A 115343-nucleotide genomic window follows, 5' to 3' on the forward strand; every position below is an offset into this window, starting at 1 on the left:
GACCAGGCCTTGACCCTGTCCCATTGTTCAAGCCCGTCTTCGTCCCGCCAGCCGTTTTCCCTGCAATAGCTGCTGCTGACAAGCCTTACCTCTGCCACATCTTCCCCCTCCGTGTCCTTCAGGTCGCTGTTGCGCATGTCCCAATTATTGTAAGGCCGCATAATATCCTCCACTTCCATGGCATCCGCCGGATCTTCTTCCAATCTTCCATACAATGTGCTGCTCCAGTTGGCCACTCCCCAGAATCGGCTTAGGCACCATCCAAGATAGCCACCCTTTTCCCGGATCATATAGCTGATGGTGATAGCCGGCGCATTTCCCTTCTTCTGCGCGGCGTCCTTTTGGTACAGCGCTTCCGCATCCATGATCATCCAATTGACCATCTTCATATTGATGCCTACATTCTCCAGCATGAAGAGGTCCAGGTAGGGCGCCATCTTCTCCAGGTTGAGGGCGATGGAATTCAAAACGATCGGGCCTGCATTGGAACAACAGGTCATCAGGGGCAGCTCGCCGATGGTGCTTTTGATCATTTTCAGATGATCAGCCACCGCATCCGCCTTCATCCGCAACCAATCCCTGAAAGCGGGATTGTCATAATTTCCCCAGGCAGACCTGTCCTCCAGCGTGGTATCTCCCCAAAAGGACCGTTCGCCAAACGGAGGGATCTCGTGCCCGTAGTCCTTTCTCAACCGCTCGCGGCAATACCTGCATCCACAGGTAGTAAAGCCGGCATAATCGCACATATCATCCACCTCTATCCCGTCAATAGGCACTTCCTTCATGAGCCTTTGCAGGTATTTCTTATGCATATCCAGAAAACCGGGGTTGTTGTGGCAGAACACGTCCAGCTCATAATAGTCCGCATACCCTCTGCCGCCGTCACGAAGATCTACCTCGCAGAGATCGTTGAAATAATATCCTTCATATTGGGCCAGCGCGGCGGATGAAGCATCATGGAACAACAGCACATGGTGCCGGTTGGTCCTCATCAGCTCCTTCAGCCTGTGATCCCCCCTGGGCCTTTCCACATGATTGCAGGAATAGTGCTCCATGAACTTTATATCATATTGATGCAGCTCTTCGCAAACATTGGCAAAATAGCCGTGCAATTGCCCGAAATAATTCGAAAAGTCAAACCGGACGTGGAATCCGAAATTGATGGCCGTATCGATCCCCGCTTTCGAAAACCCCTCTGCCCTTCGCCGGATCTTGTCGACAATTTTTTTCTGCGGCCATTGAATATCTTCAAAGGTCGTCCACCAGCTGGCCGCACGCCGGGGTATAAAACCAGGTGGCCGGGTACTTTTCTCCATGATCATAAGATTTTTGTGTCGCCACCTTTTTCCATCGAAATGTCTATTGGCTGATTGCTTTTCCACGCGCCGGCGGTAAAATCAGGTACATCGATCGAGTTGCTGCGGTTGGCCACTGACCATACGCTCAAGGGGGCGACAGCGCTCCAAAGCGCCGCGTCATAGACATTCTGATCCAGGGGCAGTCCATTTCGCAGACAGTCGATGGTCCGCCAGTCCATGATAAAATCCATTCCGCCATGGTCGCCGATGCCTTTCGCGGCCCCGCCGATCTTTTTGATCAGGGGCGGCATATACTTTTCTTCCAGCTCCTTGTATTCCGCCGCGCTCAGCCATTCATGTCCCCGGGCATAACGCGCCGGTTCCGGGTATTTAAGACCCACGCCCTTCGTGCCGCTGACCAGCTGGATGCGGGAATAAGGCCGTGGAGAGGAAACGTCGAACTGCACCATGATGGTCTTTCCATGCGCCGTGCGGATCATGCTGGTGTTCATCGTCCCATTGAAATGCCTCCCCACATACGGCTTATAGAAAGCATCGGTAGCGGCCAGCTTCTCCGCCAGCGGGCCCGTAATGAAATCGTTGGATGACATGGATACCACGTATTCCATTTTGTCACCCCGGTTGATATTCAGCAATTGGCACAATGGGCCCAATCCATGTGTCGGGTAAAGATTTCCCTTCCTTTTATATGCTTCTTCCAGCTCCCACATCTGGTAGAAATGTTCTTTCGAGAACATCAGCTCCTGTAAATTATGGATATATGCCCCCTCACAATGCACGATCTCGCCGAAGAATCCCTGCCTGGCCATATTAAGGGTCAGCATCTCCGACATATCGTAGCAACAGTTCTCCGTCATCATACAATGTTTCTTCGTCCGCTCAGACGCCTCCACCAGCTGCCAGGCCTCTGCAATGCTCTTAGCCGCGGGCACTTCCACGCAGACATGCTTACCATGGTTCATAGAGAAGACAGCGATAGGCGTATGCAGCGCCCAGGGCGTAAGAATATAAATGAGGTCCAGATCATCCCGCTCACAAAGTTTCTTCCATACTTCCGGTCCTCCGGAATAGAGCGCCGGATGATGGCCCGATGCTTCCACCAGCTTTTGTGCCAGCGCCACTCTTTCAGGCCGGAGATCGCACAAAGCTTTTATTTGCACCCCTTCGATCCTTGTCATCCGCTCTACCGCGCCGTATCCCCTGTTACCAATACCGACAAACCCTATCCTCACCGTCTCCAGCTTTGGTGCGGCATATCCGCTCATATTAAACCGCTGTTTGGGCGGCGCCTGCTCCGCCTGCTGCCTGATCTGGTCCAGTTCTTCCACGCTGCCCGCATAGGCAGGCAGGAAATGGGCGACAACTCCCAATCCCGTAAGACCCGACATCCTTAAGAAATCCCGACGGTTATTTTTCATATTCATAATAGACATTCTTCTAAAAATCTGGGTGTATATCCATTTTCCTGCGCCCATCGCACAGCCGTCAATATCCTCTCCCGGAAATCCGGCTGATAGTTGAAATAAAAAGGATAATAATACTGCTCATGCACCAGCAAGTCCACATAGGGCGGCAATCCGCCACGCTGTCTGTAACCGTCCAGGTGCGGCCGGATATCAGCCAGGTCCGTTTTATCGATGACAATGCTGGTCCGGAAGAACACCAGGTCCTGCTTGATATCCTTCCAGACAAAACGCTTCTTCAAATGTCTTCTTACTTCGACGCCATGATAAAAGCTCACCGCCGGCAGGTCGTCATCCACATTGAAATAGCCCAGCAGCGCCTTGTATCCAAGGTCCTTCACCGCCCTGGCGCCCTCCACCGTCAGCTCACCCCAATGGATGGTCGTCACCGGCCCCATCACTTCCTCCCCGGCAAAACGCCGGATCTCCTTTATCACCAGCTCGCCATCTTCTTTCACTTTTTCATATCCTGCCGTCCTGTACGGCATGTCCGGGAATTCGCCCAATGCGTGAAAGCTCAGCCTTAACCAGCCGGCCTGGGCTTTCCACTCTTCTTTGAATTCATCGCTCAGCTGCGAAAGGTTGAAGCCATCCGTCTCGTAAAAAAGATTCAGATGGACTTTGGTGCCATAGGTGTCATGCACCTGCTTCAGAAAGGCCAGGTAGGAATTGTCGAAGATAGACCGGTATTTTCCCGCATTGTTATAAATATCCCTTAAGAACCAGATGTTGTCATCGATGGACAGCCGGTATCCGCCGGCAAAATTCCGCAGCCGGTGGACCGTCAGAAAAATCCTTTCCCCCGTCGTTTCATTGCTCACCTCGATCTGATTCTCATATGCTGTCAGGACCGCCGGCGCTGCAAACACTCCCTTCCCATAGATGGCCTTGACGCCTCCCACCCGGATCTCACTTCCCGGGTCGCTGGCCACGGTCACCTTAATGACAAGCCCGTCTCCCGACACCACGCCGTCCCTTTCATGTAGCATATCTCCATTTATCGGGCTAATTATTTCCATTCCTGTAAAGATTTAACAGGTTCCACTTTTGTGTCACCCGGCACTAAAAATACATTGAAAGCTCCTTTTCCGCCCGCAGGCAAATGGGTAATAAAACCAACGATCACCGTCCCTGCGTTCGGCGAGTCATAATCATGCGGCGGTGGATCCGAAACCCATGTCCGCATTTCCACCGGCGCGGTTCCTTCCACTATTAAAGCCAGCTTCTTTCCCTGCCGGGTAAGCTCTGCACGGTGAGGACCGGTGATTTGCACCGATGCCGGCGTAAGCATGGACCACCGGACGGTGGCCGCCGTGTCTCCCGCGGCTATTTCGTCACGTACGACCACATAGCGGCCTTTACAAATAGCCGCGCCCCGGTCAGCACGCGCCAATTGCCCTTCATACAAGGAGGATAGGGCCACCTTCGCCTCCATAAAAGTCGCATCGGCCGTGTACCCCTGCAGTTTCGCATGTCCTTTCACCCGCTGTTCCTGCCCGTTGACGGTGAGCGTATTATGCACCTGGTTGATGTAACGGAACACCTGCCAGCGCTGACCGCCCTGGCGGTCCTCCCATAGATCAATATTTTTCGACTCCAGCGAATTGTAATCCTGGTAGCCGGCATCCATGGCCCATCGCACACCATTGGCTTCCATTACGAATGAACCGGCATCCATATGGCCATGCGTGATCGAGGGCGAGCCTCCTTTTACGCCCAGGAAAATAGCGTTGGTGTCTGTCCAGGAGGTGCGCATCAGGGCGACAGGATTTCTGCCCGCACCGACCCAGGTCCGGGACCGTGGGGGTGTGATGCCTTTGATATCTATGCCGCTGCCCCACAACAACACCAGCGGAAGGAACCGATACGAGAGCTGCGACTGCAACGCAGCGCCTTTGATGAACCTGCGCTCCTGCCACAACAGCGACAGATCGCCGGACCTACGCGCAAACCAGTACATGGCCGGTTGCAAAGTGGCCCTGGCGCCCGCATCGGAATAATTGAACACCTGGCCCGAAGGTCCGATCATATGCTCCATATAAGCGGCGGACTTCATAAAGCCCGATTGGCCGCTGAGCCCGAAGTCATGCCCAAACATTTTCCGCAACCCATCCATGAACAGCACATTGTAGGTGCTGCCATATCCCCAGTAGCTGTAGCCTTCGGCATAAGCGCCATCCGGCTCATAGTCCTTCATGCTGATGACAATACTTTTAAGGCTCCGGTTGATCACCTGCTTAGCAAAGGCCGGGTCAGTGTCGTAAATGGCCATGGCGCCATAGCTGATACCGGTGTTGCACACCTGGTTCCAGTTGTTCGTGACGGAAAGCCATTTGCGGTAGGCATGGTAGCTCGTGTCATAAGAAGTGAGGATGCCCTTGTTAATGATTGCGCCGCTTATTATCGCCCGGGAAGATGCCGGCAACTCATTATACAGCCAATCATATCCGATGGCGGCGGCCATCGTCAGCTCCACCACATCAAGATAATGGGAAGGGTTCCAGTCCTTAAAGCTACAGATGGCAAGCAGTTCTTTTTCCGCCTTTTCAAAATATTTTTTTTCACGGGTGACCCGCCAGGCATAGCTGAGGTAGAACACCCTGTATAAACACCAACGATTCGCGTCCAGCCGGATGCCTTCCATCACTCTTTCCGAAGAAGGAAGGGGCAGCAAGGAGTCGCATTGACGAAGGATGGCCTGATGGATCTCCTTCCAGGTATTATCGGAACCAATGGCCGCGCGGATCCTTTGCTCATCTCCCATCGTCATCAACAGCCGGGGATGCGGAGGGACAACGGGCAGAGTGTCTATGACGGTTCCCTGTCCCTGCAGTCGCAGGATGAACACGATCGAAAATACAAAGACACCGATCCTTTTCATAGCTAAAAATCCGGCTTGAATAATTCTTCAAAAGATTGATTGGCCACGTATGCCCGCTGATGCGTGATCCGGTGATCCAGCACCTTCAGCAGCAATTTCTCCCAAAGTCCGTATTCTACGTCAAACCTTCCAGCCATGGTGTTCAGCCGGTAGGGCATATTCTCCGACAGCCAGCTCTCCTTATAGTCGTCCTTGAGTCCGCCGCCCTCATCCATTACATCCTGGATAAATCCATGGCAGATGTAAGCAATATCGTAATACACGAAATCATTCTTTTTCTTATCCAGCATGGCTTCATTCCATCGATCGCAGATGATCTTCGCCCAAATAAAACGGGTGGCCGTATAGTGGAGCAAGCGGGCCGAGACCAGCAGGGAATGGATAAAGGCGCTGTCCCTCCCACTCTTTTCCAATGCCCTGATCAACCAGGTCTGCACTTCTTCGCTCTCCTTGCGGGCTTGCTTAAATGCTTCGATATGCGTACGGGTATTTTCCAGGTAATACGGCGAAAAAGGGTTCGACCAACTTTCTACAATGGTCCCTCCGGGGAGGTTGGATGTATTCTTCCCGAGGCATTTGGACAGCTGGTCGATCGTACGACCCAAACCCAGCAAAGCCTCCCTTAGCTCATCGCTCGCTGCCGGGTACATTACATCGCTGTAACGCGCAGTAAAAGTTCTTTTATCCGGCGCCGTTCCCTGCCACGCGCCTATGCACCCATAGGCCATGAACATCCAGGACGGGCGTACATACGGCTCTACGGCATCCGTCCATACCGAGGTGATAAACCCCAATGTCTGATGCTGCATACCTGCCTTCAGCGTGAGATCGATATTGTCATAAGTATAGTCCGTCGATGGATAGATATGGCCCCAGCCGGATACGGCAGGCTGAATAAAAAATGTTCTTTTCTCTTTTAACACCGGGTCCAGGTATTGATGGATCGCCGCGGTATCAGGAGCATACTCCCATATGACAGGGATCACTTCTTTAGGGAACTTCGACATAATGTCCGGGTAGTAAGTGTTCATATCCGTCCACGCCAGCACTGTTTTCCCGTACTTTTTCCATTCGTTTGCAACGAAGTCCAGGTGCTGCAGCCACAATTGCTCGGAATGAATGCTGCTGTCCACGTCCTGAGATATACGATTCGTCTCCCAGGTCTCGTCGAAACCCACATGCACAAAGGGGCTGCTGAACAGCTGCGTGTACTGTTTGATCCAGTCCTGTAATATCACCTTCACCTGCGGGTTCCTGGGATCCAGTTCCTCGCCATATTTTCCGATGGCCAGTGAAGCATATTTTTCCTGTTTCAGCAAATCGTGTAAATGACCGTAAAAAGCCACAAAAGGGATCACATCCATACATCTTTCCCGGGCATAGGCGATGATCTCCTTTATCTGTTCCTGCGTATAAGCCGCGCCATAGTTCATCCCCTCATATCCCTTCATGGCAATGCTCACCTCGTTGTAGAAATAATATTGGTTCACTTTCCACTTCGACAGGAAGCTGATCTGCCGTTTGATCTCCTCCACCGTCGGCAATCCGCCATGGGCAAAGTCCATCATCACGCCCCGGTGAGGCAGTGCAGGCTGGTCCTCTATTTCTACAAAGGGCAACGACGCCTGCCCGCCTGACAACTGGCGGATGGTCTGCACGGCATAGTAAAGCCCGGCGGCAGTGTGGGCATTTACCCGTATGCCCTGGGCATCGACAACTAATTTATAATATTCTTTATTTGCTTCTTTTCCGTCTATTGTCCAACGAAGCGAGGTACCAACGCGGGCGGCGGCACCCTTGTTTTTTTCCCTAAGGATGTCTTTTAGTTCATTCAGGGCAAACCTCATCTCCGGAGTGGTATTGGCTGGAACGTTAACAGAGAGTCCCGCCAGTGCCAGCTGACCTTCCCCATAGGCGATATGCTGCGGCGCCGGCAGCAGGACAGGCTGCGGCGTCACTGTTCCGCCACCCAAAAGTTTGTACACTTCACAGCCAGCCAGTAAAAAAGCGCCCACGCCGTATACATTCGTGCTTTCATAGTCCACCTGGTCGGGCCTGTCCGAGATCGCCTGCACATACCCCAGCTTACCATCCGGATGCACCGAGCTGGTCAGCGCCATCCAGGCTTTCAGGACGACAGGTTCATATTTCTCGCGCTGCAGCACACCGTGGTTGATGCCCCAGGCCAGGGCATAACAATAGAAGCCTGTGCCGCTGGTCTCTTTGCTGGTGAAAGCGCCAGGGTCCAGCAGAGAAGCATGCCAGGTCCCGTCAGGCTGCTGGAGCCCCGCGATCCTGGCCGCCATGGCTTGAAATTGCTGCTCGAACTTTTTCCGTCCCCGATAGCCGGAAGACATATTCTCCAGCATCCTGGCCAGTCCTCCCATTACCCAGCCATTGCCTCTCGACCAGAATACTTTGGCTCCATTGGCTTCCTTCCTGCCAAAAAAAGTGCTGTCCCTGAAAAAGAGGCTTTCGCCCGGATCGAACAAGTAAGCCGAGGTCTTCCACCACAGGCTATCGGCCTTCTTCAGGTAACGCATATCGCCCGTGGCCGTCGAAAGATAGGCAAGGGCAGGCGGCCCCATGTACAGTGCGTCACACCATGCCCATTCATGAAAATAAACTTTATTCTTAAAGGCCAATGATTCATCAAAACGCCTTGCAACAATGGTATCCGCCTGTTCCTTGAAATTTTTGATCATCTTCGGCTCCCGGTATTTCATATACAACAGGGAGTACATCTGCCCGACACAGTAGTCATCTGCAAACAAACGATGCTCGCCCGTCTGCCAGCCATTACCTTCGCCTATTTCATACAACCACCGGTGATATTTTTCTTCATTGCTCAACTTCGCCCATGCCGCCATACCTGTATACAGTGAGGCATCTTCCCATTCATTCTTCACGTACGGGTTACGACCGGCCTTAAATTCCATGATCTGCCAGTCCGCCACCCGCTTCATGTAGTCTATGATACCGGCTTTATTATCCTGAGACCATATATTTCCGGCGATGAGAAGAGAAAACAAAGCAGTATACACTTTCCTCGACATGTACAGTTTTCTTTAAATATACTAATTAACATCCCACCAGAGTCTCGTCGCACAATTATCGGGGCCGCCCAGCTTCTGTATGGCCCTGTTCACCGCATCGCCGTTGGTTTGTTTCTCGGGATCCAGGTAAGGCATACGTTTGATCGTGGTTCCCGCCGGAACGTCCGGGTTGTCGCTGTGCAGCACGGGGTAAAGTTCCGGCAAATTGGTCCTGCGGACCTCTGCCCATCCTTCCATGCCATCAGGCCATAGTGCCAGGTACTTCTGCTGTGCTATCTGCTTGCGCTGCATCGTTGCATCGGCATCCCACAGCACGGGATAGTCATTTACAGCAGGAGAACCCATCAGGTCTCCCGGAGGCGCCGGCGTAGCCGTATTGTTGACATAAGCATCGATGACAGTCTGATCCGTAATGCCCCATTGCGCCATGGATGTCCGGATACCCGTCTCATACAACGACTGGGCGGTGCCCCCCATATTCCAGCCATTGAGCGCACCTTCCGCGCGCAGGAAATAAGCTTCCGCGGCATGCATGATATCCTGGTGCACGTCATATACGGTCTTCCAGACGCCATTGCTGTAGCTGCACCAGCGGGTGCCCATATTGGAAGTATAAGGCCGGGTATTACCCACCAGCACCTTCTCGCTGACATAAAGCCCATTCCGCAGGCCATTGTATTTCCCATCGGCTGTCGACGGCTGCCAGAAGATAGGCATGCGGGGATCATTGTACCCCTTTTGCATGGAGAGCATGGTCGCGCTGGCACGGATATCCTCCCAACCGGCGATAACAGCCAGTCCATTGTATTCGTTATACGTCTTTGTTGACTTAGGCATATATGCATCGGTGGCAATATCCGTCATCACACCGCCGGCAACCGCAGCTTCCGCCTGCGTCTTCGCGGTGGCTGCATCTACACCCGAGATCCGCAATGCCAGCCGAAGCCTTAAAGTATTCGCAAATTTGATCCAGGCAGACACCGGGTCGGCCTGCTTGCCATATACGAGATCATAGGACCCGAAAGGTTTCTCTCCCACATGATTCTTCAGCACCGTGACAGCAGCATCCAGTTTTTTGAAAAAATCATAGTAGATGGAATCCTGGCGGTCGTACTCTACGACGCGCTTGCCATTGGCCGCCTGGGAGTAAGGGACAGGTCCGAAATAATCAGTGATGCGATGGAAGACCCATACCCACCAGATATTGGCCAGCGCATTTTCGGCAGAGGCGGCATCCGTTCCGGCCATGATCGTCCTCAGTTGAGGAGCTGCAGCAACATAGGCAGGGTTCCAGCAGGCAGGCATCCAGGCGGGAACGACGACATACCGGTCTGTAGGGAAAGATTGTGCCGCCTGGCCAAAGAATTGAGAATATACGCTGGCGATCGTCCCCTCCCCGATCTCGAAATTGTCAGGGCTAAGCGTCGGAGACATTTGCGCATAGGCAAACATGTTTGGATACTGCGCGGGGGTAACAAGCGCTATTGTAGACGGATCTGCATTCATTTCCGCAAACTTCTTCGTACATCCGCCCAGGCTGACAGCCAGGAAGAGAAAGAACAACCCGTTCCGCATATTTCGAATATTAATTATTTTAAACATTGTCGGCGTTTTTTTAGAATGAAAGTTTCAGGTTCAGGCCCATGCTTCTCGTCGTGGGAAGATTGAAATATTCCGCGCCCTGGTAGTTGCTGTTACCAAAGCTGGCTTCAGGATCGATACCCAGCTTCCGCTTGCCGATGCCAGGAATATCCAGCGTGGATTTTCCTCTGTAAAGGAAGAGCAGGTTCCTGGCGACAAAGCTCAGCTTGGCGGCTTTCAGGAATGACGGCAGCCGTTTGAAGTCATATCCCAGCGTCAGCTCCCGTATGCGTACATTGGTCGCATCATACGTAAAGAACTCGGCCTTTGCATAATTGCCCTGCGTCACGCTCTGCCACAATTGCTGTGCGCTGATGGCCTTGGTATTGGCTCCCCCGTTCACACCGCTTACCCCCGGCAGGACCAGCGTTGCGCCATCACGGTATTTTGCCGTATAGTCAGCCATACCGGCGTAAGCCAGCTGCGATTCAGTACCGGAAACGATCACTCCGCCGAACTTACCGTCCACCAGTATGCCCAGGCTCCATCCCTTATAATTGAAAGTATTACTGAAGCCGATGGTATAGTTGGGGTTGAAGTTGCCTACGCTGGAAATGGCCGATGTATAGGCTGGCAGGCCCGTGGCGCTATCCATCACCAGCTGCCCCTTGCTGGAACGCTGCCATTTGTAGCCATACAGGTCTCCGTATGAGCCGCCCACTGCTACCCGGGGAGTGGCCGTGCGGACATTGTCATTCGATCCCAGGTAAATAAAGGGTACACCGTCCGCCAGGGAGATCACCTTGTTGGTGTTCAAGGCATAGTTCAGCGATACATTCCAGCTGAAATCGCGTGTTTTTACGGGCTGCGCGTTCAATACCACTTCAAAGCCCGAGTTCTGGATATTACCTGCGTTTATATATTGCGAAGAGTATCCGGATGAGGCGGGTGTCGTCACCATCAGCAGCTGGTTCTTCGAATTCGTCTTGTAATAAGTAAGGTCCACCCCCAGCCTGTCCTGCCAGAAACGCCATTCTGTTCCTACCTCCAGCGCCGTAGTGATCTCAGGCTTCAATGTAGGCAACATTTGGGAATTCTGACTGGCAATATAACCCCCGAAGCCGCCCGGTATGAAATTGAATGTTTGCGCCAGCAGAAAAGGATCGGCGTCATTACCTACCCTCGTCAGCGACCCTCTGACCTTAGCCAGGCTGATCCAGGATGGCATGGTCAGCATGTCCGACAGGATAGCCGACAATCCAATGGAAGGATAAAAATAATGGTACGGTTCGGGGATCGTGCTGGACCAGTCTTCCCTGGCCGTTATGTCCAGGTTGATAAAATCCTTAAAGGAGAATTGCGCCGTACCGTAGACAGACTGCAGCTGACGCTTGACGGTGAAATCCGTCTCCTTCAATGTGCTGGCATATTTCAGGTCGTATTTGTTATTGTAAAGAAGTCCATCGGCCGCCATGATACGACGTCTGCTTCCTCTATCCAGCAGCGCGGTGCCGATGTTGTAAGTCACTTTCAGGTCCCGGGTGATATTGTTGTTGCCGTTCAGCAGGACGTCGAAGTTCCTTTCCGATACAAAATTATATTCCTCTGAATAATACCCTCCCGGCTGCCGGGCATAGTTCACCGTATTATTGGCATATCTCGAGGTATTGAAATCATTGTAGCTGTCCGAGCTGACACGGCCCTGGATATTCAGCCAGTCCGTAAGCTTATATTTCAGGGACAGCAGACCGATGATCCGGCTCCTGTTCTCGTCACGATGCGTATTGTTCACTGTCCAGTAAGGGTTCATGATCACCGGGTTGGTGGCAGTCCAGAAAGTGGGTGTTTCCACCCCCGCTACATCCACGGTCCTATAATCCTTCAGGTCTTTCTGGTTGACGGTGGTAGGGATGCTGTACACGTTGGCAGCCACCAGACCATCTCCCCCTACGCCGGGTTTGTTGTAAATATCCTGGACGATATAAGTCACCTTCGCATCCGCCGACAGCCTGTCGGAAAGATTGATGCTAAAGCGTCCATTGAAAGTATTTCGCATCAGCCGGTTGCCGGGCACGATGCCGGTGGCGTTATTATTGGCATAGGAAAGATAGCTTTGCACCTTATCCGACCCAGCCGTCACCCCGATGGCATTGTTGGTAGACACAGCCGTCCGGTAGAAATCTTTGATGTTATTGGGAAATGCCTGCAGGTTCACCGTCTTACCCCTCCAGTCCGTTACAGACTGACCTGTTACCTTCTCTCCCCAGCTATTGCCTGTGGCGGTGCTATATGCTCCGTCAGTACCCTGGCTATACTGGCTTTGCAGCTTAGGTATGCTGAAAGCCCTGTCAGCGGTAACGCCGGAATTAAGGCTCACGCTCAATTTTCCCGCCCTGCCTTTTTTCGTGGTGATCATGATCACGCCGTTGGCCGCCCGGCTGCCATATAAGGCCGCACCGGCAGCGCCTTTTAATACGGACATCGATTCGATATCGTCCGGATTGATATTGGACAAACCGTCGCTGCCGCTCTGACCCTGGTTCGTTGACCCGGCATCATCCTTCACTTCTCCCGAAACAGACTGGTTGTCTATGGCTACTCCGTCCACCACGATCAAGGCATTATTATTACTCTGAATGCTTCTGTTGCCCCGCAAGAGCACACGTGTGGCACCACCGGGACCGTTGGCCGAAGGTGTGATGGTAAGGCCCGCTACCTTGCCGGACAACGTATTGGCAAAGCTGGCATCCCTCACCTCATTGATCTGATCGCCACTGACCCGCTGGGCGGAATACGTAAGGGATTTCGCCGTACGCTGAATGCCCAGGGCCGTCACCACTACTTCTCCCATACCTTTCCGATCCTGCACGAGCGAAATGACAATATTGGCGCTTCCGGCATCCACCGGCTGCTCCACAGCGACATATCCAACAGATGAAATAATAAGAATGGCCTTTTCCGAAGGAATGTTCAGGGTGAACCAGCCGTCATCATTGGTAGTAACCCCACCTCTTTTACCTTTAATGGTCACAGTCACGCCTGCAAGCGGCTTACCAGTCTGTTGATCCATTACCCGCCCGCGGATGGTCTCTGTGGGAGCCGCCATCAGTCGTCCGATGAAGCCCAGGAGCAGGCACATGCAAAGCATTTTTACACGCATAAGTTGTTATGTTTTGGTTGTTTAAAAGCTGTTATTCTCATATAGGCAAAGCTTTTCCGGGCGGTGATCACACCCGCGATCATTAGCAAACAGACTAAATTATGAGGATAAAATTCTTAGGATAAATTAATGGTCTACGCCAGCCATTTCAATTCAACTAACCGAAATTAAAAATTTAACAGAGAAAAAATATTCAATAATCCATTCAATGTGTATACTTTTTTAACATCCTTCGGTACGCTTAATATTTGAACACTTTTCCATCTGCCATTACTTCCTGCGTATGCTCATCAAACGTTGCCCTGGCGCCAGTCTTCACGGCTGCATTGGTCATAATATTCGCAATGGAATGATAATAGCCGGCCTCTACGGGAGCATTAGGTTGTTTACGGCTCCTGATACATTCCATCCAGTTGCGGACATGGGCCGATGTGTATTCGTCACCACCCGCATTGGCGCGTGTATCGATGGGAGCCATCCTGTCGACCAGGTCCCGTTCGGGCAGCAAGTTAGGGGGCATGCCCATTTCTTTGCCCATGGCCTCGGTCAACCCACCCTTGGGTGAGATCTTGTTGGTGTTGAGGTTCAGCTCGCCGCCGTTGGAATAATAGATCTCGGTTGTTATTTCATCGCCATTATTCACACGGGACATGAATATGACCTGGAACCCTTTTGACAGGTCGTCAGCAGGGCCATAATCAAAGACGGCCGTAGTCGTGTCCCAATTGGTTCTGCCATCCCTCCACGTATAGATGCCGCCGTTGGCCACTACGCTCCGGGGGTGGTGCAGCCCGGTGTACCAATGCACCGTATCGATCTGGTGGGACATCCATTGCCCCGGCTGACCCGATGAGTAAGGCCAGAAAAGACGATATTCCAGGTACTTCCGCGGATCAAAAGACTCGTAGGGCCTGTTCAGCAAAAAACGTTTCCAGTCAAGGTCCTCTTCCCTGCATTTCGCGACCAGGGCAGGCCTGCGCCAACGTCCCGGCTGGTTAACATTCCAGGTGAGCTCCACCGTGGTGATGGGCCCAAATTTGCCTGATGCAATAAAATCCGCTGCTGCCTGGTAATTTTTTCCGCTGCGCCGCTGTGATCCAATCTGTACGATACAACCCGACCGCCGTACGGCCCCCAGGGCCATACGGGCATCTTCCATTGTCTCGGCAAATGGTTTTTCACAATACACATCGCATTTCGCCTGTACTGCCTCCACCGTATGCAATGCATGCTGGAAGTCGGCCGTACTGATAAATACACCGTCAATACTTTTCCTGTCGAACAGCTCGTCGTTATTCCTGCAAGCCTGTACGGCGTGCCCCAATTTGTTCGTAAGGTATTCACGACCTTCCTCTCTGCGTAATTTCCAGATATCGCTGAGCGCGACGATGTCGAAGTTCAATTCCTTATAATGTTGCAGAAAGCTGGGCAGGTGCGCATTCCTGAACCGATCTGAAAATCCCACCACGCCGAGGTTCACCCTGTCGTTGGCTCCGATGATACGGCGATAACTGGCCGCGCTAAGGCCCATCGTTCCCAAATAAGCGCCTGCCGCCGTCAGCGTCGAGCGCTTTATAAAATCCCTGCGTGTTTCGGACATAGCAACAACCTTTGTATCAAAACTATAAAGTTGAAAGCCGCAAAAAATTCGAAATTCTATTTAAAACGTATACTATTTTAACATCCGGCAAAAAAACAACCCGGCCGGTTCCGTTGTTTGGAAGCCTGGCCGGGTAAAAGATAAATTTTCAACTATCTGCTAAATGGAAAGATATTCGGGCAATGCGGGTCTTGTTGCCAGTGCCGTTTCGATTATTTTCAGCGCCTCTTCCCTTTCCTTGCCTGCCAGCTTCAGACGGGGGGCCCGCACAAATTCACTGCCGAAACCTACCTGCGTTTCCGCCAGCTTGATATATTGCACCAGCTTGGGACAAATGTCGAATTCCAGCAACGGCATGAACCAACGGTAGATCTGCGCGGCCTCTTCCACCTGGCCCGCCTTCACAAGCCGGTAGATCGCCACCGTTTCAGCCGGGAAGGCGCATACCAGCCCCGCGACCCAACCCTGGGCTCCCAGCAGCATCTCCTCCATGGCGATCGTGTCCACCCCACACAACACCTTATAACGGTCGCCAAACGCATTGATCATCCGGGTAACATTCGTCACATCCCTGGTAGATTCCTTTACGGCCTGGATATTATCACATTCCTGCAGGTCTTCGAACATGGCCAGCGTGACCTCGATCCTGTATTCCACAGGATTGTTATACAGCATGATAGGCAGATCGGTAGACCGGGCCACCGCCTTAAAATAATCCACTGTTTCCCTGGCATCCGCTTTGTAACGCATGGGAGGTAAAAGCATCAGTCCATCCGCCTTCCATTTCTTTGCCAGCCTTGCCTGGTTGATCGCCTCGCGTGTAGAGCCTTCGGCAATGTTCAGGATCACAGGCACCCTGCCGTCCACCGTCTCAACAGCGGACCTTACCAATATCTCTTTTTCATCCAATGTAAGGGTACTGGCTTCACCCAACGAGCCCGCAAGCACGATCCCGTCCACACCGGCGTCCAACTGGAATTGAAGATTTTTGTTAAACATCGAAAGATCCAACTCATCTCCGGATGTAAAATTTGTCGTCAGCGCAGGATAAACGCCTTTCCAATCTACAGTCATAATAAAAATTTTTCAAAATTATCTCAACTGTAAAAAAATTGCCACCCGTTTTTTAACAAGTAATGGGCTGATATTGACAACTGTCTATTCAGCAGTGTGCACCTCCGCTTCTTCTTCAGCTTTTCTTTTCGAAGAGACTTTTTCCTGCAGGAATTGGAAAATAACAAACAATACCGGTATGATGAACACCCCCAGGATCACACCGGTAAGCATACCGCCTACCGCGCTCCAGCCGATGGAATGGTTGCCCTGTGCCGATGCCCCTTTTGTAAATATCAGGGGGGTCATGCCCACTACAAAAGCAAATGAGGTCATCAGTATGGGGCGGAGCCTTAACCTGGCTCCTTCCAGCGCAGCCTCTACCAGCCCTTTGCCTGCCCGTCTCCGCTGTACCGCAAACTCCACGATCAGGATGGCATTCTTAGCCAACAATCCTATCAGCATGATCAATCCTATCTGCACATATACGTTATTCTGCAACCCGGCAAATCCTACAAAGGCAAACACGCCCAGGATACCAGTGGGCACAGTGAGTATCACCGCCAAGGGAAGAATATAACTTTCGTACTGTGCAGCGAGGAGGAAAAATACAAACAGCACGCTTAATAAGAATACGAACGCCGTTTGATTGCCCGCCCTGATCTCTTCTCTCGTTACGCCGGTGAATTCATAGGCATACCCTTTAGGTAAAGCCTGTTTGGCCGTGGCCTGAACGGCTTTGATCACGTCACCCGTGCTGAAGCCCGGCTTGGGCGTTATATTGATGGTGACGGCATTGAACAGGTTGTTGCGGGTGACCGTTTCGGGACCATACACACGGACAAACTTAGCCACGGAGGTAGCGGGGACCATCCCGCCTGAACTATTCTTTACATAAATACCGTTGAGGGAATTCACGTCCATCCGGTAAGCAACATCGGCCTGCGCCATGACCCGGTAGTACTTTCCAAACCGGTTGAAGTCCGAAACAAAACTACTGCCATAATATATTTGCAGCGTATTCATCAGCTCGCTGATAGACACGCCCAACTGCTTTGCCTTGTCATCGTCCACCTCGATGGTATACTGAGGGTTGCCGGTGTTGAAAGTGGTAAAAGCCGAGCCCACCTCTTTTCGCTGAGACAAGGCCCCGACAAAACCCCAGGCCGTCATACCCAGTTTGTCCAGGGGGCCGCTGGCCCTGTCCTGCAGCATCAGTTCCACACCGCTGACATTGCCGAATCCCTGCACGGTGGGAAAATTTACGAATATGGACAACGCGTCTTTTACCTGACCTGTTTCCCCCATCAATCTGCCGGTGATTTGCGCAGGGTCTTTTGCGGGTCCCCGTTCGTCCCGGGGTTTCAGCCGGCAGAAAACAACGGCATTGGGCGAGGCAAAAGAGTTGGTGACAAAGTTCATTCCGTTTACATTCCATACATCGCTGGATGCCCCATCCCGCAGGGCGATCTTGCTGATGTCATCGGTAGCCCGCGCAGTCCTGGTTAAGCTGCTGCCGGCAGGCGTTTGAGCCACCGCTATAATGAAACCCTGGTCTTCGTCGGGAATAAATCCAGAAGGAGTTTTATTCACCAGTATCACACAGCCTGCGGCGATGATCAACAGGCCGATGATAGGTACCCATTTATGGCGGATGAGGAATTGCAGGCTTTTTACATATTTCCCCGTCATGGCTGTAAAGCCCGTATTGAACGCCATGAAGAAACGGGCGGCCAATCCTTTTTTTCTCCCCCCCTGCTCTGCATGCGGATTTTTCAAAAATAAGGCGCACAAGGCAGGGCTTAACGTCAACGCATTGACGGCGGAGATCAGGATGGCAGTAGCCAGCGTGAACGCAAACTGCTTGTAGAATACCCCTGCAGGCCCCTGCACAAAGCTGACGGGTACAAACACCGCCGCCATCACCAGTGTAATGGAAATGATCGCGCCCGAGATCTCATTCATACTTTCAATGGTCGCTTTCCTTGGCGGCAAATGCTCCCGCTCCATTTTAGAGTGCACGGCCTCTACCACCACAATGGCATCGTCCACCACGATGCCGATGGCCAGCACCAGGGCAAACAAAGTCAGCAGGTTGATACTAAAGCCAAACAAATTCAGGAAGAAAAAGGTGCCGATGATGGCGACGGGCACGGCGATAACGGGTATCAGTGTAGAGCGGAAATCCTGCAAGAAGATGAAAACCACGATCGCCACCAGTACGAAAGCGATGATCAGGGTTTCCTCCACCTGGCCGATGGACGCATCGAGGAATTCCTTGGCATTATACATGATCTTGAACTTCATGCCGCTGGGTAAAGCCGCGTCGAATTCCTTTATCTGGCGCTCCAGCTCCGTGAGGATCTGGTTGGCGTTGGACCCGGGCGTCTGTAAAACGCCAAAGCCCGAAGTAGGATGACCGTTCAGTTTATTGGACGAGATGTAGGTATAGGCCCCGAATTCCACACGGGCCACATCTTTCAGGCGCAGCAGGGACCCGTCATTATTGGCCTTCACCACCATGTTCTCATAGTCCTCATTCCTGTTCCGTTTGCCCTTATATTTGATGACATACTCAAACGATTCGCCACTGTTCTGTCCCAGGCGCCCCGGCGCTGCCTCCAGGTTCTGATCCTTGATGGCGTTTAAAACATCCTGCGGGGAAAGATTATTGGCTATCAGCCTGTCAGGCTTCAGCCAGATGCGCATGGAATAATCCTTCGAGCTGAACACCTGCGCCTGCGCCACGCCGGGAATACGTTGCAGCTGCGGGATGACATTGATCCGGAGATAGTTCTCCAGGAAAAGCTCGTCGTACTTCGTGCTGTCCTCGCTGTACAGTCCCACGAACATGAGAAAGCTGTTCTGTATCTTTTGGGTAGACACACCCGCTTGTATCACTTCCGGCGGCAGCTGGCTGTTGGCCTTCGTTACACGGTTTTGCACGTTCACCGCATTGATATCCGGGTTGGTGCCTTGTTTGAAAAAGATGGTCAGGTTCATGCTGCCGTCGTTGCTGGAATTGGAAGTCATGTAGCTCATGTTTTCCACGCCGTTGACCGCTTCCTCAATCGGAACTGCTACGGTGCGGGCTACCACTTCGGCATTGGCGCCGGGATAAACGGCGGTTACCTGTACGCTGGGAGGCGCAATCTCAGGGAACAAGGTGATAGGCAGGGAAAACAACGACAGTCCGCCTAATAAGAGTAGTATAATGGAGACAACCGTGGATAATACAGGCCGTTCTATAAATCTTCTTAGCATATATCATATTTTGAATGATGTTTGATCAAAGAGGCTTTGCCTTTAACAAACTATCGGTTGAGATCATTTGAGGCGCAATCACCATCCCATCCCTCAATCCGCCGATCATCGTGGTAGCCATAGAGGAAAGCACTATTTTTTCCCCCAGCTTCACACCATCCGACACGAAATAATAGTTCGGGGTCCTGCCGGAAATATTCAGTGGTTTGGTTACGATCTTATTGCTGTCGGCTACCGTATAAACGAACACTTTACCCTGCAGCTCAAAAGTCGCATCCTGCGGGACCACCAATACGGATTTGTACGAAGTAGGTATCCTTACCTTACCCGTACTGCCGCTTCGTAATAACCCTTCCGCATTAGGAAAGCTCGCACGGAACTTAATAGCGCCGACCGTCTTGTCAAACTGCCCTTCTACGATCTCTACTTTTCCCGGATGCGGATAGACGCTATTGTCAGCCAGCACCAGTTGAACGGGCGGCATCTGCTTTACCTTATCGGCAACGGTGTTACCGGCATATTTCTCCTTGAACTGAAGGAAGTCGGGCTCGCTCATTGAAAAATAGACACGCATGTCCTTTGTCTCCGATACGACAGTAAGAGCGCCATCCATGCCTTTGGTGACAAGACTTCCCGTTTTGAAAGGAATGGTCCCCACGTACCCATCGCTGGGCGCCGTAATGGTGGTGTAGTCGAGGTTGATGCGTGCAGTTCCCACCGCCGACTGCGCCTGATCCGCGGCAGCTTTGGCATTATTGTACGCTGCCTGCGCTGACTTCAGCTGCACGTCGGACACTACATTGTGTTCTACCAGGGGCTTGAGCTTGTCTACATTTATCTGCGCATTTTCCATCGAGGCCTGGGCAGCCGCCAGGGCCGCCCTGGCATTGTTCAATTGTTCTTCAAACGGCTTTCTGTCGATGAGAAAGAGAGGCTGCCCTTTATGTACATAAGCGCCTTCGTCCACCTCGATTGCAGTCAGGTATCCATCCACCTGCGGCCTTATTTCAACATCACGTTTGCCCTGCACCGATGCTGTAAAATCCTGATAGGTAGTGGCAGGTAGCGCCACGGCGGTAATTACTGGCAGCGAGGGCGGAGGCATGGCCCCGGTGCCTGCGGCTTCGCTTTTCTCCTTACAACTATTCAAAAGAAAAATGACGACAAGAGAGCGGCCTGCGGCCCTCAACGACCATAAAAAAGGAGGGAGTAATTGAGTGCGTGTCATTTGATAGGCATTTAATGTTCATAATAAATTTAACATTGTTAAACGCTTTGGGCAAAAAAATCTAACATTGTTAGACTTTAGGGTAAAAAGGGCTTTTTATAATATTTGTTACTAATTTGTCTTGAAAGTCATGAAAATAGCTACTTATAATGTCAATGGCGTCAACGGACGTCTCCCCGTGCTCCTTCGCTGGCTGGACGCGTCGGCGCCGGATATAGTCTGCCTGCAGGAGTTGAAAGCGCCCCAGGAAAAATTTCCTGAAAAAGCCATACAGGATGCCGGATATGAAGCTATCTGGCATGGACAAAAGAGCTGGAATGGCGTCGCCATCCTGTCCCGCACCGGAAAACCCAAGGAAGTCCGGCGGGCTTTGCCCGGGGATCCCGAGGATCTGCACAGCCGCTTCATCGAAGCGGTGGTGGATGGCTTACAGATCGGCTGTCTCTATCTGCCTAATGGGAACCCCGCACCCGGGCCCAAATTTGATTACAAATTGCGCTGGTTCGACAGGCTGATCGCCCATGGCGCCGAGCTTTATGCTTCTAAAAAGCCCGTAATCCTGGTGGGGGATTTTAATGTCATGCCCACCGACCTGGACGTGTATAAGCCGGAAAGCTGGAAGGATGATGCCCTCTTCCGGCCGGAAGTGCGTGAAGCCTTTAAAAAGCTCATTTCCCAGGGATGGATGGATGCGCTGCGTCACCTCCATCCCGACGAAAAGATCTATACTTTCTGGGATTATTTCCGAAATGCCTATGGCCGTAATGCCGGCCTGCGCATCGATCACTTTTTATTGAATGCGCCGTTGAAAAAGCGGCTGGTCGCCGCGGGGGTTGATAAAGAAGTGCGGGGATGGGAGAAGACGAGCGATCATGCGCCGGTGTGGATCGAGCTGGCGGATTGAGCTTTACTCCGCTTGAAATCCGACGGATTCACTCCGCGGTATTTCTTAAACATCCTGTTCAGATGGCTCTTATCTGTAAATCCAAACTCGTCGGCAATCTCCGTGACACGCATATGACTGTGTAAGAGCCTGTTCTCCACCAGTTGTAGCTTGTAGCGCATAATATAATCCTGCAAAGTCTCATGGGCATGCTTTTTAAAATAGCGCCCCAGGTAGGTTCTCGAAATGCCAAAGTACTTACTGATGGCCTCCGCCCTCAACTTATCAGGATAATAAATATGGGTCTGTATATATTGAAGAATATCCACCGCCTTTTCCTCGCTGGCCTCATCGATCACATCGGGGAAGACCTGCGAAATATTCCGTGCGATGATCACCAGCAGCGTATTTACCAGCTGCGCTATCAGTTCTTTATGGTACAGATCGTGTTGCAAATGCTCATGGATGATCATTTCCATTAAATGAGTGACGGCTCTCCGGTCGGCCTCCTTCTTTAAGATACACCCCGGCTCATGGCGCGCATTCGGGAGGATCATTTCCAGTCTTGCCGCCAGCTCCTGGTCCTTTTTGGACGACTGCACAAACACATGATTGAATCTTATGAAAAAGAACCGGGAAGTTTGTTCGATCTTAAAAACATGGGTATCATTTGGCGCTACCAGGAACAGATCTCCGGGCTTGTATGCAAACTCTACCTCGTTGATACACTGCCGCCCCGTACCTTCCACAATATAGATCAGCTCGAAAAAACTATGCGTATGCCTGCCCCGGGGACATTCATCCATCAATTCCCGCAGCACCAGCTCAAAAGGCTCACGTAAATGATCTTTGACCATAGTACAAAAGTACAACGAAAACATGTAAAAATACACCTTTTGACTACTAAAGCTCCCGACCTTTGCATTATCAAAAACATCAAGCATGAAAGCGCTCATCCTGGAAAGCTATAACACCTCTTATTTATTAAAGGAAGTCGAAACGCCGGTGGCCGCAAAAGGCCAGGTGCTGGTGAACATCAAGGCCAGCGGTGTCAACCCTCTGGACCTGAAGATCAGGGCCGGACAAGCTGCACACGCCCGCACGCAACTCCCTGCCATCTTAGGCCTCGACATGGCGGGTGTTGTAGCCGCCGTGGGTGAAGGAGTGACCCGGTTCAAGCCCGGCGACGAAGTTTATGGCATCACGGGGGGTGTTGCCGGCATACCAGGCACCCTGGCCGAATACGCGGCAGTTGATGCAGACCTGCTGGCGATGAAGCCTGCCAACCTCACCATGCGCGAAGCCGCCGCCGTACCACTGGTCTTTATCACTGCCTGGGAAGGATTGGTGGACAGGGCCAGGGTGCAGGAAGGACAGACCGTGCTGGTCCATGGCGGTGCAGGTGGCGTGGGACATGTAGCAGTACAGCTCGCCAAAGCCCATGGAGCCAAAGTCTACACAACCGTTAGCCCCGCAAAGCGCGCACTCGTTGAAAGCTACGGCGCTATCGCCATCGACTATACGGCCCTTTCCGCGCAAGACTACATACAGGGATATACGAACGGTGAAGGCTTCGATGTTGTATTCGATACCCTGGGAGGCGTCACTCTCGACAGTTCCTTCCTGTCTGCAAAAAGATACACGGGTCACGTAGTGAGCGCGCTTGGTTGGGGTTCGCACAGCCTGGCGCCGTTGTCTTTCCGCGGGGCCACTTACTCCGGTATTTTCACGCTCTATCCGCTGATCTCCGGCCGGGGCAGAGCGCATCATGGTGATATCCTGCGACAGGCGACGGCACTGATAGAAGCCGGAAAGCTACGGCCATTAACAGACGGGCAACCCTATACGATGGAAAGTATTGCTGATGCTTATACTGCGATCGAGCAAGGCACTGCCCGTGGGAAAGTCGTCATCGATATTGCCTTTTCGGGACTTAAAAAGTAACTATTTGGGAGTTTTTGATAGAGGAAGACGGATATTTTATTTCTTTATGTCATGGTAAACCGTGATCCTCGTTATCACCTTGTCCAAAGTATGTATGAGAAGGGACATGTAAGGTCCTTTAATGATATTTTCCGGTATGTTCCCAAGACCGTCGTAGCAAAGAACCTGGGAACCAAGGTCGATCGTTTTACCAAGCTGATGAAAAGAGTGGAAAAGTTTACGTTGGAAGACATCGTCATGATCGGCACATTCTGTGATATGAGCCTGGACGTCATGACTGAGTTATGGAAGGAAGAATATCGCAGGCAAAAGGAGGCAATTCCCGATCGCCCGATTTGACAGGGCCCTGCTTCCTCTCAACGTCCGCCTGACGCCCGCAAATGCCGATCCCGCTCCACAGATTGGATCCCCTTGATCTTTAGCTGTGCCAGGGGCATACGCCGGCTGGACCCGGTGATCACACCCGGGATCCGCAGGATCTGTTTGACCTTGATGCCCATTTTTTCCAGGGACTGTGCAATCTCCTGAATATTAGAGCGTTGATTATCTTCTACTTTAGCTATAAAATCCATCTTCTCAAAGATACAAATTTTCCTCAGCGTACATAGACCAATCCCCCGCCCACTTCCGACGCCGGCAAGGAAAGCCGCCGAGCCTGCTGGATCAATTTTACCCATATGTCTCCTGCTCCCGCCTGCGGATGTTGCTCCCAAAGCAAGGCAGCGACTCCTGCTACAAAGGCAGTGGCCATAGAAGTACCGGATTCGCGGCGATATCCTCCGCCGGGCCTGGCGCTCAGGATATGATCTCCCGGCGCCGCAATATCCACCTGGCCGCCGGCCAGGTCCGTACCGGCACAGGAGTAATCCGCCACTTGCATATCCTGTGTTAAAGCTCCCACTGCCAGGACAGATGGGCAATTTGCCGGGTGGTTGACCGATGCCACCAATCCTTCGGAATGATCGCTTTCATTGCCCGTAGCAGCTATCAGCAGACAATTGTTTGCCATAGCGATCTGTGCCACCTGCTCAAAAACAACGGAATGGCCCTGCCCCTCTTCCGCCGGTGCGCCGAAAGACATGGAGATCACCTGGCATCCTTTCTCCAATGCCCATTCGATACCGGCCAATGCCTGGCCATCTGTTCCTTCGCCTGCATCATCCAGGATCTTCCCGATGTATAACCGCGATCCGTAGGCCACTCCATAACGGGCTCCGTCCCTGCCTTTCCTGCCGCCCCCCGCGATCCCGGCGCAATGGGTCCCATGCCCCTCCTTGTCCTTTGCCTGTCGTGTACCTACAAACGACCTGCGATGCAAGGTCCTGCCGGTGAAATCCGGATGCGTAAAATCAAAGCCCGTATCCAGGACAGCTATCTTCACACCTTTCCCGGTGTAACCATTGTGCTGCACATTGATCGCATGTATCCCCCAGGTGGCGACGGTAGTATCTTTCAATGTGGCCCCCTTTCCTTTACCTTTCGGAGCAGGGTGCAAAGCCCGCAGATATCGTTCCGGCTCGCCGGACAAAAAAGGGCTGTTACGCAATGCCTGCAGTTGCTGCAGCGGGGCGATGCCAGCTTCGTTGACGACAGCGATCCTTAATTTCTCAAAAATGATCCCATCGGCTTGCCGTAGCGCCTGCTCCAACGAGCCATCTCCGCTGTCCGACGTCGTAATAAGCTGCAATCCTTTTGTCTTTGCCAGCCGTATCACCGACGCCGCGCTGACCTTCGGGTCCAGACGCACCAACATGCGTCCCGTAAAGCGCTGTTCTTTCACCGGCCGTGAGCTCCTGTCCGCCGGCGCTTTGCCTGTCGATACCTTGTCTCCCGGCGCCTTCACAACCGGCGCCTTGACTGCCGTCGGGGGGACGGCCTGTTTTTTTGCTGATCTTTCACTTGCTTTTATAGGGTTCTTTTTTGCAGCCATAAGGATACTTTTTTTTCAGAAGCTCCACGCAATATATTCTTTGTTGCAGGCTTAACCAATAAATATTAATTTCACTTCATCATAAAATTTGAACTATGGGACTTTTTGATAAGATACGGAATGAATTTATAGATATCATAGAATGGGTGGATACTTCCAGCGATACCATCGTATGGAAATTCCCCCGTTATCATAATGAGATCAAAATGAATAGCAAGCTCACCGTGCGTGAATCGCAGTGGGCCGTATTCATGAACGAAGGCGCCATCGCGGACGTCTTTACACCGGGCATGTACACGCTTACCACCCAGAACATGCCCATTCTCACCACGCTCAAAGGATGGAAATACGGTTTCAACAGCCCTTTCAAGGCAGACGTATTTTTCGTCAGCACCAGACAATTCATCAACCAGAAATGGGGCACCCGTAATCCCGTCATGCTCCGTGATGCGGAATTCGGCCCTGTACGTCTCAGGGCTTTCGGAAGCTTTGCTTTCCGCGTTAAAGATCCCGGCGTATTCATAAAGGAGATAGCCGCTACCAACCCTGAATTTTCGGTGGAAGGCATCAACGAGCAGCTGCGCAACCTCGCCGTCTCCCGCGGTATGGATGCGATCGCGGAAGCAAAGATCCCTGTGCTCGATCTGGCTGCCAACTATGATGAGGTGTCGGCAAAGATCACCGAGAAGATCAGGTCTGAATTTAATGAGCTGGGACTCGAGCTTACCAAGTTCCTCATTGAAAATATCTCCCTCCCTCCGGAAGTGGAAGCAGCGCTCGACAAACGCAGCAGCATGGGCATCGTGGGCAATCTTGGCGCATATGCACAATATCAGGCAGCCAATGCCATGGAAGAGGCCGCAAAAAATCCCAATGGGGGTCTTGCCGGCGCAGGCCTCGGCGCAGGGTTGGGAATGGCCATCGGCGGACAGGTAGGCAATGTCTTTCAAAACAATACCGTCCAGGGTAATGACGGTCCTCCGCCACTCCCTGGCGCCCTGCCCTTCTTCGTCGCCATCGACGGCAAACAGGCCGGTCCCTATACCATCGATCAGCTGACACAGCTGGCGGCGGCAGGCACGATCAACCAGCAAAGCCAGGTCTGGAAAAAAGGCATGCCCGCATGGGCAGCCGCCAACACCGTCCCCGACCTGTCCACCATATTTAACAACGTACCACCACCTTTGCCCGGCGCTTAAAATCCCTTAAAAATAATGTCTCAGGCTGAACAGACCGAACAGACCGTCGCCTCTAACTCGACCCTGCAATGCAATAGCTGTGGTGCTACCCTGCATTTCGCACCAGGTACCCATCACCTCCAATGCACGTATTGCGGCTCTTCCAATGAGATCGCCGATACCGCCGCCGGGCCTGTTATCTCCTTTGATTACCATGACTTCATCGCACAGCAATACGGGGGAACCACCGCACAGATGGCCAAAGTCGTCTCCTGTAAGAACTGCGGCGCCTCTACCACGCTGCCCCCGGAAGTGAATTCGGACAATTGCGCCTTCTGCGCCAGCCCCCTGGTGATCAGCGACGCGAAAGACCAGCAGATCCTGAAGCCACACTATATCTTACCCTTCCTGGTGCCGCAGGCGGAAGCCCTGCAGAGTTTTCGCACCTGGCTCAAACGCCTCTGGTTCGCCCCATCCGACCTTTCCAAAATGGTGAGCGCGGATGCCCGGCAGTTCAAAGGCATCTACATCCCTCATTGGAGCTATGATGCAGACACCACCTCGCAATACTCCGGCAGCCGCGGAGATTACTATTACACCACGGAAACCTATACGGAAACAGTGAATGGAGAAGAAGTCACCCGCACCCGCGAAGTACGCCACACTTCCTGGTTCCCTGTCAGCGGTGTGGTGGGCAATACCTTCGACGACATCCTTATTTCCGCCAGCAACTCCCTGCCGCAAAATGTGGCCAACCGGCTGGAGCCCTGGCGCCTGGAATCGCTGGTACACTATAATGAACAATATGTCAGCGGATTCCGGTCGGAACTATTCCAGATTGACGCCGAAAAAGGGCTGGAAGTGGCCAAACAACGCATGGAGCCTGTCATCCGTCATTCGATCATCAACGACATCGGCGGAGATGAACAGGTCATCGACGGTGTCGACACCAGCTACAGCAATCTTGCGCTGAAATATATCCTGCTGCCCGCTTGGATCAGCGCCTACAAATACAACAATAAGCTGTATCATTTCACGGTGAATGCCTGTACGGGCGAAGTGGTGGGCGAACGGCCTTATAGTGCGGCGAAGATCACGCTGGCTGTGATCGTGGGGATTATTTTGGTTATCTTAATTATTATGGGATTGAGTAAATAACCTGGACCTGACGGTCCGGGAGGTTGTTTAGACTCTAATTTATTGCGCCCGCAAGCGGGCGCGGGGTTTATTTTTTTGCCTTTGGCAAAAAATAATAAACCCCCGTAGACACGGGGGTCGTAACCAAAACTAACTGCTTATGAGAAAATTGTCAAATTATGTGTGAGAAGATGATCATCCCCGATCACCTATACAAAGGTACGACAGCATACCTTAAGCATTATGTTAATCATCGTCGTTTAGTGTTAAAACACCGTGAAATAAGTACGGGCAAAAAAAAAGGAGTGTATAGAAATACGCTCCCGTTTTAAATCCAATATCCTATGAAAAACCATATAGGAGAGATCAATTGCCGGGCCAAACCCACTAACAATTGATTGTCAATATATTAAAGATGATATTAGCTATACCATCCTTCCAACATTGGGAGAAATTTTTGCAAAAAGGGAATGGGACCTAGTCAACGATATACGACAGATGTGCATGCGTAAATGCAGGCTTCTTCAGTTGGACCTTCAGTTTCCTGAATGATTCATACGGCCCTTTCGTCGCAAACATATTCACCAGCCACGCAGGTATATTCCCTCCAGGATCCATATTCAACGTATACTCCACCCGGACCCGATCTTTACCCACAGGCGATATGATCCACTTACCTTCGGAGCGCCGCACCCGAACGATATCCTTTTTCTCCGGAATATAATCCGGAAAAACAGGGCCCAGGACCGTCACCACCTTCGTATGCGCATCCTGACTCACCGACAGCCGGGCAATAAAATCCCGGTTACTGGCAGGCCACGGCACATTCACCTCAGAATAATAATAAAGTTCGGAAGGGGATACCTGCTTCAGCACCACTGCGGATCTTGTGCTGTATACCCATTCTACGGCAGTATTGACATCCATAACGACAGCCACCAATTGCGAGAGGGTGGCGTTCAGCTCACATACTACTTTGATCCCTTTAAAGCGGCTGTTGGGGACATCTCTTGTATAGATTGCGATGTCGTCCTTGTTGCTTTTCAGCTTCCAGTTCTCCTGTCCGAATGAGACGAGGCCCGTTGTAAAAAAATATGCAACGAATATTAAAATCAGTCTGTTGATCATAGGTCGCTCAGTTCATCTAATGATTCCAAAATTCCTTAAATGTACTAAACAACCTGCTTATCTAAAAACCCGCTATTTCACCGCCGTCGGCCGCACGGCAGTCAATGCGATCTCTCCCCTGAACATTTTCCCTCCATCTCCGCTGAGCCTTAGATAATAGTCGGAGGAACAAGCTGTTCCATCCTCGTCCAGCGTAACAAAACCCGACCCCACCGGCACCATCGAAGCATCCTCCGCCGTCTTGGCTATCTGGTTCCCTTCATTATATTCATCAAACATAGATATGTAGATCCCCTGAGCACCCAGCCTTTTCATATTATAAAATTGCCGCCACATGAAATCCCCATGCACCCGCTGCTTCTCCTGCAAGTCGCCGGGCAGGACGCAAGGCTGATAATCAATATAATTCGCCTTGCAAAAGCCAAGATCGGCCGTGTTCACCGTAGCATAAAAGTTATCCGAATCCATGATCTTCCCGATACGTCCCACCATCCAGGGTGACAGCATATCGAAAGCCTTATAAGTATCGATAAATCCCGGCCTGGAGTCACTGTTCTGGTCACGCCAATGAGCAGGCACACCCCCGATCACATAACATCCCTGATCCTTGAACCATTTTATGACATCCGTACAGGTGGAGGAAGACCAAGGATGGTTGTTATCGCTAAAGCCAAAACCCCAGATGCAAACAACAGGTTTATCATTCTGCCGGGCATAGGCAGCCGAAGCCGTGTACTTCTTCATCTTATTCGTCCAGTCCGATTTTACCTCTGATTGCATATTCGTCCAGCCGCTGACATCATACATGATATAAAACTTCCTGTTGTATTTCTCCGCCGCCGTTCGCACCTTCGCCGTAATCGCATCCCGGACGGGCCCCTCGATGCCATTGGGATTGAAACGCTGCAAGGCGGCGCCGTCCAGCCCATTCTGCTGCATCCAGGAGAATTGTATATCCACCGACTGGTCGCTGAAAGAAGAGAACAAAGTGGCAGGGTCTCCATTCCCAAGGTCGGCAAATCCAGTGGCGTAAGTATCCTGGTAATCTCTTACATCCGGCCAGGATTTGATGCCACTCAAAGCCAGGGTGGGCGTCTTTCCCCAATCCGTAGACCAATGCCACCAGGCATCGATAGGTGACCCATCGCCCTTACAGGCAAACCATCCCTGGTAGCCCACGGTTATTTTGCCCACGACATCCCCTTTGGGTGAAGGCCACACTTTGTTGTTGGTGGGAGGAGGTGGTTTCTGTCCTGAATTACTTTTTTTGCAGGCAACCGTCAATACCGAAAGTCCAAAGATTATTACAAGTGATCGTATGATTTTCATTCGTATTTATTTTGTCTGGATTATTTTCTTTATGGTTCCGTCGGAATTATACCCCAGCGTATCGACGCATATCGATCGTAGCCAGTCATTGTGTGAAATGGAGCTGTTGTGATAAAAGGCATACCATTGCCCCTTGTACTCGACAATCGACCCATGGTCGGTGTAACTATCCGTCGGATCCATATAAATTCCTTTATACGTCCAGGGCCCCAGGGGCGTCTTGCTCACGGCATAACGCATCTGATTATGACGCCCATCGATATCATGATTATCCGCATAGGAAAGATAATAGAGGCCATTTCGTTTATGGACCCACGACGCCTCATGAAAATCAACCAGGCCCGACATCGGCTGCATACTCCCGTCCAGCTCCGTCATATTATCCTTTAGCCTGCCCCCTTTGCAGGTGCCGCCTCCCCCATAATAGAAATATGCCTTTCCGTCATCGTCCACGAATACGCATGGATCGATCATTGGTTCCAATCCCTGGATATAACCCTGTACTGTAAAATCGCTGGCCGGCCTGGTGCTGGTGGCCACGCCTATCTTCCAGGAGCTACCCCAGTCCGTTGCGCTGGGATGCGGAAAATAAAAGTAGTACATGCCATTCTTATAAGCGCAATCCGGCGCCCACATAAAGCCACCGTCAGGCCTCCCCCATGACACCTGGTTTGCCCGGAGGATCTCCCCATGGTCCTTCCAATGTACCATATCATCCGTCGAATAAACATGGTATTGATCCATCAGGTCACACCCACGCGGGGGGGCGATGTCATGAGAAGGATATACATACAGCCGCCCATCAGCCCAGACATGGGCAGACGGGTCGGCAGTATAGATACTGGTCACGAAAGGATTCTTATGCTCCGTGTCGAAAAAAGACGGCTTCTTCTCAATCGCCGGCTGTTCCTTTTTGGAAGAGCAGGCTGCGACGGCTATGATCCCGGATGTGACAAGCAATCGTTTAATGCTTCTCATCGTGCGTCTGATTTACCATTTGAATAGTCCCATCCGCGTTGTAATATAATTTATCCAAGCAGATGGACCGCAACCAGTCAAAATGCGACAGCGCGCTGTTGTGATAGAACGAATACCACTGCCCTTTATATTCCACGATGGATCCATGATTGGTATAGCTGTCTGTCGGCGCCATATAGATCCCCTTATACTCCCAGGGACCCAGCGGGCTCCTGCTCGTAGCATAGCACATCCGGTTGTGTTGACCCGCCGAATCATGGTTATCCGAATAAGAGAGGTAATACAGGCCGTTGCGCTTATGCACCCACGAGGCCTCGTGAAAATCAACCAGGCCTTCCATTTGTTTCATCTCCCCGTCTATCTCAGTCATGTTGTCCCTGAGCTTTCCGCCCTTACAGGTACCGCCTCCCCCATAGTAGAAATAAGCCTGCCCGTCGTCATCCACAAATACGCAGGGGTCGATCATGGATTCCAGTCCCTGGATATATCCCTGTACCTTAAAGTCACTGGCCGGGTTCCTGCTGGTGGCCACGCCTATCTTCCAGGTGGAATTCCACGCCGTCCCGCTGGGGTGAGGAAAATAGAAGTAATACACGCCGTTCCTGTATGCGCAATCGGGCGCCCACATAAATCCACCTTCCTTGCGGCCCCAGGGAACCTGGGCGGCCCGCAGGATCTCGCCATGGTCCTTCCAATGCACCATATCGTCGGTGGAAAATACATGATACTGGTCCATCAGGTCGCACCCCCGGGGAGGCGCGATATCATGCGAAGCATACACATACAGCCGGCCGTCGGCCCAAACATGCGCCGATGGGTCCGCCGTATACATATCTCTGATAAAAGGATTACCTGATTGCCCAAAGCAAACTATGGAAAATAAGAAACTGACACTTAAGAAAAACGTTCTACATACCATATAATTATTTTTTATTTCTCCGTCAGCCTAAGATCATCCAGGGCCAATACCACTTCGGGATGCGTCTTGCTGCTCGTCCATAAATACACTTTGAAGTAATTCAGCGCCGTGATATCGGCACCCCCATCCGCCGTCTTGCCGGCATCACTGAAATTCAATTTCATTTCGTTCCAACCGGCCTTCAGGTTGGGTATCAGATCACCCAGGTTCCAGTCCAATTCATGATCGTCCGACTTTCCGGAGCTGGTCAGCTCGATCTGCCCATCCACCTTCAGTTGGGTAGGATCGCTGACAAAAAACCAGAAATGCAGCTGTCCATTGTCCATCGTCAGTCCGGGATTAACAGCTGAAGGACTTCTGAATATAAACTGCTGAAAATCTCCTCCATCCGCGATCGGCGCTTTTAGCGAGCCCACGCCTTCTTTCTTGGACGACTTGTCGATGGCGCCGACATTGCCCGCCGTCTCCCAATTGTCGATGACATCACAGGTATTGAAAGATGCAGAGATCTTTGTCCGGGCATGGAACTTCAGATCGTCCACACCCACCGTCACATCTCCATGCGACGTCTTGTCATTTGTCCAGAAGTAGATCCGGAAGAAGTTGAAAGCATGAATATCCGGGCCGCCGTCACCGGACTTAGCGGCAGTGCTGAAATTCAGTTTCATTTCATTCCAACCGACCTTCAGGCTGGGAATATAATCGGCCAGATTCCAGGAATACTCATGATCATCCGATTTACCGGAGCTGGAAAGCTCGATCTGTCCGTCCAGCTTGAGGTCCGTGACGCTGGAAACATAGAACCAGAAAACGAATTGCCCGTCTTCCACCGATAGTTTGGGATCGACAGCTGTCGGCCGGCGTTTTATGAAGTGCATATAGTCGTCGCCGGTGTGTATGACGGATTTTAAATAGGCCGCCCCTTCTTTAGGACCTGCTTTTTCTTCCACTCCCCCGCCTACGACCTCCCAGTCGGTTAATTTATCCGCCGCATCGAATACCACCAACGTCGGATCCACAGGTGGCGGCGGTGGAGGAGGCGTCGGTTTTAATTTACTGGTGTCCCTGGAAGGGAACTTTTCCTTGTTACAGCCGGCGATGATCAGCCCAACCAGGGCGGCGCCCATCGCCATCGATCTTATTATTTGCATTTTCTTTACTTTTAAAATTTTATAAATTATCGCGCCGGTCTTATCCTTCCGTATCCCGGCGTACCATGGAACCATTTTGCTCCCTGCCCTGTCAGCCAGAGGTAATAGTCCGTGGTCAGATCATTTTCAATACCGATGAATTTCAGTCCTCCGTCGCCATTCAGGGGTACATCCTTCTCCAGCATCGTTTTAAAGATGGCCGTGCCTTCATCGATCTCATCGAACATGGCTACATAAAGGGCCTGGGCACCTGCATCCTTTGCTCCCGAGATCTGTTGCCAGAGAAAGTCTCCCTTCAAACGTGGGATGGCGTTATAGATGGTAGGATCCTTATGCATATTGCCCCAGCTGAATCCCGGAAATACCAGTGGAACGTAGGTGACCTTATTCGCTTTGCACCATTGGAGATCATTGTATACGTTTGCCGGGTTATAGGACTTACTGTCGAACCTACCCACTGCCCAGGGCATAACGATATCGCATTTTTTGATGAGGTCCAGCAACGCCGGCGATTTCTCCGTGTCGGCCCCCAGCGTCCTCCAATAATAGGGCACGCCCAGCATGACGGCATATCGGTTATCCGATCCCTTCAGCTTGTCCACCAGCCTGCTGACATCGTCGATGGTGTATTTCCGCCCGTCATTAAAGCCCACCCCCCAGATAGTCACCAGCGGGCGACCATTGTGGTACAGGTAAGTAGGATTAGCCTTGTTGTCCGACAGCTTAAAGAGCGTCTGCAATTCTTTCCAGTCCTGTTCCAGATAAGCGACATCCGCGCTGGAGCATCCGCTGAGATCATACATTACGCTGATGGCCCGGCCGTATTTTTTTGCGGCTTTCAGGGCATTGGTCAGCACCTGGTTGAAATGCCTTTTCCCCGCGGCATTTGAAGATTTTATCTCACCCACAAAACGTTGCATATGCACGCCGTCAATGGCATAATCCTTCATCCATTTAAAATGCAGATCTACGCTTTCCTCATCATAAGGGCTGTACAGGAATGCGTCGGAACCGTCAGCGAATTTGAATGGCGATACGTACCGTTTTGTATACTCTGTAATGTCGGGCCAGAGATCCACATTGGTATTACCGGGAAAGAACCCGCCCGGGCCCTGGTAATGATACCATCCCCGCTGCGACTGGTCTCCCGCTGCGGCGAACCATCCCTGGTAGCCCGCCATCACGAGGTTAGTATAGGATTTATACAATAACCCTGTTGTATCATATACATAGTCCTTTGAAGGGGGATCCACCGGTCCGCCCTCTTGCTTCTGCTTTGAACAGGCCATCGACACATGCATGGAGGCAAGCAGGAAAATAATAAGTTTACTGAACTTCATGTTTGGTATGAATTATTTTGGAACGTCGATCTTGATGACCTCAGAAAGATTGGAGCTCTTGTCGTCATTATTGAACCTTACTCCCACCCTTACATAGAAAGTACGTCCCCTGATCAGGTTTTTAACAATGATCTCCGGCGCCTTGTCTCCCGCGGTCATATCCGCCCATTCTTTGTTGATGGGTTTCTTGTTTGCGTCGGAGAAGTCAAAAATAGAGGCGCCTGGCCCCACGATCCTGGTCGTGTTCACATAAGGCTGCATCTCGATGATGGTTGGGATGCCTCCGTCGATCGGCGCTTCCATATTAAACTGTAGTGACAGTGTGGTGCTGTCTACCATCGTGGCCGTAAAATTGGACAACAGCAGATATGGCGTCAGCTGGAAATCCAGCTTTGCCCCCTTGTTGATGTCGATCTCTGTCGGCGCGACGGGCCAGAAAGCGCCTCCTTTCAACGAGACACGGTAATGTCCGCTGAAAAGCTCCGTATTCTGGTAGGTACCGTCATATTTGGCAGGGATGTCCTGTGGGGTCGGCGTCGAGCTCCAGTTCAATTGTTCAAGCCTTACGCTGAAATTACCCGTACATGTCTGCACGGTTGTCTTGGAGGATGTACCGTCCAGGAAAAAGCTCCCTTCAAGGGAAGCATTCGGACCGGGATAATTGTCTTTTTTTATGCAGGAACCTCCGGCGATCAGCATCGATACCCCCAGAAAGATCGTGGTGATTTGTAGCTTCATATCTCACAGTTTTTTTAAACTAGTAATTTGGATTGTTGGGATAGAGATTAGGATTCTTCGACAGCTCCCCGCCGGGGATCGGCTCGTAATAGAATTTCTTGTCGAAATTGTAATTCCGCTGAAAGCTTTCGGGTTCTTTTAAGAAGATGTACTTCTTCTCATCATAAATAAAATAGGGCATGAGGGCTTTAAAACGGGCATTGTTCAGCAGGGCATCCGCGATCCTCCATCTTTTGATATCCCACCAATAGTGATTTTCAAACGCCAGCTCTTTGCACCTTTCATTACGAACCACATCGGGGGTCATATCCGCCAATGTCAATGCGGGGGCTCCCGCCCTGTCCCTGATGTCATTGAGACAGAGCAGCGCGTCATCCAGCTGGTTGGTTTCAATATCGGCTTCCGCCCTGTTGAGCAAAACCTCGGCATAACGCAGCTCTATCCAGTGCGTAGTGCTGGAAAAAAGCCCTATTTTCTTGATATCGGTCTCCTTGTAATTGATGTACTTACGTACATAGAAGCCCGTACGGGTATTGTCATCGCTGCCCGAAGAAGGATACATTCCAGCATTACCGATGATGACCAATGAGGCATCTCCCGGATACGTCGTGGTATGATCTCCGGAAGGCAGGAACGTGCGGGTGGTCTTTACTACCTCGGCCGCAGCTGTGCCGCTGAAAGTGGGATAGATCCCTCTGCGAATATCGAATAGTTTTCCACGTAATGACTCACCGGGGAAATAAACGGTGGCCAGCATGCGTGGTTCCAGGTTTTGGCCCTGCCAGAGATCGGCCAGGCTGTTGTAGCGCCGCGGCGTCCCGTCGGGGTTCGTGACATCCAGGACACCAAAACGTTCTACTGTTTCCAAGGTAGGATAGCACCTGGACAGGCCATCGCCCGTCATATAGTTCATCCCGCTGTTGGGGGACATTGTCGCATCCCAGGAATGCATCCTTTCAGGCTCCCCGGCATAAAAGTCCCGCGTCAGGATATTCTCGGGACTGGTGACATCCAGGAAAAGGTCCGTATAGTTGGTAAGCTTGTTCGCATTCTTCCTGTACAATGTGTAATGTCCATCCAGCAGCTTGGCCGCATCGACGGCCTTCTGATAGAAGCCGGCTGCCTTGTCGGCAGCAATACCTACGAATCCCTGCGCACGGGCATCCCCATCCACAAAATTCACGGAACCATATTTGGCAATGCTGCCTGCATATACCATGGCGCGGGATTTCAGGGCTGCCGCCACATACTTATTCGCTCTTCCGGAAACGCTAGTCTCCGGCATTCCATTATACGCCGAATCCAGGTCATCTCCGATGAAATTCCACACGTCCTCTTCCTTATTACGGGGCACCCGCAGCTCCTCGATCGACAGCTGTGGATAGTTCTGAACGTTCCTGATGATGGGAATACCGCCGTATCGCTTGGCCAGCGCAAAGTAATAGAATGCCCGGAGGAAATGCGCCTCTCCGATGAGCTCATTCACGGTGTTACCCGCAAAATTCCTGGCATATTTCGGCAGCGTTTCCATGAAATAGTTCACGTCCCGGATATCCGCATAAGGCCAGTAGCCAAATCCGCCACCGATGTCCATTCCGCCATAAGGACCTACCATCTCGCCGCAAGCGCCGCCGGCATGGTAGAAATGCTCCCATTCATGATGGATATTAAAACCATTGCCGTCCCTGCCCGCCGGCCGGTAAGTAAAGTCTTCAATAGGCAGTTTTCGGTATACCTGCGCAAGGTAGGCATCGATGCCCGCCGAGTTCGCAAAGATCTGGTCATCGCTCAGTACATTGGGCGGCTTTATATCCAGCTTTTGACAGGAGGTGAGGAAGACAAGACCTATTATTGCAATCGAAAATATTTTTTTCATATGTCGCATGTTCAAAAGTTTAGAAGGAAACATTTGCTCCCACATTAAAGGTTCTGTTCAGGGGGTATTTATAACCGCCTAATCCGAAGTTGAAGTCTCCGTTTGGCAGCTGACCGGGGTGTTCTGGATCTACACCTTCCAGTCCCGTGATCGTGAAGAGATTGTAGCTGTTGACATAGACCCTGCAATTCTTCACGCCTACCTTGCTCAGGATGACACGAGGTAAAGAGTACCCCAGCTCCAGTGTTTTCAGTCTAACATAGGTCGCATCCAGTACCCCTTTGGTGCTGTTGTTGATCTGATCATAGTTGTATCCCATCGACGGATATTTTCCACTGACCCATTGCGTATTCGGATCATACACATTGTCATCCGGGTTGACCGTGTGCCAGCTGTCCAGGAATTTCGAAAGCGCGCTCCTGCCATACATGAGCGGCTGTCCATATTGCTCGGCATATTCCGTCCAGAAACCGGTGGCTCCTGCAAAAAGCGCCGTCAGGTCAAATCCTTTATATGCCAGGTTGATATTGAACCCGAAATTCATCAACGGGAGATCATACGTGGCGATGGGATGATAGTCATCTCCATTGATCACACCGTCATGGTTCCAATCCTGCATATAGTAATCACCCGGCAAGACCCCATTATTTCCGCCACCCGTATTGACGCCATAATTATAGATCTGGTCATAGCTGGTGAATTGTCCCCCATAGTCCACACCCCACCAGATATTGGTGTATCGCCCGGACTGTCCGTTCCTCCATTGTTGATAAGCGTTGCCCTGGGGATTCTCTGTGACAAACCGGTTGATCAGACGAGAGTAGGACAAATTCCCCGTGACCGAGATCCCCAGGTCGCCGATCCTGTTCTTGTGCGTAAGGCTCAGCTCCCATCCCTCCGATCTGTCCTGGTTCAGGTTCTCAAAAGGCAGTGTGACACCGGCTGTTCCCGGCAGATCACCCAGCCTGTGCGCCAGGATACCCTTCCTGTCCCTTCTGAACACTTCGAAAGTACCATCGATCTTCCCCTTGAAAGCAGTGAAGTCCACGCCTATATTCGTCATATAAGCCGTATACCATGTCAGGTCATTATTTACAAGACCGCGGCTGATGGCCCCGTTTACAAATTGTCCGTTGAACATATAGCCCAAAGGCTTGTTGTCTGCGGGATCCACCGACGGATAAGAATATCCCGGTATGTATTGGAAGGCGGTGTTCCCATCATCACCCATGATGCCGTAAGAAGCTCTTAGTTTCAGGTTGCTGACCAGGCTGGGCGAAACCAGGTTCCTGAAGAAAGTTTCTTCGCTGGCTCTCCAACCAATGGAATAGGCAGGAAAGAATCCCCACTGGCTGGGGCCGGGCTTGAACTTATTGGATCCGTCCCGCCGGAAGCTGAACTCCGCCAAATATTTCCCCTTGTAGTCATAGTTCAACCTTCCGATGATCGCGCGGGTAGCGATCTCATTGACACCATTGAGGTTCGTTCCGCCCTGCTGGTCCGTGCTCTCACCCCCAAAGAGATAATCCACCGGCAACAGTACATAGCGCTGCGCAAAGATGTTATCGTCCTTCGAATGACTCTGCTCATACAACACCAGCGCACTTACATTATGGTCCCTGAAAAAGGTATTCGCATAATTCAGCGACAGCTGGCTGAGCGTGGACGTATTGGTGCCATACGTACGGTTGAGCGTACCCTTCCCATTCACCCCGTTGACCAGGGATGGATTATAGACATCCGTCGTCGGATCGTATGCATACAGGTTGTACAGTTTCCTGTATGCCGTATTATCGCTGACATTATATCCATAATTGAACATGCCCTTCGCTTTCAGCCCTTTAACGCCAGGAATATCGTATTCAAGGTTCAGCTGGCTTTGCAGATTCTTCCCCGTTGCTTTTTTAAACCCAACCTTCGAAGCATCCGTGATGGCCACCGGATTGGCATTATCCGGCATCACATTCAAATAGTCATGATTGTTATTGGCATAGATCTGGTTGATGGGGATCTGGTTCCAGGCATATTTGAAGATGGTCCACAAGTCCTGGAAAGGCTGGTTCTTTTGATCCAGGTATCCTGCTACCAATACCTGGGCCCTTAGCCTATCCGTGATCTTTACATTCACATTGCTCCGGACATTCCAACGGTCGTAGTCCAGGTCATTGGATTTCAATACCCCTCCTTGTTTCATGTATCCCAGGCTAAAGAAAAGGCCAACCTTGTCGCTGCCTCCCGAGATGTTGAGATTGTGCTGCACCTGCGGCGCCATGGTATTGAAGGAGCTGCCGATCCAGTCGGCGCCGACAAAGGTCCCGTCCAGCCAGGGTTTTATGTTTTCGTACGTATAGGCGGGAGGAGCATTGGAGATAAAATTACCGGCAAAATCCCGTTTCACCTTTTCATTGGTCAGCATCATATAGTCCACGGCGCCTACGCCTTTCGGCATACCAAGGAATTGCTGCCACCCCTGGTTGACAGAATAATTGAAGTCGAACTTGCCGTTCCTGTTGCTTCCCTTTTTGGTGGTGACCAGGACAACGCCGTTGGACCCCCTGACCCCATATACTGCAGCGGATCCGTCCTTCAGAACGGAGATGCTTTCTATCTCATTGGGGTCCATCCGTTCGATGCCGCCCCTGGGCACCCCGTCAATGACAATGAGCGGTGCGCTACCAAAGCTCCGGATGTCAAAGCTGTTCTCATAGGCCCCGGGCTCTGCCGTCCTTTGCACCATACGCAGGCCGGGCACCTTACCCGTCAGCATGTTTACGACATTCTCATTCTTCGTTACGACGATCTCGCTGCTTTTCAGCTGCACCACCGAGCCCGTCAGCGTAACCTTTTTCTGCGTGCCGTAACCCACCACGATCACTTCACCCATGTCCTTTCCACCGATGTTCATGGTGACATTCACCTGTCCCCTGCCCGTGATCTTCTCTACTACGTCTTTATAACCTACATAGGAAAAGGTCAGCTCCTTTACATCTACGCCCACAGAGAGGGTGAACTCTCCTTTATCATTGGTAGTAGCGGCCGCCCTTCCCGCACCTGTGCCCGAGGCCACCGTCACCCCGGCTAATGGACTATTGTCCTTGGCGTCCAGCACTCGCCCCTTGATCGTTCTTTGCTGTGCAGCTGCCCAGATGGGGAGGATAAAAAGCAGCATAAGCAAGCGTCTCGTTAATTTTGATCTCATAGCATTTGTTATGTTAGATTTTAGGAATTACAAATAGTTTTTTGTTCGGCTTAGGTCCCATTTCAAGCACCAGGCGTCCTCCGTTCATCAGCTGTTCATGGGTAAACCAGGGCGTTCTCAGTTCGACCCCATTCATCGTCGCACGCTGGATATATTTATTGAGGACAGAGCAATTGTGTGCCGTGAGCGAAAATTGTTTCCCGTTGGTAAGATGGATGGTCACTTTGCTGAACAGGGGGCTTCCGATGGTATACACTGGCAGCCCGGGCGTCACGGGATAAAACCCCATGGAGGAAAACACGACAAACGCGCTCATCCCCCCTCCGTCCTCGTCTCCCGGGATCCCAAAAATATTATCCTTGAACCAGGCGTCTAACAGGAAACGGATCCGCTGCTGCGTTTTCCAGGGAGCATCGGTATAGTTATATAGATAGGGTATGTGAAAGCTGGGCTCATTCCCCATGCAGAATTGTCCCACCAATCCCGTCGCATCCGGGAACTTGCTCCAGAATTCGGGCTTCGATCTGTCCAGTCCTTCCCGAAACAATTGATCCAGCTTCTTTTCGGTGCCGGCTTTCCCTCCCATCAGGTCGATAAGTGCCGGAATATCCTGCTGCACCTGCCATAGATAGGTATACCCGTTGTTCTCGTCGTAATAATCGCGGCCGCCGGCGCCGCCATCGAATTTTGGGTCTATGTCGATCCAGTTTCCTTTATCATCTTTGGGGAAGAACATTTGCTTCGCGGGATTCCAGAGATGTCTGTAATTCTTTGCCTTTTCCCCAAACAACGTCTCATCATCCTTTCTTCCCAGGTCTTTTGCCAGCTGGCTCACCGCCCAGTCATCATAGCTGGCGCCAAGTGTGATCGCCACCGCCTGCCTTCTTTCGAATTCATGCACCTTGCCCTCTGTTTCTTTCTCATCCTTGTGCAAAGCCGGGAAATAACCCGCCGTATGATAGAAATTATCCAATGCCGTTTTTTCACCATTCCGCCAGGGGAGCAGGGTCGCCTCCGTCGAGTTCTTCTTCATCCCTTCGAATGCTTTCATGATGTCGAAATGCTTCAGCCCCTTGCGATAGGCGTCCAAAAAAACAATGGAGGAATGAAATCCATTCATACACGCATGATCTCCAAACAAGACAGGAAAGGTCGGCATCCAGCCACTCTGCTCATACATACGGACATAGGATTGCAACATGTCCTCTTCCTGCGCTGGGTTCAATATCATACGCAACGGGTGCAGCGCCAGGTAAGTGTCCCAAACCCAATCATCCGTATAAAAAGGACGGCTGTCCTTATGCACCTGCGTATCAAAGCCGCTGTAATAAGACCCGTCCTCCGTAATATTCACCATCCGCTCACTGCACCTGTACAGCGCCGTATAGAAACTTCTCTTTTGTGCCTCAGTCCCCCCTTCCACCTTCACCCTATCCATCACCCCCTCCCAGGTACGCTTGCCCTCCTCCGCCAGGGACTGAAAATCCCTGTTGGCCAGTTCCTCTTCAAAATGCCGCTTCGCCTCATCCACGCCGATATAGCTGACGGCATACCTGAACTCCACCAGGCCCACGGCCTTTGGAAAACTGATCCATGCCCTGTTCCCCTCCAACCCCTGCCTGGCATTGCGGCTAAACTTACCATACATATATACCTTGATATCTCCATGGTATGTCTCCATACCACTGACCTCCGAGCCGGAGAGGAACTTCCATTGCGCCGGACCGTCGTTGTACACACCCAGCAGCAATGCCGGCTCCCCCGATGCGGGGAAACGGAATCTGAAAAAGCCCGCTTTTTTGCCAGGCGCAAACTCCACCGTTATCCCGTCATCGATCAGGTAAGTAGAATAATACCAGGGTTTATTCACCTCCAGGTCATGGTCCCAGGTCATACGCCCCTCCCAGTTGGCCGGCCCCGCCCCTTTTACAGATGGCTTCAGAGAGAACACCTGCCCCAATCGATGGGAAACGATGCTCAGCGGAAAAGAGGTGATCTGATCGTCAAAATAATCCTTTCGGTCAGGCGCCATACGTATCATCTGGTTGGGAAGATGCGCCAGCGGGCGGGTAGGTTCCAGCAATTGGCCCACATTCCCGATCCTCGGGTCTATATATCTCACGCCGCCTTGTTGTGCAGACACGACAGAGGGTAAGCCTATAATCATGACGATTATGGCACGCATACAATACCATGCATTCATCTCAAATAAAATTTAATAGCATTCGGGAAAACAGAAATGGAAAAGAGATCGTCGCCTGTAAAATGGCCATTGGGATGCACCGGGAGGTAAATTTTTCATACAGCAGTATTTCGTTAAGCGTATTACACGAAATAAGCGGGAAGGCATTAATCAGGGGGTTAATAAATCCATTAACGGCGAAAAAATATTAATTAATTTTTCAATACACTGATTATCAGCATTTTAAAAAACAGGCTTTGACCCCATTTTTTTGAGATGGATCCGCCACAGTTCCCGGGAAAACGATCGCTTCCCACATTTTCTCCCTGATCAGGTGGAGGCTCCTATAAAAATGCTCCGTCATTCAATTTTTTGTCCGGTTGCTCGTTGTATAACAGGCTCAGAACAAATGCATTAAAAAAGCACTTTGACCGCCGGCTGCCAGGCGACATTTCAGCGTTTTAGCACAAATTGTGCATTTTTGGCCGCTTTGACCCGAATTAGGCGTACCATTGTAGAAATATATTAACTCTGATTATTATGACTGATGGAAAGTTTTTGACGCTTTGGACGAAATATTTACCGGCTTTCAGGATCATGCTGAAAAAAGCGGTAAATGAGGAGCAGAAGATCACGCTGAGTAAAATGGAGCTGCAATCCATCGATAACAGGAAGAACGTCAACTTTTCTTTTGATCTGGAGATCCTGAATGGAAAAGTGGAGAACAGCATGGCTGTTCCCGCAATGGGCAAAGACCTCTTCAGTGTCCTCAACGGCGATCAGCTCGTCAGGAATTTTATGCACGACAAAAGGATCACGATCCAGATGTCAAGAGCCTCGTTGTTGACATTCAATGCAAGTGACCTCATTCCTACATAGGTCTCATTATACTTGCCGGACTCCGGTTCCCCGGTGATTTTTTAGTTTTTCATCTGAAGAAAAATACATATATTACACCAATGGGCATGTGTGCCCAGCCTTTATTCAGACTCCTCAACAACCCCTCGCAACACCAATTGTACATTTTTCAATTTTGAAAATGACATTTTGACTTGTTGCTTATGAAACCCACTCTTGCCTTAGCTATCGCAGCATGTTTGCAGATCAGCGTTGTTGCTTTTGCTCAAAAAACAGAGATCCGGACTGGCTCCGGAAATATACCCTCAGTAACTGGTGATGTCCGTGGACAGGTGGTGGATGAGAATGGCAAAGCTCTGTCCGGGGCGACTGTGACGGTGAAAGAAACGGCTAAATCTACTGTTGCAGGCGCCAAAGGGAAGTTTACTATTCAGGCGGAGGAGGGCCAGACCCTGATCGTTGCGAATGCGGGATATGAGGACCGGCAGATCATAATAGGTACAACCCGCAACCTGACCATTGTGTTGGAGCTGAATCTGGCTTCGTTGCTAAACACCGTAGTAGTAAATAAAGGATATTATACCACCACGCAAAAGCTGAACACAGGCAATGTCAGCATCATAAAAGCGGCGGAAATAGAAGAACAGCCTGTCGGCAATCCCCTGGCGGCGCTGGCCGGGCGCGCTCCTGGATTAAATGTAACGCAGTCCAATGGTTTGCCTGGCGCAGGTTTTACAGTCCAGGTCCGGGGCCAGAATTCGATCTTAAGTGGCAACGACCCCTTTTTTTTGATCGACGGCGTTCCTTTTACAAACAAAAGCATATCTCTTGGAGTTATTTCCGCTAATGGTTCTCAAAGCCCGTTCAATAATATTAATCCGGAGGATATTGAAAGCATCGAAGTCCTGAAAGATGCAGATGCGACGGCCATCTATGGCTCCAGAGGCGCCAATGGCGTTGTCCTGATCACCACCAAAAAAGGAAAAATCGGCAAAACGAAGTTGGATTTGAACGTCTATACGGGAGGCGGAAAGGCCACCAAGATGATAAAGCTTTTAAATACGCAGCAATATATTCAGATGCGCCGGGAAGCCTTCAGTAATGACAACATCAATCCCGACGTGTACGGCGCGCCAGATCTGGTCGCCTGGGATACGTCCCGTTATACCGATTGGAAGAAATTGTTGACAGGCGGTACGGCGATAACCACCGATGCGCAGGCCTCCCTATCCGGAGGTAATACCCAGACCCAATTCCTCCTGGGTTCGGGCTTCCACAGGGAAACCACTGTTTTTCCCGGCAAATTTGCGGATAGCAGAGGATCTGTGCATTTTAATCTTACCCATAATTCCCTTGACAATAAAATTAAAGTGGTTCTTACGGCCAGCTACAGCAATGACAAGAACAATTTGTTAGGTCAGGACCTGACAGGTTTCATAAGACTGCCTCCCAATGCGCCGGCCTTGTATGATTCCACCGGCAAGTTGAATTGGAGCGAAGGGGGCGCCGGTTATTCCAACCCGCTGGCATCCCTGCTGCAAAAGTCGACTGCCACTGCTGATAACCTGATGAGTAACCTGGTATTGCGATATCAGCTAGCCCCGGGGCTAAGCCTGAAAACAAATCTGGGTTACAGCAGTATCCAGCTGCAGCAGGTGTTTATTTTTCCGGGAGCATCGTTGAACCCTGCATTTAATTTTACAGGATTTGCGCAATACAGCAATAACAATTTTAAGAGCTGGATCATCGAACCTCAGGTGGACTACCAGAATGCATGGGGGAAAGGCAAACTGGAAGTGCTCATTGGATCCAGCTTTCAACAGGAAAAAACCAATGGCAGCATTGCATACGCCAGTAATTTCAGCAGCGATGCCCTCCTTGAATCGCCTTCAGCCGCCGGAAGCGTTTCTGTGACGAACAACAGCACATTATATCATTACCAGGCCGTGTTCGGAAGGATCAATTTCGACTGGAGCGACAAGTATTTATTGAACCTCACAGGGAGAAGAGACGGATCATCACGGTTTGGGCCGAACAGGCAATTTGCGAATTTCGGCGCCATCGGGGCAGCATGGATCTTTTCAAAAGAACCATTTATAAAAAGCATTCTTCCGGCGCTAAAATATGGAAAACTACGAGGAAGCGTTGGCGTAACAGGTAATGATCAAATAGGTGATTACAAGTATCTCAATACCTATAGTTCATTTGTGTTCCCCTACCAGAATCAAACAGGCCTGGTCCCCACTCAATTATACAATCCGGATTACAGCTGGGAAACCAATCGGAAATCAGAGCTTGGGCTTGAGCTTGGCTTTCTGGCTGACAAAATTGTTGCAATGGTCAGTTATTATAATAACCGCAGTTCAAACCAGCTCATCAACTTTACGCTGCCCATCCAGACAGGTTTTAACGGGGTCATCCGAAATTTCCCGGCCCTTGTGCAAAATACAGGCTGGGAGTATCAGTTGAACGCAGTCATTGTTAAAACCAAGAGATTTAGCTGGGACGCCTCATTTAATTTAACCATTGCACGTAATAAATTGTTGGACTTCCCCAATCTTTCTTCTTCCGCCTACGCCGGGAAATACGAGATCGGCAAGCCCTTAAACATTGTGAAGTTGGTCCACACGACAGGCGTTGATCCCCAGACGGGGCTTTTTCAGTTTGCAGATAAGAACGGAGGTAATACTTCGACACCCGTTTATCCGGACGACTACACCGTAGTCAAGGACCTGGCGCCATCATTCTATGGAGGACTTAGCCACCGGCTTCAATATAAAGGGTTCAGCTTAAGCATGCTATTCCAATTTGTAAAGCAGGCGGGATTTAATTACGCTTACAATAATACCACTCCTGGCAGCATGGCCAACCAGGCCACTTCGGTGTTAAACCGCTGGAGGAAGCCGGGAGATATCACCAATACCCAACTTTATACCACTTCAGGGTTGGGATCTGCCATCTATTATTATTATAGTTCCGCTTCGGATGGCGCAGTCAGCGATGCATCTTTCGTGCGATTGAAAAATGCGGCATTATCCTATAGTTTTCCCATGAAATGGAGCAGCCGGATCAAGTCTGAATTGATCAGATTTTACCTGGAGGCGCAGAACGTTGTCACATGGACGAAGTATAAGGGTGGAGACCCGGAAATTAAGAGCACATCTATCTTACCTCCATTAAAAGTATTTACCGCTGGTATTCAAATCACCTTTTAATTCTTGCAGATGAGACCAGGATCATATTTCAACAGCGCTTGTTTATTTCTGCTGATGGCTGCGTTGCCTTCCTGTAAAAAGTTCGTGGAAGTGCCTTCACCAACTAATCAGTTGGACATCAACAGCGTGTTCACGGATGATAAGACCGCCACCGCGGCGGTCATTGGCATGTACAGCGATATGGAATTTTCTTCCCCGATCAGCGCCTACCTCACCATTCTTCCAGGCTTGAGTTCGGATGAGCTCTCATCTACCTCAAGTGATCAGGGTTTCCTGGATTTCTTCACCAACACCTACATGCCGAACAATCAATATTCCGCCGCCGTCTGGGGTATTTATTCAAATGTATATGAGGCGAACTCCTGCATGCAGGGCATTCAAAACTCCAGGGGATTGTCTCCCGGGACGAAAAACCAATTATTGGGGGAAGCCCTGTTTAGCCGGGCATTTTGTTATTTTTACCTGGTCAACCTCTTTGGTGATGTACCATTGGTGACCTCGACAGACTACAGGATCGCCGATACTATGCGCAGGACTCCTTCCTCCAGGGTCTATCAACAGATGATCTCAGATCTGCTGTACGCGCAGACGCTGCTAAGATCCAGCTATCCAACTGAACAAAGAGTACGTCCCAACCTCTGGACAGCAACTTCCCTGCTGTCCAGGGCCTACTTATTTACGGCTAAATGGGCGGAGGCTGAATCGCAGGCTTCTTCTGTCATTAACTCCGGGGTGTATACCATGACCGCCATTGATGAGGGTGTCTTCGGGAACGGCAGCAACGAGACGATATGGCAATTGATGCCGGTGAACCCGTATTCCAATACGCAGGAAGCAGCACTCTTCATTCCCGGGTCGCCGACCCAGATCCCAATTTATCCGCTGACCAATGACTTTGTTAACGCCTTTGAGCCCGGAGACAAGAGAATCACCCACTGGACGGGCAATATGGACATCGGGGGTGAGTTATATTACTACCCCTATAAATACAGAATTCCGGGAGGAAGTCCGGCAAGCGAGTACCATATTGTATTTCGCCTGGCGGAACAGTATCTAATAAGGGCTGAAGCCAGGATACAGCAAGGCAAGATCACAGGGGCTATCCAGGATTTGAACATTATTCGTGATAGAGCCGGCCTGCCCCCCCTATCGACATCGATGACCGCGGATTTGGCGACGGCAGCCCTGCAGCAGGAAAGAAGGATCGAATTATTTGCGGAATTTGGCCACCGGTGGCTCGATCTGCGGCGCACCAATAAAATTGATCTGGTCCTCGGGGCACTCAAGCCGTCAACCTGGCGATCTACCGCCGCCCTATGGCCCATCCCACAGGCCCAAAGAAGCGCGAATCCATTTCTCACGCAAAATAAAGGCTACTGATCCTGCCGGTCTGGATGCAAGTGCAGATCGTAGATGATTAGACTATGGGTATACAGGGCAATCAACTTATTCTCCGCAATCATAATCTTGGATGGTTTACTTCCATTGGGAGCGGGAAAATAAATACTCCCCAGGTACCGCCCGTTTTTCAAATCAATTATGTCAAGAATTGAATGGTCGGAAAAAAAATCATCGGTTTCATTATCCGCCTTTAATGTGGACATATTAAACAGAAGTCCATTATGAACATCATTTACTCTGTTGATCATATTTGCGGGAGTAACATTTGTATAGGCCGCGGTCCCGCTGTTATTAACGATCGCCGTACTGATATGAAACGAGCTGGTTGTGTCTATTGAGGAATATCTTGCCAAAAAATGAAGCGAGGTGTCAAAAGATAAAATTGAATTCTTATAAAAATAGATATAATATAGTTTCCCCGTTGCCGCATCGAAGTGTAATTGGCCGTCCGAAACGACGCCGCCATCACCATATATTTGAGAAATGCCATCTTCTTTTTTCAATAGGCCCGTGTTAAGATCATAACGAACAAATACCTGGTCGGTCAGCCTGGGTTCGATCTTTCTCAATATAAAACAATCGTTGCTTACCATGGCTTCGCGAGTAAATGGCCCCGGTGGAAGAATTCTTACCTCAAATAAGGTGGAGTCAAATGTAGTTTTCGCAATTGCCGGCTTATTTTCCGCAAAAAGATAAACATAGGGAGAGTCAATTTTGACTGCGAGGCTGCCCAATTGTAAGCTGTCATAAAACCTCGCAAAAAATGGGATCTTAATTCTCTTTGTGCCATCATGCTGGTTCCTGCTGACTTCAAGGATCTCCCCGGGTGTTGCCGTTGTAACATAGATACACCGAGCCGTAGATCCGACAATGTCATACAATACGTCCTGAAAGCCTGCCTCCTGCACCTTGGAAATTGCACTGGGAAAGTAATTTCTTACAAACCCGTTATTATGTCTATTGGGAATATCGCCAAAATGAAAAACTACCAGGATGATAACAAAAGCCGACAAGACAATTATTAGCAGATACTGGTAGCTTTTCATATAATAAAGCTGGAGATTATTAAGGCTTCTTGATCACCACGCTGGTATTGCTTATCAAATACGCGCATATCACATTATTGTCGCCAGGACACCATATACCTTTGATCTGATCCGCCGTCCCAAAGTAAATACCTGGAGTTTTTCCTGCTATAGGATTATAGACATTCCACCAACCCCCCGTCTGAGACTTCGTTGTAAATGCGGTTCCCACGGCAAGCAAGGCAGCGATTGCGACCACCGAAATTGACTTTTTCATACTACTAGTTGTTTTTTTTGTGAATGTATATTCTGTATTAAAATACCCGATAATGATAACCCGGTGAACACCAGGTTGAATACAAAGTGCTGTTTCCATGACATGCCGGACAATACTCCTCCGCATGAACACGGCAGGTATGAACTATATTTCAGCATGATAAATATATACCCTGTAAAAAGCAGCATCAGGAAAAAGGACAGGTAAAGGCCAGTAATCCTTGTACGCCTGATGACCAGGAGGACAGCAACTATTATTTCACCCGATGGGATAGCCCAGGCCACCCACCCCGAAAATCCGGTGATAAAAGGAGATTGACCCAACTGGTACCTGAATTTATTGAAATCCAGCAGTTTACTCACGGCGGCGTAAATAAATAAGAAAACCAACAGGGCGGAAATGACCTCAACAATCGCATTCTTTTTCATGCCGTATGCTTAATACTATTTCAATCAGAGTAATAGCATGCAGCGCCCTGTAAATGCCGGCAGTTTTCGATAATTGATGAACTAGGGCTAATGTCGAAAGATGTAATGAAGCTCAGGGGCGGATTAATACGGATTGTGGGATTGTTCAACCTCAATTGCAAACAGGCAGGGCGCTAATTGCTTTTGATAGTCCAAGGTAGCCCCGTTGTATGGAAGGAGCCAAACAAAGCGGCTCGTTTGTTCATAAATTAAAACTTTGGAACAGGTAGCAATAAGTAAATGTCTATATTTTTCGCAAATAACTATTCATGATCTCCTCTATCTCCTTCAGCCGAAATGGCTTGGATATGAAGTCGTTCATTCCAACTTCCATACACCGCTCTTTATCCTCTTCCATGGCGTCAGCTGTCAGGGCAATTACAGGAATACTACAATATGGCTGGGGTAAAAGACGGATGTTCTTCGTCGCCGTATACCCATCCATCACCGGCATATTGACATCCATGAAGATCATTTCAGGATCGTACAGCTTCAGCATGGCAATAGCCTCCTCTCCATTGTTGGCCCTGATCACCTCGAGTCCCATATTACCCAGCACTTCGGAAATGAGTAACATATTCATCGGGTTGTCCTCCGCCACCAGTATCTTGCTTTTTTGAAATACTTTGCCGGTGGTCGGCATATTGACAAACTGGTCCTTATTCAAATTCACTCTTCCAAAATGCTGGGACAACAGGGTCATCAGATCGCCCAACTTTACGGGTTTGGAAAGGAATTTATTGATGCCGATGATTTCCGCCTTCTGCTGGAAAACGGTCCTTTCCAGGGACGAGAGCATAAGCACGAAAGGCTGGGCATGCCCTCCGATCAATTGGTCGATCTTCCGCGCCAATGTAATACCGTCCATTTCGGGCATCTGGTTGTCAGTGATAATAAGATCAAAGGGTCGGCTGTCCTTAATGGACTTCTCAATAACCTGCAATGCTTCTGCCCCACTATGACAACTTTTACAGGGGATCTCCAGGTAGCCGAATATCCCCTCCATCAGCTTACAATTGGTCACATTGTCATCTATTACCAATACATTTCGCAACGATCCTTTTGCAGGAAATTCAATGCGGGGATGCTCATCGGCGATCTCCAGGGTAAGCCTAAGCGTAAAGATGCTGCCCTTGCCATATTCGCTCTCTGCCTTCAGCGTTCCACCCATTAATTCCGCCAGGCTTTTCGAAATAGTAAGCCCCAGCCCGGAACCACCAAATTTCCGGGTGGTGGATGAGTCGGCCTGGGTAAAGCTTTCAAATATTGCATCTATTTTTTCAGGGGCGATGCCAATCCCAGTGTCCCGTACCGACATGGCAATATCCATACATTTCCGGTGGTTCTTTTCATAAACAGCAGCTTCCTGCTCCACCGTTACGAAGACTTCCCCTTCAGCGGTGAATTTAATAGCATTGCCGATGAGGTTGACCAATATCTGCCTTATCCGCACCTGGTCACCGAAGAATTGGCAAGGCAGGCGGGGATCAATATTGCACACCAGCTCCAGGTTTTTCTCCTGGGCTTTAATAGACAGGATATCGATGGTGTCTTCTATCAGTTCATCGAGCTTAAAGGTAGTATTGTCTATGATGAGCTTTCCAGCCTCAAGCTTGGAGAAATCGAGTATGTCATTGATGATGGTCAACAGGTTATACGCGGACTTATTTACATTCTGCAGATATTCCCTTTGTACCTTTTTAAGATCGCTTGTTAATACAAGCTCCGTAAACCCGATGATCCCGTTCATGGGAGTGCGTAATTCGTGGCTCATATTGGCCATAAATTCGCTTTTAGCGATGCTGGCGGCCTCTGCATTGTTCCTTTGCTTCTCTATCCTGATACGATCGATGGCCGAGCCTAATGTGCCGGAAAAAGACTCGAGCACAGACAGTTCGGCAAGGGTCCACTCGCGTTCTGTCTTGCAGTCCTGGATACAAACAAACCCCCATAATTTATCCGCCGCAAATACAGGAATAATGGTTACGGATTTCACCTCCCTTCCTGCCAGCCATTCTTTTGCATAATGATCTTTCAAATCAGATACGACGCTGTAGAAAACTTTATTCTTCAGCAACGTTTGTTCTATATCAGTCATCGAATGAAAAGGCAGCTCCTGAAATGCCGGAGAATGAAATTCCACTTCATTGGTGAGATTATTCCAGCCGGCCAGCTGGCTGCTGTAAATACTATTCTTAAGGCTATCTGAATAATTACAATAGGTCTCCACCCGATCGACTCCCATTTGCAAACCCAATAATTTGATGGCGTTGCCAATAGCAGTTTCAAAATCATTGTTACTAATGAGCTCGTGGGTCGCCGAACCAACTGCCTGCAGAAGCCGCTCTTTCTTGTTAAGATCGGCTGAGCTTTGCAGCAGCTCCATTTCGCTGGTCCTCAGATTATCCCGCATGGAAATAAGAGCCTTGCCCAAAGTATCCTCATCACCGAGCGGCCGAAAGGGTATATTAAAGTTTCTCATCCCCACTTCATGCGCGAAAGTTGCCGTCCCCATCAGTTTCTCGGATAGATTATTGACACTGCGGACCATTTCTCCCATCTCATCTCTGCTGGTTACATCTTCAATTTTCCGGGTAATTCCCTTGCCAAGGTCATTTATGATGATCTTCAGTTTATTGATAGGCCGGATGATCACCCTGGCCAGATACATGGAAAGGAAGATCCCGGCAAAAATGATGGCAATGGATTTTGCAAGAATGATATTCGTCAGCAGCCAGGAAGAACGCTCTACTCTGCTGTTAACCTGATTTCTTATTTCCTGCTCATAGGAGTAAATATTGCTTAAAGCGTTCATCAAGGCAGTGGTCCTTGGAAGGACTTCCTCTTCAATTTTTCGTTCCGCCTCCAGTTTGGTCACGGGATCGTCATAATCCGAAAACTCTTTTAACGAGATCATGATGCCCTTCTCGATATCCAGTAGCTGGTCGAATCCCGCATACACCCTGTTCAAGCTGTCAACCCAGTTTTTGTTTGTCCATTGCCTGGCATAACCATTCATCCTTTTCTTTAATTCTCCATAGTCAGAATTGTGGATCATTTTCAGCAGCTCCTTATCCTCCTGCTTATATCTCAAAAACACCCAATTGGTAGCATACATTTTTGATTCAAGCATCATTTTCTTAAAATCATCCATAGCCTGAAGAGAGGGATCAATTACTTTGGAAAGGATAGCAGATGACTTTTTATTGCTGTTTATGATAGCAATGGTGATGGCGCCATTAATTACGAATAAGGATACCAGGAGAAAAAAGCTCCAGTATATTCTTTTCCTGATGGTGATATTCGTTTTCATGGCATTCTATGGTCTTCGCATGAGGTATGCATTCTATTTTATGATTATTCCCAATTCAAGGAGTTCCGATGCGATACGCAAATTCCTTTGTTCAACATTGCCCTTATTAATCTCCAGTTTAAGGCGCTCGTCCACGGTAATAAAATTGATACACGACCCCTTACGGGCAAGGCCGTCGGATTCCGAAATAATTAAGATCGCGGTCCCTGCAGTAAGGGCCGCAATTCTTTTTATGCTGGCACTCTCTTCATCGCTGATAAAAAGCATATGACAGCTATATGCATTCGCCGAAGGAGACATCTTAACGACCACTATTTTCTGGCTACCGACCGTTTTACTGACGCTTAAGCTTTTTAGTTCATCATACAGTGGCGAATCCCCGACTATCCCAATAATAAAATCCCCTGATTTTTTATCAGCAGGCCAGTCAATATATTTTGTGAACCGGTAAATAATATTGGCATGTACCTTGTAGTCCGTCTCGTGTTGCGCTTTTATACTGGTAAGCGACATTAGCGACAGGGCTGCCAAACAGAGTAACTTAGATCCACTCTTATTGAACGATGGTGTTCTAAAGTTATTCCTTACAGCTGGTAGTGTTGTTTCACGCATAACCTTTTTCCTGATTGAACGGGAATGCAACGCTTAGGAAAAGTTTCTCGGGCCTGTTACATCAAGAACGTAAAAGCTAGTGATACAACCTCATGGAATTGAAAATTTACAGGAGTAATTTGAAAAATAAGTGTTTCCCTTAGCGTTACTAAGTAATTTAGGTCCAAAAGCATCAACATCCCGTGTAAGGTCTACGTTCACCCGCCTATTGCCTTCGGAAGAGCGGCTCCCGTTGGGTAGCCTTGATCTGAAAATCTATTTTCTTATTTTTTCTCGCCGGCAGTCCAAGCTGGACAGAGTCCCGTTTGCCTGACCTCATATACATCAGGCTCCGGGAGGTATCAGTGTCCCCGAAAGACGCCTTTTTTGTAAAGTAAGCCGGGTGAGCCGCCCGGCCCGGGCCAGCTTTCTTAAATTCTAATTTTTGAGGGATGGCCGTATCCCGCCGGGGCGTCTGTGCCCAAAGTCCTTGGGTGAGAAAGGCGCAGCAAAACACCAGAAGTAATGACTTGGCCATAAAAAAGGTCTTTTGTCTCTTAAAGTTACGCCGCAGGCAAGAAAACTTCATTTTTTCCGCGGAGTAATTTTTTGTATATTATCCCATCTATATGAAGTACTTACCTTTTCTTGACGGGCAATATTCCACCGCACCCGGTTTTGTTTCAATGTCCAATGCCAATCCTGCTGACCAGGCCGTCTTCCAGCTGGATTATCAATATCATACCTATCTTAACAATAAATTTGAGTGCCGTAAAGAGTCCATCGGCAAATATTACCTGGAAAAGGACCTCTATCCTGGTACACTTACAGCCGTGAATAAGCTGCTGGCCGGACAGCTCGTGAAAGAGTACTCAGCGGATTTTGTATTGACTGAGCAGAAAGGGCATTTTATCTTTCATAATAAGATTACAGGCGGAACCCTGGAATGGAAGAATGACTGGATGGCCATTGAGCACAGGTCCTATATTTCCCTTTTTGACGCATTAGCCAGCCAGGTACAGGAAGATATTGCGATATGTCAGGTTGAAAATGAAAGAGACTGGCTCGCCGCCATTCACCTGTCGGCGCCGAACCACTGGTCGGCTGCGGAAAAGATCGGAAAGCCTTTCGCCGCCCTGCATTTGGTTCTTCCCGCCATGGAGAAAGGCCCGTTCATCAGATTTGCCTGGGATATATCGACAGACGAACGCCTGAACCATCATCCCATGCCGCCTCCGGGTGCCCTCCTCACCGATTGGCAGAGCAGGAGCGTCGAAGATAATAATAGCAAAATATATCTGCGTGTGGAACGTCAGGTCATTGTCGGTATCCTTTCCTGTAATGCATTTATGTATACTATCCGCACTTATTTCTATGACATCGACGAATTACAGGCCGACGATAAGATGGCTTTGCTGAAGGCAGTAGAAAGCATGGCGCCGCCCTTCTCCGGATATAAAGGACAGGACAACAAAACAGGTGTCCTGAAAAGAAGGTTGCAGCTATGATCGAAAACCGTTTAGGCACCCGCGTCAACCGCTCAACCATTCCTGTCAACTGCTAAATACAGTCAACCTGGAAGGGCTTCCCCCCTAATTTTCCATCCAGGATCACCATATGTATGATCCTGAAAAGTTAAAAAATTACAGTAATTTTAAAAATGCGGTATTGGTGCTGGCTCATACTATTATTGCCCTATACAAAGGCCCGGGCGCAAGTCCAGACCACCAATGCCAAACCACTCGCCGTCAAATACAATTTCCGCAACATTGACAATAACAATGGACTGAACAGCAACGATGTCTATTCGCTTACCCAGGACAGGAAGGGATATATCTGGATCGGAACGGAAAAGGGTTTACAGCGTTACGACGGTTTAAGGTTCATGGATTGTTTTAATCCCGACGCCAAACCCGGCTCACAAAGCGTCTACTATGTTTACCCGGATAACGCCCGCGGCGGGATCTTTTACGAACAGCCCGACCAACGCCCCCGGCAATGGAGCTTTTTGACCAATACATCGACGGAGCTGGCACCGGAAGAGCTGATGTCCACCGCCGCCGGCGCCACGTATCGTGGCTGGAATAATAAGAGCTGGACCATCTGGGAATACTGGACAGACAGCAGCTCACAGAAAGGCGACCAAAAAGGGCTTGCGCTCCTGAAAGAACCCGGTAATGACCGGTACCACCGGGCCGTTTTTATAAAAGACGAACAACGCCGGCAGACATGGATCAGGGATTCCACCTATGGATTGCTATTGTTGAACGACCGCGACAAAACGGTCTCTTCGCCGCAGTTCAACCCTGGCAATGACCCTTTGCTGGCCGCCGTGAAGACGATCGCTGCCAACTTCCACAAGATCGTTGCGGACGGTCGCGGCAATATCTGGCTGTTGAACTGGTCCGACTCCTTTTACCGCTTTGACCGTCACACGCAAAAATTATCCGCCTACTCGCTGGCTTCCATCCTGGAGCAGCAGGGAAACCAGGCTGCGCTGCCCTGCTGGGTGTCCGACGTCCTCATGGATGACCACGGGGTATTGTGGCTGGCTACCGCCAAAGCCGGCCTCCTGTCATACGATTTTGAGACCAACAGCTTCCGGTACCTTCTACGGCAGCCCGGCAACAACCTGGCCTTGCAATATAACCACCAGATAAATGCCATCTTCCAGGACAGGGAAGAGAATATCTGGCTCGGCACGGATAAAGGCATCTGCATTTTCAATCCCTATCGGATGTACTTCAGCACACTCAGCTGCCAGGATCCTGCTAAACCTTCCATGGCGATCAACCAGATCAGCGCGGCGACGCTCACCTCTACAAAAGACCTGTGGACAGGCAGCTGGGGAGGAGGTATCAACGTCTACGACGAGGCCTTCCGTCTTAAAAAACACTTTTTCTTCAACAGGGAATATGACAAAAATATGGTCTGGAGTTTCGTCGAGCAGGAAAACAGGGTCATCTGGGCCGGCTGCCAGCACGGCTTCCTGCATATCATCGATTCCGCCGGCCGGCTCGTTAAAACCATTCGTCCGCCCGAGACAGAAGCCCGCACTATAAAGTGCATGGTCAGGGATAAGGACGGCAACACCCTGCTCGGCCTGCACAATGGCAAGATCATTGTTTTCAGCCGGCAGCAGTCCGGATTTATCCCCTACAATGACAGGGGCCAGCCCTCCTCCGTGACCCTCTCCTCCATCGAAAGCCTCTTTGTGGACGACCACGGCACCTGTTGGGCCGGCACCTGGAATGGACTTGGTGAATACGACATCCAAAAAAGATGTTTTATCGCCGTTCATCACCCCTATGCCGGCAGCAACGTCCGATGCTGGGGCATCAATCGCTACAACGACTCGGTGCTGATCGTCTCCACGGAGAATTATGGCCTTTACTTTTTCAACCGGCGGACAAAGATCTTCAGCAAAGTTCCCGTCAACGAAGAGCGGCCCCATTGGTCTGCCTATGCCGTCGAGACGGATGCCCAGGGCAAAATATGGTTCAGCACGGATTATTCCATCGGAAATTACGATCCCGTAAGCAAAAAAGCATTCGTCTGCCAGCCGGAAAAAGGCCTGATCAATACCTCGTTCAGCGGCTGCAATTTTTTACATTCAACCACTGGAAAATGGATCACCTGGACCAACTCGGAGATTGTCGCCTTTCTTCCCGAAGAGATCAATGCCGTCCGGAAAAGGGCCATGCCCGTCACCATCACTGGCTTCAAAGTCTTCTCCAATCCCCTGTTCACTGATTCCCTGACCACCCGGCAAATGCCTGTTCAACTGTCCTATAAGGAGAATTTCATCGGAATAGAATTTTCCAATCTCCAATTCTCAGATATCGAACGGACCAAATACTACTATCGGCTGGAAGGCGTCGACCGGGACTGGGTATACGGTGGAACACGCGGTTATGCCAGCTATACCAATCTGCCGCCGGGCAGTTATACCTTTCTCGCAAGAACGGAGAACGGCGATAACATCCGGGATACCGCCATCCTGTCTATCCGGATCGCGGCCCCGTTTTGGGCCACGGTGTGGTTCCGGGTACTCGTGGCAGCGGCCGCCACATTCCTGATCTTTTTCCTGTTCCGGTGGTATAACCGCGGTCTGCGCCAGGAAGCCCGTATGAAGCAACAGATCGCCACCACAGAGATGATGGCCCTGCGGGCGCAGATGAACCCTCATTTCATTTTCAACTGTATCAACAGCATCGACGCCCTCATCCAGAGCAATGACAAATATCTAGCAACCGTCTATCTTAATAAATTTGCCCGGCTGATCCGCAATATCCTGGACAGCTCCAAACAACACACGATAAGCCTTACCCGTGATCTGGAAACTCTGCAACTGTACATCGATCTCGAACTTTTCCGCAACGAGAACAGGTTTACGGCCGAGATCCGGGTCGATGACAGCCTGCTGGAGGAAGACTACCGCGTCCCTCCATTGATCGTACAGCCTTATGTAGAGAATGCGATCCTCCATGGGCTGCGCCACAGGGAAGGAACCAGCGGCAGACTGATCATCAGCATCAGCAAAATAAACGAACACCTTATCTTCCTGGTCGAGGACAATGGCGTAGGACGTTCCGCCGCCATAAGCACTTCCCAACATCGTTCCTATGGAATGGAGATGAGCCGCGACAGAGTAAACCTTTTCAACCGGGAAGAGCATATTCCCGTTGTCATAACAGACCTGGTACAGGAAGGCCAGCCAGCCGGCACCCGCGTCCAGGTCTCATTAAAAATAAGTTGATGATCACTGCAATTATCATAGACGACGAACCCAAAGGGCGTCTCGCGCTCCGGCAAAAATTAATGGACTACTGCCCGGATGTAACCGTGGCAGGCGAGGCGGGCGACGGGGAAGAAGGGCTGCGGCTCATCGAGGACCTCCAGCCCAACATTGTTTTCCTCGATATCGAGATGCCCCGGATCAGCGGGTTCGACATGCTGCTCCGCGTCCGCCAGCAGAACTTTCACCTCATCTTCTCCACCGCTTATGATCATTATGCGATCAAGGCGATCCGGTTCGCCGCCTTCGACTACCTTTTAAAACCCGTGGACATTGAGGAATTAAAGGCCGTCATCCAACGGATAAAAAACAACCCGCAACAAGGCAGCACTGCTACGAAGATCGAAGCGCTCGCCCACAACCTGAAACATACCCTGAACAAAATAGCCATTTCCACCATCGATGGCCTCCTTTTCTTTGACATCGGCGACATTATTCACATCGAAGCTCACAGCAATTATACCGTCTTCAGCTTCGTCAACCGCCCCAAACTCACCGTCAGCAAAACCCTCAAGGAATTTGAAGACCTGCTGCCCCCCCAGCTGTTCTTCCGGCCACACCACTCCCACCTGATCAACCTCCATTTCATCAAGCGCTACATAAAAGGCGACGGCGGCACCATTGAAATGCAAAACGGCGAGCTCGTGGATGTTTCGCGCAGGAAAAAAGAGGAGTTCCTGAAATTGATAGGATTATAATAATGGCGTGGCCTTCCTGTTGAACCACCAGTAGAACGGAATACCCAGTAATATCAATGTCAATCCTATGGCTGCTTCTCTTGGCCGTGTAATAATAGTATTCACAATGAGTGACAGGCAAAACAGGATGAACAACGCCGGTACTACCGGGTATCCCCATACCTTATAAGGCCGGGGAGCATCAGGCATCTTTCTTCGCAAGATGAAAACACCGAGGGTAGTGGCCCCGTAGTAAATAAAAGCAGCAAAGATCAGCATATCAGTAAGCTGGTCGAAAGTGCCGGACAGGACAAGCAGGCAGGCCCACACTCCCTGGAACCATAAAGCATTCGCGGGCACCTGGGCTTTATTCAATTTGCTTACTTTAGGGAAGAATACGCCCTCACGGGCCATGGCGTAATAAGTGCGTGAATTGCTCAATATCGTCGTATGTGTGCATCCTAATGTCGTTATCAGGATAAGAATGGAAATAAAAATGAGGCCGCCATAGCCCCAAAAGACCTTTACGGCTTCCACGGCGGCAATCGAAGCACCGGAAGTCCGCATTTCAACCAATCTGGGCAAGGGCAGTAAAGCCAGATAGGCCGTATTGACCAGGATATAAACGGTTATTACGACCAGTAGCCCGATGGTAATACTTAAAGGGACATTGCGATGGGGGTCCTTTATTTCGCCTCCCAGAAAACCCACCGAATTCCAGCCCTCATACGCCCAGAAGGCAGCCAGCATAGCGGTAAAGATGGCGCTAATGGTCACCGGGGCTGCATTGGCGGTCTTCATTTGGAAAGGGGCGTTCAGGACAGCCTGTGGGCTGCTGAATCCAAATAGTACGATCAACATGATACCCGCCAAAACCAGCAACATTAACCCAGTGCTTAATCCTGCTCCCGTTTTCAGGCCCGTTGTATTTATCCATGTCAGTATGATGATCAATAGGATGGCAGTAAGCTTGATCTCAAAAGCCGCAAAAGGATAAAAGATGCCCAGAACGCCAATGTCTGACCATGAAGCAAGCACGGTCGGCAGATGAACCACACTGTTTAACGATTGGGCAAATACATAAGCAATGCCCGCAATGGCAGCCGTTTTGATGGCCGTAAAATTTGACCACCCATATAAATAAGAGAAAAACCGGCCATAGATCTTTTTGTAATAGGTGTATTCACCGCCTGTATCCGCCAGCATACTGGCAATCTCTGCATTGCTAAGGGCGCCGAATAAAGAAATGATCCCTCCCAATACCCAGCATATCAGCACCCATCCGGAAGAATGAAGTTCGGCGGCCATCGGGACTACCTTTTTATATACTCCGGATCCGATAATATTTCCTATTACTATAAAAATCGCCAGACGTAAGCCGAGTGTACGATTCAGCCGGGAAGGAATACTCATGCAAATGATTTTGATGGTCGGGGCATAAGATACGAAAAGTTCGAATACGGGCTTCCCCATCTTGCTGTAACAATTACGAGGACGGGGCGACCAATGAAAAAATGAAGTCTATAATTAATCCCCGGATACTGTTGTTTTGTGCGCTTTCACTTTCCCTCATCAGCTGGGATCGCGCGAGCAAGGACCTGGCCAAAAAATATCTTAGGGACATGCCGGCCCGAACCTTCTTCCATGACAGTTTTCGGCTGGAATATGTCGAGAATACAGGGGCAGCCATGAGTTTGGGGGAAGCTCTCAACCCCCACCTAAGCTTTTGGCTCCTGGGAATGCTGCCATTGGCCATCTTGCTGGCTTTGTTTGCGTATGTGATAGTCCGCGCCCGATGTATCCGACCCCGGAAAATAGTGGCTCTTAGCCTGATCTTCGCCGGTGGGGTGGGAAATATACTGGACAGACTGCTCTTCCACCGGCACGTCACAGACTTTATGAACGTGGGACTATGCTCCCTGCGATCGGGCATCTTTAATTTTGCAGACTTATGGATAACAACCGGCGTTGTATGGGTGGCGGTAGCATCCTTAAAAACCGTCAGATCCTTCGTTTGATCGGCCATCTCCAGGCCAAACCCGCTGAGATGTAATGCTGGTAATTGAACGACGGTGTGGGACTGACTGTATATAACCCTGGCTGGTAGAGTATGCCGACCCTGAAGGACTTGCTAACCCGGTATTGCGCGGAAAGGCTGAATCCTATCCCCGTGCTCCTTACTGACCTGTCCAGGTTCACCGTGTCACCCCTGGTAACTTTCTGCCAGAAAAGGTTTGAGAAGCTGAGCCCGTAACCCAGATCGAAGCTGCCGATGACAAGGTTGTTCCTGATACTGCCAAAAAAAGTGTGTCCTGTCGTGAAATACCCCTTGCCAAGATGATCGGCAAATACGCTGCTTGCCGCACCTGCGGAAAGAGAAATATAGTGATCCGGCTTATAAAAATAGTCAACCCCGGCTTCCAGCCCAAGAGGACCTGTGGGAGAAGACCGGCCTTCCGGCGAAATCAAGCTGAAGGAATTAATAAGGGGCACAGATAGGGAAAAGCGAACTGTTCCCAGGGGAACAGGCGCAAACCGTCGCAATGTGATGGCCGTGTCTTTAAGCGCCAGATAGCTCCAGCAGCGGTAGGCATAACGTTTCGGATTATCCTTATCGACCAGCATGCCTAAGCAATAGTTTTCAATGTTGAGCCAATAGGCCAAGGAATTATGCGGCCGGATCCGGAGGATCTTCTCGCCGGAATCGAGCTGTATATGAATAACCAGGGTCTTGTTATTTCTCCGGACCAAATAAGTTCCGGGCACCTCGGATGGGCGCCCGGAGCTATCTTCAAAAAGTGCATTTTCCATGGAGACCCGCCTGATATTCTTATCCGTGCCGATCCGGATATTCTGTGCCGGTCCATTCAATACAGTGGCGCAGGAGGCGAAGAAAACGGGTATGACAAAAACCGCAGTTACTGATAAAGCAGGATGTCTGGTCATGTAGGGGCTGAATGATTATTTTCGCTGGAACACGGTTACATAATGTCCGGATGAAGATAATAGGCGGAAACTAAAAAAGAAGTTAAATAAATGGAATATTGGATGTGATTCTCTAATTTGAGTGGGTGAAACTGAGATCAATTGTTCCTGACGCTGATGTTTCCAGCTATGTCCACGAAATCATTGTCATGGAAGATGATCGTTTATTACAGAATATGACCATACCCCTGGTGGCCAAAGGTTATCCCAGCATTGTTTTCCAGAGCACCCGTAACAAAAGAAGAGATGCCGTTGCGCAGTTGGTATTGTATGGGCAGAATGTGCGGCCTTTTCAATTAGATGCTTCCGGCGACCTGCTGGTGATTGCTTACTTTTTACACCCCTACCTGGTGAAATACTTTTTTGATTTTAATGCCCGGGAAATAAAGGACCTGTGCATAGATATAGGCGTCATGCGGCCGGCCAAAAGTATGAACCTGGTAGAGCAATTGGTGAATGCCCGATCTTTACCCGCCCGTATACAGCTCATGAATGATTATGTGCGGAAATTATCAGCAACCAGTCGTGGACAGGATGACAAGGCCATTATATGGTCTACCCTCGAGATCGTGAAAAACCGCGGACTGGTCTCGCTCAAAACTTTACAAAGCGAGCTTTGCATAACGGAACGTACCTTTCAACGCCTGTTCGAATCACACATAGGCGTGCCGCCGAAATTATTCAGGAAGATATGCCAGTTCAATGCCGCCTTCGATCAATTCAGTAAGGGGCACTACAACAGGCTCACTGATATCGCCTATGACCATGGCTATTCCGATCAAAGCCATTTTATCCGCGTTTTCAAAGAGTTCACCCTTCTGACGCCAGGCGACTATTTGAAGCGCCTACCCGGCAATTAGGATTGATTATCAATACTTTATTTTGTCGGGTCCGTTCTATTCCCCGCACATTGGTTGTTGTTACTTTGTACCATCAATCACCCAAAAAACAAGTCATGAAAAAACTGATCGTAAAAGAATGGATCACATTGGATGGCGTTTTTGACGCAGGCTCAATGAACGTATGGAATGCCTCTTACCACAGCGACAGCCGGGCAAAATGCATTATTGAAGATATTCTCGGAGCGGATGCCTTCCTATATGGCCGAACCACGTATGAAATGCTGGCGCCTTACTGGTCTGCATTAAAGAACAACGAAATGGGCGTGGCGGACAAACTGAACAATGCGCCTAAATACGTAGTATCGACGACCCTGAAAAAAGCCGACTGGAACAACTCCACGATCATTAGCAGGAATGTAATAGAGGAGGTTAAAAAGCTGAAGCAACAGCAGGGCAGCTATATCCTGTTAGATGGCAGCGCCACCCTGGCGCAAGGGCTGATGGAAGCAGGCCTGGTCGATGAATATCGTTTCCTGGTTCACCCGGTGATCATGGGCAGTGGAAAAAAATTTTTCAAAGAGCATTTTCCTCTCAGCAAATTGAAGCTGGTACATTCGGCGCAACTGGATTTGGGCGTATTGCAGTTGATCTATGAAAATGCGAAAGTTGATGCGGAATAACGGTCCAATATTGTACTTTCATGATTATTATTTCATCCTGCTATGAAAGTCAGTTTCTTTTCGGCCAAACCTTACGACCGGCAGTTCTTCGATCAGAGCAATGCCGGATTCGGCTTCGATTTCGAATATTTTGAAACCCATCTGGGGCCACATATAGTCAATGCTGTTGAAAATACGGATGTCGTCTGCGTATTTGTCAATGACAAATGTACCAGAGAGGTGATCCACATACTGGCAGCCCGGAATGTCAGGATCATTGCCTTGAGATGCGCCGGATTCAATAATGTGGATCTGAAGGCAGCGAAAGAATATGGGATCCGGGTATGCAGAGTGCCTGCCTATTCCCCGGAAGCGGTTGCGGAATATACGGTGGCTTTGTTGCTGACGCTGATCAGGAATACGCATAAGGCATACAACCGTGTCAGAGAGCAGAATTTTTCGCTCAATGGATTACTGGGTTTGAACATTCACCGCAAGACGATCGGTGTCATCGGAACCGGAAAGATCGGGAAGGCCTTTAGCAGGATCATGCTAGGCTTCGGCGCCACCGTCATTGCGTATGACACGGTACCCGATCCGGCCTTGCGGGAGGCGGGGGTAGCATACGACAGCCTGGAAAACGTTCTTGGCTGCGGAGACATCATTTCGCTTCATTGCCCGCTGACAAAGGACAATTATCATCTGATCCATAAAGGGACGCTGTCGAAAATGAAAACGGGTGTTATCCTGATCAACACCAGCCGGGGAGGACTGATCTGTACCTCGGATATCATCGAGGCTTTGAAATCCCATAAGGTCAGGGGATTGGCGATCGATGTGTATGAACAGGAGGAGAACCTTTTTTTCCGGGACCTCTCGGACAAGATCATCGATGATGACGAAATACAACGCTTGATGAGCTTTCCGAATGTGCTCATTACAGGACACCAGGCCTTTTTTACGTCAGAGGCCATGAGCCAGATAGCACAGGTGACCCTGGAAAATATCCAAAAGCTAATGAAAAGCGATGAACCTGCGGATGGGTCGGCCATATTGGTCTAAGCAGGGATTACAGCCGCAATTGACAGTTTCTGATAATTGGACAGCTACTCCCGCCTGGTAATTTTCCTCTTATGTTTTTCGCCCCATTCGGCCAGGGCAGAGATAACGTCTTTTAGCGTTCTCGTGTATTCGGTCGGTACGTATTCCGTTACAACGGGCTTCTGATCGGCCAGTACCACTCTTTTGACAAGTCCGTTGAGCTCAAGGTCTTTCAGTTCCGATGAAAGCACTCTTGCGGATATGCCCTTTATGGTGCGCTGCAGATCATTAAAGCGCAGGTGGCCGCTCAATACAGCGATGACTATTCTCAGCGTCCATTTACCGCCAATGACGTATAGTGCGTCTTCCGTGGCGGATAGGTGTTTGCCACAACGGGCTTCTGTATATGCTGGTTTTAACTCTTTAATCTGTCCCATTTCCGAAGTACTAACTTATAGGTTACTAGTAACCTTTTGTTTACTCCTAATATTTAGATAGTAAGTATACATAGATTTGCTCTATCTAAAAAATAAATTCGCAGTTATGGCAAAGAACGTGTTGCATATTATTTCAAGCCCCAGGGGCGAGGCATCTGTCACCAGAAAACTGGGGGACGCAATTATCGATAAAATTAAAGCGAAATATTCTGATGCGACAGTGAAGGAGCGGGATCTGGCGGCTGACGTTTTCCCGCACCTGGACGAATTGCAGATTGGTTCCTGGTTTGTTCCGGATGCCGCCAGAACTCCCGAGCAGGCCAATGCTATCCAGGTCTCCGACGAGGCAGTCAGGGAAATGCAGGAAGCCGACATTTACGTCATCGGTGCGCCATTTTACAATTTCGCTATTCCCTCCACCCTGAAAGCCTACCTGGATCATGTTGTAAGGCCTGGCATCACATTTCGCTACAATGAGCAAGGGAAGCCGGAAGGTTTTCTGAAAAACAAAAAGGCATACATTGCGACAGCCTCAAGCGGGGTATATTCGGAGGGGCCATTTCAATCGTTTGATCATGTCAGTCCCTATTTGAAGTTTATATTGGGCTTTCTGGGCATAACGGATATCTCCTTTTTTCGTGCTGAAGGATTAAAGATCGAAGGCGTGAAGGAGACTGCTTTCGAAAAAAGCGTGCAGAGTATTGCGATCGCATAGGTTTTTTTTCCGAGCGATGAGGCGTTTTCGATCGAACGCCTCATCCAATTATCAAAACTGTGTACTCATATTTATGTGCAAACCAATTTACGATCGTCCCATGAACGGGGCCCGTTAAAATATGGCTCCGGAAAATGGAAGATTTCCAGGTAAGGGCCCACCTATCAAACGCCGGCCAATCAGGAAGGTTCTTCCTGAATTTTTCATTCCCCTCCAGCGTTCCTTTGTAGATCCCCCTATAGATTTATTGGTGCGTGTCATGGAAAATGTTTGATTATCAATAATTTAACATGTAAAGTTCTCTACTGCCGTGTCTTAAGCGACCGGATATCCCCTCTTTTGATCTGACTTTATTCACGTGGTCGCCTGACCTGGATCATATGATTCTTTACAATATACAATTAAATTTATTTATCAAAACATTACATAGTATGAAAAATAATTATACATCATTACTATTACTGTCCTCCCAGCGTCGCCGCTTTATCTTCCTTTTATTTATACTGAATTTCTCCATTTTCGGAACCAATGCGCAGTCGACCAGCTGGCTTGCGCCCAAGGATGCTGAAAGTGTGAAGAACCCTCTCATTGGCAATGCCAGCATGTTGGCAGAAGCCAGAGTGATGTATGCAGCCAATTGCGGTCCCTGTCATGGTGACAAAGGCAGGGGGGACGGCCCGGCTGCTCCGGGGTTAAATCCTAAGCCGGCCGACCACACTTCTGCGGCCGTGCAAGCCGAATCGGACGGTAGTCTTTTTTGGAAGCTTTCCGAAGGCCGCAGCCCCATGCCTGGTTACAAAAAAATATTCTCCGAGCAGCAGAGATGGGAACTGATCACCTATATCCGCTCGCTGGCGAAGACGGCGAAAAAGAAATGATGCCAAGTTATAACACTTAAAAAACTAACGTATGAGTCCGAGAAAAATCGTAAATCGATGTATGTGCTTCTCCTGCGCGTCCTTACTCCTGGTAAATACGGTAAAAGCGCAACAGAGCACGGTGGATTCGACCCTTCTTAATCGGGTAGCGGCGCTCGAACAGCAGGTAGCCGATCAAAAGCATGGTGAAAGCCATTTTATGGTAGTCGGACTTGCCACATTCGGATTTGTAAGGAACAAGACTACTTTCACGCCTGATGGCGGACCCGCACAAATTTCCAAGACCAACAGCCTCGGCGACGCCGACCGCTATGAATTCAGTCCTATGCTTTTGTGGAGGCATGGGACAAAATGGCTCCTGGAATTTGAACCCGCCTTTGACGGCAGTTCCGTCGGCGTCAACTGGGCCAATATTTCCTATTTTGCCGCGCCGGGAGTAACCATACGTGCCGGTTATTTTGTATTGCCCTTTGGCATTTACAACAAGCGATTAGCCGCAGGTTGGATTGACAAGGTTGCACCGGATCCGGTGGGTATTGATCTTCCAGGAACGGATTTTGGAATAGGGATCAGCGGGGGCCTGCCGTTGGGGAATATGAAATGGAGCTATGATGTAAGTCTTACCAACGGGTTGCAACTCCTGCCAGACGGCGAGCTACAGAATGCAGGGGTAACGGATAATAATACCAATAAGACGGTGTGCGGAAGACTGGCACTGTTGCCTTTCTCCAATTCTTCTCTTGAAATTGGCGCCTCCGGCCTGTATGGCGGCGTGGCGGATGCTGGCTCCAACTATCACAACGCAAATACCACCATGTATGGGGCTGACCTGAGCTACGTAAATAAGATGGATCCCTTTCTTTTTAATATAAAGGGACAATATAGCCGGATATTGGTCAATAGCCAGCAATATATGAAACCCACTGATTCATCGTCCTATTCATTCGATAATAAAAGCACATCCGCATTTGCCCAAATTTCGATCCGGCCGGTGTCAGCCTCGGACAAACTGATAAAGAACCTGGAGCTGGCATTTCGATACGTCAACTATACGACACCCGGCAATTCCATCTGGGGGGCCAAATACCATGAAGAAGACATCGGTCTGGATTATTGGCTGAACTGGAGAAGCGTTCTCAAATTTACCTATGCCTGGAGCCACTCTCTTAGCACCGCCAATGTCTCTGCAGGTGGAACAGCCGGCACCACGGATATGAACAATATATACTTACAATTCTCCATTCAACTTTAAAAATTGTTTTATGAAAGCAAACAATATAAATCGTATGACGTGGATGATGATCGCAGGTACAGTCATTGTATGTGCCGTCCTAATGAATAGCTGCATGGAGAGTCAAAAGGTAGCAGGTAAGAGTGGCGTACAACTTTGGGCAGAGAACTGTCAAAGATGTCATAATACACCATCCCCCAACACCTTTTCCCATGAACAATGGGTGACGATTGGAATGCATATGCAAACAAGGGCACAGCTGACTGAGAAGGAAAGAGATAAGATCGTAGCTTTCCTTACACAATAGCGGGGTCATGTTTGTGAAGCATTCATCATGGGAATTACTACAAAAGAAAACCTTCAGTTGTATGAAACCTATATTATTTTTTATCGTTGCTGCCTGCATCGGCCTCGTGGCGGCGCAGTGCAAGTCTAAGCAAGCGGAGCCCGGCGCTCCCGAATCCGCAGGCAAGCCCAGAGTGGTGAAAGGAGCAGGCGATACCGTGATCGTTTTCATGGGTATTAATTCCAAAGGGGTCGGCAGGTTCGATCACGTCCAACTGACACATCCGCTGGACGACAAGATGATAGCGAGCGGCCGGGCCATTTATCAGACGAAATGTTTTGCCTGCCATAAGCTTACTACAGAAATGCTGGTTGGGCCCGGATGGGCGGGTGTAACAAACAGGCGGAGACCAGCGTGGATCATGAATTGGATCACTAATACAAAAGTTATGCTGGATAAGGATCTCGCTGCACAAGCCGATTTGGCGGTGTGTCTGATACGGATGCCGGACCAGGACCTTACAGACAGTCAGGCACGTGATGTTTTGGAGTTTATGCGCCAAAATGATGGAAAGAAATAATGTTAAAGTTCACCTGCTCCTTATTCGTGAAAGGAAAATTAACAGAGCTCCTGCAAGAAGACAGATCCCTGCCACCCAAAGGAGCCATGGGAACAGGCCCATGCCGCTGGTAAACAGCGTTGCCATACCTTGCGTCGTCAATAGCCCTTCATTGAAAATTACTGCAACTGCAAATATCAGCAGTCCGGCCCTGGTGGTTTTTTTCATGCTGTCCAGGAATCCCTTTTCCGACATATAGGCCAATAAAAAGAGACTTACAAATCCCAAAAAGACCATATGCAGGAATCCCATGACCATCGGCCGGCGGCCAAATATGATGTTTATGACGGTCGGAAAAATGCCAAGGCATTGTAAGAGTAGCTTCAGCATAAAGAAGCCCATGGATACAAAGACCAGGAGCCGGATCACCGGCTGTCCCCTTTGGTACACCGGATAGACGGCATGGACGATGGCTGCAAAGAAGAACAGGCTGAGCAGAATAAACAGGCTTCCAATCATAGTCATCACCCGGAACCAGGGATTATGGACCTGCCACTGATCGGTCAGGAATAAGGAAGGTATGATGGAAGCAGACAGCAAAGAGGCAAACCAGGGAATGCTTTTCAGCAACTTTCTGTCGGCGGCCCGGCCTATATTATTGAAGAGCAATGCGAAGATGGCCAGGCTGAAAAAACCATTGTATTGAAAATGAAGATAGCCCAGCAGTGCATGCCTGTATAAATAAGTGTCAACGGCCCCTGAGATATACATGTACGCAATAATCAGGGCGCCACCGGAAGATAAGACCAGACAGACAACGGAGGACAACGCCAGCAATGTCACGGGCCTTCCCAGCCTTGCTTTTAGCATATCCGCTGTAAAAACCCAACTGAAAATATAAGTGGTGAGTATAAGGAAAGTCGAAGTAATAGCTGAAAGGACCTTGGGGTCGCCTGCTATACTAGCAATGAGCGTAACCCAGGCGCTGATGGCAACGGCTCCCAGCACCCATTGGTAAACCGGCCTTTTGTTGAACGGCGAAGGCAGGAGGTCATATGTCAACAACGTCATCAGGGCCAGGGTAATCCATCCTCCAAAGGCAAAATGGAAATGTGCTTCCAGTAAATGATTATAGTTAATAAAAGGCAAGGCAAAAACGAACTTAGTCCTCAGGATTGACCCTAATAACGAGACAATGCAAAGACCCAGGAGGGACAAGTCAATCCAATTGTTTTTGCTTGCCATTGTTGTATAAATATTATCTATCCGCCCTATAGACAAAGCGCGTATCCGGCTTCTTCATTTCGTCCTCCAGCATATCATCAAACACAACGGAAGTACCCGGCTTTAATAATGAAGATACGGTTTACTTTCGTCCGAGCTATCTGTCATCAGTAGCCAGGACTTGGCAGCAGCAGGGCTTCGGTGAGAAGAAAATAAAAAAAACCGCTGAAAATCAGCGGCTTGAGGATCACACCACGGTGACTGATCGTCTTTATTATGAGCGGGGTCGTTTCCCTGGCCTAAGAACTAAAATAATTAGTATTTCCATGACCTAAGTAAAAATTCGTCGGACAGCTTAATATAAGCTACATTTATTGTCCCTTCCTCCTGTCATACTCTTTTCCTGCCCTTTTATTTATTAATAATTAAAAGCAAAATCTATGACACAGTCCAGATTTACCGGCTTGCATTTTTATTGCATGGTCTTCTTTTTGGTCTCCTGTTCCGGAGGCGGAAATGGAAATAAGACTGGCACCGACTCTACCATGGTTGACAGCACTAAAAGCGCAGCTGTACCGGAAACAACTACTATTATTACAGCACCGCAAAATATGATGGTAGCAAAACACAAGGTGCTCAACTATGCAAAATGGAAAAGCTCCTATGATGAACATGATTCTTTCCGGATAGCCAATGGCATTCATAGTTATGTAATTGGGCGCGGTTTGCAGGATACCAATATGATATTAGTAGCTGTGAAAGTAGATGATATGGCTAAAACAAAAGCATTTGCCAAAGATCCCAACTTAAAAAAGGCCATGCAAAAAGGTGGTGTAATAGGCACCCCTTTGTTTTCCTTTGTTACGATGACCTTCCAGGACACCGCTGCTGTTAGTTCAGACCTGCGGTCCAGAACTACATTCACTGTTAAAGACTGGGGGGCCTGGCAAAAAGCATTTGAAGAGGGTAAGCAGGAAAGAATAGATAATGGTATAACCGTCAGGGCTTTTGGACATGACGCCGATGATGATAAAAAGGTAGAGCTTGTAACGGCCCTATTGGATACTGCCAAAGCCTATGCCTATTATAAATCAGATATGTTGAAAAAAAGAAGAGCTGCAGGTGGTGTGATAGGCGAACCGGAACGTTTTCTATTTCGGGTCGTGCAGCGGTACTGATTTGGAAAAGCCCAAATTCTATGGCGCCGGTGGTTCTGGTTTGTGATCGAACCTCTGATCTTGCTTGTGACAATTATACAATGATTTTAACATTAGATTTGACTTTCGTAACTTCCAAGATCATGAAAACCTTCACTATTCAAACCATGAGCCCGCAACTGCCAGTGGCCGATCTCGACCGGGCTATCCGGTTTTATACGGAAAAATTGGATTTCAAGCTCGATTTCCGATATGAAGATTTCTATGCAGGCATCGTGAAAGACGGCTGCTCGGTACACCTGAAACTCGGAGAATCGTTGCAGGAAAAAACGACAGAAGATCTCGATCTGGTTTTCTCGGTGAACGACGTCGAACGTATATATGGTCTATTGATAGACCGGGCCGTAGACATTTGCCAACCGCTGCGGGACATGCCCTACGGCAAGGAATTTTATGTAGCCGACCCCGATGGTAATAAGTTGGCATTTCTAAATAGCTAAAGAGCGCTTTATATCTTATTTTGCGGGTCTAAACTCCCCCATGAGAAAGGTTGTTTTCCTAGTGCTCTCCTCCTTCCTGACCTATATACAACTTCTGGCCCAAGGCACTGTCCTGTCCGGCTCTGTGCGGGATTCCGCCACCGGCAAACCCATGCCCGGCGTGAGCGTATTCCTCAACAGCACCTCCAAAGGCACCGTCACCCGCGCCGACGGCACCTTTACCCTGGGCGGCATTACCCCCGGCAGATACGAGGTCATCATTTCCGCCGTCGGTTACCAGACCTTTAATCTCGCCATCAGCACCCGCAACCTGCCTACCGATCTAAAAGTTGCCCTCCACGTAAAAGCGTCCGAACTATCTGCCGTCGTCATAGAGCCCTATATGAAAGACGGATGGAAGAAATATGGGAAATTCTTTATCGATAACTTCATCGGCACTACCGAAAACGCCTCCTATTGCAAGCTAAAGAACAAGGAAGTCCTTCGGTTTCATTATTACCTCAAAAGCAGGAAGCTATCCGTCACCGCAATCGATCCCCTCATCATCGAGAACAAGGCCCTTGGCTATGACCTCGAGTATCGTCTCGAAAGATTCGAATGTGACTTCAGCACCAATATCATCTCTTATTTCGGCTATCCTCTCTTTAGAGAAATGACCGCAGATGATCCCCAAACCAGGCAGGAATGGGAACGACACCGCAGATACGCCTACCTCGGTTCCGAGATGCACTTCCTGCGCACGCTCTACAAAGGACAGCTCCATCAAGAAGGGTTTATCGTCGAACACGAGATCGAAGTGCCCAACATCGAAAAGCAAAGGGTAAAGAACATCTATAAGCCCAACATTACCAAGACAGACAGCATCCCCATCGATAGTCTCCACCATTATTGGGATGTACTAAGACAACCCGACTTCTTTATTCAGAAAATAAAAAGCACCGACGATCTGCTCACCATCCATCCCGATCTGACAAAGACAATGTATTTTTTGGGAGACTGCACAGTGATCTATGGAAATGGAAGATTAGGCATCGCCTATCAGGAATCCGCTATCAACCTGTTGGAACCCGTCTCCATCGAGATTGGAGAGAACGGCAGCTACTATCCCCCTACCATCCTCTCCAAAGGCAACTGGAGCAAAACGGAAACCATCGCCAACCTCCTTCCCCGCGATTACGAACTGGTCGCCCCCGGCACCCCATCCAAAACACTACAGTAGGCTATGCGGTAGGATCCACCGTAGCTGCCAGATTGTTGTCGGAAAAAAATTTGGTACGATGTTCCGCGAAAGCTTGAGATAGATCCGAGGCAGTACTCAGGGTTGCATTCACTTGCTCTTCCAGATCCGGAAGTTTACTATCCAGCAGATCCACGCCGAGGGTAATGTTGTGTGCGGCGATCTGAGAAACCTTTTTAAGAATTGAGGTCTGGCTATTCTTCAGATCTTCCAACTCGCGTTGCACCTTGTCCATAAGGTCCAATTGTTGTAGTTTATTCATATGCTCATTATCCCTTTATAGTGGGAATCAATGACAAGTATGCAAAAATTGAACCTTGTCCCCGACCTGGCGCCGCAGGCTCCTTACCGGCCCTGCGACGCATGTTTAGCATATAACAATATGAACATCAATCCATTGAACAGCCTTTCCCGATCGACTTGTGTCGGCAACATCAAATTGCTATCTTTCTCGATGCAAAGTCATTCCGCTAGAAAAGCCTTTAGCCTGCCGAAGTCTATAACCCTTTGGGGTTGCTTTTGTCTTCTTCTCTCCTGCAACAGCGGGAAACCGGCTGAACAGCAGTTTTCCGATACAGGGAAAAAGACTTTCGAAGATACGGCCGGCGCCAAAACCGCCGGTAAGATCGATCATGCGAATGAGGGAGATTCGGTCGTATTCAAAGAGGTAACACATCTCGATTTAAAGGAGTATTTAATCACAGTAAAGGAGGAAGTCGGAGAAAACAATACCATCCTTATCGCATACAATCGGGCGGTGAAGAAAGCGGACACGGCGCAGATCAGCGGAGGGGACTACGAAGGCGCCGAGCTCAATATTCTGGATGTCTCGGACAGCCTGCAGATAAAACCTCTTTTCCTGGAAATAATTACCCCCACCGGCAGCGATTGGTATGATCATTCCTTTGTGGGTTATGACAGCGGAAAATTGAAAGAACTGTTCCAACTGAGCAATTGGCCGTATCCCACCCGGCTCAATTTGTATCGCAAGGACAATGGGACGATCGCTGGATCAGTTTTACAGCGCGACGATCTCGTAGCCGCTTTTGAACAATATCCAGTGGTGGTTTCGTTGAAGGATTATAAGGTAACCTTCCCAGATGTTCCTGCATTGCATATTGGCTGGGAAAGTACGGTGTTAACAGGATTTAAGGCCAGGCGAGTAGGACACGAACAGTTGCCCGACTCTATTTATGCTGTCAAAAAAGGCGCCCGGGTAATGGTAGACACACTGTATACCAATCTCGGTAAAGTGCGGCTGGTTATTCACGATTCCATTATCCTGGAAGTTCCCAAGGATAGATTAGACGGAAAGATCACCGTGAACGCAGCTGGATAAAGCCAAAGTGCCCACATTCACCATGTCAAAATCATTTATTCCAGGCATAAACAAGTAGATCGCTATTACCCTGCGAATCACCATCCCCTAACCGTAAAATTGTGTCACAAAACCTGGTCTATGCACCGGCAACAAGGAAATTTCGAGGAGCTGCGTTGATATTCCCTGAAAAAGACAGTTGTGCAAATACGGCGACAGATTTTGACCGTCATGTGTCACATAATAATCATGGCGGATACTTTTCGTCGAAGGAAATGACGAACGAACGAGCCTCCTGCAAGACGGCCAGGACCGCGTCCGGGCTGGGTAGGTTTCCCGTCCAGATCAGGTCCGTCAGACCGGTACGATACCCAGGGACCAATTCCTTCCATTGCTCTTCGAGCTTGCTGAACAGTGGAGAATCCTGGATCCGTTGCCCCACCCACGGGCCGTGCATAACCTTATTGTCAAGGTCATTCCGGCGCACATTGTCCAGGATCGGAAAGTGAACCGGATCAAATAGGGACGCCTGAAGGGTTGGGTAATGGAACAATTGATGGAGATCGTAAAAATGACGGATTTTTTCTAACAGAGCCGCTCTTCCTTCGTAGGAAAGCCGATTCAGCGACAACATTTTTTCATAAAAGGTGCGCTCTAATGTAAGCACGTTGACGACAGCCGGCTCCAGGTGATAGTCTGCTATCATCTTCTGATTTCCAGTTGCCGAAAAGAATTGTGCAACATAAGATTCAACTGGAAGTGCTTTATACGGTACCGGATCGGTAAAACAGTTGATCTCGATCAGCACATAGTCCTTGACCACGCCAAAATCGCCGTCAATTACCTTTTCGTAGGCGCATACGGCTGCGCGCATGCGGCCGGATTTCTTCTCAGCCGGGTGTCCGTCCACGATGCTAAGGTCGGCAGCAATGGAAGTTGTTACCTCCCTTAACAGGTTCTTCAGTTGATTCCCGGTGTACTTGCCAGGGGATAATATTGCCAGATCAATGTCTTCTGAAAAACGGTCAATACATTGATAAGCCTTTGAAAGTGATGTCCCGCCCTTAAAAACCACCGTATCAAAGTATGGAGATAACGCCAGGTTTCGCAGGACATAGGTTACCCAATAGTCCTTTTCTACGAATACAGGGCGGAGTTGGAAATGCCCGGCAGCCGCCTCGATCGCCTCTCGAAAAAGCTCTTTATCCCGGTGCAGTGTCATTTGAAATACCATTTGGATTTGTCCGACACCAAGGCTTCAATACCCGCCAGCTGATACCGGGTTAATGGGTTTAGAGACGCCTGCAATTGCCCGGTTTTCTGTTCCGCGAAATGTGTATCCAATAGGGCTCCCAGCAATGCCCGCGTGGAAGGAGGGTATTCCAAGGCAAGCCGAGTCAATCTATTCAGCTGTGACGGCTGCAGCTCCTTCATCTTTGCGACCAGTAATGGGATAACAGTCGCCGGAGATGTATCCGGAATCTGTCGAATGTCCGTCAATGCATCCAGTAACTGCAGCATAGGAATATCAGCCTCCCTAAACGGAAATGGACGGACGACAAATTTTAGTTTATAACCGCTTATTTCCCTTTCAGGCAACCGGCTGCATCGGGCAATGGTTATTTTATTGGGCACCTGCGTGGTTAATCTCCATTGGTTATACAAGGCATTACCCGTCAAGTACCCCACAGTTTTGCCCCCACGTTGGGTAAATGTCTTTACAATTTCCATTTCCGATGGCCGTAGTGTGCCAAAACGTGAATTTCTTGGCTTGTAATATTTTCCTTTTTCTAGCCTTACCAATTTTCCGGCCTTGACCATTCGGCTTAACGCCTTATAATAGGCTACTTCTGTTTGGCCCTCCATCATGATAGTAAGAACCTGCCCGTCGCCTAAAGCGGCGACTTGACGTTGTACTGTACTTGCTATGGAAGCGGATGTGGCCATGATTTTGTAAAAGTAAATAAAATTTGCCGGTCTGTCCAGTTTTTAACGTAATAAATTAGACATATAGAATTAAAATCAATTGGCTTGCAATCACTTATAAAGAAATGATTTATGAATTAACCTGCAAAAACTTACGATTCTTTTGTTATTTTTGTTATGTCCTTTCTAAACAAACACTATTCCTCCAACCTTCGACAAATTCCATTGTCAGAACGACGTTCCTGGCGAACAGCAAAGACAAAACCTGATGGGTTCTGGTTGAAAAAATACCTATTCAAGTTACCGTGCCAATAATGGCAACCTCCACCGGGCGTGGGTTTATGAAACCTTGAAAAGATGCAATACAAAGGTAAAAGAATAATTACGATCGCATAAAATCAAAATTAATAGACACATTAATGTCTCTATTGCTGCAGTCCTTCCTCCGATCGATCTTTACCGCAAAGAGAACTGTGCGGGATGAAAGGGACCAAGAATCCATATGAGGGAAACAAACGGATTATTGAAGATGAAACCACCTATGAAGATCATAACACCATTTTGCTGCTCAACCTTATCGCCGAGCTTGTTGTAACAACCACCCTGGCAAAAGTGGAAGCCGTCGAAGCCCAATCCACTCCAAAAGAAGACAATAACAAATCAAAACCATCCATATGACCAAGAAACGAGTAAAATACCTCCGGTTCAGCTCCGAAGAACAGAGCCATTTCAGCATCGAACGACAGAATATGATCACCAGTTCCTGGATGCAGCACGCCCAGGTGGAGACGGTCGACTGCTTCGTCGATCAGGGATTTAGCGCCACCAATTTCGACCGGCCGGATTTCATCAAGCTGAATTCCTTCATCGAGAAGAACTACCGGAACATCGACTACCTGGTAGTCTCCGATCTGACCCGATTCAGCCGCGAGGCGGGCGATGCCCTCAACATCGTCAAAAAAATACAAAAGACCTTCGGTATCAGGATCGTCAGCGCCGGTCGCAGCGCCGTATATGATTGCACCGATCACAATTCCTTTTTTATGATGGGGCTGGAATTCCTGCTGGGTAATACCGAGAACCTGAAACGCATCAACGATATCAACAGCGGTATCTATGCCGCCAAAGCCATTAAGCAACGATACATCGGTCCCAGGGCGCCTTTCGGCTACAAAAAGGAAGGCAGAGGTCAAAATACTTTGTTGGTGCCTGTCCCCGAAGAAGCCAGGGTCATACGCTTCATCTTCCATTCCTATATAAGAGGTATACCTGTATCCGTCATCGAAGCAGACGCCCGGGACATGGGGCTGAAAGGCACCCGCCATTGCCTGATCGAGCGGATCCTCGCTTGTCCCGTGTACAGCAGCCAGCAGTATGTCAAGGCATACAAAGATCAGCCGGGCGGGCTCTTTCCATTGAAGGATCAGGAGCCCATTATCGACCTGGTTAGTTGGACAAGGGTACAGGATAAACTAAAAAAGAAGCCGCAGGTCCGCGTGATCCACTGGTATTATTATAAATGCAATGCGGCCAGCAAACACAACAACGTTTCCGCGATCCAAGCCCATAAACAACTAATGGAAGCATTCCACTACATGAGCCTGACCCCAAAAATGGTTAAAAGCATCATCCTGAAAAGCGAACATCTCCTAGAAACCCGGATGAAAGACAAGGAAACCCAGATCAATAAGAAACAACACGAACTTGAAAAGCTGGAGATCGACCTGCAAAGTCTCGAAAGAAAATGGATCGCTGAGCAGGTGAGCTTTGAGACGTACAACCGATGGCACAACGATCTGACCAAACAGCGGAATCTTATTAAAGCTCAAATCGAACACATAAACAAGAACACCAGCGACACGTATACGATGCTAACACAAAACATCAACCGGCTCACCGACATGCACAGCGTCTACCTGTCGGCCCAAAAAACATCCCAAAAGCAAGAACTCATCCGCACGGTGTTCGATAACTCCCTCTATTACCAGGACCGCATCTATCGAACCCCTCACCTCATCCCGGAGCTGGCACACAACGCATTAATAATGAAGGAAAAACGCTTGCTTATACTCAATAAAAAAGGGGATTCTCGTGAAAGAATCCCCTTAAGTGGAGCTGAGGGGAGTCGAACCCCTGTCCAAACATCACCTCCAAAAGCTTTCTACATGCTTATTCCGGCATTAATTGTCGGGAAACAACAGGAACCGGACACACCGATTGTTTCCTTAGCTGAATGGTCTTAAGCAGCAGTCACAGCCTTCTACTGCAGCATCCTGTTTTGTTTTGAGTCGGCGGCATAACGTGGGAACAGGCTAACCTGCTACGCGGCCCGAATGACTATCTAATCACTGATTAGGCAGCCATGGCATACTGAGTATTGCCATTTGAAGTTTGAGTCTTCGAGATTAAAGTGCCGATTACACAAAGCACTGCATGCTTACACCTTCAAAGATCTATGCTGTCAAAACCGGGCAGCCCCATTATAAGCCACAAGCTGCGAGCTAATAGCTGCAAGCCTGAACCAACAAAATTACGAAAAAATTTAATAACTAGCAACTTCCTACTTGTAGCTTGAAGTTGAGGTTTGCAGCTATTTCCTGAATATGCGGAATATATCCAGCCCCAAAGCATACGCCATCAGCGCAAACAACAATATCATCCCCACCATCTGCGCATATTCAATGAACTTATCGCTTGGTTTCCGCCCCGTCACCATTTCCACCAGCGTGAAGAGGGCATGCCCTCCATCCAATGCGGGAATGGGCAACACGTTCATAAATGCCAGCAGGATGCTGAAAATTGCCGTCAGGGTCCAAAAGCTCTGCCAATCCCATACAGGCGGAAATACATTGGTAATGCTGATCACGCTGCCCAGCGAATCCTCCGGCTTCACCTCCTTTGAGGTGAACAATAATTTAAGATTGCGGATATAGTTGGTCAGGGTTTGGACGCTTTTCGCCACCCCGGCGGGAATAGCCTCTCCAAAGGAGTAGTTGATCTGCTTGTATCCCAGCACGTCTTCCGCATCTTTGGTGAACATGCCATAATTAATTCCTTTGATATGCGTGAGGCTCGTCCGGATCGTATCCTTTCCATTGCGCAGCACTGTGATGGGAACATTGGCAGGCGTCGCCTTGGCGGCGCTAAGTAATGCTTTGCTCATATCAAAATACCAGTAAGCCGGCATATTATTAAACGTCAGCACCGTATCTCCCTTCTGCAGGGCGGGGCCGTTCACTTTTGCATCCGGCAGGATGGAATCCACGATCATGGGATAACGTAAGTAGGTGAATCCCTGCAGCCTGTTCTTATTCAGCTGATTGATAAATCCTGCGGGGATCGCCAGTTCCATCCGCTGACCGTCCCGCTCGATCGTGATGCTCTTAGCCTCGTTCATGATGATCTCCGAACCGGTGGTCCCCACCCGTTCCAGGGGCTTACCGGCGACAGCGAGGATCTTATCCCCTTCCTGCATACCTATTTTGATCGCCAGGCTATCCACAGACACGCCATATTTCAACTTGCTGATAGGGATATACCGATCACCCCAGACCCACATGATCATAATAAAAATGACCAGCGCCAGGATCACATTCACCGTGACGCCCCCCAGCATGATGATCAGACGCTGCCAGGCCGGCTTGCTGCGGAACTCCCAGGGCTCGGGCGGCTTCTGCATCTGCTCCTTGTCCATACTTTCGTCGATCATGCCGGATATCTTCACATATCCGCCAAAGGGGATCCACCCCAGGCCATACTCGGTCTCTCCTATCTTCTTCTTGAAAAGAGAGAACCATGGGTTAAAGAAAAGATAGAACTTCTCCACCCGGCATTTAAACCATCGGGCAGGGAAAAAATGCCCCGCCTCATGCAGCACCACCAGTATAGAAAACGATAAAATGAATTGCAGTACTTTTATGCCGACTGCTGACCAATCAATTGCTAGTAGTATCATATTGTCCAGAGACGCTCCGTAGGAGAGTGCTTTTTATAGATTTAAGAGACTTGCCAAATATCTGCTAATTTTCCCTTATCAGACATCCGTCGAAAAAAAACAGGAAAAATTACATGACTTTAACTCCTTTTTACAGCTTTATCAGCGATGCCGCGAATTCCCGGGCCTCCCCGTCGCTTTCAAAATATTCATCCAGGGTGGGGTGCTCGATAAATGGCACCTGCTGCATCGTACGCTCCACCAGGTCCGTCATGTCGAGAAATCCGATACGATTGCGTAAGAATGCGAAGACCGCTATCTCATTAGCCGCATTCAGGATACAGGGAAGATTCCCCCCCTTGAACAGGGCGTCCGTGGCCAGGGTCAGGTTGCGGAAAGTCTTCACATCGGGCTCCTCGAAGGTCAATGTCCCCGGCTTACGGAAATCATAACGTGGGAAGTTGTTCGGAATACGCCTTGGAAAAGCCAGGGCATACTGTATAGGCAGCTTCATATCGGGCAGCCCCATCTGCGCCTTTATGGATCCATCCTCGAATTGGATCATACTGTGAATGATGCTTTGCGGATGGATGACCACCTGCACCTGGTCCGGCTGCAGGTTGAAGAGCCATTTGGCTTCTATCATCTCCAAGCCCTTGTTCATCAACGTCGCGGAATCGATCGTGATCTTGGCCCCCATGCTCCAGTTGGGATGCTGCAAAGCATGATCCCTTTTGACGTTTACGAGGAAATTAGGTTTTTTACCCAGGAAAGGTCCCCCGCTGGCGGTTAGCACGATCTTCTCGATCCGGCTTCTCGTCTCCCCTACCAAACATTGAAAGATAGCCGAATGTTCGGAATCCACGGGAATGATAGGCGCCCGCTGCTCCAGCGCCTTCTTCATGACGATGTCCCCGGCTACCACCAGTGTCTCCTTATTGGCAAGCGCCACTGCCTTGCCGTTGTCGATGGCCCGTAAAGTGGGGCGAAGGCCGGCAAAACCTACAATGGCGGCCAGCATAATATCATAATTATCCATGGCAGCCACTTCTTCGATGGCCTGCTCCCCGCCGAATACCTTTATGGGGTGTGCCGCCAGCGCATCCTTTACCTTCGGATATTTCTTATCATCCCCTATGACGACGACATCAGGCTTGAAATGCAAGGCCTGCCGGATCAGCAGGTCTTCATTACTTTGCCCTGTCAGCACTTCTACGCTAAAGAGACCGGGATTGGCATCTATCACTTCCAGCGCCTGCCGCCCGATGGAGCCGGTGGAGCCGAATATGGCAACTCTTTTTTTTGTTACGCCGTTTGACATTTTTACTCAATGTATTTTTCCAGTTCCCCTGCCAGTTTCCGGTCGTTGCTCAGCCGGGGCACTTTGTTCTGCCCCCCCAGCTTGCCTACCGATTTCATGTAATCGATGAACCCATTCTTTTTGACCGCCCGGATCTGCAGCGGCTGCAGGATATTTCCCGTGATCAGATCGTTGTAATATATGTTTTTATTGCGTAGGTTCTCATCTACTTTTACAGCAAATTCATGAAGGTCGGACGGTTTACGCTCGAATTCGACAAACCACTCGTGATAGGACTTGCCTTCGCCCTGCTGTATCATAGGCGCTACCGTGAATTCCGTGATATGCAGCCCTGCTTCTTCGGCAGCTTTCATCAGACTGTATTCCACTTCCTCGCCGATGACATGTTCCCCGAAGGCGGAGATGAAATGTTTCGTCCTGCCCGTTACCACCAGCCTGTAAGGTTCCGTAGAGACAAATCTAACGGTGTCCCCAATACTATAGCCCCAAAGGCCTGCATTGGTGCTCACCACCAGCGCATAGTTCTCTCCGGTCTTCACTTCCTTCAGGCTAAGCCGGACAGGGTTGTCCTTGCCAAATTCATCCACAGGGATGAATTCAAAGAAAATACCGCTGTTTGTATTCAACAGCAGCCCCTCCCCGTCGGGAAGGTCCTGGAAGGCAAAAAAGCCTTCCGAGGCGGGAAAGGTCTCGATCGTATCGATTTTTTTCCCAATGCTTTCAAAAAGCTTGGCTTTATAGGGCTCGAAGTTCACCCCTCCATGCACCAGGACAGAGAAATTAGGGAAGATATCCTTCACAGGCTTGCCTGTTCGCTGGATGAGCCGGTCGAAATACATCTGCACCCATGGCGGAATGCCGCTGATCAGGGTCATATCCTGGTTGATGGTCTCCTCTACGATCTTATCCAGCTTGGTCTCCCAATCTTCGATGCAGTTGGTCTCATAGGACGGCAACTGGTTGGTGCGCAAGTACCGCGGCACATGATGGTTGACGATCCCGCTGAGCCTGCCCGTGGGGACGCCAGCGATCCGCTCCAGCTCCGGAGACCCCGAAAGAAATATCATTTTACCGTCCGAGAAGGACATATTTCCCGTGGAAGCCATGTAGCACAGCAACGCATTCCTGGCCGTATTGATATGGTTCGATATAGAATCCTTGGAGATAGGGATGTATTTCACCCCGCTGGTAGTACCGGAAGTCTTGGCCAGGTAGATCGGCTTCCCCTGCCATAGTACATTGTGCTTTCCTTCCTTGATCTGCCCGATATAGCCCGCAAACTGCTCATAATCCCTCACAGGTACCGCCTGTTTGAACTCCTCGTACGTCTTTACCTCCCCCAGCCTGTGTTCCTCCCCAAAAACCGTTTTGCTGCCCACCCGCAGCAGCTCCTTTAAGATCGCCTCCTGGTCGCTAACCGCCGTCAACATCCCTTTTTGGATACTCTTATATATATATGAAGCAAAAGGCCTGGCAAGAAGTGATTTGATCTTCATGTTCATGGCGGCAAACCTACATCAAAATAATAAATGGGCAATAAAATGCGGGCCCACAGTCATCAGCCGCTCATTTTCAACCACTTACCATAACCCACCCGAAACCCTCGAAAAAACGCTTTCCCTGTGGCCCAAACCCTTATCCACGCTATTTCCCGGTAAAACACCTAATTTTGTCCTTCCCGCCCTTTTTTTAGGCTATTCGTTCTTTTTTTCCCGGGATTTATCATACCTTTGCAGCCCAAATATTGTTTTTTATGTTCGCAGTTGTAAAAATCGCCGGCCAGCAATTCAAGGTCCAAAAGGATCAAACTTTGTACGTTCCCCGCGTTGCAGGCAATGCAGGTGACAAAGTTGAATTCGCAGAAGTTCTTCTTGTAGACGCAGACGGCACCCTGTCCGTAGGCAAGGACGTAAAAGCCACCATCAAGGCTGAGATCGTAGGTCACGTACAAGGTGACAAGGTCATCGCCTTCAAAATGAAAAGAAGAAAGGGATTCCGCAAGAAACATGGTCATCGTACCCATTACACGAAGATCAAGATCAGCGATATCGCGTAATCCAATCATTCATTACAGTAATTAACTTTTGAAATTCCCAGATCATGGCACATAAAAAAGGTGAAGGCAGTGTAAAGAACGGCCGCGACTCACAAAGCAAACGTTTAGGCGTAAAGATCTACGGCGGTCAACCCGCTGTTGCCGGCAACATCATCGTTCGCCAACGCGGTACGCAATACCATCCTGGTAAGAACATCGGTGTCGGAAAAGATTTTACTTTGTTCGCACTCGCTGATGGCCTCGTTGAATTTAAGAAAGGAAAAGGTGATAAAACCTTCGTTAGTATCAATCAGGTTGAAGTAGGAGCTTAGAAAAATTTTTTAACAAATCAAAAATTTTTTTTGGTTGTTTAAAAGATATTTCTATTTTTACTATTGTAAATTGATTTACTAACCAATTAAATTCAAAAACAATGGCAACAGCAAAAAAAGCCGCTAAGAAGAAAGCAGCTCCAAAAAAGAAAGCAGCTCCGAAAAAGAAAGCCGCTAAGAAAGCTGCAAAAAAGAAATAGTTCTTATTTCTTAGTTAGGCAGAAAATATCAAGTCCCGGAGAGATCCGGGACTTTTTCTTTTATATCATCCGCTGAAACCCGTATCCGGCAAGGCTTTCAGCCCATGCCCTCTCCGATCCCACACAAATTCCTACCTTTAGCATTCATCCAACATCGATACATCTCATGCCCGACAACTACTATATAGCCGACCAGTTCACGCTCCTTTCCAAGCTCATGGATATTCACGGAGAGAACTCGTTTAAGACCCGTTCTTACTCCTCCGCGGCCTTCGCCATCGAAAAACTCCCCGGCCAGCTGGCGGACATGGATCCCGCAAAATTCGTCTCGATCAAGGGAATTGGGGATGCCATCGGAAAAAAAATCACCCAAATCCTCGAAACAGGCGAATTACCCCTTTTACGGGAATTTATCGGGCGGACACCCGTCGGCGTCATCGAAATGCTGCAGATAAAGGGACTTGGACCGAAAAAGATCGCCACTATATGGAAAGAGATGGGCATCGAGTCCATCGGAGAATTACTATACGCCTGCCAGGAAAATCGCCTCCTGCTCTATAAAGGCTTCGGAGAGAAAACACAAGCCAATACCCGTGAGACCATCGAATTCTACCTGCGCGCCCAGGGGAGCCACCTCTTTGCAGACGTAGAAGCCTTCGCATACATAGTAGATAAAGCCCTTAAGGAAACATTTCCCGAAGAACAATTTTCCTTCACAGGTGAATTCCGGCGTCAGCTCCCTGTAATAGACAGGCTGGAATGGATCACCACCGCGGAAGAAAAGCAGATCACAGCCTACTTCATCGCACAAGGATACAAACAGGAACAAGCTTCAGCCGGCCACAAGGTCGCCATTCATTATTTCCGCAGCCCGGAGGGCATCCTGATCAATGTTTATTTTCCCGAACCCGGCCATTTCTATTCCACCCTCTTCCATTTCAGCTGCTCCGATGAGTTTCGCGCTACCTGGCAGGCCGTGACCGGCAAGACCTACCTGGACCCGGGCGCCAGGAAATACATATCCGAAGAGGAGATCTTTGAGGAAGCCTCCCTTCCCTTCATCCCCGCCCCTGCCAGGGAACTGGAGGCAACGATCACACACGCCCGCCGCCAGCCTCTGCCTGCCCCCATCCAGCCGGAAGATATCAGGGCCATCATCCATAGCCACAGCACCTGGAGCGACGGCGGCCACTCCCTGGAAGAAATGGCCCGCGCCTGTATGTCCAAAGGTTTCGAATACCTCGTCATCAGCGATCACAGCAAGAGCGCCTTCTATGCTAATGGCCTCACAGAGGAAAGGATCAGGCAGCAACACCAGGAGATCGACGAGCTCAACAGGAAGCTGGCCCCCTTCGTCATCTTTAAGAGCATCGAATGCGATATTCTCAATGACGGCGCCCTCGACTACACCGACAATATCCTCTCCACTTTCGACCTGGTCATTGCCTCTGTGCATTCCAATCTGAAGATGACTGAGGAAAAAGCCATGATGCGCCTGCTACGCGCCATCGAAAACCCCTATACTACGATCCTGGGGCATATGACAGGCCGGCTCCTGCTGAGCCGCCCCGGCTATCCCGTGAATCATAAGACCATCATCGACGCCTGCGCTGCCAACCATGTGGCGATCGAGCTCAATGCGCACCCCCGTCGCCTGGACATGGACTGGCGATGGATCGGCTATGCCCTGGAAAAAGGAGTGATGATCTCCATAGATCCCGACGCCCACTCCACTGAAGGTTATGCGGACATCCGGTATGGCGTGCTGGCCGCACAAAAAGCCATCCTCACGCCGGACAGGAACCTCAGCAGCTTTACCCTGCAGCAATTCCGGGAGTACCTTGCGCGGAGGAAGAAGTAGCGGCAAGCGGCAAGCCTCAAGCTACAAGTCAGAAATACTTAGATGAACCTAGCTTGTAGCTTGCAGCTATCAGCTTGTAGCTCTAAGGATAGGTAGCTCCACAAAGAACGTCGTCCCCTCTCCTTCCACCGTCTCAAACCAGATCCTTCCCTTCACCTGCTCGACGATGGTCTTGCTCATCGCCAACCCCAATCCCGTACCCGAAGACTTCGTTGTAAAATTCGGCATGAATATTTTTGTATGCATCTCAGCCGGGATACCTTCCCCATTATCCGTCACCTTTACGATGATCGCTTCATCCCTCACCTCCTCGCTGACGCTGATCACCCGCTTGGATTTACCCGTACAGGCTTCCAGCGCATTTTGCAATAAGTTGGTGAAAAGCCGGTTTAGCTGCGTCTTATCCGCATATACCAGTATTTTGTGGTGCACCGGCACCCACTTGAACAGCAGGTTCTCCGTCGTCTCATAAAGAGAGGTCAGGGAATACAACATCTCATGCAGGTCGAATACCTCTTTCTTGGGATTCCCGATATTGGCAAACTGGGAAAAGTCCGATGCGATCTTCGACAAGTGATCTATCTGCTCCACCAGCGTCCTGGCCACGCCGGAAGCCATTTCCTTTACATTCGGGGAGTTGTTGTCTATAGCCTTCTGTAAATACTGAATGCTCAGCTTCATGGGTGTCAGCGGGTTCTTGATCTCATGCGCCACCTGCCGCGCCATCTCTCGCCAGGCGCCCTCACGTTCGCTCTTGGCCAGGGCCGCGGCGCTCTCCTCCAGCTTTTTGACCATCTTATTGTATTCCTTCACCAGTCCCCCGATCTCATCATTCCGTTTCCACTCGATCACTTCATTCGTCTTGCCCAGGTTTACCTCCTGCATTTTTTTGGATATCAGCAGGAAGCTGGCCGTGATCCTGTTCGTCAGGAACAGGGCGATCGTCCCCGCTATCAGGAAGATAAACGCGTTCAGGTTGATAATGGTCACCAGGAAATTGGATATCTCCTCCTTTAGCTCGTCCTGGGTGGAGAAAGAAGGAATATTCAGGTAAGCGTATGCATTTCCGCTGGCGTCCCGTAATGGCCTGTAAATGCTTAAATAGGGCACTCCCCCCACCTGCTCCTTATTGGTATATTGGATAGAGTTCAGCTGGTGGAGGTTATAGTAGGCCAAAGGATGCATCTTCTTGCTGAGGATGCCTTTGTCGTATATAAAAAGGTGGGAGGATATCTGCAGGTTACCATTCAGGTCATAGACGTTGATATCCGTACTATGCACCTGCGCCACCTCTTCGATCATCTTCTGCAGCTCGCCCCTTGCCCCCGGGTAGTATAAGGTCCATTCGCTCCCGTAAATGATCTGCCCCGACAGTTTGGTCTGCACCTCGTTTACCATTACCTGCATCGATCTGCTCAACCTGTCCTGGTTATTGCGATTATAACGGTTGTTAAAGAAGATGATCGTCGCCACGCCGATGACGATGAAGGAGAAGAGGCTGATAAAGATGATGGTCGTATGGATCTGGCTCCGGATATTCAGCTGCCAGTAGCTCTTCAGCTGGCTCCAGTGCAGCCGCGACCAGATCAGTAAAGCCGACAGACGGAACAACGCCACCAGGAAAAGAAAGGCGCTGAACAGGTAAGCGAACAGGGTGATATCCTCCAGCGCCGAATTATCCCGCTTGACCACCACCACGAAATTGTCGTCCGATATGTGATGCCACAGCTCATCATAAGCGCCTTTCCTGACATGCGCATAGTCCGTCTTTGGGATCTGCTCGTCCGTCAGGTGCGTGGAAAAAGGATAGTCATTGTTGTCGCTGATAAGCTCCCGTTTGTTGTAAATAGCATAGTACTCAGGAATTTCCTCGCTTTTTTGGCGAAACAGCTCCGGCACCAGGGCATTATTCCCCTTATAGTTCTTCGGCTCGGATAGGATAAAGAGGTATCCCGCTATCTTACTGGAAGTATCGGTTTTGTGGACCACCTTCCGGTAGATATAGGTATACTTATCGAAAGACTTCTCGTAATACTTCAGGTCCGGTATATTGGTACTCTTGCTTTGCGGAGTGGTATAGATAGTATTCAGGGTGTCATAGGAAATGGACCGTTCGTTGTACAATGGATGCATCGCCTCATCATACGTATAGATATGGGTGTCAAACCGGTTTTGGTACCCGAAATTCCGGTTGACCATACTATCCTTGATAGCCAGGTTCAGCACCGGGTCCTTAAATCGGGGGAATATATAAGCCAGGTAATCGTTGTCGATATACCTGAAGTCGATGCTCAGCATCTTTTCACTGGTGGGATCGGCCTGGGCAGCCAGCTGTTCGGCCTGGCCCCGTCGATTGCCTTCCTCCATCTTCCGGTTCTCGAAAAGGATCACTGCAGATATGGAAGTGGAAAAGATAAACAGCCAGAAGAGCACTTCCGACACATTGAGCCGGAAACGCAGGTCCGAGAATACCCGCCGCTGCATGAGCCAGGTATAGGCCAGCAGCCACACCAATACCAGGATGTCCAGCTCCATCGTCCCGGTGTTGTTATGGATTAGGGTCAGCCATAGCAGCCCCATGAAGGCAATGATGATATAGAGCACGATAGACAAGGCACGGACCAGGTAGCCCACCAGCTGGAAAAGCACCTGCGACAAAAAGAAATAGCCAAGCGCCAGGGCAGCCAGGGCTATAAATCCGACAAAGCTGTAATTATTCAGGAGACTGAAGAAATTCGTTACGTTGAAGGATATCTTCGCATCCGTCACCAGGGACTGGACTATATTGGCGAACCCAAAAGTGGTGATCACCAGCAGGGACAGGCCGATAAAGGTCCATATCCAGTTCTTCCAGCGATGTACCGACTGTGGGATGGTGTATTCGCTGATCTCCCTCTTGATAAAAAGGATGACCCAGCAGAAAAGGAACGCATTGATGACGAGGTCGCCCAACGAGCTGAGGATCACGGTGGAGCTGTAAATGGTGGGATCGAAAAGCTCGAATTGCCGCAGGTTCAGAATACCGGGATAGATATAGACCATGATCCGCAGCAACAGGATCACCGTGATGAGGAAGCCAATGCCCAGGGGAGCACCCCACTTTTCGCGAATGGTATGGGCAACGTTATGGATCAGGACCAGCACCAATAACACGCCCAGTAAGATCACCAGCGGTATGCTCCAATTATGCGCCGGTGCGTGATAGCCCGGCTTCTTGACCAGGTAGAACAGGATAGCGCCGTTCCCCAGCGACGTACGTACAGGGAATTCCGTCGGGCTGGCCGATATCGCCACCCGCACTTCCGCGACATCATTTTCCGTGAATTCAGGCGTAAGGTTGTTCGTGGCGATAAAATACTGCCAGCGGATAGGGATGAGCGCCATCGCCACCATGGTCCTATCCCCGACCTTCACCGTCTTTTTGATCACATTATACTTGCCATTGTCCAGCTGAGTGTAAGCATATCCGTCCGCCATTTTCAACAAAAGGCTGGTAGGCAGTGCGCGCTGGTCATTCCAGAACTGCAGGGTCGTAGGTATGCCTGCAGTATCCACGGCATAGAGAAATATGCCGTATCGCTTGTCCACGAGATAGGTGAGCTCCTGCTCCGTATATTGCCTGTCTGCAAGACGGCCCAGCAACTCGGTATCCCTGGTCAGTCGCTCGAAGTCCTTCTCCCGGTCCTGCAATGAGGATTGTATCGAATTACGAAGACTTTTGACAGATGCGTCGCTGTTAAAATACAGGTTGAGGAAGTATCCGCATAAGAACAACCCCAAAGCTTCCAGCAACAGCCACCTGTTCTTGCGGTAAATATCAATGAAAAAGGACTTCAATCCGTCTTATTTTGCTTTTTAATAGAATTCCAGATCCCGTCCATCTCCTCCAGGGTCATGTCAGCCAGCTGCTTTCCCTGCGCCAGCGCCTCCTGCTCCATTCGGGTAAATCTGGATATGAACTTCCGGTTGGTCAGCTCAAGGGAATTCTCCGCATCTATCTGCAAAAACCGTGCGTAATTGACCAGAGAGAACACCAGGTCCCCATATTCCTCCTGGATCCGGGCCTTATCCTTCAGAGCGACAGCCTCCTGCAGCTCTTCCATCTCTTCTTTCACCTTGTCCCACACCTGCGAGGTCTCATCCCATTCAAAGCCTACCTGTCCGGCTTTTTCCTGCAGCCGGATCGCTTTCACCGTCGCCGGCAGGGATACTGGCACCCCGCCAAGCACGGATCTTTTCCCTTCCTTCAGTTTCAGCTTCTCCCAGTTCTGTTTGACATCCTCCTCGTCTTTTACTTCCACCAGCCCCTTTTGCCCCGCAACGTCTCCGTAAATATGCGGATGCCGGGCGATCAGCTTCTCACAAATGCCATCGATCACCTCCTCCAGGGTAAATTGCCCTTGCTCTTTCCCGATCCGGGCATAAAAGACGATATGCAGCAGCAGGTCGCCCAACTCCTCCCGGATCCCCTTCCAATCGCCGGACGTGATGGCATCCGCCAGCTCATAGGTCTCCTCGATCGTCAACGGACGGAGCGTTTCCACCGTCTGCTTCCTGTCCCAGGGACATTTTTCCCTCAACTCATCCATGATAGTTACCAGCCGCTGAAAAGAACCTTGTTGCTCGCTCATAAAAAGATCATTATAGGGTGACCACAGAAATAAGAATGAATAACACCAGTAAAATAGTATTGATGATAAACGCTATGAAACACGTGATAAAGTACTTGATGAAGGTCTTGAACCTTCCCTGGCGGTAGAATCCCCGCATGGCCTTATACAAATAGATCAGGATATAAAGCCAGATACCGAACATAAGGATATAGCAAATGACGGAGATCCAATGCACCCCCACTCCGTCTGAAATTTTTTGTATGAGGATATAAAGCAGCAGCAGTATAAAAGTGGCGCAATAGACATGAATGGTAAAGATCCCGTGATCCACGTAGTAATACTTCTTATGCCGGAAATAAAGGATGTTCAAAATCATGGCGAAAATAGGCAAAGTGACAAAAAGGATCTTCGGAAAGGAATGCATGATATTCTCCTTCAGATGCTCATTGAAAGCCCGCTTGTCCGTACGGTATTCCATCTCCAGGTGTATCACCTTTCGCACGGTCCACCTTTTGAGCCAGCCATCCCTGATATCCGCCGGCAGCTTTGCCTCGGCGGAATCGTATTCCTCCACCGATTTGTACTGCCCCTGATTGAGCCCAAAAAAGCTGATCCTTCTATCCTCCTTTTCATTTTTCAATCTTTTGTTAAGCCTCTCCCGGACCGCCTTGGGAAGGTCGTAACGCTGCAAGCTGTCGGCGATATCCTGCTGTAGGACATTTTGCATCTCCTCGTCGTTGAAAGTACGGTCGGTACTGTCACCATATACATGCCTGATGGCTGCCATCTTCAGGCCTGTCTTCGACAGACTCCTCTCTATATCCTCCTTATCGTTCTCATCCGCCTTGGCCAGTTTGCCTTCCAACCGTGTCCTGCGATGCTCAAGCTCCTTCAGCCCCTCCTTATCCTCCCGCACATCCATAAAATCCTTCGTACCCCTCATGGAGAAAAGCACGATAAAAAAGATAGCGGAGGTGAACACATACATCCTGATGGGATTGAGATAAGCGGCCCGTCGTCCCACCGCATACTCCGCCGATAAGAAACCTGGTTTCCGGAGCAGGTATTTCACCGTGGCGAAGAATTTCCCGTCAAAATGTGTAATGTCATTGAAGAAATGCTGTACGAGATGCCACACCGTCTCCTTCGGCTCCAGGTTCTCCTGCCCACAGACATGACAATACCGCCCCTGGAGGTCGGCATTACAATTAAGACATATTTTTTCCTTTCTTTCCTTTAAGTGCGACACTAGGGGTATTTTGAATAAAAATAAGGAACTTAGGTGCTTCCCATGTATTAAAACAGGGATTTTTTCGTTACTTGCTCTGACATGTCAACTTTATTTAAGCCATTTACCGCATCCCTGTTGCTGATCTTGCTGACCAGGCTCTGTAGCGGCCAGTACTACTATAAAGATCTGATCGTCACCGCACAAACGGCCCATGGCTGGCAGATCTACAAAGACAACAAGGTAAAGGCCGTCAGTCTCACCAGCTTTGAGGCCAATGGCCAGCCTTCCGAAGGATTCGAGGGCCAGCAGGAGATGGGGGATCTTTCCCGCATTGTCACCCATACCCGTGCAGCAGCGACGCCCGAGTCCTGGATCTACGCATATTATTCTCCCACCGGCTGGCCTACCCGCATTGTAGACTCCAGCGACACCTACCGCAGCGTCTCGGAGTATCGTTATGACCCCGCCGGTCATCTCCTGTCTATCTTCAACACCTCCACCGAAACGGATAATCACCTGAAAGAAGAGGAACGGCATATCTGGCAGTATGACGTCAAAGGCCGGCCTACCTCCATGCTGAAGGTAAAAGGCGGCAATGATACTACTTTCGTCCGCCTGGTGCAGGATGAAAAAGGTAATATCGCGGAAGAGCATGCCACACGCAACCATATTGATCTGCCCACCGTATTCTATTACTATGACGCTGCCGGCCATCTTACCGACATCGTCCGCTATAATCTGAAAGCCCAACGGCTGCTGCCCGACTACCTTTTCGAATATGAGGGAGACAAGATCAGCAGTATGCTGGTTGTGCCCGAAGGCAGCAGCGATTACCAGAAATGGCATTATGTATACGACGAACAGGGTCTGAAAGTGAAGGAATTCTGCTATAACAGGAAAAAGGAACTATTGGGCAGTATCGAATATAATTACAAATATTAGCAACATGCGCCACCTACCTTTTTATATGCTGCTCGTCGCAGCGCCCCTCGCCAACCTTAAGGCAAGGGCCCAGGACCTGGATTTCCCTGACTATCGCACAAAAAAAGATAATTTTTCCAAGATCTCGGACAAGGGCGTCCGGGCCGATGTCGCCAGCTTCGCCCTGGCGGGAGTAGACGAAAGCATTGGCAAGGCCCAGCTACAGACTGTCCCCGTCAAGGACTATGGCAGCAACTATATGACATTCGAGGATGGCAATATCCAGGTCACCATCCGCACCGGCATTTTCTTTCCTTCGAAGCATAAGATGATGTATACGGAAAAACACCTGGTCCGCATCGACAACCATCCCTATTATGGAGGCACATACGGAGAAGCGCCGCAAGTCACCATCGAATCCATCACGGTAGTCGTAGGCAAGGATACCGTAGCGATCCCTCCCATCGCCTATTCCGATCTGTATGACCCCCAGTTCAGCTTTAACCAGGCAGGCTCTACCCGCAGCCGCAATGGCGTTTTCCTTTCTACTGACAAGCACACTTTTTACATCTATATGCTGAATGTTAATGGGGGAGGCAGCGAGTTCACCTGGGTCATCCGCGATAAACAATACCTCCGCCGCGTGGTGGATTTCGGGTTCCTGAAAGGAGTTTAGGCAACCCCTAATACCTCCAGGACTGCAGATCAACGCCTTTAGGGGCACGCTCCTTTACCTCTTCCGCCCATTTTTTAATATACATCTGGTGGTAGCGCAGGCGGCTGATATAGTTGGGATGCGCGTGGTCGCCGTTCCAGCAATGTTCGGCCCGGTCGCCATAATCCACCTCGCAGCCGCAAGCCGGCCCCTGTAGCTTTTTCAGCACATCCTCCGCCGTGTAAACGGCATTATTCAGGTAATAGCTGTCCATATCTCCCACGTAGATGTGAATTTTCCCTTTCAGCTGCTGCCCTATCTTCGGCCAGTCCCGCTGGATGATATAGGTCAGGTCGAAATGCTCTTTCCAGTATGCAGCCACGGACGAGTCGATAACGCCCGTATATTTATCGAATAGCCGCTTAGGATAGCCATCTTCATCGCTGGGCGAATAAACGGCTTCCCAGATATCGAATTGATCGCCGCTGCGGCTGCGGCTACCCAATGCCAGCTCCCGTTGGTTCATATCTTTTACCATGGCGCTTACATGCCCCAGGTAGTCCCGGTAGCCCGGACGCGGCGTCTTTTTATAGTCGCTTTCCACATAATAGGCGTTCTTGTTATGGTAAATGTCGATCGTGGTATAGTGGTGGAAATCGATGGGGTCGGGACAGGCTGCATAACAGCCATTGTATTGGTCGGGATACAGCACCTGCACGGCCAATGCTTCCCAGCCGCCTGTAGAACCGCCATAGGTGAAACGGGCCCACCCCTCCCCTATGCCACGGAAACGACGTTCTATCTCGGGGATCAGCTCATAGGTGATGGCATCGCCATAAGGACCCAGGTTCTCCGAATTGACAGCATAGGAGTCGTCGTAGTAAGGATTGGCATGCGTTATCTCTATCGCCAGCACCCGGGGAAAGCCGGGCCCTGTCCACTGTTTGTAAAAATCATAGGCTTCCTGCTGGACGATCTTATTATATCCTGCGATGCGAAACCTGGCGCTGGTGTCCGGCTGCAGGTGCTCATCCGGCGGCGTCATGCGAAATCCGTCAAAATCAGCCGGAAAATGGCCGTGGAAGATGGCCAGCGGGTATTTGACATGGGGATGCGTGTCGAACCCTTCCGGCAGTAGTATGTGAGCGCCAATGAACATCGGGCGGCCCCAGAATTTCGTCAGCAGCTTGCTCTGTATTTTTATGTGCTTGATATAGCGGGTATCCTGCGGCTCAGGGATAGCGGGGATCACATGGTCGATGGTCAAGGCGATCTCGTTGCTATGGGCTGGATCGAAATGGATCTTCACCGGCCTGGAGTAAATATTACCGGGCGCTGTGTTCCAGTGCTGCCCTTCTCCCCTATCCATGGGTAACTTGACGGTATGCCCGCTGTTCAGATGAAAGGTCTCATACTTATGCAGCAACACCTGCACATAGTAGTCCCCGGCAGGTACATCCCGCAGCCGCTCCACGGGATAGCCGAATGCATGCATATCCACCAGGACCGAATGTCCCGGCTGCCAGTCATCCACATCTATGCCGAACACCATCTGCGTTCCGGCGGCATCATTGATCTGGAAACGAGGCTCCTGTCCGTCGTTATTGGACAGCAGCAGCAACAGCCGGCCATCGAGACCTGATGATTGCATCGCATGGGCAATATTTACCCTGAAAGTCTGGGCGCTGCCTGACAAAGCCATCAGCAACAGCGGCAGCAAAAAGTGTTTTCTCATAAACAGTCTTGGTTATTACCCTAATATACTACTTAAAAAACACTTTTCACCTTATCCAGCCCCACACCCAACCACTGCCGGGCAACCTTGTCCAGGGCGCCCTCATCGCCTGTAAAATGAAAGACCATATGCTGATGGCTCAGGGATTGACCCGGCTTTAAGAATGCCGCCGGTGAAACGCTCTCCAGTTCATAGAAAGGCCCCATCTGGCTGCCATCCGCCAGGGGACCGTCATTGTATGCATTGACGGCATCTCCGCTGAAAGGGGGCTTCGTCGTTTTCCATTCCTGGTTCAGGTATTTCCCGGACGAGTCCACGTCAAATATCGTCAGCGTCAGCACCTTGTTCTGTGCGTCATAGCTTCCCGCCCTTGGTATGGCAAATTGCGGATGGATCCCCAGCTTGCCCCTGCTCTTTCCATCGGCTTTAAAGAACAAAGTACCTGAGTCGATCCTGATCCGGCTTGAAGGGATCTCCCCAAAGTAGTCTGTGGTGGCCACTTTGTCACCCGCTTTATGAGGAATAACGATCACTGTCGATGGTGAAGGGTTGAACATATCCAGCATCCACATGCAGGGCATGCCTGTCTTTTCCGTCCATGTCTCCTTTCCCGTATTGGTAATGGTATTGGCAGTCCCGTAGCCTACCGCCCTGAGGGTCGTATCGCGGGATTGGAGCATGTCATCGATCTCGCTTCTGCCGAGGATGGTGATCTCCCTTACAACGGAGAGGGACAGGGGCGTTCCCGCATAATTCACCAGCTGCATATCTTTCCGCATGCTGACGGAAGCCGTGTTCTGCTTCGTCACTTTCCAGGCCTCCGTATCAAAGACGGCCGGCGTTTTCCAGTTGGCAAACTCCATAGCCGCACCCCGGGGGAAAAAGAGCGAATACTTCCCCCCTTCCGGCCCCAGCCATATCCGGTTCTCACCGCCATAAGCGTTCATATGCGCATCCACCGGCCCTGTAAATGCCTTGTAATGGATCCAGCCAAAACTTTGCCCCTTAAGACCGTCAGCCGTAGATGTAAATACCTTCGCCTGGTATTTGGCCGATACGATGACCTGCGCCATCCCCCCGTCGCTCTGCAGCACGATCACGCTGTCATGCCCGCGAAGGAAATCAAGGTCATAGCCAAAAGTACCCTGCGGGTATTTTTCAGGCGCCTGTTCCTGCTGCTGCGCAGGCTGGCTGTTGTTACATGCTACGGTAAACATTGTAGACATGAGCATCAATTGTAAGAATCGTTTTTTCATATGGAACACCTTCTGTTTAATTAATTAGACCACTTGTAGCTCGCCGCTCACAGCTCAATTGACTTCCAGCTGGTCCTTCGCCGGCAATTTCGGATAAGCCCCATGAGGCTCAGCCTGGTACCAGAATACGGTGGAAGCGATGTCATCCTGTAAAGGCAGATAGCGTCCTCCATCTCTCCAGCCCAACGCCTGTATCGTCACCTTCAGGCTCTTCTCAAATCGGATGGGGTCGGTGATATGCCAGCGATAGAGGCCGAAGCGCTGGGCGATGCTGTAATGACCGTCACCGCGGATCACCTGGGCAAGGCCGGAGTATGGCGTCGTGTATTCCGTGTACTCCGTCCTGTCAACGCCGGCGGGATTTTTCACGTGCGTGTCGAAATCATAGGACCCGCAAAAATAATCCTCCGTACCCGTCCCGCAGATGGTAGGCCATTCGGAATCCCCATCCATATAGAATTTGATCTCGCCTTCTCCCCACCAGCCATTGTTATGAGAGCCGTACGCCATATAAGTGCCGACATACTGGCCCCTGCCCTGGATGCTGTCCACCAGCGTATACACGCCTTTATAAGGCAGCGGGTTCACCCGGCGGTATTGTGCATGAAAATAAGCGGCATCGTTCGGTACGTCTGTCAGGATATAATCCACCTGGTAGTACAGGATCATATCCTTTTCATCTATGTTCTCCATCGTGATCCTGCATTTTTTGCGGAAAGGCATCGGCCAGTAGCAGTTGAAGGCGCTGCCGGGGTTGACACAGACCGCCAGGGATTGCAGCGGGGCATACCTGCCCCAGCCCATACAGAAGAAATCTCCCACCGGCGCTTCCACGGAAGGCGTCGTCTCGTCATCCCAATAGAACCGGATAATGGAATAACGCCAGTTACCCGTGGGCGTCATCCAGATATGCTGGATCGAGCCGGACCCGTCGATCTCCGCGATGGTGAAAGTGCTTTTCGCCTTTATCATCACACTGGGACTTACCTTCCAGCCTTGTCCAAGATCCCGGGAAGCGCTTTGCCCCATCCCTGTGGTAGCCTTGCCGCCTGCCCCTTTGGCGCCGTTGAAATTTTCCGGGCTGATAGATCTGGTCTTCGCATCCGAAAGCCGGAAGATATTGCCCATATTGGCCTCGATGCCGTTGAATCTGGATGGTTGTTGCGCGAATACCTGCCCTGTCATGCAAAGGCAGATGAGGAGGAGTGTTCTTCCCATATTAGTCGATTTAAGTGGTTTTAATATTTTTAACGTCGATAGTACCGTAAACCACCTTCACAGTCACCTTTCCCTCGTTTACGATCACATTGCCAAAACCCGTGGCCGTGGAGATAAAAAAGCTGGCATTCCCTGACCTCGCTTTTATATAGAGCGTCTTATCCACAGCATCATAACGTACGCCACTGAACGCTTCCAGCAGGGCATAGCTGGACATGGCCCGGGCATACCAGTGCCCGCATTCGTATTCATCAAAAGGATTGCGTACGGCGCCGTCGTATCGTTCCCGGCAGGTACGCACAATGTCCAGACCTTCCGCGATACGTCCTTCAAAGATCAGGTGGGAAGCTACCTGGTACTCAATGCCCGTCCACACTTCGTCGCTGTATACGAAAGGCAGCGAAAGTTTGCCCCCCCTGGGCCAGCTGCAAAGCAACAATCCTCCCTCATTCCCGATGGCGTAGCCCGGACGTTGCGGGTTACTATGGTCCGTCAGGTCTTTCTTCAGGTTGTATTTATAAACGGAAAGCAGATGACTTTTTACCTTGGCGGCGTCCACGGGCTCCGGAAGGCCGCAGACCCTGGCGATCCAAGACCCCAGCACACCATCGGAAAGACAGCCTTCGCCATACTGGTATTTAGGTCCTTCCCGTTGCAGCAGCTGTACGGCCTCTGCGGAATAGCCTCCTCCAAAAGACACTTTTGCAGCCGCCACAGGATCGGGAGCGCTGAGGCCTGTCCAACGTATCCTTTGAACAAAATATTCGCCATTATATAGTTCCTTTTCCATGTACCGGCGGCCCTTTGCGAACAGCTCCTTATAGAGGGATACATCTTCTCCAAGATAATCACCCATTTTACCCATTGCTTCCAGGGCGCCGAGATAAAAGCTGGTCGTCATACCTCCCGGCCCCCAGAACTCGATGTCATAGGTATTATGGTGCGGTTCTTCCACCGCGCCGTCATGACGGGGGTCCCAGGTCCGGATACAATAGTCCAGGCTCGCCTTTACGCGGGGATAGAGCTGGCGCAGCCACGCGCTGTCGCCACTGATCCTCCATTCCCGGTAGATTTTCATGATGCCGCCCAGCTGGCCGTCACTGGCCGCATGAAAGGTATGAGCGGCCGGCCGGATGGGAAGGGAGGTCCGGAAGATCTGATGGCCATCCGCATTCTGGCTCTCCCCGAATTCAGTTTCACGAAGGCTTCTCTCCAACGACGGGAACAGATGGGAAACGGCCTGCGCATAGTTCCATACATGCGTACACGAGCCATGGCAGCTGCCCCAGGAGTCACCACAGCCTTCCCAGGCCCAGAACCTGCCGTCATACTGCCTTAGCACCGTAGGTGATTTCAGGATGGTGAGGTTGGCGGCAATCGCTTCTGTCACTTCCGGCGGCAGGCTGCTCTTATAAAAGGCGTCCCTGAATAATGCCGAGTGCTGACGGAGCTCCTTATAATGTTCCAGCCAATAGTCAGCCACGGCATTTATATCCTGGAACTTGCTGCTGTACCAGGGCTTATGGTAGGGGGAAGGCAGGTCCCGGGAAGCGTCCCGTACCATGCTGTCCTTCTTACTCGCGGGCTCGTCGCCAATGCGCATATGCGTGTCCGGTACATACCAGGCCATAAGAAGAACGATCTTTTTTTCTTCACCCGGCTTGAGTGTGAAAGGGACAAAAAGAGAGGCCCCGGGGGCATCCTTTTCCACCGGATCTGTTTGCTGCAGTTTGCTCTTTTCAATATTGTTCCAGGCCATGGTGAAAGGGTCCCACCACCCACCCCGGAACCAGCAATGGTCCACCTTTACATCCGGTTCGGAAGTAAAGATGGCAAAATCGCCCCGCTTTTCCGGAGCGTTCCGGCCCGCATCCTGGGATAGGATAAATCCCTGCCGGATAGACCGGATATGGTTAGCCGCGGCTCCATCCTCCTGATCATTGGGAAGGGACATAAAATTCCTGGCATTGTAAGAAAATACATATTCCATCGACTGCTTGCCCGTGTTGCGAAAAGTATATTCAAGGGCGCCCGCGGGCAGACTGGAATTGTCTGCATCCGTAGGTATAAAAGGGCTCCAGCCCGTGATATGTACTTCCAAAGGCAGTGCTGCATCTTTCAGCGTGATCTCTCCGAAAGGGAAGCGGGCGAGGAACTCCGCCTCCCGGAAACGCGGCAATCCCCATGTCATACCGGGCGTGCCTAATCCTGACTCCCGTTGCCCGAATTTTTTCCATGCCGGCACCGGCCCCTCCAGGACCCGGGCGCTGCCAGGCAGCTGCCGGATGGAGATCGCCGCAAACATAGCCGGCTCATTGAACATTTCCGGGTTGTTACGGACAGACATATGTGAGATGGCACCCGTACCTTCCAGGCAGAACATGCCTGCGCCGATGCCGCCGATGGGAAAGGCCACCTGCTGAAGGTTTGCGCCTTTATAGGTCCCATTGAAAATGTGCCCTTTCTTCACCGGGGTTGCCGGCTTAACCGCCCCGCCCGTCTGGGCAAAGCCAATCGTTACATTTGCTGCGAGTGCCACGACAACCGGCAGCCGCAAACATTTTCTACTGATCAGTTGCATAAGTCTTGTTTTTAGTGCTTTCCCGGATGATCAGCCTGACATCGACGATGACCTCCTTCGGCGTAGCAGGTTGGCTGGTAGCTATGCTTTCCAGGGCCAGTCTAACGGCATGCCTGCCGATATCATCCAGGGATTGTCTGATATAAGTGATAGGAGCGTAAAAGAAGTCGAAGGCGTCAGCTTCGTCAAAGCTGATAACAGCCAGCTCATCGGGTACTTTTATATTCATCCGCATGATCTGCCGGATACCCTGGATGGCCAGGGAGTTGGTAGCAAAGAAAAAAGCATCCACGGCCGGGGCCGGCAGCAGCAGCTGCTGCATTCCCGTAGCCGCCTCCTCCTCTATGTGATGATAGGAGGCACGGACCAGCCAGGACGCCTGGAAGTCGATGCCATTATCTCTCAATGCATCCTTATAGCCCCCGATACGATCGGCAATATGCTGCATCCCCGTATCATAAGCCAGCATGGCGATGCGGCTGCGGCCTGTCTTTATCAGGTGTTCCACCGCATCATAGGCGGCACGGTAATTATCTATACGAACACAATTCGCCTGGATATCCGAAAAGTAGCGGTCGATCAAAACAAAGGGAACATGTTTTTCCTGCAAGGCTTTCAACTGTGGCTCCGTGAACTCCGCAGGAGCAATGAGCAGCGCATCCACCTGCCTGTTGAGCATTGCATCCAAGATAGCCTGGGATTTTTCAACGTTCTCGTCGTTGCTGCCGAAAATGACGGTGTAACCGGATCTTTTCGCCTCGTCCTCGATGATACGGGCGATCTGTGAAAAGAAAGGATTGGATATATCGGCGACGATCAGGCCCAGCGTATTGGTTTTTCCGCTTTGAAGGCTTCGGGCAATCAGGTTGGGACGATAATGAAGTTCGGCGGCCGCCTGCCGGATCTTTTCTGCCATTTCTGCGCTTACCCGGCCGGCCTTATTGTTCAGGACATAGGATACCAGGGCCGTGGAAACCCCCAGATGGCGAGCAATATCTTTGATGGAAACCTTCCTTTCCATGACGGAAAGTTCTGGTTAAACGTTTAAACAAGCAAATTTTCTTTCCTTTTGGGCAAAAAAAAATCCCTACAGATATGCAGGGATGCACTAACTCAGTACCATAACCATTAAACCTTATCCTATTAGTAACCTAAAGATAAGAGGACAAACAGGAATATTTTGTAGAACAAATACTACAAATTCTAATTCATATGTATATGTGGATAACGTGTGGTTTCACGGGTGCTCCAATCCACGTGTCCCTTCATCTGGTAGCCCAATGCTTCGATGTATTTTTTCAACATCTGGTTGGTAGGTCCGTCAAAAATAAATATCCTGCGGGTCAGGTCGATGAACTCCCGTACCAGTTCGTCGTGGATAGTGGCCGTTTTGTGAATGGCTTCATCCATGCTGATCCGGTATTTGTTTTTAAGTACGATGACAAGGTTGTACTCGCCTTTATCTGCTTGAGACAGATCCTTGCTGAGGGAATAAAGGTCGTTTGACACCGACATGATATGACGGCTTGTCTCCGTTAGTTTCTTTACGAAAGGGTGTTCGTATATATTATCGCCGAGAAAGATCTTCCCGGTCACTTCAAGACAGTCGGTAGAGAGATGCGTTGCGCCCAGGTATTGCCTGATGCTCATATATTCATCGAAGTCGGGCTGTATCCCGCTGATCATGTGCCTGAACTGCCAGGCCAGTCCACGAAACATTACTTTGATCCCATTGATGAATTTGAATTGCCAGTTCTTACTGGTATGCTCGGTCATACGTCGCCAGAAATCGCATAGCGCAGCCACCAATGGGCCGTCTTTTTTAAGACGGTGTTTTTTATCACGCTCCAGGATCTCCATCAACTGACTTTCGAAAGTCATATAGGCATCCTTGCGCTTGAAAATATCCGCTTCATTGAATATATCATCTACGATAAACAGCAGCGTGAGGAAGTCACACCAGTTACAGATGTCCGTATAGTCTCCTTTGGGGAAGCTTCTTGAAATGAACAATGGATAGCGATACGCCCGGACCCGGCAAAAATCATCAAAGTCAGGTGTCAGCTGGTATTCCAGTATCCATTGGTGGGTGTGAGCCTCGATCTCTTCATGCCGGGGATGGATAGCACCCGGGAATGGGCAATATAATGCCGGGATGGGATAAAGATTCATAAATAGGAAGGTTTAATCATAGTAAAATTACTTATTAAGTGCTACCCTTCCAGCATCGTAAATATTTACATTGACCTATTCCCTACAGCAAACCCTATACGTCGATCGCATATATAATTTTACATATATCATTTAAAATGAATATCTTTTACTTGCTTTTCTACGATGCTCACAACTTCTTTAACTTTTAAAATTTGCCATTATGAAACATTCCAACAAGTTCATTTCGATGTTTATCTGTTGCATTGCTGCCCTTGGTTCCATTATTTGTTCTCCGGAAAGGCTTTGTGCCCAGAACCGGGCTATCACAGTGTATCAGTACCGTCATGTCCCCGGCGACAAAACAGAGGAATTCATCAAGAGGGAAACGACCTATTGGAGCAAGGTCGCCGAAAAAGCCGCGAAAGATAAAACCATGACATTTTGGGCGCTGCTGGAAAAAGTAGGTGGATACGACCTGCCTAACTCGTCCAATTATTTATTCATCAACACCTTTCCGGATATTGACAAAGCACCGTCTGTATTTAGTGACGTAGAGACCGTTGCCGGCGTGAAAATGGCAGATATGGAAACCTTTTCAATGTCCACAGTAACCAGCGAGTTCTATCTGCATGATGAAAATTGGGCGCAGGATGCAAAAGCAGCGCCTGAAAAAGATTTTAATTACGTGGTAATGAATTATCACAACACCAACTACGCCGACAGCCTGATAAAATTGGAAAAAGTTTACTGGCAACCTTTTATCCAGAAGGCAATGGATAATGATCAGACCCCTCAAACGGCATGGGGTAACGCGGTGGTGCTCGCACCATTGGGAGATGATATAAAGTTCACCACCGTTTCATATGATCTGTACAAAACCTTGCAGGACGCATTGATGCCCCATTGGGATCCAAAAACCGTTTTTCCCGTCAAAGGACTGGGAATAATAAATAAAACAGAAGTAAGCAGGCGTGGGATTGCCGTTTACAAGGTTATAAAAGTGGTAACGGCGCCGGATTAAATTATATAATGAATTATCAACATGCAACCAGGGGGCGGAAACTAAGCAATTAATGGACAACCAGGTGTTTGGATTTGTTATCAAATTATTTCAGTATCATTACCCTACTGTTATTTAAGTGTAAACCCGGTGTAAACCGGGAACACTAAATATCTTCGCGCCGCTAATCTATTTTCTATCTCACAAACCAAAACACCATGACAAAACGAAGACTTGTCAGATTTTCAGCCCAATGGCTGTTTTTGATCCCACTGCTAGCATTGCATTCAGCTTATGGTTTTACAAACACAGAAAAATTCAGAACAGGGTTTTCTCCATTTCAGTCAGCATTAAGAATAACGGGAAAGGTTAGTCAGCCTGACGGCCAGCCTTTGGCAGGAGCTACCGTGTCCGTCAAGGGCACTCAGCAGTCGGCCACTACCGATAAAAATGGCAATTTTAGTATCACCGTCCCTGATGCAAATGCCACACTTGTTATTTCTTTTGTAGGATTTGCCACCCGGGAATTGCAGGTAGGCGACAGGTCACAGATCGATGTCACCCTGCAATCGGCTTCCACCGAACTTACGAATGTGGTGGTCATGGGTTATGGCACACAAACGAAAAGAGATGTCACCGGGGCCGTAAAATCACTGAAAACAGAGGATTTCAACCGCGGAGTGGTAACGTCTCCGGAGCAGTTGATCCAGGGAAAGGCTGCAGGCGTGAATGTCACCTCCGCCAGCGGAGAACCAGGGGCATCCATAGGTATTTCCATAAGGGGCGCAGGCGGCATCCGAACGGGGAATACCCCTCTTTTTGTCATCGATGGATTACCCCTGGACAACTCGACCACAGGCGGAGGTGATCCGCTGAACTTCCTGAATGCGGCGGACATCGTGTCCATGGACGTATTAAAGGACGCTTCCGCCACCGCCATTTATGGCTCCCGCGGGGCCAACGGCGTCATCATCATTACGACTAAAAAAGGGCGGGCCGGCTCTTCTCAGCTTTCGCTTTCCACCAGCCTGGGCGTTTCAAAGATGGCCAGGGCGCTGCCCGTCTATAGCGCCGACGAATTCCGGAAGATCGTTCCCCAGATCGGCGGCACACTGGATGATAAAGGCGGTAACACCGATTGGCAAAAGCTTATAACAAGGACCGCCCTTACCCAGAATTACAATATGGGTCTCAGCGGGGGCTCGGATAAATTGACCTATTACGCATCTTTCAGTGCACAAAAGCAGGAGGGTATTATTAAGAAGAATACATTGGACAGGTACACGGGCAGATTTAATGCCACCCAGAAATTTCTGGACGACAGGGTAACCATCGATGCCAATCTGAACTATTCGGCTACGAAGAATGTTCGCCCCCCTTTTGGAATCGGCGAGGCATTGACGAATAACCCTACCTATCCTGCATATGATTCCGTCGGCAAGCCTGCCGTATATAACAACCTCAGCAATCCCCTGATCTATTTCAACCTGGATCAGGATGTTGCTACCATCAACCGTTTTGTAGGCAATCTTTCCCCGTCGGTGAGGATTTTCAAGGGACTGGTCTACAAGCTAAACTTCGGTATTGACAATTCCACAGGCACCCGGAATTATCAGAGCCTGGCCAGCGCCACGCCCTCCCGGCCTGGTCAGTTGGAGACCGTTTATTCCATCAACAGGAATACCCTGATCGAGAACTACCTGACCTGGACATACACTAAGTCGGTGCATAATCTCTCAGCACTGGCCGGATATTCTTATCAGAAGTTCTTCATTCAAACACGGGACTATCTCACCACCAACTACCCTGTAGGGAATATTCAACCTATTTATGATCCCGGCACCGGGCAGCCGGCGGCTTCCTCGAATAACAGCGCCAGCGGTACCGCTACGATCAACGAACAGCAATCCTTTTTCGGGCGCGTGACCTATCAATACGATAATAAATATCTGGCTACAGTAAATTTCAGGGCCGACGGATCCACCAAGTTCGGCAAGAACAATAAATATGGCTATTTCCCCTCTTTCTCTCTGGGATGGAACATCACGGAGGAAGATTTCATGAAGCAATCAGACCTTTTCAGCAATTTAAAGCTCCGTGCAGGATGGGGCAGAACGGGTAATCAGGAAATACCGGCTAAGAAAACCCAGCCACTGTTTACTTCGTCAACCGCCACCTATCCCCTGTATGCCGCTGGCAATTACCCCCCAAGTTACACCTACGTCAGGGTCGCCAATCCGGATCTTCAGTGGGAATTGTCCGATCAAACGGATGTCGGGCTGGAATTTGGGTTATTAAAAGGCAGCTTGACTGGAACAGTCGACTATTTCAGGAAGAGCTCCAATCATATTCTGCTGAAAGGGTTCCCCGCTGATCCGGTGCAGCCTGCACAGGAATATTGGTCGAATATAAAAGACATGACCGTCGACAATAATGGTCTGGAAGTGGAATTAAACTATGCAAGAAAAATCAGCAAGGATATGAGCTTCTCGGTAGGAGGCAATCTGACCAGCATCCATAATGAGGTAAAGCATTCACCCCGCACTGTTATTCCAACAGGGTCGGCACAGGGGTCCGGCCTGACGTCCTCACCTCTTAACGGATATTTAAATGGCTATCCCATCGGATCGTTTTATCTATTAAAGTACATCGGTATCGACAGTGCCGGTAAGAGTAAATATGAAGATCATGATAAGGACGGTAGCATTACCGACAAGGACAGGCAGGTTTTGGGTTCGGGGCTGCCCAATTTATTGTATGGTTTTTATGGCAGTTTTGGTTTCAAAGGTCTTTCCCTTCAGGTGAATTTCAATGGCGTCTCTGGCAATAAGATCTATGATAATACAGCCAATACCAATTTTTACAAGGCAAGATTGGCAAAGAGCTCAAATACCACCAGCGCCGCCGCTGCTGAGCCAAAGGAAAGTATCAGTAACTCCGCCCCGATAAGCAGCAGATATCTTAAAAGTGGCAGTTACCTTCGGCTGAATAACGTTACACTGGGATATGACATCAATACCAAGGGGCTGGGCATCGACAAATGGGCAAAAGCCATACGGGTTTCCCTTACAGGACAAAATTTATTTGTCGTGACGCATTATGATGGATTCGATCCGGAGGTCAATACAGACAGGAGCGATGATGGGGTCTCCTCCTATGGCATCGACTATAACAGCTATCCCAAAGCAAGAACCTTCCTTATTGGTATTAATGTAACCCTCTAAAAAGAACAGAAAATGAAAAAAAGATCGATAAAATATTTCATCTGCTTTATAAGCCTTGCGGTATTCGGTTGTACGAAATTAAACGAGCAGGTGTTAGATGAATCTTCCGTTTCAGGCCTCACGGACAGGCAGCTGGCAGAAGGTATTATTGCTCCTGCATATAATGTATTGCCCGATATTTTTCTGCATACCAGATATTTCACGCTGCAGGAAATCTCCACCGACGAAGCTATTTTACCATTCAGGGGAGGTACGGATTGGGGAGACAATGGTATCTATCTTTCGATGCACAGGCATGAGACGGTGAGCACCGACCCTAATGTGCAAAACACCTGGACCTCCATCGTGACGGGATTGTCCAGGTCTTTGACCGCCATCACCTCGCTCAAGACGAATAAAGATGCCAGCGCCCCCCTATTCTTGGCGGAAGCAAGAGGTATAAGGGCTTACTATTCCTTATTGACGCTTGACCTTTTCGGTGTAGTATTTATTAAGGAAGACCCAAACGCAACGTCAAAAGTGGTGAAAGGTGATGAAGCGGTGAAATACATCGAATCGGAGCTGCTGGCCGTCGAACCGGTTTTAGATAATACCACAGGTCCAGGTCGCATCACCAAGGCGGCTGTCTGGGGATTACTGGCTCGTCTGTATTTGAATGCAGCTGTTTATCGCGACCGTTATGCCGCATCCTTTACTTTCCGGAGTGATGACATGACTAAGGTGATCGATTATTGCAATAAGATCATTTCTTCCACTGACTATAGCCTGGCGCCTGAGTACTTCTCTATATTCAGCAACAATAATCACACTAATAAGGAGCTGATCTTTGCGGTGGATCAGCGCCCCGATCTGATCAACAGCCATAACAGGATGGCTTACTTCTCTTTATCCGGGGACCAATTCCCCTTGCCGGCATTTACGAGCGCGAATGGTACAGATGGCCCGGCGATCACCCCCGATTTCTATGAGACCTGGGCAGCTGCCTATACGCCCACCGACCCTGCGCTAGCCGATCCCAGGTTCTACAAGGAGAACCTCCCGCAGGCTGACGGATGTGTGGACGCTGCGAATTTCAACATCAATCGCGGCATCCTGAGAGGACAGCAATATGGATTGACCAAAGATGCAAACGGCGCATTCATCAAATGTCCCGATGGGAAACTGCAGGTCAGTAAATTGTATAATACCACCAGAAGCAAGCCTACCCTGCCGGTGAATTTCACTGAGCAGGTAGATTATTCCACTGCCGGAAGTGATTACAGCACCGGATACAGGGTGGAGAAATATGAGTTCAGCAAGAGCTCCAACACCGGAAGGAATAAAGGCGAAGCCGATATCGTCATTTTCCGCCTGGCCGATGCCTACTTAATGAGGGCCGAAGCAAAGCTTAGGGGAACGAATGATGCCACCGGCGCCCTGGCGGATGTAAATATTGTCAGAGCAGCCCGTACAGCCACCACGCCTGCAGCGCCATTGACATCCCTTGATCTGGACCTTTTGTTCAGAGAAAGAGGCTTTGAGTTTTATTGGGAAATGCTAAGGCGTACCGATATGATCCGTTTTGGGAAATACGAAGGTACCTGGACGGAAAAAACCAATGCGGACAAGACGAAAAGATTGTTTCCCATCCCGCAGACTGCCGTTGATGCCGCGTCTAACCTGCCGGGCTATCTCCCGCAGAACGACGGCTATTAAGACGATATTCATATAAGTTAGGCCTGAGCGCCGCGAGCTGCCTTGGTTTACGTAGATGTAGGCCAGGGCAGTTTTCTTTTTGCCTGATTCTTGTAGTGGTCCGCAGACAGATACTAATGCGCGGGCGAATTATTTTCTTATTTCGTACCACAGTTCCACCATCCCGCTTTTGTACGCGGTCACGTCTTTCAGGTGCAATTTTTCCTCCTGTCCCAGGTGGTCAAAAAACAGCGTCCCCTCGCCCAAAATAACAGGCATGACTGACAACCTGATCTCGTCCGCCAATTTTGCACGAATGAATTCTTTCGCAAGCTTAGCTCCGCCAACGAGCCAGACATTCCTGTAGTTTGGTTTCAGCCGCTGGTTCACCAGTTTGTTCAGGTCGCCTGCATAAATTTCAATGTTCTGTCTTTCAATTGGAAGGTTCCTGTGCGATACAACAATGGTGGGCGTATCTCCATACGCCCACCCATACGATCTTGAAAGCTCGAGGGCGTGCTCGTATGTCCGGGAGCCCATTACATAGCAGTCTATTGTTTTAAGGAATTCAGTAGTATCCTGTTCGGTAAGTCCTTTTCCTTTCTCGTAGTGGTCAGCTGTCTCAAACCACGAAATGCTGTTGTCTTTTTTGGCAATAATGCCATCAAGACTTGAAACCATGTGTATCGTTAGGATCATAACAATAAATTACTTAATATTTCCCTTCATTCATTGAACTGCTCGATCGCTTTTCGTATTTCCTTTCTTCAATAATCCAAATGCCTTGGGATTGCCCCGCATCAGGTTGGCCAGGTTGTCCATGGTTATTTCAGTTCACGAAAAGGAAAGGGCAAATAAGGCCAGTTGTATTTTCATAAAAAGAGGGCTTGAAAGACCTAAAATAATATATTTCCCTTTAAACTTAAAACTCTTGCAATCAACTAACGGGTCAACCCGCAATTTTAAAGTCGGGTAAAGTTTTACGTTTGGAATAAATTAACGCCCAATGTCGGATCTGCCGGGGCGACCGATAACATTAACCTTATATATCTTACGCCGGATGATAAGTGTGTGCTGCAACTCCCCCGGGGAAAGACTTTACATCCGCCAACTTCAGGTAATGCGGCATTGCAAGGTCGGAGAAGATTGGCATACCCGAGCCCAGTGCGACGGGATGGATGAACAGGTGATATTCATCGATGAGACCAGTTGCTATGAGGCTCCGCATAAATCCCGCGCCGCCATGTGCTAAGATCGGTTTCCCCTGACCGGCTTTGAGTTCCCTGATCCCCTCGGCAAGATCGCCTTTAAAAACCCGTGCCTCGGCCCAGGAAGCCGCGGCAGGCGACTGCTCCGCGCCTGGCAGGGTCCCGGCAAATCCTTTTTTGGTAAAGAGGGCCTTGGGGATCTCGTTCATCGGCGCGGCAAAAGCATTGGTCGCAGTGGGCCAGTAAGAGGCCATAACCTGAAAGGTCTTGCTCCCCATGATATGCAGCCCTGCCGTGCGGAACAACCCGACAACGCTGGCCGCTGACGCCTCATCCCCCGTCTTGAAGATCCAATCATTCTCGCCGTTGGCGCCGCTTACAAAACCGTCGATCGAGATCGACATCTTCATCATCAACTTTCGCATAACTGTAGATTTTTGTTTCTCAAATGTAGCGCGCATTTTCCGCGCTCACGGTAGGATAATACGACAATCCAAGGGGGAGATCACGCCAACCCGGGAATAGGCAAATATTTCGCCGGGATAGTTGAATTGACTTTGATTAACAAAAACCTCTTTACGTCATCCATTTCGCGGAGGAAAAAACGATTATGGGGTACCCGTCTCCGTTTTACTGGCGCCCTGTGTAGAGAGTTTTCGAACCAGGCAAGGAGGGATTATTGTCGCTTGCTGGAATCATTGTTGAATAACTAGTTGGTAGTTATCTTTTTATTGTATTTTAGCTCCGGATAAAGCCGATAATTTATTCATCATTTATAATCAGATTATGACTGTAAGAACAATGCTATTGTTTTTGTTAACCATCCTGTCGTTCGGGGCCAGAAGCCAGAATTTTGAGGGGAAGATGGTTTTTCAGATTATTGTGAAAAGCAAGATTCCGGGCCTTCCCGACGAGAGATTGAATAAAATGCTTGGATCCAGCCAGGATTATTTTATTAAAGGCGGAAAATACAAGTCCCTCTCCAATAGCCAGATCATAGCGATGCAGATATATGATCCAACTACAAATAAGCTCTACAGTAAACACCCGAATTCCGATACCTTATATTGGATGGATGCCGGGAAAAATGAAGATGAAGTGACAGACTTTGAAATCAAAAAAAATGTAGAAACAATTTTGGGGAATCCATGTGATGCCCTGGTTTTGACTACCAAAACAGGAACTACTATTTACTACTACAACGATAAGTACCGATTGGACAAGACAAAGTTTGTGGCCCACAAATTTGGGAATTGGTCTTTTTTGGCGGTTAAAACAGGCGCACTTCCACTAAAAACCGTTATTGAGAATAAGCAATTCAGGATGGAAATGACCGCTGTTGAGATTACGTCCATGGCATTAACAGATTCAATGCTTGCAATTCCCACCAATACCCCGATGAAAATGGGAATGTAAAAAAAGGCAAATTTCATTTAGTGCAATAATTCCAGAGTGTCAGTATGGATGCGAATGTTTTGGAATTTAAAGCCAGGGAACGTGTTCGGCAGGTTTTGCAAAAACTTATAAAGAACATCTTTGCCTTGCCATTTCCACGGCAGCCCCAGGCTGGCAAGGTAAGGAAGTTCAAAAGTGCCGTCATCTCCGAATAATTCAATTGCTGTATCCGCATCAGTTACGTTTTCTAAATAGGCCAATAGAAGTTCTTTGGCAGATCTGAATACAATAGCTGGCCAGAAAACCACTTCCACCGGTAACTAATACAATCTCTTTTTTCTGTTCCATAACCTTTAATGAATAACAGCGCAAAGATGAGGCGTAATTCAATGCTTCATTTTGTTGCGGTGTCCAAATTTATTTTGTTGTCGTGTTCAACCTGGGTCCTATTGTCGATGGACTGATTCGGTGAAATCGCGCGACCCGCAGGCGGACAACCGGTGTACCGATAGCGGACAGTGATGGGCTAAGGTGCCGTCGCAATTAGTTGATTTTTAATTATTTTTCGAACTGGCATTTTTTTGGCCGTCGGTTGGTATGTTTGGCACCTACCTCAAGACCGCGTGGCGCAATATCCTCCGCGGCAGATTTTACAGCTTATTGAATTTACTGGGACTGGCGACAGGGATGGCCGTTGCGCTGGTGATCGGGCTTTGGGTGACCGACCAGCTGGAGTATGACCATTTTATTCCCGGATATGAGCAGGCCTATCAGGTACGATTCCGCTACAACGACCATGGGGTGATCCGCAGCGGCGGCGAGGTGTGTATGCCGCTTGCAGACGCCCTGAAGCGGGATATCCCGGAGGTTGCGCATACGGCGCCGATCTATCAACTGGATAAGGAGACGCTGGTGGTAGGGGACAAGCGGATCGGCGGGGATATGGATGCTGTAGGAGAGGAATTCCTACAGGTGTTTCCTTTTCCGCTGGTAGAAGGGGATGCGGCGACGGCTTTGAAGGAGCCGGGGACGGTGGTGATCTCCGAGTCGATGGCGAAGGCGACGTTTGGCAATGTTCCGGCATTGGGTAAGACGGTGCGGTTGCTGAATTGGGGACCCCGGAAGGTGACGGCCGTACTACAGGACTTTCCGCGCAGCAGCAGTTTCCATTTCCAAATCCTGCTGCCCTGGGCTGATTTCAAACGCTGGGACTGGGTCCCGAGGACATCGGCCCAATGGAACCTTGCGATCTGGCAAATGTATGTGTCTTTGAAGCCGGGAGCAGATGCAGCGAAGGCGGAGGCGAGGGCCGCGGGGCTTGTGAAGCATTATTCCCCAGACAGCTATGCCATGTTCCAACGGGAGCCTGTGTTCTTTGCGATGAAGGACTGGCATTTATATACTGAATTCAAAGAGGGTCGGCCTTGGGGCGGACTGATCGATTCCGTGCGGATGTTCAGCATCGTGGGTATCCTGGTGCTTGTAATTGCTTGTATCAATTTTATGAACCTTTCGACGGCGCGGAGTGAAAAGCGGGCAAGAGAAGTGGGAGTGCGGAAGGTGATGGGTTCTTCGCGGCGGGGGCTTATTTTTCAATTCCTTATCGAGTCGTTGGTGATGACGACGTTGGCCTTTTTGCTGGCGTTGCTGATTACGGAGGCCGTGCTGCCGGCCTTCCGGGCGATGACAGGTGAGGAGATACATATCCCGCGGGGAAGTACTGGTTTTTGGCTGCTGATGATGGGTTATGTGGTTGTGACGGGCTTGCTGGCGGGGGCGCGCCCCGCTTTTTATCTTTCTTCTTTCCAGCCTGTGAAAGTATTGAAAGGGACGATGCGGATCGGCCGTGCGGCGGCGTGGCCGCGAAAGGTGCTGGTCGTGTTGCAGTTCACGTGCAGTATCGCCCTTATCATTGGGACGATTATCGTTTATCAGCAGATTCAATATGCGAAGGAGCGTCCGAGCGGATATGATCCGAACCGGCTGCTTGTCACCGGGCTCATCGGGGAGAATCATCGTGCTGTGAAGCAGGATATGCTGAATTCTGGCGCTGTGACCAGCATGACGAAATCCCTGAGCTCCACCACAGAGGTGTATGGGCATGAAACGATCGATCAATGGCCGGGTTGGCAGCCGGGCGAAGCCATCCTTCCCGTGATCCGACCCATTGCGGACCAGGACTATTTCCGGACGCTGGGAATGCAGTTTGTGGCGGGGAGCAATTTCACGGGGAATTTTGGGGCGGACACGACCTGCGTGATCTTCAACGAGGCGGCAGTGAAGCGGATGCGACTGGAGCAGCCGATCAATCAATATGTGCATTGGCAGACCGTGACCGCTCCGTCGAGGCTGCGGATCATCGGTGTCGTGAAAGACGCCCTGTCGAACAATCCCTTTGCCGAGGCGGAGCCGGCGATGTATCTCTTTCAACCGGGCTGGAGCGGCAGGCTACTGATCCGGCTGGAGCCGACGATGTCCACTTCGGTGGCACTGGCGAAGATAAAGGGCGTGCATGACCAATACGATAAGGAACATCCTTTTGAATACCGGTTTGTGGATCAGGACTATGCTTCCACCTTTGCGGTAGAAGAGATGATCGGGAAACTGGCGGGGGTGTTTGCGGGGCTAGCGATCTTTATTTCCTGTCTGGGACTGTTCGGGCTGGCGGCCTATATGGCCGAGCAGCGAACGAAGGAGATTGGCATTCGGAAGGTGCTGGGCGCGTCGGTGGGACAGATGGTGGTCTTGCTGTCGGGAGACTTCTTGTTGCTGGTGGGCGTGAGCTGCGTGATCGCGTCGCCAGTGGCTTACTATTTTTTGCATCATTGGTTGGCCGGCTATTATTATAAGATAACCATCAACCCTGTGGTGTTTGTTGTGGCGGCTGTCCTTGCGCTGGTTATTACGGCGATAACAGTCGGATTCCAATCGGTGAGATCGGCCATGAAGAATCCGGTGACTGCTCTGCGTAGCGAGTAAGTGGCAATTTTTCGCGACCGCACCCCTGAATGCTCAAGGAATAGCCGGCTTCCGGATATTGTTATCTGAGGGGTTCGATTATTCCATCTCGGTCGACCTGTCAGGAATCGAACTTGACCATATTGTCTTTGAATGAATTAAGAGAGATGGGAATTAGATCTTAAAAGCGAAACCCGCTGCCAGAGCGGGTTTCATACTTTTGTGCCCCAGACGGGAATCGAACCCGTACTTCCGTTGCGGGAAACAGGATTTTAAGTCCTGCGCGTCTACCAGTTCCGCCACCGGGGCAACTATGTACAAACCTAAAAAAAAATTCCATCAACCAGGCGGCGGATGGAATTTCTCTGAGCGGAAGACGAGGCTCGAACCCGCGACCTCAACCTTGGCAAGGTTGCGCTCTACCAACTGAGCTACTTCCGCATATCATCACCGCAGGGTATTTATTCGACAGTTTCCCATCCACCCAACGGCGTAAAGAACTTTTTTTCTTGGGAGTGCAAAGATAAGGTTCAACGCACTTCTGAAAAAATTTTTTATCAATTACTTATACTGGGGAGTGTACAAAGTATTACCTGGAACATTCACTTCCGGCTTGCCTTTGTAACGATGCGTATACAATCCATAGCATCCGCCAATTACCAGCGCTACAATACAAAACACCTGCAAATAAAACAGGAAGACAGACGAGTTTACCCAGCTATAGGCAAAGTCCTTCAATTTCGGGTCCCTGGTCTCTGTATGTTGATCCATAACTATTTAATTACGTTTTCGACTCGGCAAATTTAGTGTATTGAACGAAAAAATCAGCTTTTACCATTCACAATTTCAGTAAAAGTTTTTTTGCCGGATACAAAATATTGCCATGCAATGCTATGTGTATACCAGCCATGGAGGGTTCCTCCTCTCCTTATAGGGAAAACGCTCTGTTTTCGCTTGAATAACAACCATTTAATAAAGCCGAAATGCGCCTCCAGCACCGCCAGGAAGTACACCCCCTCCCCCGCCAGCAACGATTTCCAGGCCGAAATGGTATCCAGGAAGAAGCGAAAAGGGATCTTCCAGACCAGCTGTCTGCCCGGCAGATTTTTGGCCATCATGATCAGGTTGTTCCGGAAATTCAGGAATACCTTTCGTTCATTGCCTTTCGGCAGGGTACCGCCCCCCAGGTGATAGACCACCGAGTCTGCGCAAACATACACCTTGTAGCCCGCCAGCTGCAGACGCCAGCAGAAATCGATCTCTTCCTGGTGTGCGAAGAAATAGCCGTCAAGGCCGCCCAGCTCGTGATATAACGCCGCACGGACAAACATAGCGCATCCTCCCGCCCAGAAAATGGGCTCCGTCTGGTCATATTGCCCCTCGTCCTTCTCACAGGCATCGAATACCCTTCCCCTGGCAAAAGGGTAGCCCAGGAAATCCAGCCATCCGCCGGCAGCCCCTGCATATTCGAACAGCGACTTGTTAGCATACATCCGGATCTTGGGCTGGCATGCGCCGATGGAAGGGTCCTTCTCCATCAGGTCCAGCACAGGTTCTATCCACCCCGGTTCTACTTCCACGTCCGAATTCAACAACACATAATAGTCACTTTTCACCTGGGGCAATGCCTGGTTGTAACCTCCCGCAAAACCATAATTCCTATCCAGCTCAATGATCCTCACCTGTGGGAAACACTCCTTCAA

87 protein-coding genes, 2 tRNA genes, 1 other RNA gene and 1 pseudogene (2 of these 91 only partly in view) are annotated in these 115343 nt (G+C 49.8%); 34 read left to right on the plus strand and 57 right to left on the minus strand.

All coding sequences use genetic code 11. From position 1 onward, the window contains the following. From Q4E93_RS09425 to Q4E93_RS09475, 11 genes are all read right to left on the minus strand, one after another. Nucleotides 1–1316, minus strand: the 5' portion of a protein-coding gene (locus Q4E93_RS09425) for a hypothetical protein (protein ID WP_303584594.1). The gene continues 667 nt to the left of window position 1, outside the view; 1316 of the gene's 1983 nt are visible here — the first part of the coding sequence; the start codon lies at nucleotides 1314–1316; its stop codon lies beyond the left edge, outside the window. 2 nt (nucleotides 1317–1318) lie between these two features. After that, a complete protein-coding gene (locus Q4E93_RS09430) occupies nucleotides 1319–2737 on the minus strand; it encodes a Gfo/Idh/MocA family protein (protein ID WP_303584596.1) in 1419 nt (472 codons plus the stop codon). A 2-nt stretch (nucleotides 2738–2739) separates the two neighbouring features. Continuing rightward, nucleotides 2740–3771: a hypothetical protein gene (locus tag Q4E93_RS09435; RefSeq protein WP_303584598.1), complete on the minus strand. Its 1032-nt coding sequence runs from the start codon at nucleotides 3769–3771 to the stop codon at nucleotides 2740–2742. A gap of 20 nt (nucleotides 3772–3791) precedes the next feature. Then, nucleotides 3792–5663 carry a heparinase II/III domain-containing protein gene (locus tag Q4E93_RS09440; RefSeq protein WP_303584599.1) on the minus strand — a complete coding sequence of 624 codons (1872 nt, stop codon included), beginning with the start codon at nucleotides 5661–5663 and terminating at the stop codon, nucleotides 3792–3794. Nucleotides 5664–5665: 2 nt separating this feature from the next. Further along, a complete protein-coding gene (locus tag Q4E93_RS09445; RefSeq protein WP_303584601.1) occupies nucleotides 5666–8719 on the minus strand; it encodes a glycoside hydrolase family 88 protein in 3054 nt (1017 codons plus the stop codon). A gap of 21 nt (nucleotides 8720–8740) precedes the next feature. Beyond that, the gene (locus tag Q4E93_RS09450) at nucleotides 8741–10321 is read right to left on the minus strand and encodes a SusD/RagB family nutrient-binding outer membrane lipoprotein (protein ID WP_303584603.1); all 1581 of its coding nucleotides are present in this window, start codon (nucleotides 10319–10321) and stop codon (nucleotides 8741–8743) included. A 13-nt stretch (nucleotides 10322–10334) separates the two neighbouring features. Beyond that, complete coding sequence (locus tag Q4E93_RS09455; protein WP_303584605.1) at nucleotides 10335–13460, minus strand: SusC/RagA family TonB-linked outer membrane protein; 3126 nt, start codon at nucleotides 13458–13460, stop codon at nucleotides 10335–10337. A gap of 241 nt (nucleotides 13461–13701) precedes the next feature. Then, nucleotides 13702–15060, minus strand: a complete 1359-nt coding sequence (locus tag Q4E93_RS09460) for a Gfo/Idh/MocA family protein (RefSeq protein ID WP_303584606.1) — start codon at nucleotides 15058–15060, stop codon at nucleotides 13702–13704. A gap of 159 nt (nucleotides 15061–15219) precedes the next feature. Continuing rightward, nucleotides 15220–16134 (minus strand): dihydrodipicolinate synthase family protein, encoded by a 915-nt coding sequence (locus Q4E93_RS09465; RefSeq protein WP_303584608.1) that lies wholly within the window; start codon nucleotides 16132–16134, stop codon nucleotides 15220–15222. Nucleotides 16135–16218: 84 nt separating this feature from the next. After that, the gene (locus Q4E93_RS09470; protein ID WP_303584610.1) at nucleotides 16219–19377 is read right to left on the minus strand and encodes an efflux RND transporter permease subunit; all 3159 of its coding nucleotides are present in this window, start codon (nucleotides 19375–19377) and stop codon (nucleotides 16219–16221) included. A gap of 25 nt (nucleotides 19378–19402) precedes the next feature. Then, on the minus strand, nucleotides 19403–20605 hold the full coding sequence (locus tag Q4E93_RS09475; protein WP_303584612.1) for an efflux RND transporter periplasmic adaptor subunit: 1203 nt from the start codon (nucleotides 20603–20605) through the stop codon (nucleotides 19403–19405). A gap of 130 nt (nucleotides 20606–20735) precedes the next feature. Between Q4E93_RS09475 and xth the strand changes: the two genes are divergently transcribed. After that, nucleotides 20736–21509: an exodeoxyribonuclease III gene (gene xth, locus Q4E93_RS09480; protein ID WP_303584613.1), complete on the plus strand. Its 774-nt coding sequence runs from the start codon at nucleotides 20736–20738 to the stop codon at nucleotides 21507–21509. Here the strand turns inward: xth and Q4E93_RS09485 are convergent. Next, nucleotides 21476–22345: an AraC family transcriptional regulator gene (locus Q4E93_RS09485; RefSeq protein ID WP_303584614.1), complete on the minus strand. Its 870-nt coding sequence runs from the start codon at nucleotides 22343–22345 to the stop codon at nucleotides 21476–21478. The genes xth and Q4E93_RS09485 overlap by 34 nt on opposite strands. An 85-nt stretch (nucleotides 22346–22430) precedes the next feature. On the opposite strand from Q4E93_RS09485, the gene Q4E93_RS09490 reads away from it, so the two are divergent. Together Q4E93_RS09490 and Q4E93_RS09495 are read left to right on the plus strand one after the other, a co-directional pair. Then, a complete protein-coding gene (locus Q4E93_RS09490) occupies nucleotides 22431–23432 on the plus strand; it encodes a zinc-dependent alcohol dehydrogenase family protein (protein ID WP_303584615.1) in 1002 nt (333 codons plus the stop codon). A gap of 90 nt (nucleotides 23433–23522) precedes the next feature. Beyond that, nucleotides 23523–23771 (plus strand): hypothetical protein, encoded by a 249-nt coding sequence (locus tag Q4E93_RS09495; protein WP_303584617.1) that lies wholly within the window; start codon nucleotides 23523–23525, stop codon nucleotides 23769–23771. A 17-nt stretch (nucleotides 23772–23788) separates the two neighbouring features. Here Q4E93_RS09495 and Q4E93_RS09500 read toward each other — a convergent pair whose 3' ends face one another. Together Q4E93_RS09500 and Q4E93_RS09505 are read right to left on the minus strand one after the other, a co-directional pair. Beyond that, nucleotides 23789–24004, minus strand: coding sequence for a hypothetical protein (locus Q4E93_RS09500; RefSeq protein WP_303584619.1), 216 nt, complete (start codon nucleotides 24002–24004; stop codon nucleotides 23789–23791). A gap of 23 nt (nucleotides 24005–24027) precedes the next feature. Beyond that, nucleotides 24028–25362 carry a S8 family peptidase gene (locus tag Q4E93_RS09505; RefSeq protein ID WP_303584621.1) on the minus strand — a complete coding sequence of 445 codons (1335 nt, stop codon included), beginning with the start codon at nucleotides 25360–25362 and terminating at the stop codon, nucleotides 24028–24030. 95 nt (nucleotides 25363–25457) lie between these two features. Here Q4E93_RS09505 and Q4E93_RS09510 point away from each other — a divergent pair, with 95 nt between their 5' ends. Together Q4E93_RS09510 and Q4E93_RS09515 are read left to right on the plus strand one after the other, a co-directional pair. Continuing rightward, a complete protein-coding gene (locus Q4E93_RS09510) occupies nucleotides 25458–26561 on the plus strand; it encodes an SPFH domain-containing protein (protein WP_303584623.1) in 1104 nt (367 codons plus the stop codon). A 15-nt stretch (nucleotides 26562–26576) separates the two neighbouring features. Beyond that, entirely contained in the window at nucleotides 26577–27698 is a 1122-nt protein-coding gene (locus tag Q4E93_RS09515; RefSeq protein WP_303584625.1) for a TFIIB-type zinc ribbon-containing protein, read from the plus strand. A gap of 456 nt (nucleotides 27699–28154) precedes the next feature. Here the strand turns inward: Q4E93_RS09515 and Q4E93_RS09520 are convergent, their stop codons facing one another. The 10 genes from Q4E93_RS09520 to Q4E93_RS09565 all read right to left on the minus strand — a co-directional run bounded on the left by Q4E93_RS09520 (nucleotide 28155) and on the right by Q4E93_RS09565 (nucleotide 42538). Next, nucleotides 28155–28805, minus strand: coding sequence for an START domain-containing protein (locus tag Q4E93_RS09520; protein ID WP_303584627.1), 651 nt, complete (start codon nucleotides 28803–28805; stop codon nucleotides 28155–28157). A 72-nt stretch (nucleotides 28806–28877) separates the two neighbouring features. Further along, nucleotides 28878–30134, minus strand: coding sequence for a glycoside hydrolase family 99 protein (locus Q4E93_RS09525; RefSeq protein WP_303584629.1), 1257 nt, complete (start codon nucleotides 30132–30134; stop codon nucleotides 28878–28880). A gap of 6 nt (nucleotides 30135–30140) precedes the next feature. After that, nucleotides 30141–31112 carry a family 43 glycosylhydrolase gene (locus tag Q4E93_RS09530; RefSeq protein WP_303584631.1) on the minus strand — a complete coding sequence of 324 codons (972 nt, stop codon included), beginning with the start codon at nucleotides 31110–31112 and terminating at the stop codon, nucleotides 30141–30143. Beyond that, nucleotides 31099–32031: a family 43 glycosylhydrolase gene (locus Q4E93_RS09535; protein ID WP_303584633.1), complete on the minus strand. Its 933-nt coding sequence runs from the start codon at nucleotides 32029–32031 to the stop codon at nucleotides 31099–31101. The genes Q4E93_RS09530 and Q4E93_RS09535 overlap by 14 nt, the downstream gene beginning before the upstream one ends. Nucleotides 32032–32042: 11 nt before the next feature. Beyond that, nucleotides 32043–33182 carry a hypothetical protein gene (locus Q4E93_RS09540; protein ID WP_303584635.1) on the minus strand — a complete coding sequence of 380 codons (1140 nt, stop codon included), beginning with the start codon at nucleotides 33180–33182 and terminating at the stop codon, nucleotides 32043–32045. 26 nt (nucleotides 33183–33208) lie between these two features. Next, nucleotides 33209–34522: a glycoside hydrolase family 99 protein gene (locus Q4E93_RS09545; RefSeq protein WP_303584637.1), complete on the minus strand. Its 1314-nt coding sequence runs from the start codon at nucleotides 34520–34522 to the stop codon at nucleotides 33209–33211. A gap of 12 nt (nucleotides 34523–34534) precedes the next feature. Then, nucleotides 34535–35260 (minus strand): DUF3823 domain-containing protein, encoded by a 726-nt coding sequence (locus Q4E93_RS09550; RefSeq protein WP_303584639.1) that lies wholly within the window; start codon nucleotides 35258–35260, stop codon nucleotides 34535–34537. 19 nt (nucleotides 35261–35279) lie between these two features. Then, the gene (locus tag Q4E93_RS09555; RefSeq protein WP_303584641.1) at nucleotides 35280–37136 is read right to left on the minus strand and encodes a RagB/SusD family nutrient uptake outer membrane protein; all 1857 of its coding nucleotides are present in this window, start codon (nucleotides 37134–37136) and stop codon (nucleotides 35280–35282) included. 19 nt (nucleotides 37137–37155) lie between these two features. Further along, on the minus strand, nucleotides 37156–40335 hold the full coding sequence (locus Q4E93_RS09560; RefSeq protein ID WP_303584643.1) for a SusC/RagA family TonB-linked outer membrane protein: 3180 nt from the start codon (nucleotides 40333–40335) through the stop codon (nucleotides 37156–37158). Nucleotides 40336–40348: 13 nt separating this feature from the next. Further along, complete coding sequence (locus Q4E93_RS09565) at nucleotides 40349–42538, minus strand: GH92 family glycosyl hydrolase (protein WP_368501863.1); 2190 nt, start codon at nucleotides 42536–42538, stop codon at nucleotides 40349–40351. A 519-nt stretch (nucleotides 42539–43057) separates the two neighbouring features. Between Q4E93_RS09565 and Q4E93_RS09570 the strand changes: the two genes are divergently transcribed. From Q4E93_RS09570 to Q4E93_RS09580, 3 genes are all read left to right on the plus strand, one after another. Continuing rightward, on the plus strand, nucleotides 43058–43396 hold the full coding sequence (locus Q4E93_RS09570; RefSeq protein ID WP_303584647.1) for a hypothetical protein: 339 nt from the start codon (nucleotides 43058–43060) through the stop codon (nucleotides 43394–43396). Between the two features lie 182 nt (nucleotides 43397–43578). Continuing rightward, nucleotides 43579–46590, plus strand: coding sequence for a SusC/RagA family TonB-linked outer membrane protein (locus tag Q4E93_RS09575; protein ID WP_303584649.1), 3012 nt, complete (start codon nucleotides 43579–43581; stop codon nucleotides 46588–46590). A gap of 9 nt (nucleotides 46591–46599) precedes the next feature. Then, nucleotides 46600–47970 (plus strand): RagB/SusD family nutrient uptake outer membrane protein, encoded by a 1371-nt coding sequence (locus Q4E93_RS09580; RefSeq protein ID WP_303584651.1) that lies wholly within the window; start codon nucleotides 46600–46602, stop codon nucleotides 47968–47970. On the opposite strand, the gene Q4E93_RS09585 is transcribed toward Q4E93_RS09580, so the two are convergent. The 6 genes from Q4E93_RS09585 to Q4E93_RS09610 form a co-directional block, all read right to left on the minus strand. Continuing rightward, a complete protein-coding gene (locus tag Q4E93_RS09585; RefSeq protein ID WP_303584652.1) occupies nucleotides 47964–49037 on the minus strand; it encodes a hypothetical protein in 1074 nt (357 codons plus the stop codon). The genes Q4E93_RS09580 and Q4E93_RS09585 overlap by 7 nt on opposite strands. Before the next feature lie 19 nt (nucleotides 49038–49056). Then, nucleotides 49057–49293, minus strand: a complete 237-nt coding sequence (locus Q4E93_RS09590; RefSeq protein ID WP_303584654.1) for a hypothetical protein — start codon at nucleotides 49291–49293, stop codon at nucleotides 49057–49059. Next, a complete protein-coding gene (locus tag Q4E93_RS09595) occupies nucleotides 49290–49721 on the minus strand; it encodes a MauE/DoxX family redox-associated membrane protein (RefSeq protein ID WP_303584656.1) in 432 nt (143 codons plus the stop codon). The genes Q4E93_RS09590 and Q4E93_RS09595 overlap by 4 nt, the downstream gene beginning before the upstream one ends. 283 nt (nucleotides 49722–50004) lie before the next feature. After that, nucleotides 50005–53073, minus strand: coding sequence for a response regulator (locus Q4E93_RS09600; protein WP_303584657.1), 3069 nt, complete (start codon nucleotides 53071–53073; stop codon nucleotides 50005–50007). 33 nt (nucleotides 53074–53106) lie between these two features. After that, complete coding sequence (locus Q4E93_RS09605; RefSeq protein WP_303584659.1) at nucleotides 53107–53685, minus strand: YfiR family protein; 579 nt, start codon at nucleotides 53683–53685, stop codon at nucleotides 53107–53109. 205 nt (nucleotides 53686–53890) lie between these two features. Continuing rightward, nucleotides 53891–54202, minus strand: coding sequence for a hypothetical protein (locus Q4E93_RS09610; protein WP_303584661.1), 312 nt, complete (start codon nucleotides 54200–54202; stop codon nucleotides 53891–53893). A 91-nt stretch (nucleotides 54203–54293) separates the two neighbouring features. On the opposite strand from Q4E93_RS09610, the gene Q4E93_RS09615 reads away from it, so the two are divergent. From Q4E93_RS09615 to Q4E93_RS09625, 3 genes are all read left to right on the plus strand, one after another. Next, nucleotides 54294–55172, plus strand: a complete 879-nt coding sequence (locus tag Q4E93_RS09615) for a heme-dependent oxidative N-demethylase subunit alpha family protein (RefSeq protein WP_303584663.1) — start codon at nucleotides 54294–54296, stop codon at nucleotides 55170–55172. A gap of 152 nt (nucleotides 55173–55324) precedes the next feature. Beyond that, on the plus strand, nucleotides 55325–58423 hold the full coding sequence (locus Q4E93_RS09620; protein ID WP_303584664.1) for a ligand-binding sensor domain-containing protein: 3099 nt from the start codon (nucleotides 55325–55327) through the stop codon (nucleotides 58421–58423). Continuing rightward, a complete protein-coding gene (locus Q4E93_RS09625; protein ID WP_303584666.1) occupies nucleotides 58423–59160 on the plus strand; it encodes a LytR/AlgR family response regulator transcription factor in 738 nt (245 codons plus the stop codon). Before Q4E93_RS09620 ends, Q4E93_RS09625 begins: the two co-directional genes overlap by 1 nt. Here the strand turns inward: Q4E93_RS09625 and Q4E93_RS09630 are convergent. Then, nucleotides 59155–60552: an APC family permease gene (locus Q4E93_RS09630; protein ID WP_303584668.1), complete on the minus strand. Its 1398-nt coding sequence runs from the start codon at nucleotides 60550–60552 to the stop codon at nucleotides 59155–59157. The genes Q4E93_RS09625 and Q4E93_RS09630 overlap by 6 nt on opposite strands. A gap of 101 nt (nucleotides 60553–60653) precedes the next feature. Between Q4E93_RS09630 and lspA the strand changes: the two genes are divergently transcribed. Then, on the plus strand, nucleotides 60654–61157 hold the full coding sequence (gene lspA / locus Q4E93_RS09635) for a signal peptidase II (protein WP_303584670.1): 504 nt from the start codon (nucleotides 60654–60656) through the stop codon (nucleotides 61155–61157). Here lspA and Q4E93_RS09640 read toward each other — a convergent pair. Next, entirely contained in the window at nucleotides 61141–62085 is a 945-nt protein-coding gene (locus Q4E93_RS09640; RefSeq protein ID WP_303584672.1) for a hypothetical protein, read from the minus strand. The genes lspA and Q4E93_RS09640 overlap by 17 nt on opposite strands. 125 nt (nucleotides 62086–62210) lie before the next feature. Between Q4E93_RS09640 and Q4E93_RS09645 the strand changes: the two genes are divergently transcribed. The 3 genes from Q4E93_RS09645 (at nucleotide 62211) to Q4E93_RS09655 (ending at nucleotide 64687) form a co-directional block, all read left to right on the plus strand. Next, nucleotides 62211–62984, plus strand: coding sequence for a helix-turn-helix domain-containing protein (locus Q4E93_RS09645; protein WP_317505137.1), 774 nt, complete (start codon nucleotides 62211–62213; stop codon nucleotides 62982–62984). A 95-nt stretch (nucleotides 62985–63079) separates the two neighbouring features. Continuing rightward, nucleotides 63080–63646, plus strand: a complete 567-nt coding sequence (locus Q4E93_RS09650; RefSeq protein ID WP_303584676.1) for a dihydrofolate reductase family protein — start codon at nucleotides 63080–63082, stop codon at nucleotides 63644–63646. A 42-nt stretch (nucleotides 63647–63688) separates the two neighbouring features. Beyond that, nucleotides 63689–64687, plus strand: coding sequence for a 2-hydroxyacid dehydrogenase (locus Q4E93_RS09655; RefSeq protein ID WP_303584678.1), 999 nt, complete (start codon nucleotides 63689–63691; stop codon nucleotides 64685–64687). A 44-nt stretch (nucleotides 64688–64731) separates the two neighbouring features. Here the strand turns inward: Q4E93_RS09655 and Q4E93_RS09660 are convergent, their stop codons facing one another. Continuing rightward, nucleotides 64732–65103, minus strand: coding sequence for a winged helix-turn-helix transcriptional regulator (locus Q4E93_RS09660; RefSeq protein ID WP_303584680.1), 372 nt, complete (start codon nucleotides 65101–65103; stop codon nucleotides 64732–64734). Nucleotides 65104–65209: 106 nt separating this feature from the next. Here Q4E93_RS09660 and Q4E93_RS09665 point away from each other — a divergent pair, with 106 nt between their 5' ends. The 4 genes from Q4E93_RS09665 to Q4E93_RS09680 all read left to right on the plus strand — a co-directional run bounded on the left by Q4E93_RS09665 (nucleotide 65210) and on the right by Q4E93_RS09680 (nucleotide 68793). Beyond that, the gene (locus Q4E93_RS09665; protein WP_303584682.1) at nucleotides 65210–65818 is read left to right on the plus strand and encodes an FMN-dependent NADH-azoreductase; all 609 of its coding nucleotides are present in this window, start codon (nucleotides 65210–65212) and stop codon (nucleotides 65816–65818) included. 431 nt (nucleotides 65819–66249) lie between these two features. Beyond that, nucleotides 66250–66696: a c-type cytochrome gene (locus tag Q4E93_RS09670; RefSeq protein WP_303584684.1), complete on the plus strand. Its 447-nt coding sequence runs from the start codon at nucleotides 66250–66252 to the stop codon at nucleotides 66694–66696. Between the two features lie 31 nt (nucleotides 66697–66727). Then, nucleotides 66728–67948 (plus strand): hypothetical protein, encoded by a 1221-nt coding sequence (locus tag Q4E93_RS09675; protein ID WP_303584686.1) that lies wholly within the window; start codon nucleotides 66728–66730, stop codon nucleotides 67946–67948. Between the two features lie 347 nt (nucleotides 67949–68295). Next, entirely contained in the window at nucleotides 68296–68793 is a 498-nt protein-coding gene (locus Q4E93_RS09680) for a c-type cytochrome (protein ID WP_303584688.1), read from the plus strand. A 9-nt stretch (nucleotides 68794–68802) separates the two neighbouring features. Here the strand turns inward: Q4E93_RS09680 and Q4E93_RS09685 are convergent, their stop codons facing one another. After that, nucleotides 68803–70017: a hypothetical protein gene (locus Q4E93_RS09685; RefSeq protein WP_303584690.1), complete on the minus strand. Its 1215-nt coding sequence runs from the start codon at nucleotides 70015–70017 to the stop codon at nucleotides 68803–68805. A 419-nt stretch (nucleotides 70018–70436) separates the two neighbouring features. Here Q4E93_RS09685 and Q4E93_RS09690 point away from each other — a divergent pair, with 419 nt between their 5' ends. The 3 genes from Q4E93_RS09690 to Q4E93_RS09700 all read left to right on the plus strand — a co-directional run bounded on the left by Q4E93_RS09690 (nucleotide 70437) and on the right by Q4E93_RS09700 (nucleotide 72872). Then, nucleotides 70437–71174: a hypothetical protein gene (locus Q4E93_RS09690; RefSeq protein ID WP_303584692.1), complete on the plus strand. Its 738-nt coding sequence runs from the start codon at nucleotides 70437–70439 to the stop codon at nucleotides 71172–71174. Between the two features lie 122 nt (nucleotides 71175–71296). Then, a complete protein-coding gene (locus Q4E93_RS09695) occupies nucleotides 71297–71653 on the plus strand; it encodes a VOC family protein (protein WP_303584693.1) in 357 nt (118 codons plus the stop codon). A 40-nt stretch (nucleotides 71654–71693) separates the two neighbouring features. Continuing rightward, the gene (locus Q4E93_RS09700; RefSeq protein ID WP_303584695.1) at nucleotides 71694–72872 is read left to right on the plus strand and encodes a carboxypeptidase-like regulatory domain-containing protein; all 1179 of its coding nucleotides are present in this window, start codon (nucleotides 71694–71696) and stop codon (nucleotides 72870–72872) included. A 1-nt stretch (nucleotide 72873) separates the two neighbouring features. On the opposite strand, the gene Q4E93_RS09705 is transcribed toward Q4E93_RS09700, so the two are convergent. Next, entirely contained in the window at nucleotides 72874–73152 is a 279-nt protein-coding gene (locus tag Q4E93_RS09705) for a hypothetical protein (protein ID WP_303584697.1), read from the minus strand. Nucleotides 73153–73191: 39 nt separating this feature from the next. Here Q4E93_RS09705 and Q4E93_RS09710 point away from each other — a divergent pair, with 39 nt between their 5' ends. Further along, nucleotides 73192–74229 (plus strand): hypothetical protein, encoded by a 1038-nt coding sequence (locus Q4E93_RS09710; RefSeq protein ID WP_303584699.1) that lies wholly within the window; start codon nucleotides 73192–73194, stop codon nucleotides 74227–74229. 226 nt (nucleotides 74230–74455) lie between these two features. Here Q4E93_RS09710 and Q4E93_RS09715 read toward each other — a convergent pair whose 3' ends face one another. Both Q4E93_RS09715 and Q4E93_RS09720 read right to left on the minus strand, forming a co-directional pair. Further along, a complete protein-coding gene (locus Q4E93_RS09715; protein ID WP_303584701.1) occupies nucleotides 74456–75430 on the minus strand; it encodes a nucleotidyl transferase AbiEii/AbiGii toxin family protein in 975 nt (324 codons plus the stop codon). Continuing rightward, nucleotides 75427–76155 (minus strand): DUF6088 family protein, encoded by a 729-nt coding sequence (locus tag Q4E93_RS09720; protein ID WP_303584703.1) that lies wholly within the window; start codon nucleotides 76153–76155, stop codon nucleotides 75427–75429. Before Q4E93_RS09720 ends, Q4E93_RS09715 begins: the two co-directional genes overlap by 4 nt. 728 nt (nucleotides 76156–76883) lie before the next feature. Here Q4E93_RS09720 and Q4E93_RS34425 point away from each other — a divergent pair. Continuing rightward, nucleotides 76884–77201: pseudogene (locus tag Q4E93_RS34425) on the plus strand (recombinase family protein); the annotation flags it as partial. Between the two features lie 1040 nt (nucleotides 77202–78241). Here Q4E93_RS34425 and ssrA read toward each other — a convergent pair. The 4 genes from ssrA to Q4E93_RS09745 form a co-directional block, all read right to left on the minus strand. After that, nucleotides 78242–78613, minus strand: a transfer-messenger RNA (tmRNA) gene (gene ssrA / locus Q4E93_RS09730). 111 nt (nucleotides 78614–78724) lie between these two features. Further along, nucleotides 78725–80089, minus strand: coding sequence for an RIP metalloprotease RseP (gene rseP / locus Q4E93_RS09735; RefSeq protein ID WP_303584706.1), 1365 nt, complete (start codon nucleotides 80087–80089; stop codon nucleotides 78725–78727). Nucleotides 80090–80219: 130 nt separating this feature from the next. Beyond that, complete coding sequence (locus Q4E93_RS09740; protein WP_303584707.1) at nucleotides 80220–81389, minus strand: 1-deoxy-D-xylulose-5-phosphate reductoisomerase; 1170 nt, start codon at nucleotides 81387–81389, stop codon at nucleotides 80220–80222. Nucleotides 81390–81391: 2 nt separating this feature from the next. Continuing rightward, a complete protein-coding gene (locus Q4E93_RS09745) occupies nucleotides 81392–82885 on the minus strand; it encodes a GH3 auxin-responsive promoter family protein (protein WP_317505135.1) in 1494 nt (497 codons plus the stop codon). Between the two features lie 257 nt (nucleotides 82886–83142). Between Q4E93_RS09745 and rplU the strand changes: the two genes are divergently transcribed. The 3 genes from rplU (at nucleotide 83143) to Q4E93_RS09760 (ending at nucleotide 85817) form a co-directional block, all read left to right on the plus strand. Then, complete coding sequence (gene rplU, locus Q4E93_RS09750) at nucleotides 83143–83445, plus strand: 50S ribosomal protein L21 (protein WP_303584709.1); 303 nt, start codon at nucleotides 83143–83145, stop codon at nucleotides 83443–83445. A gap of 44 nt (nucleotides 83446–83489) precedes the next feature. Beyond that, nucleotides 83490–83756 carry a 50S ribosomal protein L27 gene (gene rpmA / locus Q4E93_RS09755; protein WP_303584710.1) on the plus strand — a complete coding sequence of 89 codons (267 nt, stop codon included), beginning with the start codon at nucleotides 83490–83492 and terminating at the stop codon, nucleotides 83754–83756. Nucleotides 83757–84122: 366 nt separating this feature from the next. Beyond that, nucleotides 84123–85817 (plus strand): DNA polymerase/3'-5' exonuclease PolX, encoded by a 1695-nt coding sequence (locus tag Q4E93_RS09760; protein ID WP_303584711.1) that lies wholly within the window; start codon nucleotides 84123–84125, stop codon nucleotides 85815–85817. A gap of 69 nt (nucleotides 85818–85886) precedes the next feature. Here Q4E93_RS09760 and Q4E93_RS09765 read toward each other — a convergent pair whose 3' ends face one another. The 3 genes from Q4E93_RS09765 to Q4E93_RS09775 are packed head-to-tail and all read right to left on the minus strand — an operon-like array spanning nucleotide 85887 to nucleotide 91679. After that, nucleotides 85887–89654 (minus strand): sensor histidine kinase, encoded by a 3768-nt coding sequence (locus Q4E93_RS09765; protein ID WP_303584713.1) that lies wholly within the window; start codon nucleotides 89652–89654, stop codon nucleotides 85887–85889. Then, nucleotides 89651–90448: a nucleoside triphosphate pyrophosphohydrolase gene (gene mazG / locus Q4E93_RS09770; RefSeq protein ID WP_303584714.1), complete on the minus strand. Its 798-nt coding sequence runs from the start codon at nucleotides 90446–90448 to the stop codon at nucleotides 89651–89653. The genes Q4E93_RS09765 and mazG overlap by 4 nt, the downstream gene beginning before the upstream one ends. A 10-nt stretch (nucleotides 90449–90458) precedes the next feature. After that, nucleotides 90459–91679, minus strand: coding sequence for a DUF3667 domain-containing protein (locus Q4E93_RS09775; protein WP_303584715.1), 1221 nt, complete (start codon nucleotides 91677–91679; stop codon nucleotides 90459–90461). Between the two features lie 81 nt (nucleotides 91680–91760). Between Q4E93_RS09775 and Q4E93_RS09780 the strand changes: the two genes are divergently transcribed. Together Q4E93_RS09780 and Q4E93_RS09785 are read left to right on the plus strand one after the other, a co-directional pair. Continuing rightward, a complete protein-coding gene (locus Q4E93_RS09780; RefSeq protein ID WP_303584717.1) occupies nucleotides 91761–92603 on the plus strand; it encodes a hypothetical protein in 843 nt (280 codons plus the stop codon). 4 nt (nucleotides 92604–92607) lie between these two features. Next, nucleotides 92608–93258: a hypothetical protein gene (locus Q4E93_RS09785; protein WP_303584719.1), complete on the plus strand. Its 651-nt coding sequence runs from the start codon at nucleotides 92608–92610 to the stop codon at nucleotides 93256–93258. A gap of 7 nt (nucleotides 93259–93265) precedes the next feature. Here the strand turns inward: Q4E93_RS09785 and Q4E93_RS09790 are convergent, their stop codons facing one another. The 6 genes from Q4E93_RS09790 to Q4E93_RS09815 all read right to left on the minus strand — a co-directional run bounded on the left by Q4E93_RS09790 (nucleotide 93266) and on the right by Q4E93_RS09815 (nucleotide 102199). Next, nucleotides 93266–94972: an alpha/beta hydrolase gene (locus tag Q4E93_RS09790; RefSeq protein WP_303584720.1), complete on the minus strand. Its 1707-nt coding sequence runs from the start codon at nucleotides 94970–94972 to the stop codon at nucleotides 93266–93268. 32 nt (nucleotides 94973–95004) lie between these two features. After that, on the minus strand, nucleotides 95005–96198 hold the full coding sequence (locus Q4E93_RS09795) for a DUF6786 family protein (protein WP_303584721.1): 1194 nt from the start codon (nucleotides 96196–96198) through the stop codon (nucleotides 95005–95007). 84 nt (nucleotides 96199–96282) lie between these two features. Further along, entirely contained in the window at nucleotides 96283–97446 is a 1164-nt protein-coding gene (locus Q4E93_RS09800; protein WP_303584722.1) for a glycoside hydrolase family 172 protein, read from the minus strand. A 10-nt stretch (nucleotides 97447–97456) separates the two neighbouring features. Beyond that, the gene (locus Q4E93_RS09805) at nucleotides 97457–100027 is read right to left on the minus strand and encodes a GH116 family glycosyl hydrolase (protein WP_303584723.1); all 2571 of its coding nucleotides are present in this window, start codon (nucleotides 100025–100027) and stop codon (nucleotides 97457–97459) included. Further along, nucleotides 100011–101048, minus strand: coding sequence for a LacI family DNA-binding transcriptional regulator (locus Q4E93_RS09810; protein WP_303584725.1), 1038 nt, complete (start codon nucleotides 101046–101048; stop codon nucleotides 100011–100013). Before Q4E93_RS09810 ends, Q4E93_RS09805 begins: the two co-directional genes overlap by 17 nt. A gap of 182 nt (nucleotides 101049–101230) precedes the next feature. Next, the gene (locus tag Q4E93_RS09815) at nucleotides 101231–102199 is read right to left on the minus strand and encodes a terpene synthase family protein (protein WP_303584726.1); all 969 of its coding nucleotides are present in this window, start codon (nucleotides 102197–102199) and stop codon (nucleotides 101231–101233) included. 202 nt (nucleotides 102200–102401) lie between these two features. Here Q4E93_RS09815 and Q4E93_RS09820 point away from each other — a divergent pair, with 202 nt between their 5' ends. The 3 genes from Q4E93_RS09820 to Q4E93_RS09830 all read left to right on the plus strand — a co-directional run bounded on the left by Q4E93_RS09820 (nucleotide 102402) and on the right by Q4E93_RS09830 (nucleotide 108100). Further along, complete coding sequence (locus Q4E93_RS09820) at nucleotides 102402–103202, plus strand: hypothetical protein (RefSeq protein WP_303584727.1); 801 nt, start codon at nucleotides 102402–102404, stop codon at nucleotides 103200–103202. A gap of 197 nt (nucleotides 103203–103399) precedes the next feature. Next, nucleotides 103400–106405: a SusC/RagA family TonB-linked outer membrane protein gene (locus tag Q4E93_RS09825; protein WP_303584728.1), complete on the plus strand. Its 3006-nt coding sequence runs from the start codon at nucleotides 103400–103402 to the stop codon at nucleotides 106403–106405. A 12-nt stretch (nucleotides 106406–106417) separates the two neighbouring features. Further along, nucleotides 106418–108100 carry a RagB/SusD family nutrient uptake outer membrane protein gene (locus Q4E93_RS09830; protein WP_303584730.1) on the plus strand — a complete coding sequence of 561 codons (1683 nt, stop codon included), beginning with the start codon at nucleotides 106418–106420 and terminating at the stop codon, nucleotides 108098–108100. Between the two features lie 129 nt (nucleotides 108101–108229). On the opposite strand, the gene Q4E93_RS09835 is transcribed toward Q4E93_RS09830, so the two are convergent. Both Q4E93_RS09835 and Q4E93_RS09840 read right to left on the minus strand, forming a co-directional pair. Then, a complete protein-coding gene (locus Q4E93_RS09835) occupies nucleotides 108230–108760 on the minus strand; it encodes a dihydrofolate reductase family protein (RefSeq protein WP_303584731.1) in 531 nt (176 codons plus the stop codon). Between the two features lie 370 nt (nucleotides 108761–109130). Next, nucleotides 109131–109712: a dihydrofolate reductase family protein gene (locus Q4E93_RS09840; protein WP_303584732.1), complete on the minus strand. Its 582-nt coding sequence runs from the start codon at nucleotides 109710–109712 to the stop codon at nucleotides 109131–109133. Nucleotides 109713–110073: 361 nt separating this feature from the next. Between Q4E93_RS09840 and Q4E93_RS09845 the strand changes: the two genes are divergently transcribed. Beyond that, nucleotides 110074–110703 (plus strand): hypothetical protein, encoded by a 630-nt coding sequence (locus Q4E93_RS09845; protein WP_303584734.1) that lies wholly within the window; start codon nucleotides 110074–110076, stop codon nucleotides 110701–110703. Between the two features lie 17 nt (nucleotides 110704–110720). On the opposite strand, the gene Q4E93_RS09850 is transcribed toward Q4E93_RS09845, so the two are convergent. Then, complete coding sequence (locus Q4E93_RS09850; protein WP_303584736.1) at nucleotides 110721–110942, minus strand: nuclear transport factor 2 family protein; 222 nt, start codon at nucleotides 110940–110942, stop codon at nucleotides 110721–110723. Nucleotides 110943–111279: 337 nt separating this feature from the next. On the opposite strand from Q4E93_RS09850, the gene Q4E93_RS09855 reads away from it, so the two are divergent. Continuing rightward, nucleotides 111280–113661 (plus strand): ABC transporter permease, encoded by a 2382-nt coding sequence (locus tag Q4E93_RS09855; protein WP_303584738.1) that lies wholly within the window; start codon nucleotides 111280–111282, stop codon nucleotides 113659–113661. A 202-nt stretch (nucleotides 113662–113863) separates the two neighbouring features. Here Q4E93_RS09855 and Q4E93_RS09860 read toward each other — a convergent pair. The 4 genes from Q4E93_RS09860 to Q4E93_RS09875 all read right to left on the minus strand — a co-directional run. Then, nucleotides 113864–113949 (minus strand) — tRNA-Leu (locus tag Q4E93_RS09860). Between the two features lie 59 nt (nucleotides 113950–114008). After that, nucleotides 114009–114081 (minus strand) — tRNA-Gly (locus Q4E93_RS09865). A gap of 120 nt (nucleotides 114082–114201) precedes the next feature. Next, nucleotides 114202–114411, minus strand: a complete 210-nt coding sequence (locus Q4E93_RS09870) for a hypothetical protein (protein ID WP_303584740.1) — start codon at nucleotides 114409–114411, stop codon at nucleotides 114202–114204. Between the two features lie 53 nt (nucleotides 114412–114464). Then, a protein-coding gene (locus Q4E93_RS09875; protein WP_303584742.1) for a glycosyltransferase family 2 protein crosses the window boundary here: on the minus strand, nucleotides 114465–115343 show its 3' portion. It continues 144 nt past the right edge of the window; 879 of the gene's 1023 nt are visible here — the last part of the coding sequence; the start codon falls outside the window, past its right edge; its stop codon occupies nucleotides 114465–114467.

The organism is Flavitalea plasmicola, from assembly GCF_030546645.1.
Classification (GTDB): domain Bacteria; phylum Bacteroidota; class Bacteroidia; order Chitinophagales; family Chitinophagaceae; genus Puia.

Coding starts and splice junctions, on each gene's coding strand:
- Q4E93_RS09430 (WP_303584596.1), bottom strand. CDS start 2,737: ATGAAAAATAACCGTCGGGATTTCTTAAGGATGTCGGGTCTTACGGGA.
- Q4E93_RS09435 (WP_303584598.1), bottom strand. CDS start 3,771: ATGCTACATGAAAGGGACGGCGTGGTGTCGGGAGACGGGCTTGTCATT.
- Q4E93_RS09440 (WP_303584599.1), bottom strand. CDS start 5,663: ATGAAAAGGATCGGTGTCTTTGTATTTTCGATCGTGTTCATCCTGCGA.
- Q4E93_RS09445 (WP_303584601.1), bottom strand. CDS start 8,719: ATGTCGAGGAAAGTGTATACTGCTTTGTTTTCTCTTCTCATCGCCGGA.
- Q4E93_RS09450 (WP_303584603.1), bottom strand. CDS start 10,321: ATGTTTAAAATAATTAATATTCGAAATATGCGGAACGGGTTGTTCTTT.
- Q4E93_RS09455 (WP_303584605.1), bottom strand. CDS start 13,460: ATGCGTGTAAAAATGCTTTGCATGTGCCTGCTCCTGGGCTTCATCGGA.
- Q4E93_RS09460 (WP_303584606.1), bottom strand. CDS start 15,060: ATGTCCGAAACACGCAGGGATTTTATAAAGCGCTCGACGCTGACGGCG.
- Q4E93_RS09465 (WP_303584608.1), bottom strand. CDS start 16,134: ATGACTGTAGATTGGAAAGGCGTTTATCCTGCGCTGACGACAAATTTT.
- Q4E93_RS09470 (WP_303584610.1), bottom strand. CDS start 19,377: ATGCTAAGAAGATTTATAGAACGGCCTGTATTATCCACGGTTGTCTCC.
- Q4E93_RS09475 (WP_303584612.1), bottom strand. CDS start 20,605: ATGACACGCACTCAATTACTCCCTCCTTTTTTATGGTCGTTGAGGGCC.
- xth (WP_303584613.1), top strand. CDS start 20,736: ATGAAAATAGCTACTTATAATGTCAATGGCGTCAACGGACGTCTCCCC.
- Q4E93_RS09485 (WP_303584614.1), bottom strand. CDS start 22,345: ATGGTCAAAGATCATTTACGTGAGCCTTTTGAGCTGGTGCTGCGGGAA.
- Q4E93_RS09490 (WP_303584615.1), top strand. CDS start 22,431: ATGAAAGCGCTCATCCTGGAAAGCTATAACACCTCTTATTTATTAAAG.
- Q4E93_RS09495 (WP_303584617.1), top strand. CDS start 23,523: ATGTATGAGAAGGGACATGTAAGGTCCTTTAATGATATTTTCCGGTAT.
- Q4E93_RS09500 (WP_303584619.1), bottom strand. CDS start 24,004: ATGGATTTTATAGCTAAAGTAGAAGATAATCAACGCTCTAATATTCAG.
- Q4E93_RS09505 (WP_303584621.1), bottom strand. CDS start 25,362: ATGGCTGCAAAAAAGAACCCTATAAAAGCAAGTGAAAGATCAGCAAAA.
- Q4E93_RS09510 (WP_303584623.1), top strand. CDS start 25,458: ATGGGACTTTTTGATAAGATACGGAATGAATTTATAGATATCATAGAA.
- Q4E93_RS09515 (WP_303584625.1), top strand. CDS start 26,577: ATGTCTCAGGCTGAACAGACCGAACAGACCGTCGCCTCTAACTCGACC.
- Q4E93_RS09520 (WP_303584627.1), bottom strand. CDS start 28,805: ATGATCAACAGACTGATTTTAATATTCGTTGCATATTTTTTTACAACG.
- Q4E93_RS09525 (WP_303584629.1), bottom strand. CDS start 30,134: ATGAAAATCATACGATCACTTGTAATAATCTTTGGACTTTCGGTATTG.
- Q4E93_RS09530 (WP_303584631.1), bottom strand. CDS start 31,112: ATGAGAAGCATTAAACGATTGCTTGTCACATCCGGGATCATAGCCGTC.
- Q4E93_RS09535 (WP_303584633.1), bottom strand. CDS start 32,031: ATGGTATGTAGAACGTTTTTCTTAAGTGTCAGTTTCTTATTTTCCATA.
- Q4E93_RS09540 (WP_303584635.1), bottom strand. CDS start 33,182: ATGCAAATAATAAGATCGATGGCGATGGGCGCCGCCCTGGTTGGGCTG.
- Q4E93_RS09545 (WP_303584637.1), bottom strand. CDS start 34,522: ATGAAGTTCAGTAAACTTATTATTTTCCTGCTTGCCTCCATGCATGTG.
- Q4E93_RS09550 (WP_303584639.1), bottom strand. CDS start 35,260: ATGAAGCTACAAATCACCACGATCTTTCTGGGGGTATCGATGCTGATC.
- Q4E93_RS09555 (WP_303584641.1), bottom strand. CDS start 37,136: ATGAAAAAAATATTTTCGATTGCAATAATAGGTCTTGTCTTCCTCACC.
- Q4E93_RS09560 (WP_303584643.1), bottom strand. CDS start 40,335: ATGAGATCAAAATTAACGAGACGCTTGCTTATGCTGCTTTTTATCCTC.
- Q4E93_RS09565 (WP_368501863.1), bottom strand. CDS start 42,538: ATGAATGCATGGTATTGTATGCGTGCCATAATCGTCATGATTATAGGC.
- Q4E93_RS09570 (WP_303584647.1), top strand. CDS start 43,058: ATGACTGATGGAAAGTTTTTGACGCTTTGGACGAAATATTTACCGGCT.
- Q4E93_RS09575 (WP_303584649.1), top strand. CDS start 43,579: ATGAAACCCACTCTTGCCTTAGCTATCGCAGCATGTTTGCAGATCAGC.
- Q4E93_RS09580 (WP_303584651.1), top strand. CDS start 46,600: ATGAGACCAGGATCATATTTCAACAGCGCTTGTTTATTTCTGCTGATG.
- Q4E93_RS09585 (WP_303584652.1), bottom strand. CDS start 49,037: ATGAAAAGCTACCAGTATCTGCTAATAATTGTCTTGTCGGCTTTTGTT.
- Q4E93_RS09590 (WP_303584654.1), bottom strand. CDS start 49,293: ATGAAAAAGTCAATTTCGGTGGTCGCAATCGCTGCCTTGCTTGCCGTG.
- Q4E93_RS09595 (WP_303584656.1), bottom strand. CDS start 49,721: ATGAAAAAGAATGCGATTGTTGAGGTCATTTCCGCCCTGTTGGTTTTC.
- Q4E93_RS09600 (WP_303584657.1), bottom strand. CDS start 53,073: ATGAAAACGAATATCACCATCAGGAAAAGAATATACTGGAGCTTTTTT.
- Q4E93_RS09605 (WP_303584659.1), bottom strand. CDS start 53,685: ATGCGTGAAACAACACTACCAGCTGTAAGGAATAACTTTAGAACACCA.
- Q4E93_RS09610 (WP_303584661.1), bottom strand. CDS start 54,202: ATGGCCAAGTCATTACTTCTGGTGTTTTGCTGCGCCTTTCTCACCCAA.
- Q4E93_RS09615 (WP_303584663.1), top strand. CDS start 54,294: ATGAAGTACTTACCTTTTCTTGACGGGCAATATTCCACCGCACCCGGT.
- Q4E93_RS09620 (WP_303584664.1), top strand. CDS start 55,325: ATGCGGTATTGGTGCTGGCTCATACTATTATTGCCCTATACAAAGGCC.
- Q4E93_RS09625 (WP_303584666.1), top strand. CDS start 58,423: ATGATCACTGCAATTATCATAGACGACGAACCCAAAGGGCGTCTCGCG.
- Q4E93_RS09630 (WP_303584668.1), bottom strand. CDS start 60,552: ATGAGTATTCCTTCCCGGCTGAATCGTACACTCGGCTTACGTCTGGCG.
- lspA (WP_303584670.1), top strand. CDS start 60,654: ATGAAGTCTATAATTAATCCCCGGATACTGTTGTTTTGTGCGCTTTCA.
- Q4E93_RS09640 (WP_303584672.1), bottom strand. CDS start 62,085: ATGACCAGACATCCTGCTTTATCAGTAACTGCGGTTTTTGTCATACCC.
- Q4E93_RS09650 (WP_303584676.1), top strand. CDS start 63,080: ATGAAAAAACTGATCGTAAAAGAATGGATCACATTGGATGGCGTTTTT.
- Q4E93_RS09655 (WP_303584678.1), top strand. CDS start 63,689: ATGAAAGTCAGTTTCTTTTCGGCCAAACCTTACGACCGGCAGTTCTTC.
- Q4E93_RS09660 (WP_303584680.1), bottom strand. CDS start 65,103: ATGGGACAGATTAAAGAGTTAAAACCAGCATATACAGAAGCCCGTTGT.
- Q4E93_RS09665 (WP_303584682.1), top strand. CDS start 65,210: ATGGCAAAGAACGTGTTGCATATTATTTCAAGCCCCAGGGGCGAGGCA.
- Q4E93_RS09670 (WP_303584684.1), top strand. CDS start 66,250: ATGAAAAATAATTATACATCATTACTATTACTGTCCTCCCAGCGTCGC.
- Q4E93_RS09675 (WP_303584686.1), top strand. CDS start 66,728: ATGAGTCCGAGAAAAATCGTAAATCGATGTATGTGCTTCTCCTGCGCG.
- Q4E93_RS09680 (WP_303584688.1), top strand. CDS start 68,296: ATGAAACCTATATTATTTTTTATCGTTGCTGCCTGCATCGGCCTCGTG.
- Q4E93_RS09685 (WP_303584690.1), bottom strand. CDS start 70,017: ATGGCAAGCAAAAACAATTGGATTGACTTGTCCCTCCTGGGTCTTTGC.
- Q4E93_RS09690 (WP_303584692.1), top strand. CDS start 70,437: ATGACACAGTCCAGATTTACCGGCTTGCATTTTTATTGCATGGTCTTC.
- Q4E93_RS09695 (WP_303584693.1), top strand. CDS start 71,297: ATGAAAACCTTCACTATTCAAACCATGAGCCCGCAACTGCCAGTGGCC.
- Q4E93_RS09700 (WP_303584695.1), top strand. CDS start 71,694: ATGAGAAAGGTTGTTTTCCTAGTGCTCTCCTCCTTCCTGACCTATATA.
- Q4E93_RS09705 (WP_303584697.1), bottom strand. CDS start 73,152: ATGAATAAACTACAACAATTGGACCTTATGGACAAGGTGCAACGCGAG.
- Q4E93_RS09710 (WP_303584699.1), top strand. CDS start 73,192: ATGCAAAAATTGAACCTTGTCCCCGACCTGGCGCCGCAGGCTCCTTAC.
- Q4E93_RS09715 (WP_303584701.1), bottom strand. CDS start 75,430: ATGACACTGCACCGGGATAAAGAGCTTTTTCGAGAGGCGATCGAGGCG.
- Q4E93_RS09720 (WP_303584703.1), bottom strand. CDS start 76,155: ATGGCCACATCCGCTTCCATAGCAAGTACAGTACAACGTCAAGTCGCC.
- rseP (WP_303584706.1), bottom strand. CDS start 80,089: ATGATACTACTAGCAATTGATTGGTCAGCAGTCGGCATAAAAGTACTG.
- Q4E93_RS09740 (WP_303584707.1), bottom strand. CDS start 81,389: ATGTCAAACGGCGTAACAAAAAAAAGAGTTGCCATATTCGGCTCCACC.
- Q4E93_RS09745 (WP_317505135.1), bottom strand. CDS start 82,885: ATGAAGATCAAATCACTTCTTGCCAGGCCTTTTGCTTCATATATATAT.
- rplU (WP_303584709.1), top strand. CDS start 83,143: ATGTTCGCAGTTGTAAAAATCGCCGGCCAGCAATTCAAGGTCCAAAAG.
- rpmA (WP_303584710.1), top strand. CDS start 83,490: ATGGCACATAAAAAAGGTGAAGGCAGTGTAAAGAACGGCCGCGACTCA.
- Q4E93_RS09760 (WP_303584711.1), top strand. CDS start 84,123: ATGCCCGACAACTACTATATAGCCGACCAGTTCACGCTCCTTTCCAAG.
- mazG (WP_303584714.1), bottom strand. CDS start 90,448: ATGAGCGAGCAACAAGGTTCTTTTCAGCGGCTGGTAACTATCATGGAT.
- Q4E93_RS09780 (WP_303584717.1), top strand. CDS start 91,761: ATGTCAACTTTATTTAAGCCATTTACCGCATCCCTGTTGCTGATCTTG.
- Q4E93_RS09785 (WP_303584719.1), top strand. CDS start 92,608: ATGCGCCACCTACCTTTTTATATGCTGCTCGTCGCAGCGCCCCTCGCC.
- Q4E93_RS09790 (WP_303584720.1), bottom strand. CDS start 94,972: ATGAGAAAACACTTTTTGCTGCCGCTGTTGCTGATGGCTTTGTCAGGC.
- Q4E93_RS09795 (WP_303584721.1), bottom strand. CDS start 96,198: ATGTCTACAATGTTTACCGTAGCATGTAACAACAGCCAGCCTGCGCAG.
- Q4E93_RS09800 (WP_303584722.1), bottom strand. CDS start 97,446: ATGGGAAGAACACTCCTCCTCATCTGCCTTTGCATGACAGGGCAGGTA.
- Q4E93_RS09805 (WP_303584723.1), bottom strand. CDS start 100,027: ATGCAACTGATCAGTAGAAAATGTTTGCGGCTGCCGGTTGTCGTGGCA.
- Q4E93_RS09810 (WP_303584725.1), bottom strand. CDS start 101,048: ATGGAAAGGAAGGTTTCCATCAAAGATATTGCTCGCCATCTGGGGGTT.
- Q4E93_RS09815 (WP_303584726.1), bottom strand. CDS start 102,199: ATGAATCTTTATCCCATCCCGGCATTATATTGCCCATTCCCGGGTGCT.
- Q4E93_RS09820 (WP_303584727.1), top strand. CDS start 102,402: ATGAAACATTCCAACAAGTTCATTTCGATGTTTATCTGTTGCATTGCT.
- Q4E93_RS09825 (WP_303584728.1), top strand. CDS start 103,400: ATGACAAAACGAAGACTTGTCAGATTTTCAGCCCAATGGCTGTTTTTG.
- Q4E93_RS09830 (WP_303584730.1), top strand. CDS start 106,418: ATGAAAAAAAGATCGATAAAATATTTCATCTGCTTTATAAGCCTTGCG.
- Q4E93_RS09835 (WP_303584731.1), bottom strand. CDS start 108,760: ATGGTTTCAAGTCTTGATGGCATTATTGCCAAAAAAGACAACAGCATT.
- Q4E93_RS09840 (WP_303584732.1), bottom strand. CDS start 109,712: ATGCGAAAGTTGATGATGAAGATGTCGATCTCGATCGACGGTTTTGTA.
- Q4E93_RS09845 (WP_303584734.1), top strand. CDS start 110,074: ATGACTGTAAGAACAATGCTATTGTTTTTGTTAACCATCCTGTCGTTC.
- Q4E93_RS09855 (WP_303584738.1), top strand. CDS start 111,280: ATGTTTGGCACCTACCTCAAGACCGCGTGGCGCAATATCCTCCGCGGC.
- Q4E93_RS09870 (WP_303584740.1), bottom strand. CDS start 114,411: ATGGATCAACATACAGAGACCAGGGACCCGAAATTGAAGGACTTTGCC.